At 48.1% G+C, this 115,343-nt stretch carries 104 protein-coding genes (1 of these 104 running past the window's edge); 80 read left to right on the top strand and 24 right to left on the bottom strand.

What is annotated here, in order from left to right; genetic code table 11:
- A protein-coding gene (locus ACFQNG_RS19450; RefSeq protein ID WP_379867575.1) for a M67 family metallopeptidase crosses the window boundary here: on the bottom strand, positions 1-270 show its 5' portion. Its footprint begins 141 nt before the window's first position; the window shows 270 of its 411 coding nt (coding positions 1-270); the start codon lies at positions 268-270; the stop codon falls past the left edge of the window.
- A gap of 331 nt (positions 271-601) precedes the next feature.
- Entirely contained in the window at positions 602-1,660 is a 1,059-nt protein-coding gene (locus ACFQNG_RS19445; protein ID WP_379867574.1) for a TolB family protein, read from the bottom strand.
- A gap of 399 nt (positions 1,661-2,059) precedes the next feature.
- Here ACFQNG_RS19445 and ACFQNG_RS19440 point away from each other — a divergent pair, with 399 nt between their 5' ends.
- The gene (locus ACFQNG_RS19440) at positions 2,060-2,593 is read left to right on the top strand and encodes a DUF4309 domain-containing protein (protein ID WP_379867573.1); all 534 of its coding nucleotides are present in this window, start codon (positions 2,060-2,062) and stop codon (positions 2,591-2,593) included.
- Here the strand turns inward: ACFQNG_RS19440 and ACFQNG_RS19435 are convergent.
- Positions 2,576-2,851 (bottom strand): hypothetical protein, encoded by a 276-nt coding sequence (locus ACFQNG_RS19435; RefSeq protein WP_379867572.1) that lies wholly within the window; start codon positions 2,849-2,851, stop codon positions 2,576-2,578. The genes ACFQNG_RS19440 and ACFQNG_RS19435 overlap by 18 nt on opposite strands.
- 117 nt (positions 2,852-2,968) lie before the next feature.
- Between ACFQNG_RS19435 and ACFQNG_RS19430 the strand changes: the two genes are divergently transcribed.
- The 7 genes from ACFQNG_RS19430 (at position 2,969) to ACFQNG_RS19400 (ending at position 10,001) form a co-directional block, all read left to right on the top strand.
- Complete coding sequence (locus ACFQNG_RS19430; RefSeq protein WP_379867571.1) at positions 2,969-4,417, top strand: flavin monoamine oxidase family protein; 1,449 nt, start codon at positions 2,969-2,971, stop codon at positions 4,415-4,417.
- A 360-nt stretch (positions 4,418-4,777) separates the two neighbouring features.
- A complete protein-coding gene (locus tag ACFQNG_RS19425; protein WP_379867570.1) occupies positions 4,778-5,599 on the top strand; it encodes a cyclase family protein in 822 nt (273 codons plus the stop codon).
- Between the two features lie 439 nt (positions 5,600-6,038).
- Positions 6,039-6,902, top strand: a complete 864-nt coding sequence (locus ACFQNG_RS19420) for a DUF72 domain-containing protein (protein ID WP_379867569.1) — start codon at positions 6,039-6,041, stop codon at positions 6,900-6,902.
- 24 nt (positions 6,903-6,926) lie between these two features.
- Positions 6,927-7,748 carry a sulfite exporter TauE/SafE family protein gene (locus ACFQNG_RS19415; protein WP_379867568.1) on the top strand — a complete coding sequence of 274 codons (822 nt, stop codon included), beginning with the start codon at positions 6,927-6,929 and terminating at the stop codon, positions 7,746-7,748.
- A 13-nt stretch (positions 7,749-7,761) separates the two neighbouring features.
- Entirely contained in the window at positions 7,762-9,198 is a 1,437-nt protein-coding gene (locus ACFQNG_RS19410) for a bifunctional metallophosphatase/5'-nucleotidase (RefSeq protein WP_379867567.1), read from the top strand.
- Between the two features lie 99 nt (positions 9,199-9,297).
- The gene (locus ACFQNG_RS19405; protein ID WP_379867566.1) at positions 9,298-9,555 is read left to right on the top strand and encodes a DUF6154 family protein; all 258 of its coding nucleotides are present in this window, start codon (positions 9,298-9,300) and stop codon (positions 9,553-9,555) included.
- A 143-nt stretch (positions 9,556-9,698) separates the two neighbouring features.
- Positions 9,699-10,001, top strand: coding sequence for a YunC family protein (locus ACFQNG_RS19400; RefSeq protein WP_379867565.1), 303 nt, complete (start codon positions 9,699-9,701; stop codon positions 9,999-10,001).
- 39 nt (positions 10,002-10,040) lie between these two features.
- Here ACFQNG_RS19400 and ACFQNG_RS19395 read toward each other — a convergent pair whose 3' ends face one another.
- Complete coding sequence (locus ACFQNG_RS19395; RefSeq protein ID WP_379867564.1) at positions 10,041-10,955, bottom strand: RluA family pseudouridine synthase; 915 nt, start codon at positions 10,953-10,955, stop codon at positions 10,041-10,043.
- 212 nt (positions 10,956-11,167) lie between these two features.
- Positions 11,168-11,773, bottom strand: coding sequence for a methyltransferase domain-containing protein (locus ACFQNG_RS19390; RefSeq protein WP_379867563.1), 606 nt, complete (start codon positions 11,771-11,773; stop codon positions 11,168-11,170).
- A gap of 489 nt (positions 11,774-12,262) precedes the next feature.
- Between ACFQNG_RS19390 and ACFQNG_RS19385 the strand changes: the two genes are divergently transcribed.
- The 6 genes from ACFQNG_RS19385 to ACFQNG_RS19360 all read left to right on the top strand — a co-directional run bounded on the left by ACFQNG_RS19385 (position 12,263) and on the right by ACFQNG_RS19360 (position 18,250).
- Positions 12,263-13,006: an ABC transporter permease subunit gene (locus ACFQNG_RS19385; RefSeq protein WP_379867592.1), complete on the top strand. Its 744-nt coding sequence runs from the start codon at positions 12,263-12,265 to the stop codon at positions 13,004-13,006.
- 28 nt (positions 13,007-13,034) lie between these two features.
- Complete coding sequence (locus ACFQNG_RS19380; RefSeq protein ID WP_379867562.1) at positions 13,035-14,099, top strand: taurine ABC transporter substrate-binding protein; 1,065 nt, start codon at positions 13,035-13,037, stop codon at positions 14,097-14,099.
- Between the two features lie 118 nt (positions 14,100-14,217).
- A complete protein-coding gene (locus ACFQNG_RS19375) occupies positions 14,218-15,501 on the top strand; it encodes an IS110 family RNA-guided transposase (RefSeq protein WP_379867561.1) in 1,284 nt (427 codons plus the stop codon).
- Positions 15,502-15,859: 358 nt separating this feature from the next.
- Positions 15,860-16,666: an ABC transporter ATP-binding protein gene (locus ACFQNG_RS19370; protein ID WP_379867560.1), complete on the top strand. Its 807-nt coding sequence runs from the start codon at positions 15,860-15,862 to the stop codon at positions 16,664-16,666.
- 162 nt (positions 16,667-16,828) lie between these two features.
- Positions 16,829-17,761: a TauD/TfdA dioxygenase family protein gene (locus ACFQNG_RS19365; protein WP_379867559.1), complete on the top strand. Its 933-nt coding sequence runs from the start codon at positions 16,829-16,831 to the stop codon at positions 17,759-17,761.
- Positions 17,762-17,887: 126 nt separating this feature from the next.
- Positions 17,888-18,250 (top strand): DMT family transporter, encoded by a 363-nt coding sequence (locus ACFQNG_RS19360; RefSeq protein ID WP_379867558.1) that lies wholly within the window; start codon positions 17,888-17,890, stop codon positions 18,248-18,250.
- A 154-nt stretch (positions 18,251-18,404) separates the two neighbouring features.
- On the opposite strand, the gene ACFQNG_RS19355 is transcribed toward ACFQNG_RS19360, so the two are convergent.
- A complete protein-coding gene (locus ACFQNG_RS19355) occupies positions 18,405-18,611 on the bottom strand; it encodes a cold shock domain-containing protein (protein ID WP_379867557.1) in 207 nt (68 codons plus the stop codon).
- A 191-nt stretch (positions 18,612-18,802) separates the two neighbouring features.
- Positions 18,803-19,234, bottom strand: a complete 432-nt coding sequence (locus ACFQNG_RS19350) for a DUF2621 family protein (protein ID WP_379867556.1) — start codon at positions 19,232-19,234, stop codon at positions 18,803-18,805.
- Positions 19,235-20,370: 1,136 nt separating this feature from the next.
- On the opposite strand from ACFQNG_RS19350, the gene bluB reads away from it, so the two are divergent.
- The 31 genes from bluB (at position 20,371) to ACFQNG_RS19195 (ending at position 52,075) form a co-directional block, all read left to right on the top strand.
- Positions 20,371-21,054, top strand: a complete 684-nt coding sequence (gene bluB, locus ACFQNG_RS19345) for a 5,6-dimethylbenzimidazole synthase (RefSeq protein WP_379867555.1) — start codon at positions 20,371-20,373, stop codon at positions 21,052-21,054.
- 157 nt (positions 21,055-21,211) lie between these two features.
- Entirely contained in the window at positions 21,212-21,463 is a 252-nt protein-coding gene (locus tag ACFQNG_RS19340; RefSeq protein ID WP_379867554.1) for a hypothetical protein, read from the top strand.
- A gap of 194 nt (positions 21,464-21,657) precedes the next feature.
- The gene (locus ACFQNG_RS19335) at positions 21,658-23,940 is read left to right on the top strand and encodes a DUF7408 domain-containing protein (protein WP_379867553.1); all 2,283 of its coding nucleotides are present in this window, start codon (positions 21,658-21,660) and stop codon (positions 23,938-23,940) included.
- Positions 23,937-24,887 carry an ABC transporter ATP-binding protein gene (locus ACFQNG_RS19330; RefSeq protein WP_379867552.1) on the top strand — a complete coding sequence of 317 codons (951 nt, stop codon included), beginning with the start codon at positions 23,937-23,939 and terminating at the stop codon, positions 24,885-24,887. Before ACFQNG_RS19335 ends, ACFQNG_RS19330 begins: the two co-directional genes overlap by 4 nt.
- A complete protein-coding gene (locus tag ACFQNG_RS19325; RefSeq protein WP_379867551.1) occupies positions 24,871-25,770 on the top strand; it encodes an ABC transporter permease in 900 nt (299 codons plus the stop codon). Before ACFQNG_RS19330 ends, ACFQNG_RS19325 begins: the two co-directional genes overlap by 17 nt.
- Position 25,771: 1 nt before the next feature.
- Positions 25,772-27,355: a hypothetical protein gene (locus ACFQNG_RS19320; RefSeq protein WP_379867550.1), complete on the top strand. Its 1,584-nt coding sequence runs from the start codon at positions 25,772-25,774 to the stop codon at positions 27,353-27,355.
- 12 nt (positions 27,356-27,367) lie between these two features.
- The gene (locus ACFQNG_RS19315; RefSeq protein WP_379867549.1) at positions 27,368-28,369 is read left to right on the top strand and encodes an AAA family ATPase; all 1,002 of its coding nucleotides are present in this window, start codon (positions 27,368-27,370) and stop codon (positions 28,367-28,369) included.
- Between the two features lie 13 nt (positions 28,370-28,382).
- The gene (locus tag ACFQNG_RS19310; RefSeq protein ID WP_379867548.1) at positions 28,383-29,267 is read left to right on the top strand and encodes a DUF58 domain-containing protein; all 885 of its coding nucleotides are present in this window, start codon (positions 28,383-28,385) and stop codon (positions 29,265-29,267) included.
- A gap of 17 nt (positions 29,268-29,284) precedes the next feature.
- Positions 29,285-31,096, top strand: a complete 1,812-nt coding sequence (locus tag ACFQNG_RS19305; RefSeq protein WP_379867547.1) for a vWA domain-containing protein — start codon at positions 29,285-29,287, stop codon at positions 31,094-31,096.
- Positions 31,086-33,902, top strand: a complete 2,817-nt coding sequence (locus ACFQNG_RS19300) for a VWA domain-containing protein (RefSeq protein ID WP_379867546.1) — start codon at positions 31,086-31,088, stop codon at positions 33,900-33,902. The genes ACFQNG_RS19305 and ACFQNG_RS19300 overlap by 11 nt, the downstream gene beginning before the upstream one ends.
- Before the next feature lie 74 nt (positions 33,903-33,976).
- Positions 33,977-34,669, top strand: a complete 693-nt coding sequence (locus ACFQNG_RS19295; protein ID WP_379867545.1) for a DUF3891 family protein — start codon at positions 33,977-33,979, stop codon at positions 34,667-34,669.
- A gap of 257 nt (positions 34,670-34,926) precedes the next feature.
- Positions 34,927-35,316 carry a VOC family protein gene (locus tag ACFQNG_RS19290; protein WP_379867544.1) on the top strand — a complete coding sequence of 130 codons (390 nt, stop codon included), beginning with the start codon at positions 34,927-34,929 and terminating at the stop codon, positions 35,314-35,316.
- Between the two features lie 31 nt (positions 35,317-35,347).
- Complete coding sequence (locus ACFQNG_RS19285; RefSeq protein ID WP_379867543.1) at positions 35,348-36,196, top strand: TIGR01777 family oxidoreductase; 849 nt, start codon at positions 35,348-35,350, stop codon at positions 36,194-36,196.
- Positions 36,197-36,285: 89 nt separating this feature from the next.
- Positions 36,286-36,744, top strand: a complete 459-nt coding sequence (locus ACFQNG_RS19280) for a GNAT family N-acetyltransferase (protein ID WP_379867542.1) — start codon at positions 36,286-36,288, stop codon at positions 36,742-36,744.
- 463 nt (positions 36,745-37,207) lie between these two features.
- Positions 37,208-38,095 carry a hypothetical protein gene (locus tag ACFQNG_RS19275; protein WP_379867541.1) on the top strand — a complete coding sequence of 296 codons (888 nt, stop codon included), beginning with the start codon at positions 37,208-37,210 and terminating at the stop codon, positions 38,093-38,095.
- Positions 38,092-38,739, top strand: coding sequence for a class D sortase (locus ACFQNG_RS19270; protein WP_379867540.1), 648 nt, complete (start codon positions 38,092-38,094; stop codon positions 38,737-38,739). The genes ACFQNG_RS19275 and ACFQNG_RS19270 overlap by 4 nt, the downstream gene beginning before the upstream one ends.
- Positions 38,740-38,741: 2 nt before the next feature.
- Positions 38,742-39,653 carry a conjugal transfer protein gene (locus tag ACFQNG_RS19265; protein ID WP_379867539.1) on the top strand — a complete coding sequence of 304 codons (912 nt, stop codon included), beginning with the start codon at positions 38,742-38,744 and terminating at the stop codon, positions 39,651-39,653.
- A 1-nt stretch (position 39,654) separates the two neighbouring features.
- Positions 39,655-39,918 (top strand): hypothetical protein, encoded by a 264-nt coding sequence (locus ACFQNG_RS19260; RefSeq protein ID WP_379867538.1) that lies wholly within the window; start codon positions 39,655-39,657, stop codon positions 39,916-39,918.
- Positions 39,915-40,313, top strand: a complete 399-nt coding sequence (locus ACFQNG_RS19255; RefSeq protein WP_379867537.1) for a TcpE family conjugal transfer membrane protein — start codon at positions 39,915-39,917, stop codon at positions 40,311-40,313. Before ACFQNG_RS19260 ends, ACFQNG_RS19255 begins: the two co-directional genes overlap by 4 nt.
- On the top strand, positions 40,310-42,790 hold the full coding sequence (locus ACFQNG_RS19250; RefSeq protein ID WP_379867536.1) for an ATP-binding protein: 2,481 nt from the start codon (positions 40,310-40,312) through the stop codon (positions 42,788-42,790). Before ACFQNG_RS19255 ends, ACFQNG_RS19250 begins: the two co-directional genes overlap by 4 nt.
- A 45-nt stretch (positions 42,791-42,835) precedes the next feature.
- Positions 42,836-44,311 (top strand): CD3337/EF1877 family mobilome membrane protein, encoded by a 1,476-nt coding sequence (locus ACFQNG_RS19245; protein WP_379867535.1) that lies wholly within the window; start codon positions 42,836-42,838, stop codon positions 44,309-44,311.
- A 21-nt stretch (positions 44,312-44,332) separates the two neighbouring features.
- Positions 44,333-44,902, top strand: a complete 570-nt coding sequence (locus ACFQNG_RS19240) for a hypothetical protein (RefSeq protein WP_379867534.1) — start codon at positions 44,333-44,335, stop codon at positions 44,900-44,902.
- Positions 44,886-46,013 (top strand): peptidoglycan DD-metalloendopeptidase family protein, encoded by a 1,128-nt coding sequence (locus ACFQNG_RS19235; RefSeq protein ID WP_379867533.1) that lies wholly within the window; start codon positions 44,886-44,888, stop codon positions 46,011-46,013. Before ACFQNG_RS19240 ends, ACFQNG_RS19235 begins: the two co-directional genes overlap by 17 nt.
- Positions 46,014-46,129: 116 nt before the next feature.
- On the top strand, positions 46,130-48,745 hold the full coding sequence (locus ACFQNG_RS19230; RefSeq protein ID WP_379867532.1) for a type IV secretory system conjugative DNA transfer family protein: 2,616 nt from the start codon (positions 46,130-46,132) through the stop codon (positions 48,743-48,745).
- A gap of 72 nt (positions 48,746-48,817) precedes the next feature.
- Positions 48,818-49,129, top strand: coding sequence for a hypothetical protein (locus ACFQNG_RS19225; protein WP_379867531.1), 312 nt, complete (start codon positions 48,818-48,820; stop codon positions 49,127-49,129).
- Between the two features lie 48 nt (positions 49,130-49,177).
- Positions 49,178-49,510, top strand: a complete 333-nt coding sequence (locus ACFQNG_RS19220; RefSeq protein WP_379867530.1) for a hypothetical protein — start codon at positions 49,178-49,180, stop codon at positions 49,508-49,510.
- A gap of 439 nt (positions 49,511-49,949) precedes the next feature.
- Positions 49,950-50,306, top strand: a complete 357-nt coding sequence (locus tag ACFQNG_RS19215; protein ID WP_379867529.1) for an AbrB/MazE/SpoVT family DNA-binding domain-containing protein — start codon at positions 49,950-49,952, stop codon at positions 50,304-50,306.
- Between the two features lies 1 nt (position 50,307).
- Positions 50,308-50,622 (top strand): type II toxin-antitoxin system RelE/ParE family toxin, encoded by a 315-nt coding sequence (locus ACFQNG_RS19210; RefSeq protein ID WP_379867528.1) that lies wholly within the window; start codon positions 50,308-50,310, stop codon positions 50,620-50,622.
- Between the two features lie 458 nt (positions 50,623-51,080).
- The gene (locus tag ACFQNG_RS19205; protein WP_379867527.1) at positions 51,081-51,302 is read left to right on the top strand and encodes a hypothetical protein; all 222 of its coding nucleotides are present in this window, start codon (positions 51,081-51,083) and stop codon (positions 51,300-51,302) included.
- Positions 51,303-51,317: 15 nt separating this feature from the next.
- Entirely contained in the window at positions 51,318-51,452 is a 135-nt protein-coding gene (locus tag ACFQNG_RS19200; RefSeq protein ID WP_379867526.1) for a hypothetical protein, read from the top strand.
- Between the two features lie 239 nt (positions 51,453-51,691).
- Entirely contained in the window at positions 51,692-52,075 is a 384-nt protein-coding gene (locus tag ACFQNG_RS19195) for an NUDIX domain-containing protein (RefSeq protein ID WP_379867525.1), read from the top strand.
- A 117-nt stretch (positions 52,076-52,192) separates the two neighbouring features.
- On the opposite strand, the gene ACFQNG_RS19190 is transcribed toward ACFQNG_RS19195, so the two are convergent.
- Positions 52,193-52,735 carry an RNA 2'-phosphotransferase gene (locus ACFQNG_RS19190; RefSeq protein ID WP_379867524.1) on the bottom strand — a complete coding sequence of 181 codons (543 nt, stop codon included), beginning with the start codon at positions 52,733-52,735 and terminating at the stop codon, positions 52,193-52,195.
- Positions 52,736-52,876: 141 nt separating this feature from the next.
- On the opposite strand from ACFQNG_RS19190, the gene ACFQNG_RS19185 reads away from it, so the two are divergent.
- Positions 52,877-53,614 carry an HD domain-containing protein gene (locus ACFQNG_RS19185; RefSeq protein ID WP_379867523.1) on the top strand — a complete coding sequence of 246 codons (738 nt, stop codon included), beginning with the start codon at positions 52,877-52,879 and terminating at the stop codon, positions 53,612-53,614.
- 65 nt (positions 53,615-53,679) lie between these two features.
- Here ACFQNG_RS19185 and ACFQNG_RS19180 read toward each other — a convergent pair whose 3' ends face one another.
- A complete protein-coding gene (locus ACFQNG_RS19180; RefSeq protein ID WP_379867522.1) occupies positions 53,680-53,826 on the bottom strand; it encodes a hypothetical protein in 147 nt (48 codons plus the stop codon).
- A 139-nt stretch (positions 53,827-53,965) separates the two neighbouring features.
- Positions 53,966-54,889 carry an SDR family oxidoreductase gene (locus ACFQNG_RS19175; protein WP_379867521.1) on the bottom strand — a complete coding sequence of 308 codons (924 nt, stop codon included), beginning with the start codon at positions 54,887-54,889 and terminating at the stop codon, positions 53,966-53,968.
- Positions 54,890-54,986: 97 nt separating this feature from the next.
- Between ACFQNG_RS19175 and ACFQNG_RS19170 the strand changes: the two genes are divergently transcribed.
- From ACFQNG_RS19170 to ACFQNG_RS19145, 6 genes are all read left to right on the top strand, one after another.
- Positions 54,987-55,211: a helix-turn-helix transcriptional regulator gene (locus ACFQNG_RS19170; protein ID WP_379867520.1), complete on the top strand. Its 225-nt coding sequence runs from the start codon at positions 54,987-54,989 to the stop codon at positions 55,209-55,211.
- 10 nt (positions 55,212-55,221) lie between these two features.
- On the top strand, positions 55,222-55,971 hold the full coding sequence (locus tag ACFQNG_RS19165; protein ID WP_379867519.1) for a helix-turn-helix transcriptional regulator: 750 nt from the start codon (positions 55,222-55,224) through the stop codon (positions 55,969-55,971).
- Positions 55,972-56,046: 75 nt separating this feature from the next.
- On the top strand, positions 56,047-57,123 hold the full coding sequence (locus tag ACFQNG_RS19160; RefSeq protein ID WP_379867518.1) for a type III polyketide synthase: 1,077 nt from the start codon (positions 56,047-56,049) through the stop codon (positions 57,121-57,123).
- The gene (locus ACFQNG_RS19155) at positions 57,120-57,665 is read left to right on the top strand and encodes an isoprenylcysteine carboxyl methyltransferase family protein (RefSeq protein ID WP_379867517.1); all 546 of its coding nucleotides are present in this window, start codon (positions 57,120-57,122) and stop codon (positions 57,663-57,665) included. Before ACFQNG_RS19160 ends, ACFQNG_RS19155 begins: the two co-directional genes overlap by 4 nt.
- 342 nt (positions 57,666-58,007) lie before the next feature.
- Positions 58,008-58,877 (top strand): phosphonate ABC transporter substrate-binding protein, encoded by an 870-nt coding sequence (gene phnD, locus ACFQNG_RS19150; RefSeq protein ID WP_379867516.1) that lies wholly within the window; start codon positions 58,008-58,010, stop codon positions 58,875-58,877.
- A 451-nt stretch (positions 58,878-59,328) separates the two neighbouring features.
- The gene (locus ACFQNG_RS19145; RefSeq protein ID WP_379867515.1) at positions 59,329-60,858 is read left to right on the top strand and encodes a chitinase; all 1,530 of its coding nucleotides are present in this window, start codon (positions 59,329-59,331) and stop codon (positions 60,856-60,858) included.
- A 46-nt stretch (positions 60,859-60,904) separates the two neighbouring features.
- Here the strand turns inward: ACFQNG_RS19145 and ACFQNG_RS19140 are convergent, their stop codons facing one another.
- Positions 60,905-62,320 carry an alanine/glycine:cation symporter family protein gene (locus ACFQNG_RS19140; protein WP_379867514.1) on the bottom strand — a complete coding sequence of 472 codons (1,416 nt, stop codon included), beginning with the start codon at positions 62,318-62,320 and terminating at the stop codon, positions 60,905-60,907.
- A 417-nt stretch (positions 62,321-62,737) separates the two neighbouring features.
- Here ACFQNG_RS19140 and ACFQNG_RS19135 point away from each other — a divergent pair, with 417 nt between their 5' ends.
- Together ACFQNG_RS19135 and ACFQNG_RS19130 are read left to right on the top strand one after the other, a co-directional pair.
- A complete protein-coding gene (locus ACFQNG_RS19135; RefSeq protein ID WP_379867513.1) occupies positions 62,738-64,054 on the top strand; it encodes a sensor histidine kinase in 1,317 nt (438 codons plus the stop codon).
- 4 nt (positions 64,055-64,058) lie between these two features.
- Positions 64,059-64,994 carry a response regulator gene (locus tag ACFQNG_RS19130; RefSeq protein WP_379867512.1) on the top strand — a complete coding sequence of 312 codons (936 nt, stop codon included), beginning with the start codon at positions 64,059-64,061 and terminating at the stop codon, positions 64,992-64,994.
- 120 nt (positions 64,995-65,114) lie between these two features.
- Here ACFQNG_RS19130 and ACFQNG_RS19125 read toward each other — a convergent pair whose 3' ends face one another.
- The 3 genes from ACFQNG_RS19125 to ACFQNG_RS19115 form a co-directional block, all read right to left on the bottom strand.
- On the bottom strand, positions 65,115-65,480 hold the full coding sequence (locus ACFQNG_RS19125) for a hypothetical protein (protein ID WP_379867511.1): 366 nt from the start codon (positions 65,478-65,480) through the stop codon (positions 65,115-65,117).
- A gap of 2 nt (positions 65,481-65,482) precedes the next feature.
- Positions 65,483-65,842 carry a hypothetical protein gene (locus ACFQNG_RS19120; RefSeq protein ID WP_379867510.1) on the bottom strand — a complete coding sequence of 120 codons (360 nt, stop codon included), beginning with the start codon at positions 65,840-65,842 and terminating at the stop codon, positions 65,483-65,485.
- 417 nt (positions 65,843-66,259) lie between these two features.
- Entirely contained in the window at positions 66,260-67,747 is a 1,488-nt protein-coding gene (locus tag ACFQNG_RS19115) for an FAD-dependent thymidylate synthase (RefSeq protein ID WP_379867509.1), read from the bottom strand.
- Positions 67,748-68,017: 270 nt separating this feature from the next.
- Between ACFQNG_RS19115 and ACFQNG_RS19110 the strand changes: the two genes are divergently transcribed.
- The 9 genes from ACFQNG_RS19110 to ACFQNG_RS19070 all read left to right on the top strand — a co-directional run bounded on the left by ACFQNG_RS19110 (position 68,018) and on the right by ACFQNG_RS19070 (position 77,238).
- Positions 68,018-68,440 (top strand): hypothetical protein, encoded by a 423-nt coding sequence (locus tag ACFQNG_RS19110; RefSeq protein WP_379867508.1) that lies wholly within the window; start codon positions 68,018-68,020, stop codon positions 68,438-68,440.
- Between the two features lie 135 nt (positions 68,441-68,575).
- Positions 68,576-69,391: a pyridoxine/pyridoxal/pyridoxamine kinase gene (gene pdxK, locus ACFQNG_RS19105; RefSeq protein ID WP_379867507.1), complete on the top strand. Its 816-nt coding sequence runs from the start codon at positions 68,576-68,578 to the stop codon at positions 69,389-69,391.
- A gap of 234 nt (positions 69,392-69,625) precedes the next feature.
- Positions 69,626-70,618, top strand: coding sequence for an ABC transporter ATP-binding protein (locus tag ACFQNG_RS19100; protein ID WP_379867506.1), 993 nt, complete (start codon positions 69,626-69,628; stop codon positions 70,616-70,618).
- Complete coding sequence (locus ACFQNG_RS19095; RefSeq protein ID WP_379867505.1) at positions 70,605-71,576, top strand: ABC transporter ATP-binding protein; 972 nt, start codon at positions 70,605-70,607, stop codon at positions 71,574-71,576. The genes ACFQNG_RS19100 and ACFQNG_RS19095 overlap by 14 nt, the downstream gene beginning before the upstream one ends.
- Positions 71,577-71,707: 131 nt before the next feature.
- Positions 71,708-73,315, top strand: a complete 1,608-nt coding sequence (locus ACFQNG_RS19090; protein WP_379867504.1) for an ABC transporter substrate-binding protein — start codon at positions 71,708-71,710, stop codon at positions 73,313-73,315.
- Between the two features lie 85 nt (positions 73,316-73,400).
- Positions 73,401-74,411, top strand: coding sequence for an ABC transporter permease (locus tag ACFQNG_RS19085; RefSeq protein WP_379867503.1), 1,011 nt, complete (start codon positions 73,401-73,403; stop codon positions 74,409-74,411).
- A gap of 6 nt (positions 74,412-74,417) precedes the next feature.
- Complete coding sequence (locus ACFQNG_RS19080) at positions 74,418-75,329, top strand: ABC transporter permease (RefSeq protein WP_379867502.1); 912 nt, start codon at positions 74,418-74,420, stop codon at positions 75,327-75,329.
- A 136-nt stretch (positions 75,330-75,465) separates the two neighbouring features.
- Complete coding sequence (locus ACFQNG_RS19075; RefSeq protein WP_379867501.1) at positions 75,466-76,254, top strand: TIGR00266 family protein; 789 nt, start codon at positions 75,466-75,468, stop codon at positions 76,252-76,254.
- A gap of 153 nt (positions 76,255-76,407) precedes the next feature.
- Entirely contained in the window at positions 76,408-77,238 is an 831-nt protein-coding gene (locus ACFQNG_RS19070; protein ID WP_379867500.1) for an alpha/beta fold hydrolase, read from the top strand.
- Positions 77,239-77,333: 95 nt separating this feature from the next.
- Here ACFQNG_RS19070 and ACFQNG_RS19065 read toward each other — a convergent pair whose 3' ends face one another.
- From ACFQNG_RS19065 to ACFQNG_RS19050, 4 genes are all read right to left on the bottom strand, one after another.
- The gene (locus tag ACFQNG_RS19065) at positions 77,334-77,621 is read right to left on the bottom strand and encodes a GNAT family N-acetyltransferase (RefSeq protein ID WP_379867499.1); all 288 of its coding nucleotides are present in this window, start codon (positions 77,619-77,621) and stop codon (positions 77,334-77,336) included.
- Positions 77,622-77,790: 169 nt separating this feature from the next.
- A complete protein-coding gene (locus ACFQNG_RS19060) occupies positions 77,791-78,630 on the bottom strand; it encodes an isocitrate lyase/PEP mutase family protein (protein WP_379867498.1) in 840 nt (279 codons plus the stop codon).
- Positions 78,631-78,643: 13 nt separating this feature from the next.
- Entirely contained in the window at positions 78,644-79,876 is a 1,233-nt protein-coding gene (locus ACFQNG_RS19055) for an MFS transporter (RefSeq protein ID WP_379867497.1), read from the bottom strand.
- Positions 79,877-79,955: 79 nt separating this feature from the next.
- Positions 79,956-81,059, bottom strand: a complete 1,104-nt coding sequence (locus ACFQNG_RS19050; RefSeq protein ID WP_379867496.1) for a HesA/MoeB/ThiF family protein — start codon at positions 81,057-81,059, stop codon at positions 79,956-79,958.
- A gap of 1,235 nt (positions 81,060-82,294) precedes the next feature.
- On the opposite strand from ACFQNG_RS19050, the gene ACFQNG_RS19045 reads away from it, so the two are divergent.
- From ACFQNG_RS19045 to ACFQNG_RS19035, 3 genes are all read left to right on the top strand, one after another.
- Entirely contained in the window at positions 82,295-82,855 is a 561-nt protein-coding gene (locus tag ACFQNG_RS19045; RefSeq protein WP_379867495.1) for a hypothetical protein, read from the top strand.
- A gap of 60 nt (positions 82,856-82,915) precedes the next feature.
- Positions 82,916-83,425 (top strand): hypothetical protein, encoded by a 510-nt coding sequence (locus tag ACFQNG_RS19040; protein ID WP_379867494.1) that lies wholly within the window; start codon positions 82,916-82,918, stop codon positions 83,423-83,425.
- A gap of 124 nt (positions 83,426-83,549) precedes the next feature.
- On the top strand, positions 83,550-83,711 hold the full coding sequence (locus ACFQNG_RS19035; RefSeq protein WP_379867493.1) for a hypothetical protein: 162 nt from the start codon (positions 83,550-83,552) through the stop codon (positions 83,709-83,711).
- Between the two features lie 254 nt (positions 83,712-83,965).
- Here the strand turns inward: ACFQNG_RS19035 and ACFQNG_RS19030 are convergent, their stop codons facing one another.
- On the bottom strand, positions 83,966-84,508 hold the full coding sequence (locus ACFQNG_RS19030) for a GNAT family N-acetyltransferase (RefSeq protein ID WP_379867492.1): 543 nt from the start codon (positions 84,506-84,508) through the stop codon (positions 83,966-83,968).
- A gap of 423 nt (positions 84,509-84,931) precedes the next feature.
- Here ACFQNG_RS19030 and ACFQNG_RS19025 point away from each other — a divergent pair, with 423 nt between their 5' ends.
- On the top strand, positions 84,932-85,405 hold the full coding sequence (locus tag ACFQNG_RS19025; protein WP_379867491.1) for a hypothetical protein: 474 nt from the start codon (positions 84,932-84,934) through the stop codon (positions 85,403-85,405).
- A gap of 581 nt (positions 85,406-85,986) precedes the next feature.
- Here the strand turns inward: ACFQNG_RS19025 and ACFQNG_RS19020 are convergent.
- Complete coding sequence (locus ACFQNG_RS19020) at positions 85,987-86,544, bottom strand: beta/gamma crystallin domain-containing protein (RefSeq protein WP_379867490.1); 558 nt, start codon at positions 86,542-86,544, stop codon at positions 85,987-85,989.
- Positions 86,545-86,794: 250 nt separating this feature from the next.
- Between ACFQNG_RS19020 and ACFQNG_RS19015 the strand changes: the two genes are divergently transcribed.
- From ACFQNG_RS19015 to ACFQNG_RS18990, 6 genes are all read left to right on the top strand, one after another.
- A complete protein-coding gene (locus ACFQNG_RS19015) occupies positions 86,795-88,345 on the top strand; it encodes a hypothetical protein (protein WP_379867489.1) in 1,551 nt (516 codons plus the stop codon).
- Positions 88,346-88,354: 9 nt separating this feature from the next.
- Positions 88,355-88,813, top strand: a complete 459-nt coding sequence (locus tag ACFQNG_RS19010; RefSeq protein ID WP_379867488.1) for a hypothetical protein — start codon at positions 88,355-88,357, stop codon at positions 88,811-88,813.
- Between the two features lie 68 nt (positions 88,814-88,881).
- Complete coding sequence (locus ACFQNG_RS19005; RefSeq protein WP_379867487.1) at positions 88,882-89,124, top strand: bacteriocin immunity protein; 243 nt, start codon at positions 88,882-88,884, stop codon at positions 89,122-89,124.
- Positions 89,125-89,482: 358 nt separating this feature from the next.
- Entirely contained in the window at positions 89,483-89,779 is a 297-nt protein-coding gene (locus tag ACFQNG_RS19000) for an imm11 family protein (RefSeq protein ID WP_379867486.1), read from the top strand.
- Positions 89,780-90,125: 346 nt separating this feature from the next.
- On the top strand, positions 90,126-90,470 hold the full coding sequence (locus ACFQNG_RS18995) for a hypothetical protein (protein WP_379867485.1): 345 nt from the start codon (positions 90,126-90,128) through the stop codon (positions 90,468-90,470).
- A gap of 375 nt (positions 90,471-90,845) precedes the next feature.
- Entirely contained in the window at positions 90,846-91,937 is a 1,092-nt protein-coding gene (locus ACFQNG_RS18990) for an NUDIX hydrolase (RefSeq protein ID WP_379867484.1), read from the top strand.
- Between the two features lie 197 nt (positions 91,938-92,134).
- Here the strand turns inward: ACFQNG_RS18990 and ACFQNG_RS18985 are convergent, their stop codons facing one another.
- Positions 92,135-93,475: a tetratricopeptide repeat protein gene (locus ACFQNG_RS18985; RefSeq protein ID WP_379867483.1), complete on the bottom strand. Its 1,341-nt coding sequence runs from the start codon at positions 93,473-93,475 to the stop codon at positions 92,135-92,137.
- A gap of 920 nt (positions 93,476-94,395) precedes the next feature.
- On the opposite strand from ACFQNG_RS18985, the gene ACFQNG_RS18980 reads away from it, so the two are divergent.
- From ACFQNG_RS18980 to ACFQNG_RS18965, 4 genes are read left to right on the top strand one after another with little or no spacing between them, the layout of a single operon-like run.
- Positions 94,396-97,272: a DEAD/DEAH box helicase gene (locus ACFQNG_RS18980; RefSeq protein ID WP_379867482.1), complete on the top strand. Its 2,877-nt coding sequence runs from the start codon at positions 94,396-94,398 to the stop codon at positions 97,270-97,272.
- Positions 97,269-101,813, top strand: coding sequence for an Eco57I restriction-modification methylase domain-containing protein (locus tag ACFQNG_RS18975; RefSeq protein ID WP_379867481.1), 4,545 nt, complete (start codon positions 97,269-97,271; stop codon positions 101,811-101,813). Before ACFQNG_RS18980 ends, ACFQNG_RS18975 begins: the two co-directional genes overlap by 4 nt.
- Entirely contained in the window at positions 101,810-108,316 is a 6,507-nt protein-coding gene (locus ACFQNG_RS18970) for a DEAD/DEAH box helicase (protein WP_379867480.1), read from the top strand. The genes ACFQNG_RS18975 and ACFQNG_RS18970 overlap by 4 nt, the downstream gene beginning before the upstream one ends.
- A 1-nt stretch (position 108,317) precedes the next feature.
- Positions 108,318-110,450 carry a UvrD-helicase domain-containing protein gene (locus tag ACFQNG_RS18965; RefSeq protein ID WP_379867479.1) on the top strand — a complete coding sequence of 711 codons (2,133 nt, stop codon included), beginning with the start codon at positions 108,318-108,320 and terminating at the stop codon, positions 110,448-110,450.
- A 225-nt stretch (positions 110,451-110,675) separates the two neighbouring features.
- On the opposite strand, the gene ACFQNG_RS18960 is transcribed toward ACFQNG_RS18965, so the two are convergent.
- From ACFQNG_RS18960 to ACFQNG_RS18950, 3 genes are read right to left on the bottom strand one after another with little or no spacing between them, the layout of a single operon-like run.
- Positions 110,676-110,867 carry an integrase core domain-containing protein gene (locus ACFQNG_RS18960; protein WP_379867478.1) on the bottom strand — a complete coding sequence of 64 codons (192 nt, stop codon included), beginning with the start codon at positions 110,865-110,867 and terminating at the stop codon, positions 110,676-110,678.
- A 32-nt stretch (positions 110,868-110,899) separates the two neighbouring features.
- Positions 110,900-111,418, bottom strand: a complete 519-nt coding sequence (locus ACFQNG_RS18955) for an IS3 family transposase (protein ID WP_379867477.1) — start codon at positions 111,416-111,418, stop codon at positions 110,900-110,902.
- Positions 111,419-111,429: 11 nt separating this feature from the next.
- Positions 111,430-111,717, bottom strand: coding sequence for a transposase (locus ACFQNG_RS18950; protein WP_379867591.1), 288 nt, complete (start codon positions 111,715-111,717; stop codon positions 111,430-111,432).
- Positions 111,718-112,099: 382 nt separating this feature from the next.
- Between ACFQNG_RS18950 and ACFQNG_RS18945 the strand changes: the two genes are divergently transcribed.
- From ACFQNG_RS18945 to ACFQNG_RS18935, 3 genes are all read left to right on the top strand, one after another.
- Positions 112,100-113,842 carry a GmrSD restriction endonuclease domain-containing protein gene (locus tag ACFQNG_RS18945; RefSeq protein WP_379867590.1) on the top strand — a complete coding sequence of 581 codons (1,743 nt, stop codon included), beginning with the start codon at positions 112,100-112,102 and terminating at the stop codon, positions 113,840-113,842.
- A gap of 299 nt (positions 113,843-114,141) precedes the next feature.
- The gene (locus ACFQNG_RS18940) at positions 114,142-114,582 is read left to right on the top strand and encodes a hypothetical protein (protein ID WP_379867476.1); all 441 of its coding nucleotides are present in this window, start codon (positions 114,142-114,144) and stop codon (positions 114,580-114,582) included.
- A gap of 56 nt (positions 114,583-114,638) precedes the next feature.
- Positions 114,639-115,268, top strand: a complete 630-nt coding sequence (locus tag ACFQNG_RS18935) for an ECF transporter S component family protein (protein WP_379867475.1) — start codon at positions 114,639-114,641, stop codon at positions 115,266-115,268.
- Positions 115,269-115,343 lie beyond the last annotated feature (75 nt).

Genomic DNA, 115,343 nt, shown 5'->3' with positions numbered 1-115,343 from the left:
AGGATAGGCTTGAGACACCGGATGCGAATGGACCACGCCGAGCCAGTCCAACTGAAGATGGCGAATCTGCTTGATGATATCCAGATAGGATCGCGGCTCCAATTCCCATGAGCAGGAGCAGTGGTTTTGGCTCTGAATCGGAAAAAAGTGTGTAATCATGTAGTCACGACCGGCCAAAAAACCATATCCTTCTTGTGGATACTGTTCCAAACAATAAGCTTTCATTTCATTGATCACATGATGGCGAATCGAATAATAGGACGGCTTCATCTTCAGCCCTCCTCGCAGGATGGTTGTCGGAAAAACGGTGAATCTTTCATTATTGTATCGTGTGAAGAAGACGGAAGTCTATGGCAAATAGCAAACATTGGATCAATTTAACAGCTGTGCCGGGCTGGGTGAGGGAGGCCGGACCTTGACCGGTCCGGTTGGTTGAATGGGTGACGGGAAGGGAGAACCAGGAAACGAGGTAGGGGAAGAGCATGAAATGAAATAGGTTGGAAAAAAGCCATTCGATGCTTCCATAGCGTCGAATGGCTTCATGTTTTTCTGGGGATTCAAGGGGGATGGAGACGGTTCGGTGCTCACCTGGCGAAGGGGATTACCGCATGACACCCCAATCGCTGGCATATGAAAAGATTTTGTTGGTCACTTGTTTCGCCTCCGTTTCATCTCCGCCCGGAGACACAAGGAACACACGAACTTTGTTGGGTATCTCTTGGTCATTCGAATCCCAGACGGAGCGAGAAACCGCCAGTTTCTTCTCATCGGGGGACCACGTGGTGGCTGAGATCAATGCACCATCCTTAAAGAAGGTGACCTGATCGCACAGAGCGGAAGAAAGCTCTGTATTGCCGGCATAATCCGCATCGAAACATGCTTTTAGATGGGGGTTGGTTTTATTGGCATCCACAATAAACACATTGCGTTCATCATTGAGCGAGATCCGTCCATCTTGCGTCCATTCGGCGGAAGAATCATAATATCCTGGTGTGTTGGTGACATTGATCACGTTGCTGCCGTCAGCGTTCATGGTATAGACATCGAAATAGCCATCAGAAGATGCGATGAACAGGATCTTCTTTCCATCTGGGGAATAGTTGCCATACGATTCCCAAAAACCGGGGGTTTGGGTCAAGTTTTTCTTATTGGTTCCATCCGCATTCATTTCCCAAATATCCCGGTCGTCATTCATAAAGGAATCATACGTGACTTTTGTTCCGTCCGGGTTCCAAGATCCGGCAGATTCCCACTCGGGACTGTGGGTCAAGTTGACGACATGCGTTCCATCGCTGTTGGCGACGTACACATCGGTAGAGTCTGTCCCGTTATATGCCGTGAACAGAATCTTCTTGCCATCGGGAGAGAGTTTTCCACCTTCCGCTCCCTCGATTAGAAGATGCGGGTCCGTGCCGTCGGGATTCACCACATAAAGATTGGATTCGAGCGATTCATGGAACAGGATCTTCTCTTCTCCCCGTTTAGCCGCGGGCAGCCTATTGATCTTCAATTTCTTGGTGCGGGCTTGTTTTCTCCAGTCTTGTTCCAGCTTTTTCACGCTTGTCGGCTTGGGTTGGTGCACGGGCGCAGCTTCCGCCGTCGCGCCAAAGAACAGGGTGGCTCCTGCCAGTAGGGATAAGGCGAGGGAATGTTTTTTCACAGGCTTTCCTCCTAGTTGCGTAAAAGATTATAACCGTTACATTGATTACTACTTTTGTTTGGAAAAGACCTTTCGCTTTTATTACAATGTTCATATTATGTTCGAATTTTTTAACCCTTTCTCGCCCTTAAATGACCCCGTATTATGATGGGTATAAAGATTAAACCTCCCAATCCCATGGTCTTGCGCATCACTTTCTGGTGCAAACACTCTTCGCGCAGGAGTTATGGCATAGGTGACTGTGGGTTTGTCGACTGCGGCCTGGTAAAGAGGCATGGGCCATGTATTTGGGAGCTTACATTATTTACAACTTAGAAATAATTATTTATTATCATGAAACATTCCTTTTGTAACATACAATCAGCTCCAACATACCTTGGTTTGAAAGGAATGGATGACATGAAAAGATGGTTGCGAGGGTTAACTTTCGCTCTGATTTTGGGAGCGATATTGGCGAGCTTTGGATTCCCGTCTCTCACGGGTGCGGAGACATCCCGGGACAAAATAAACGCTCATGCCTTGCTGGACCAAATCATGGACTTGGCCTCTGAAACAAGAACATTAAACAGTGGCCCTTTTGGCGTGGGAAGCCGGCTGGATGACGTGAAGGCGGCATGGGGAGCGCCGGAAGATGATTCCGGTGTCGCGGCCAACTTTTGGAGTCGCCATATCCGGTTTATCTATGACCATGATTTTCCTGGCGATCCCATTACCTGGGTGGAGGATTTTGATCCAGATTTGCAACAAATCTCCCTTAAACAATTGCGCAAAGAGCTTGGGAAGCCGCTTAAAAAAGTGGAAGATGAAGGGCAGCTGTATGTGACTTACTTGGCCAATGAGCATCATGAAATCACTTTTGTATTGAATGCTTCCATCCACAATGGAAAATCAGTGGTTTATCTGTATTACATCAAATCAATTCCATATCATTAAGCGTGTGAAAGGATCCAGGAGCTTTTCACTTTTTGGCAGATTTGCGCCATTCATCCCCCGCTTATAAAGTGGCGGGATGGATGGCGCTTTGTTCGGTATCTCCAAGATAGGAATAATTGGAATCTTGAGGCCTTGGATGGGAACTTCCCGGTCCTTGCGTTCAAACAGCACTTTGACAGCCATCCGTCCCATCTGTTCGGTATAAACCTTTACGGTGGTAAGCGGCGGGTGGAGATAAGCGGTGTGTCGCTCATCCACGAGTTCCTCTGATTCAGAAGAACTGGCAAGGTTGCCATACATAAGGTTCATGCTGATTGAATACGATGGTTACTAAATGAGGATGAAGCATGGAATTTATGATAAAGGGGAAGAAAAATGCCTCTACAACTCACTCCATATCAAATGGTCTCCATTATCCAAAATGGGATGAACACGCCACGGCAACCTAAAAATATAGTCGTTGTTGGCGCAGGCATGGCCGGATTGGTTGCAGCATCGCTGCTTAAGGAAGCCGGGCATCAAGTGAAAATGATTGAAGCGGCAAATAGAGTGGGTGGACGTGTATTGACATTGCGTTCTCCTTTTACAGATGGACAATACATCGAAGCCGGACCCATGCGCATTCCAAGTGTTCATTATTTAACTTTAGGGTATATTCGCAAATTTGGTTTACCAATCAATCCATTTTTTAATTCCACTCCAAATGACATCCTTTATGTAAATGGTATTAAGACCCGGCTTAAAACTTATCAGAGGAATCCGGCGATGATAAATGCTAATTTAGCGAAAAATGAACGAGGAAAAACGTTTGTTGAGTTACTTAACTTTGCGTTTCAGCCACTATACAACTTTATTAGTCAAGATCCTGTAAGAAATTGGAGCATGGCCATAAAAGAATTGAATAAGTATTCACTTGATACTTTTTTGCGTCACAACCCTTTTGGCGATTTACGTGCGATTGAACTGGCCAAAATGCTTACGGCAACGGAAGGGTTATCGGAATTATCATTTTTGGATATATTCAGGCAGTTTGTCATTTTTTTAAATCCCCATATGCGCTTCTACGAGATAACAGGTGGTTTTGATCGCTTGCCAAGAGCCTTTCTCCCTCAGTTAAAAGAAGATATTTTATTTCAACAAGAGGTCAGAAAAATAATACAGCATGACAATAAAGTGATCATCCGCTCTGTTCATACCCAAACGGCGAAACCATTTGAAATCACCGGGGATATTGCCATCATCACGATCCCCTTTTCGGTGTTGCGTTTTGTTGAAGTGGAACCGTACCATTCTTTTTCGCTTAACAAGTGGAAAGCGATTCGTGAACTTCATTATGTGCCATCTGTAAAAATGGGCATTCAGTTTAAAAACCGATTTTGGGAAAGAGAAGGCATGTACGGGGGACAGACGATTTCTGATCTTCCGGTTAAACAGACATACTATCCAAGCCATGGATTCGGTGAAAAGTGCGGGGTTGTTTTGGCCAGCTATACATGGGAAGATGATGCACAAGTTTGGGATAAAATGACCCAGGAAGCACAAATTGAGTATGGCTTGAGAGATTTGGCAAAAATCCATGATGACGGGATTATTCAAAATTATGTTGCCGGAGCGGTCCACAGTTGGGTTCAACAGCCATATTCCGCGGGTTCTTTTGCGCTTTTCAAACCGGAGCAAGAAGTGGAATTGTATCCTTCCATTCTTTCCCCCGAAGGAAGGGTTCATTTTGCGGGTGAACATGCTTCAACGGATCGAAGTTGGATTCAAGGAGCCATCGCATCTGGCATACGGGTGGCTTGTGAAGTGAATGATTTACCGAAATGAACCGCCAATATCAAGCGGTTTTGATCTTTTAACTTCCATTTCTTGTTGTATTGGATTAAATAATATTATCCAGAAAAAATAAATAAAAAATTCGATTGAGTTATAGTATTGCCTCTTATAAAATAACTTTAACTTCATTTTATAAGAGGTAAGGTTATTCTGGAGGCTATACTTATCATGACCACAAACATTTTGTCAAAGGAAAAACAGCGGATAGAACGGGAACGGCTTATTTACCCAAGTGTTAATAATTGTTTGATAGAGCATTATTAAAATACGAATATTGCAACGGATGTTGGATTAAAGCCATTTTACAAGCGGTTGCATCAAACGACAGTCAAGTAACCAGGGGGGACAATCATGAGCGGAAGAAGTGGACGAATTAGCCCAATAGATCAGATGATAAGCAATGGGAAACGCTTGACTTTGATTGATTTAAGTGATCGATTGAGTAATGCGACAACATCCTTTGAATTGAACCCCCATCGGATTGAGTATCATGACCATCAGGATGGAGCGCGTCAGGTTGAAATCTTAGGCATTGATAAAACGTATTTTCCCAATCAAGAGGGATGGGCAACGGAAACGGTTACACTTTCCACACATGCCGGAACACATGTTGACGCCCCTTATCACTATGGACCGACGACGAATGGACAACCCGCTCGAACCATTGATCAGGTTCCCCTTCATTGGTGTTATGGTGATGGCGTCGTCTTCAATATGACTCATAAGTCAGCAGGCGAAGGAATCACGGAAAGGGATTTGCAAAAGGAATTAGATCGTATTGACTATACGCTCAAGCCTTTTGATATTGTCTTGGTGCACACTGGAGCATCCAAGCATTTTGGTACGCCTGGATACGCGTTTAAACAGCCGGGGTTAACCAAAGAAGCGGTTGAGTGGCTACTTGATCAAGGGGTCAAATTGATTGGAATTGACGCTTGGGGCATTGATCGTCCTTTGGATCAGATGGCGGCAGAAGCCAAAGCGGGAAAAGTTCAATTCTGGGAAGCTCATTTGGTTGGTCGGACAAGAGAGTATTGCCAGATTGAAAAGTTGTGCAACCTTGATCTCATTCCAATCTCCCATGGGTTCAAAGTATCCGCGTTTCCTGTGAATATCGCGGAAGCCAGTGCGGGTTGGAGTCGGGTGGTTGCGATTATTGACGAAGAGATTTAAAATCAGTTGATTATGATGGGAACGTATCTTTATGTTCTTTTATTTTTTCTTTATCAATGAGATGCCCGTGTATAACTTTATATCACTAGTGGCGAGGCAGGGGAGTTTTTCCTCTGCTTTTTGTTTTTTGACGATATGGGGCAATTGAATAAGTCCTGCTAATTCATGAGGGTCGAGTTTTCATCAAACAGGACAAGCTGGTTGTAATATGAACCTTATCCCTTTAACCGGGAATATCGGGTGATGGCCGTCTTGGATAACAAAATGTCCAAGGAGGTTCCCGGGACAACCCAAGTAGAAAAGCCACCTATCCGTTTAGGCTGTTTAATCAATTCATAATTAAGATGATAAAATGGTCAGTTGCAGAATCCGTTTTTTTCATATCGAACAAGTGATAGAATAAACTCAATACCCTTGCAAGAGAGGTTGAAACAGAAAGATGAGCTCAAACGAAAACCCTATTCAAATCGGGGTGTGCGGCTGGGGTGATCATGATCTGTATCCGCCGGGAACGCAAGCGAAAGAGAAATTGGCCATCTACGCGGGTCATTTCCCGGTGGTGGAAGTGGACAGCACCTTTTATGCGATTGCGCCTGTGGAGCGGATGGAGCGCTGGGTTGATGACACACCGGAGAGTTTTCGGTTTGTAGTGAAGGCGTATCGGGAGTTGACCGGACATGGTCGCTTGGAGAAAGCGCCGGTGCGCCCGTGGCAGGAGCTGGTGGAGAATATGCTGGCGTCGCTCGCGCCGATGCGGCGGGCGGACAAGCTGGAGGCGGTATTGTTTCAATTTCCGCCATGGTACGATTGTTCGCAGAAGCATGTGAAGTATATCCGGCGGGTGCGCGAAGCGTTTCGCGATGTGCCGGTGGCGGTTGAGTTCCGCAATCAAAGCTGGTTTCGCCCAGAATTTCGTGACAAAACACTTCAATTCTTGGAACAGGAAAAATGCATTCATGTGATATGTGATGAACCTCAGGCAGGGGAAGGGTCGGTCCCCTTGGTGTTGGCGACTACACATCCGGCACAAGCGCTTGTCCGCTTCCATGGGCGAAATGTCGCCGGGTGGAATAACACGGGGCAACCCAACTGGCGCGATGTCCGCTACGCCTATCGATATTCGGAGGCGGAACTGGAAGAGTGGGTCTCCCATGTGCGGCAGTTGGAACAGCAAGTGCGGCGGGTCACGTTGTTGTTTAACAATAACTCGCAAGGGGATGCGGTCGACAGTGCCAAAATGATGATGCGGCTGTTGGATATCGAATTTGAAGGATTGGCGCCGCGCCAATTGGATATTTTCTAGTACGGATGGGATGTTGATTGCGCGATGGAATGGATTCTGCTGTTTGTTGTGGGTTTTTTGGCTGGAACGGTAGGAAGTTTGGTCGGATTGGGCGGGGGGATTATCATTGTGCCCGCGCTACTCTATCTGGCGGGGTTCCATCCCTCTTTTCAAGGAATAACGCCTTCCGTTGCCGTGGGAACTTCTCTGTTGTTGATCGTATTGACGGCACTCAGCTCCACTTTGTCGTTTCTTAAGCAGAAACGGGTGGATGTGAAAAGCGGGTTTACCTTCTTTCTCGCGTGCGGGCCGGGGGCCATGGTGGGGGCCAGCTTAACCCGCCTGTTCCAATCCGATTCGTTTTTCGTTGCCTTCGGTTGCCTGATGATATTTGTGTCATGGCTGTTGCGCGTCAAGGAGAAAGGCGCGACCCGCAAGGTGCGGTTGGATGTGATGAGAACCTTCACCGATGCCGCCGGCACCGTGCATGAGTATGGATATCATCGCTTGACGGCCCTGGGACTCTCTTTTTTGGTCGGCGTGATTTCGGGGCTGTTTGGAATTGGCGGCGGTTCGCTTTTGGTACCGATGATGATCTTGTTGTTCCGTTTTCCGCCACATGTGGCAACGGCCACTTCCATGCTGATCATCTTTCTCTCCTCGATCGTGGCCAGCGTGACGCATGTTGTCCAAGGCAATATCCATTGGATCTCGGCGTTGGTGTTGGCGCCGGGAGCATGGGTTGGCGGCAAGATCGGGGCTTGGATTTCGTCTAAGCTGAGCAGTCGCGCTTTGTTGAACCTGTTGCGCATCGCCATTCTCGTGACGGCTGTGCGCATGATTATGGATGGACTCAATCTGATTTAAAGGAGGGGAGCGTGTGCAACGAGAGGATCGCATTCATCTTTTACATACAAACGATTTACATAGTCACTTGGATCAAGCCGCCAAGATGGTGCCTTTGATTGAGGAGTTGCGCACGGAGTGGCATAAACGGAATGAACCGTCTTTGCTGTTGGATATCGGGGACCATATGGATCGGGTCCGGATGGAGACGGAAGGAACGAATGGCCGGGTAAACCGGCAAATCCTCGAACAGATGGGCTATGATTTCGTGACGTTGGGCAATAATGAGTTGCTCACCTTTTCCCGGGACCAATTGGCGGAGGTATATCGGAATGCGGCGTTTCAAGTGCTGAGCAGCAATGTGTATGAAGTGAAGCGTTTGGCCCAACCCGCCTGGATCGCGCCATATTCCCATGTCCAGCTAGGCCCGCTGCGGATCGGCTTTCTTGCGGCGACCATTCCGTATGAAACCGTGTATGAGTTGATGGGTTGGGATGTGCGGGATCCTTTTCCCGTCTTGGCGGAACATGTGAATCGGTTGCGCGAAGAAGTGGACTTGATTGTGGTTTTATCCCATCTTGGCCTGATGAATGACCGGTTGTTGGCGAAGGAAGTGCCCGGGATCGACCTGATTATCGGGGCCCATACGCACCACTTGCTGGAAGAGTTGGAGCAGGTGGGAGACACTTGGCTTGCGGGTGCGGGCAAACACGGGCAATACCTGGGTCACATCGAGATTGTGGCAGACCCGGACACACGCCGGGTGACAGCGATTCATGGACAAGTCTATTCGCTTGAGGAACGCCAAGAAGCGCGCGCCATGCAAGAGATGATTGACCATTATCGGGAAGAAGCCCAAGAAAACATGGCGCAACCGATTATTACCCTGTCCCGCTCCTTGCGGGTGGATTGGTACCGGGAGAGTCCGCTCTCCAACTTGTTGGCTGATGCGCTGCGTGACTGGGTCGGTGCGGAGATCGGGCTGGTCAACAATGGCCAATTGTTGGCTGACATTCCCGCGGGGGCGGTGACCCGCCAGCGGTTGCACGCGGTGTGCCCCCATCCGATCAATCCGGTCCTGATGACGATCAAAGGTAAAGAGATACGCCGAACCTTGGAGGAGGCGCTCCTCGATGAGTTTGCCACCTTGCCGATTCGCGGCTTCGGGTTTCGGGGGGAAGTGTTGGGGACGGTCAGTGTATCGGGAGTGGAAGTGATCTATGATCCGGCCGCTCCGCCGTTTCAACGGGTCAAGGAAATCAAGATGGGCGATGCGCGTTTGGAAGAGGAACAGGAGATTCGGTTGGGTACGATCGATATGTTTACTTTTGGAATTGGTTATCTAGGGTTAAAAGAGGGGAAAGTACAAAAGTATTACTTGCCGGAGTTTTTGCGGGACCTGCTGGCAAAACAGTTGCAAGCGCCCGGCGCTTTGCCACGATGTGAAGAGAAACGCTGGAAGTCGGTATAGCGGATCACCGAACGGAACACCATTTATTGTAAAGGGCGAGGATGGGTATCGAAAAAAGACAAGTTCTCCGCTACAATAGGGATAAGGAGGATAGCCGCGATGAGTTTTGTAGATGAAGTTTACTCGTTATATCGAGACCAGTTGAATGACGATGAAGATGATGCGGTGGCCATTGTGCTCAGCATCTTGGAAGAACAGTCACGGGAGCATGTATTGAAATTGATTGAGCAGATGTCGGATGACGAAGTGGTTCAGATGATGGGTGTTTACCTGGTGGAAATGTTAAAGATGAAGATGATTCAAGATGGGAAAATCCCACCGTTTCGCGCAGTGCCATCCTCTTCACATATACACTGAAACAGAAAATGACACAACGTGTCGCCAGCAGGCGGGTTTCTCGATGAGAGAATGCCCGCTTTTTTTAATAAGTTTTCCCTCCCCTCACTTTTTTGGGCATTCGCACATATGTTGTTAATGACTGATGTGGAGGAGGGGAACTGATGATTGCGATGAGACCATTTGAGATTGATGGCCACGCGGTGTTGGGGATTGAAGTGAAATTGCCCAAAACGACCTTGCTCGTCATCACGACGGATAAAGGATACATCATGTGCGGAGCTTTGGATGTGGGGCTTCTGAATGAGCGGTTGCGCGATCGGGAGATCATTGCGGCGCGCGCGGTGGGAGTCCGGACATTGGAACAGTTGTTGGAAGCGCCATTGGAGTCGGTGACCCATACGGCGGAAGAATATGGCATTACCGCTGGCATGACTGGACGGGAGGCTTTGTTGAAAATGATCTGAGCGAAATAACGCCTTCGGATCAAATTCCGAAGGCGCGAATTACAGGCCCATCTGTTGCCGGGCCGTTTCCATATCGGCAGGTAACGGCGAGGTGAAACGCATCATCTCACCGGTGAGTGGATGGGTAAAGGCAAGTTCGGCAGAATGAAGGGCTTGCCGTTTCATGAAAAGGCCCGGTCCGCCGTAGAGTCGATCCCCGATCAGAGGCGCGCCGAGATGGGCGAAATGAACCCGAATCTGATGGGTGCGTCCGGTTTCCAGTTGCACTTGCACCAGCGCTCCCCGGTCACTCTGGTTCAACACTTGATAATGGGTCAGGGCGGGTTCGCCGCGCTCCGTCACCCTGCGCCTGGTGGGATGCTGCGGATCGCGGCCGATGGGAGCGGAGATGGTGCCGGAAACTTGGGGGAGAGTTGCGCCGATCAGGGCGAGGTAGCCGCGTTTCAAGCTTTTTTCCCGCAACTGCCGATCCAGCAGTTGATGCATATAAGCGTTTTTCGCGACCAGGATCAACCCCGAAGTGTCGCGGTCCAACCGATGGACGGGCCTCACGACCCCGCCGCCGCCGTGAGCTTGCAAGTGATATAAAATGCCGTGGACCAAGGTTCCGCGATCGGTGGGCCGTACGGGATGGACAGCCACGCCTGCCGGTTTATTGACGAGCATAAGATCGAGATCTTCATAGATGAGTTCGAACGGAACCGGTTCCGGAGCGAGCTCCGATTTTTCTTGGGGACGGACGGCCACTTTCAGTTGGTCGCCCGTTTTTACCTTTTTCTTAAGATAGGGCGCTCGCCCATTGAGCAAGATGCCTTTGCCGCGAGTGAGGCGGTTCAGCATCCGGCCGGAGAGGAGAAGGGGTCCCTTCAACACTTCTTCGACCGTGTGGTTGGCCCACTCATCGGATATGGTGAAAGTGATCCATTTGCTATAGGACGGTGGTTGTTTTGCCATAAATATGCCGCCATCTTTCGTGTGTGAAATGGTGGGTATCGTTATATTGTCTTCCCTTGAATCGATACCCTATGACTAGTTTAGACGAAATTTTTGCAATGGCAAACGGAGAGTGTAAAACGATATCGGGATTTCAGTGATGAAAGAGCCAAATCCGCCTGACAGGCGAAGAGTCCACCGCAGATGGCAACGGTGGTGGACTCCTTTTTTGTTCAGACAATTTTCTTCGCGACCATCACTTGTAGCGCATGGCGATGCGGGACGCCGCTGGAATGGCAATCGAAGAGGAATTCGTCGCAATGGAGGATTTCCCAATCGGCGTAATAAGAGAGCAACTCGCCACTCTTGTAAAAACTTTCATGTGCTTGCCAATCCGGGGGAATGGGCAACCATGATTTGTCAACGAAGACATTGATGGCATGGAGGCCGCCAACATTCGTCTGCTCTTGGAAATGGCGAAAGCGTTCAGCTCGGATGTCGGGCGACAGATATTGCAAAGTGCCAGAAGAATAGAGCAAATCAACCGGTTCCGTCAGGCGATGGGTACGCACATCGGCGTGTACGGTCCGAATGGCCAACCGCTCCGCTTCTGCCCAGGCCACGGTTTTGGCCAAGCCCACGCGGGATAAATCGACCCCCGTCACCTGAAGGCCCTGCTTGGCGAAATAAATGCACTCTTTCCCTTCCCCGGAGCCGAGGTCGACCACTTTTTTACCCGTGGGTTGCCCGGCCAATGAGATCAGACGCTGGGCCAGTTGCGATGGAGCCGTGCCCCAGTAATATCCAGGTTGCCTGTACCACTCGTCATATGCGTTCATCGATACCCTCTCCTTTGCGTTTGTTACAACTCGAGCCTAAGGGTTCACGTTGCGGTAAAGTCAAGAGGGAAATCATCGAATGTGGAAGGTGGGAGTGGGCGGGAATTTTCCTGTTTTCGTTGTTTATGTTGGTCTTGCACTTTCGGAAAAACGTGGAAAGTTGGGGCGTGTTCGGCCAATCAGCATCAGACGGGGAATCCCTACGAACTTTTTCCTAGCTCAACGATTGACACGAATAATCATCACTGTTATTATAATTCCAAGTAAATCGAGCTGAAATAAACAATTAAACCGACCAGACAACTGGAGGTCCCGTATCCTTGCATTTATTGCTTGTGATGGGACCTTTTTATTTTTTATAAGCGATTGCCGATCAATTAAATAGGGATGTCTATCATCTCAAAAGACTTATAACAGATAAAAGGGGGGCCTGTATTATTGAGCAGACAAAATTTCCGAAAAAATATAGTACCTGCTAAGGTGATTTCCATTGTTACTGTTGTTTTTATATTATTTGTCTGGACAATTAGTACGCATCTAAAATGGATAGATCCTCTTTTCTTGCCTTCTCCACAAGCGGTTTGGATTGCGTTTTTAGACCTCTTACATGAAGGATATAAAGGCGCTTCTTTGATCAAACATATCTTTAACAGTCTGAATAGGTTATTTCTAGCACTCTTTCTGGCGCTGATTACTGCCATCCCACTTGGTATCCTGTGCGGTTATTCGAAATATATCCGCGCGGTTTTCGACCCCTTGATTGAATTTTATAGACCTCTTCCGCCATTGGCCTATTATACTTTGCTCGTTTTGTGGTTAGGCATTGATGACGAATCGAAGGTTGCCCTCTTATTTCTAAATGCTTTTGCCCCATTGTTTATCGCAACTGTATCTAGTGTACAGAGGGTGCCGCGAGATCGGATAAACGGTGCCTTATCATTGGGAGCATCAAAGTGGAAGGTATTGGCTTATGTCATTTTTCCGACTTGCCTACCTGACATCATTACCGGGCTTCGAACAGCGATTGGGGTCACTTATGCGACGTTGGTAGCGGCAGAAATGGTCGCGGCAACTTCGGGTATCGGTTGGATGGTATTGGACGCAAGTAAATATCTACGCAGCGATATCATTTTGGTAGGGATTATTATAATGAGTGGAATAGCGATGATCATGGATGGAATCATTAGATGGATTCAACGCCGTCAATTTCCATGGATTGGAACAGAAGATTGATCTCAAATAATTCGCGGAGGAAACGGAAATGTCATTTCGGAGAAAAATGAATTGGTTAATTATTGCGCTATTTTCTATTTTAATTGCTCTTACTACCGCTTGTTCTAATCAGACTTCATCATCAGGCACTGCAAAAGAAGTCATCTCATCATCTTCACAATCAGATCCTGCACCAAAAGAAATTCGGTTAGGGTATCAAGTTTCACCGAATGCGGAACTATTAGCTAAGGCTTTAGGTCTATTAGAGAAAAAATATCCAAATATCAAAATTAACTGGATTAAATTTGATTCAGGACGAGATGTTAATACGGCAATTGCAAGTGGCAGCATCGATTTTGGTCTCGTTGGAACCCCTCCCGGTGCGATAGGCATTGCAAAAGGATTGCCCTGCCAAGTCTTTTATTTACATGATGTAATCGGTGAAAGCGAGGCATTAGTTGTAAAAAAGAGTTCTGGTATCAAATCATTAAAAGACCTTAAGGGTAAAAAGATAGCAACAACTTTTAGTTCAACATCTCATTTTAGTTTGTTAGGTGCCTTAAAAACGGAAGGAATGAATCCTGAAAAGGAAAAAGTAACGATTCTTGACATGCAACCACCGGATATTTATGCTGCTTGGAAAAGAAATGATATAGATGGTGCGTATATCTGGCAACCTACACAAGCTAAACTTATTAGTGATGGAGGATATATCATAGTAACTTCTAAAGATTTGGCAAAAAAAGGGGTAGTTACAGCTGAACTTGGGATTGTTCATAAGGATTTTGTAAAAAAATATCCTGACATTGTAAAGGGATATATATCCGTCTTAAATGAAGCTGTTCATTATTATCGCGATAAACCTGAACAGTCTGCTCAATTACTTTCTAACGAATTGGAGCTATCCCCGGAAGAAAGCTTAAAAACGATGCGACAAATTATTTGGTTAGATGGTTCTCAGCAGAAAAAATATTTTGGGGAATCCGGTCAAATTGGAGAATTAGCAAAAGTATTGAAGGATACAGGAGTCTTTATGACTACACAAAAAGCCATACCATCTGCTCCGGATGTAAATACCTATCAACAGGCCCTATTAAGTGATCTGTACAAGTAAGGGAAAATAGGAGCTATTCCTGTAATCAAATAGGGGGATGTTTGAAAAAGAAAAGTACCTCTTGCTAACATACGAGGTGTCCCTGACGGACCCTTAAATAGCAGAGGAGGTACTTAGTATGAAGTATAAGCAAAATCGTAAAATTGAGCAAATCAGTGAATCAACTTTAATCATAGGGGCAGACATTGCTAAACATAAGCATTTTGCAAGGGCTTTAGACTTCCGTGGGATTGAATTAGGAAAGACCATTTCATTTAGCCAATCTCAATCTGGGTTTAGCCACTTGCTTTTTTGGATTAAGTCCTTGATGAAACAGCATTCCAAACAGCAGGTGCTGTTTGGAATCGAACCAACAGGTCATTACTGGTTGAGTTTGGCCGAGTTTCTCAAGAAACACGGCGTCAAGTTGGTCATGGTTAATCCAATGCATGTAAAGAAGAGTAAAGAGCTGGACGACAATTCCCCAACCAAAAATGATGTGAAAGACGCCCGTGTTATTGCCAAGTTAATTCAAAATGGACGGTACTCCGAACCGCAGATTCCCGAAGGAATCTACGCCGAACTTCGTGTTGGCATGAACTTACGAGACCGTTTAACGCAAGATTTGGCGAGTGTTCAAGGGCGTATTCAAAACTGGTTGGACCGGTTCTTCCCTGAGTTTCTTGACGTTTTTAAGGATTGGGAAGGAAAAGCAGCGCTTTTCTCTCTACAGCACTTTCCATTGCCGTCGGATGTTCAAACAATGAATGCTGAACAAATTGTTCAGGCATGGAGACAAGAAATTAAACGGTCTGTAGGTATTAAAAAAGCCACACAGCTATTGGAAGCCGCCAAGTCCTCAATAGGCTTAACTAAAGGGCTTTCTATGGCTCGTAAAGAATTGCAACTGCTTCTTCAGCAATACCTGTTGTTACATTCACAGATTGATGAACTTATGGAACAACTTGAAGAGTTCGTTCATCAAATCCCAGGATCAGCGCAAATGCTAACGATGCCTGGCGTAGGTTTTACAACTGTTGCAGGCTTTTTGTCGGAGGTCGGAAACCTCCAACGTTATGAACATCATCGCCAAATCCAAAAGTTGGCGGGGTTAAACCTGAAAGAGAATAGTTCAGGTAAGCGCCAGGGCAGAACCCGTATTACGAAAAGAGGTCGCCCCCGCTTACGCGCATTACTCTTTCGATGTGTAATGCCACTTGTGGCTAAAAACCCTGAATTTAAAGCCCTTCATGCATATTTTACAAAGCGTTCAAACAACCCTTTGCATAAAAAGCAGTCATTAATCGCTCTATGTTGCAAGCTCATTCGCATTTTGTTTGTACTTGGACGCAAACAAATTCCCTATGATCCCACAAAGCTCCAAGGAGCTTTGCAACAAATTCAATTACAGGAAGTAGCATAATCTGGTTCTCTTCACAAGTATGAAGCGCGGAGAAGCTGAGCTAAATGAACCCATTCGGGCATAGACCCTGTATAGGAGCTTTTTCAGCCTCCACCCCAAGGCAGGTAGGACGAAGGAATGTAGGGACATTGATCCTGTGAGACATGGGAGGGTAAACCCCTTGGGTCATTGTGGAGATCCACTAGCGCTCACATATTTTTACAAATAGAGGCAAGCCCTCTATTTGAGTGAAACCCTTAATTCCTTTTATATACATTTATTCAACATGTATCCGTTCTAAATGCTTGCTTCATTTTCAAACATGGAGAAAATGAGAGATTAAGTGAGAAAATCTTAATTTATTGAGGGAGGGGAGTTTGTGTCAACCGTATCCGCTGAATTACACAGAGAACCTTTAACTAGTTCCCCATTAATCGAAGTAAAGAAGTTAAGTTTAACTTACAACAGCAGGAATGATAATTTGAATGTTCTGGATAATATAAATCTACAATTATATCATAATGATTTTGTGTGTGTTTTAGGATCATCAGGATGTGGAAAATCATCACTTTTAAATGTTTTGGCTGGATTTCATCAGCCTACTACTGGTGAAGTGATCATTGATGGTAAAAAGCATATGAAACCAAATTCTGATGTAGGAGTGGTATTTCAACACCACAACTTATTTCCATGGTTATCTATTGAAAAAAATATTGAGTTTGGGCTGAAAATGAAATCAATGTCAAAGATGGAGCGGAAGAAGATTGTTTCCCACTATTTGAACATGGTTGATCTAGAATCTTCAGCCAAAATGTGGCCCCATCAACTTTCGGGTGGTATGAAACAAAGAGCCTCCATTGCTCGAACACTTGCGACTGATCCAAAAGTGATATTGATGGATGAACCTTTTAGTGCCTTAGATGCCTTGACACGGGAGAACATGCAGAACCATCTTATTGAGATTTGGAAGAAGACACGAAAATGCATATTTTTTATTACTCATGATGTAGAAGAGGCCCTGTTATTAGGAACGCGAATTTTAGTCATGCATCCTCATCCCGGAAGGATCGTAGTCGACATGGTAAATCCGTTATCACAGAGTAATAAATCAATAGAAGAAATTAAATGTTTAAAGGAATTTAATGATCTACGATATTATTTAATCTCTACGATAAGAAGGTCTTAAGGTAAATCAACGCTGTGAATTTCAATGAAACGCGACTCTATATGAAATTGAAATAAAGTCAGAGAACTATTCATTCTTGATAAGCGCCATGTTCACGTCCATGAAGCAACAGATCATTACAAATAATATTACTTTTGATTGTTTTTGAAAGGAGTCTGTTACATGTCTGAAATCATGACCGATCATTCCCGTCCACTCAAGTTTGAAAATCGAGAAGATCGCGAAGGTCCACGCATTTTGCGTCGTCTACCCGAAGGCGTAGAGGAGCGCCCCTACTTGTTGTTCAAAGTCAAGCCGCTAAGTCCCATCATAGGCGCTGAAATCGTCGGAGTAGACCTGAGAGAGCCAATAACACCAGAATTGCAAGCAGAGTTGAACCGAGCAATATTAGAGTGGAAGGTTATCTTCTTCCGTAACCAGCAAATCACTAGTGAGCAACAGAGGGCATTCGCTCGGCTGTGGGGTGAATTAGAGATCCACCCATTTTATTCGATCCCGCAGGGACAATCAAAAGAAATCGTTCGCTTTGCCAGAGATAAAAAACAAGCCGGCTACGAGAACATCTGGCATGCCGATGTCACTTTTCGGATCAATCCTGCTAAAGCCGCAGTATTAAGAATGATCGAAGTCCCGCCCCTCGGCGGCGACACGCTATGGGCAGACATGGGCGCCGCATACGACAATTTGCCCGACGAGATCAAGGAACGTATCAATGGTCTCACCGCTCTCCACGACTTCACTCCTTCTTTCAGTCATTTAATGACACCGGAAGAGTTAGCTGTCAGACAAGCGGAATTCCCAGCTGTTGAGCACCCAGTCGTACGAACCCATCCAGAAACTGGACGTAAGACTCTATTCGTGAATCCATCTTTTACTACCCGAATCGTCGGACTAGAACCTGAAGAGAGCGAGAAACTGCTTCAGTACCTGTTTCGCCAAGCTCACATTCCCGAGTACCAGGTGCGCTTTCACTGGGAGGTGAATTCGATCGCCTTTTGGGATAATCGTGCCACTCAACATTACGCGGTTTCCGACTATTATCCCTACCCTCGCAAGGCTGAACGCGTGGCAATCGTTGGAGATCGCCCGTTCTAGACGTTTTTTATCTTGCGAAAAACGATTAATAACAACGAAATCAATGCTTAAGAGTCAAATTGGAACCTTTTAGGTTCCATTTATAGTTTGTATAAGTATCATTTTAAAATTTGAGGAGTGAAGCGAGTGGGTTGGATTTTTCTTTTCTTGGGGATTATTTCAGAAATATTAGGTACAACATCTATGAAAATGTCAGAAGGATTTACGAAGTTCATCCCCTCCATTTTAATATTTGTTTTTTATGGTCTTAGTCTCACTCTGGTAACATTGGCACTCAAAAACATTGATGTGAGCATCGCTTATTCAATATGGTCCGGATTAGGTACAGCTATTATTGCGACCATAGGAATTTTGTGGTTCAAAGAATCGATTTCGGCAATTAAAATATTATCTATTCTAATGATAATTGTTGGTGTGATTGGATTAAATATGAGTGGAGGAGCACACGATCAAGAAAAAACTTTATCACAAGTAAAATTAGATCAGTGAGGTTTGACTTTATTTGGTGTTAATAAATGGCGTGTAATAAATAACTCCGTACCAGCTTTATTCTGGATACGGAGCGAAGATCATAAGTGGTAAACCTTTCCCTCTAATACAAGAAAAGCACTTCCTGTGTAGGAAGTGCTTGGATTGTTCATCCTTATCTTGCGTTTACACGAACAACATTAGCGGCTTGAGGACCACGATCGCCTTGAACGATATCAAATTCGATTGGCTCGCCTTCTTCAAGGGTTTTGAAGCCGTCGGTTTGGATAGCGGAATAGTGTACGAATACGTCGCCACCGTCTTCACGCTCGATGAATCCATAACCTTTTTCAGCATTAAACCATTTTACTTTACCCTTCATCTTTTGGGCCTCCTTACATTTGAGAAAAGCGGCTATTCAAAAGCGGTAATTCCTCAAGCACTTGAAACCTTTTGTTACATTAAAACAAAGAGGCCGCAAGATGAAACTTGATTGAAGCACCCACTTTTAACGCTTTATTGCCATCATATCATGATCAATTCATTCTTGCAAGGAGGATTCCATTGGCAAGGCTACTGAAGCAATTCCTGATATGGCGAAATGTCGATCTGCCTTTCCTTCAGTTTTTTGATCAGGAATTTGTGATCCCGTCTTGGCGTGGCGAGGATGTAGCCGCGGATGATGTGCTCCTGCGTGAGTTGCTTTGCTTCCTCCTTCACGACCAGTTCGCCGATTTTGCCCGCGATGGTTTGTTTCGCCACATCGCGGAAGAGTTCGGGCACGGGAGATACCAGGTCATTCAGCAACGCTTTGTGTTCCTCATTCCATAAGTGCAACGTTTGATTTATGTAATATTCCTGCCAGTCGAGAATCGATTTTCCATCGGCTTTTGGCAACGCTTTAAGGAACTTGCGGAACATAAAATATCCGCCAATCGCCATCAAGCCAATCAAAGCAATCCAGAAGAAAACATAAAACCATTGCAACCACATTGGTCCCGTCATCCGGTCCCACCTCGTTTCCTACTGTCTTCAACAATTCATTATAGCGAAGAGAATCGAGCGGTGACAAGGTGGGTGGAAAATCAAAAACGCCTCTCATCTCTGAAAGGCGTGGGGTTTCGTTTATAGGGATTAGAAGAATAAGTTCATGGCGTACAGGATCAATGCCCAGCAAGGGATGCTAATCAGGGTCGCGTTGAATAATCCGATCGATGCGTTGTTCATGGGTATCTCCTCCATTAATGGTTTATTTATATGGAACCGAATCCGGAATGTTTATTGATTTATAATGAACGATTAACCAATCAGTGCTTGCCATGCAAAGTAAATCAGTGCCCAACATGGGATGCTAATCAAAGTTGCGTTAAATAGTCCGATCGATGCGTTGTTCATCGTGTCGCACCTCCGTTTGACTTGTCTGTGATCATTATATAAGCGTCGACCACCCCTTGTCTCGGTTTTTACGCAACTGTAAACCACATGTAATGTTGAAGTAATTTATGGTCAAGAATGAGACAGGCGCGTAACGGAACGAATAAGCCCAAAAGCCCGAAACCAAAGGGGAATGGCGCTGTTCCCGCTCGTTTGTAACAGATTGTAACATTACAGAAAAACAACGCTTAAGAGACAGGCAAGCTTACCAAGCAGCCACTTCTTATCCAATCGCCATGCTGGCGGTAGCCCTTTTTTGTGATGGGTGTGGGGATTCTTCAATGCTGCCACCCCATTTGTCGTTTCTTCGATTAGAGTGTGGGGAAAAAATTGAAGATGGCAACAAGAATGAAGAGATTGCCAACCGTTCCATGACATCATCCGCTTCCAAAAGGGAACAGAGACCATGAGACTTGAAAAAACCGAAACACAGGGATGAACAAAGGCAAACCGGTCCAAATCAGCCTGAAGCGCGCGATCCGTCAGGCAACAAGGTAAGAAAGCGCTGTCAATCAACAGGGACGCGTGTGTTGAACATCCGACTTTCCACCACGCGGAAAATGAGATGCCAGCCACACTTCACCACAAATTGAAAGGGGTCGGAAAAGGGGAAGGGCAAACTCCTTTCCTTCGGCAACTAAGAAAACTTCACCCATTGATCCGTGAGTTGTCAAAAAATACATCTAATACTAAAAGGAGGAAGTAAGATGAGCGAAATGTTTACAGCCAGTGAGCGGGATGCGGTGTATCGGGTGATTCGGGCACGGCGGGATATTCGGCACTTTTCGAACCGGCCCGTACCCGAAGAGGCGGTCATTCGCATCTTGGAAGCGGCTCATCATGCCCCTTCTGTGGGCTTTATGCAACCTTGGAACTTTATTCTGGTCTCTTCGCATGAGATTCGCGAACAGATCAAAAGTTCGTTTGAGCGGACAAATCAAGAGCAATTGGCGAAGTTAACGGAAGTGGAGCGAAAGGAATTGTATCGGACGCTGAAGTTGGAGGGGATCCTGGAGGCGCCGATCAATCTGGCCGTCACTTGTGACCGGCGGCGGGACGCTCCGTTCGTGCTGGGACGCGGTCCCATGCCGGAAACGGATTTATACAGCACATGCCTCGCGATTCAAAACATGTGGTTGGCGGCCCGGGCGGAAGGGATCGGTATCGGCTGGGTAAGCATTTTGGATAAGCCTTTTGTGGAAAAGCTCCTGGGCCTCCCCGACGGAGTGGAACTGATTGCGTACCTGTGTGTGGGCTATCCGGTTCAGTTTCGTGATAAACCGATGTTGGAAGAGTTGGGCTGGAAATCGCGATTGGATCTGGCCGGACTCGTATACGAGAATGAGTGGGGGCAGAGTTTGTCATCTTTTCAAATCAAAGAGAATGCCTAGAGGGTTCAAAAACGGGGGAGCGAACTTGTAAGTGAAGGTGGTTTCGACCCTGGTGTTGGTGAGTGGAAAAGTTTTTTTCGTTCCAGTCGAATTCCTTTTCAAAAGTGAATTCGACTTTTATTATTTGGTGTAGCAAGGGTTGTAGGGAGGAATGAAAATGGATCTGTTTTTGAAGTTTGTGGAGGAGAACGTAGACCGCCCGCAGGGAAGCAAGGTGGAGCGTGTCGTATTGTTGCCGAAGGAAATGGATAAAGAGTTTGCGCATTATTGCCGCAAGCGCAACCTCAGCTTTAATGAGGCGATCATCCAATTGATGGCTGAAGCCTTGAAAAATGAGAAACGACCAGGCGGCCCGGCCACGGAGGAAAACGGGCCCAATGCGAACCTGTTTATGAATGATGCGTTATGAAGGATGAACAAACCTTTCGAGGTGAAATCGGCAAAACCAGCTTCCGGGGAAAGAAGCTGGTTTTTTACGATTCGGAGGAAGAATAGAAATATTAAAAACGAAATACTGAAAAGTATGATAGTATGAAAAAAATTGCTATAAAATGAGTATTCAATTATTGATATGTTCGATTTGAAATCGGAAAGGGTGAGTGTATGCGCGGTTGGAGGATCATCTGTTGGGCATGGGTCTGGGGGTTGGTCGTCGCCGTGTGGCCGTTGTCCACGTTTGCCGAAGGGCAACTGACGCTGGAGATGGAAGCGGGCTGGCAGGGCGAATATAAGGGGGAATTCGTGCCGATCAAAGTGAAAGTCAGCAATCGGGGACCCGCGGTTTCAGGTGAAGTGACACTGGAACCGTCAGAAGCGGCTTTGCGCAGTCCCGAGGTGGCTGTGGCGCCGATTCCGCGAACCAAAGTGGAACTGTCCGCTGGGGTGACCAAAGCGTTCACCATGGTGGCTCCTGGCAACCTGGCCCGATCCGACACAAACATCGTCCTGCGATCTGGTCAAAAGGTGTTGGCCTCTATCCCGTTCACTGGACAACGTTTGGGAGACAAAACGGTGACCATCGGTGTCCTCACCGATGAAGCGCAAACGGTGACCGAGTGGGGCAAGCTCTTGGGGAAAGGGATCCAAGGCAAAAACATGCGGTTTTACCCGCTGGAAGGGTCAACGTTTCCCGAGCAATGGGCGGAGTGGTCCGGGTTAAACCTGATCATTGTTCATCAATTACATAAAGAGACGCTAACTCCCGCACAAGGGAAAGTGTTGCAACAATGGGTGGCCAATGGCGGAACACTCATCCTTAACGATGGCGGTCCCGCCTCTTCCTTGGCGGCACTTGATCCGGTGTTGCCGGTCACCGTCGGGGCGGGAGTGCAAAAGGTGCAAGCGGGTGACGGGTTGGCCCGTTACGGACCGGCGGTCGAGCAACCGATCGCCGTGAAAGAAAGCACACTGAAACCGGATGGGCAACTGATTGCGCAAAGCGGGTCCCTGCCATTGTTGGCGAAAAAAGAGGTGGGGAGTGGCCAAGTCGTGTATGCGGGAATGGATCTGCTCGCACCGGAGCTTAGCGCGTGGACCGCCGGGACGTCTCTCTGGACCGGTGAATGGGCCGCTCGCGACTGGGATCAACGGCTTCTGGATTTGAAAAGCACGGGATTCGGAAACGCCTGGGGAGTGAAGCAGGCGCTCAAACAGATGCCGCAATTGCAGCTGGCCCGAGTCAGTCAACTCTTGGTTTGGTTCGCGCTCTATCTCATTTTGGTGGGTCCCGTGATCATCTATGTCCTCCGCAAACGGGGCAAAGTCGAATGGGCTTGGCTGATCCTACCGGCGGTTGGCCTAGTCATGACAGGGGCGTTGTACCTTTACGGAATTCAAGTCCGCGGCCATGCCGTCTTGGTTCATCACTTGGGCTTTGTGACCCCTGATGCGGCGGGCCATGCCCATGTGAAAGGGGCCTCGGCTCTTTTGTCGCAAGAACGGAACGATTACGAAGTCAAAGCAAAGGGGAACGATGGCTTTATTTGGCCTGAGACGGAGCCGGCCTTTGGGACGCAGGAAAAAGAGAAAAGTTATCTCTCATCCGGACCGGTGAACCAGATATTATTTGACAACGTCTCCCAATGGAGCACGAGGGACTGGACCTTTGATCAAGTGGTTTCGCTGGGAGGGAACTTAACCGGCCATGTGGTTTACAAAAAAGGCGCATGGGAGGGGGAAGTGACGAATCATACACGCTATCCGTTGAAACGGGTTGCCGTGATGATCGGCAGTCGGGTTCATAGGGTGGGGGACCTCAAGCCGGATGAGAGCAGACAATTTCGCGTTCCGGTTCCGCATTCGCTGGCGCGCGGTTTCATCAACGGGCAGCCCTTTGGGTATCAGGAAAAAGATCGTGAATATCATATGCTGATGAGTTATGGCGATTTCTTTTCAACCAAGGCGGAAGCGCTCGACGTGATTGGCTGGTTGGAGGAGCCGCTGGTGAAAGTGGAAGTGAGTGGGCACGCCACATCGGAAGCGAGCCTTTATCTTGTCGATGGGGCGATGAGGTTGGAGCCCGATGAGCAAGGCGTTTGGCAGGCCCCGGCGGGTGTTGTGCCCGGACGGGTGGTTCGAGCCAGTGAACCCGTCTTTGAAGAACCGAACGGCGGGATCCATGCGGTCAACAACAACGCTGAGGTGGAAGTGGAATATGCGCTGCCGAAAGACTTGGCGCAAGTGGATCAGTTGTCCATCAAAGGGACTGCTCCGGCTCAGGTGTACGATTGGCAAGCCAACCAATGGAAACCGCTTGCCGACGTGAAGCCGGCCACATTCACCCTTTTTCTGTCCCCGGATCAACGGTTGCGCCTCAAACTGGATGTGCAAGCGCATCAATCAGTGATCAAGCCAAATCTGGAGTTGACGGGGAGGGTGAAACGATGATCCGTACGGAGAATCTCAGCAAATCCTATGGCGACGTGCAGGCGCTCGCCGATCTGCACCTTGAAGTGACCAAAGGAACGGTCTTTGGCTTCATCGGACCCAATGGAGCGGGAAAATCAACCACCATGCAGATTTTGGCCACGCTGCTCAAGCCATCGGCTGGCAGCGCCTATGTTGGGGGCTGCGATGTGGTGAAGGAAGCGGAGGAAGTCCGGCGAATCATCGGCTATATGCCGGACTTTTTTGGGGTGTACGACAGTTTGACGGCGGTGGAATATCTTGAGTTTTATGCCGCTTGCTATGGAATCGATCGGGGAGTGCGCCGCAAGATTGCGTTGGAATTGTTGGAGTTGGTCAACTTGGAGGACAAACGTGGAGAGTATGTGGATGGGTTGTCCCGCGGGATGAAACAGCGGCTGGGGCTGGCCCGTTCGCTGGTTCATGATCCGGCCTTGCTCATTTTGGATGAACCGGCATCCGGACTGGATCCCCGGGCGCGGATCGAGTTTCGGGAAGTGTTGAAAGAGTTGCGGGCGATGGGGAAGACGATTATGATCAGCTCGCACATTTTGCCGGAATTGGCCGGTTTGTGCGACTCGATTGGCGTGATGGAGAAAGGCCGTTTGGTGGCTAATGGTTCGGTTGATGAGATTACCAAACAAGCGGAGCGGGGGCGATTGCTGGAGATTCGGATGCGGGGCCGGGACGAAGAGGCGATGGCTTGGTTGGAAGCGTCCCCGTTGGTCCGGCGTGTGACCCGTGATGGCCCGCGCTTGGTCGTCAAGGTGGATGGCGATGAGTTCGTGCAAGAGGAACTGCTAAGAAAATTGATCGACCAGCGGTTTCCCGTGTATCGTTTCAATGAGATCGCGCCTGATATCGAGGACGTGTTTTTGCAGGTGACCGGCGGCATGAATGGAGGTGAGGCGAATGAACCGTTGGCGTAAGTGGTGGAACAATCCGGTGCTGGAGAAAGAGTTTCAATGGCGGATGCGGACGAAAAAGACGCCATGGATCATATTTTTCTATCTTGGCATCACTTTTGGAATTCTCTTTGCCGTCCTGGCTTTGATGCAACGAGATTCCAGTGTGTTGTTTGAGCCTTCCACGTCCAAATGGCTGTTCTTGGGATTGGGCGGGATCCAGCTGGTGATGGCCGCTTTTGTCGTGCCGGGGGTGACCGCCGGTTTGATTAGCGGAGAGCGGGAGAGGCAAACTTTGCCCATTCTGCTGACGACGAACTTGTCATCCACCCAGATTGTGCTCAGCAAATGGATCGCTTCCATCAGTTTCATAGTGTTGCTCTACATTCTTTCCTTGCCGATCTACCTTGTCGTCTTTATGTATGGGGGGATCTCGCCTGAATATGTTTGGAAGTTTGTCGCATTGTATTTGGTCACGATCCTGTTTTACGGGAGTTTGGGCATCTTTTACTCCACATTGATCAAACGGTCGGGCGTGGCGACGGTTTTATCCTATGTGACGGTGGCGATCCAGGGCGTTGGGTTGTTGGTGGTCTTGTACTTGGTGATCTTGTATCATTCCAGCGCGATGGCGGGTTCGGGTTCACAACAACCCCTCCCGTGGATGGTGGGCGTCATTGCCGGGATTCATCCTTTATTGGCCACCGCCCACGTGCTGTATGGGAAAGTGGATTTGTTTGACTTGGGCAACTTGAACTGGGATTTCTTCTCCATCTATCTGGGTACGTATGTCACGCTTACGGTGATTTTGCTCATCGGCAGTATCTATTATCTCGCGCCGGTTCGTTTCCGGTGGTGGTTTGGCAAACGGAAACGGCGGCCGGAAATGGAAGGGGAGGCGGGTTGACATGAACAAAGAGCGGTTGCCAGCCTGGTTGGGTGAACTGTCCGCTTGCCGCGCCCGCATTTGGAAGGGGCGGATGCTGTCACAGGCCAAACGGGGCGCTTGGGTGGGGCTGGGATTGGCTGGAATCACGCTCGTGGGGGCAAGGTTGATTCCCATGGCCCATCCATTGATGATCGTCTTGAGTGTATGGGGCTTGTCATTGCTCGTCGGTCTGGGTTGGGGGAGTTGGCAACGCCCCACTTGGCTGGAAACTGTGCGCATGACGGACCAAGCCTTGGGATTGCAGGAACGCTTGCTCACCTTATGGCAACTGCGGGACCAGACGGGAGTGGTCGTGGAAGTGCAACGGCGCGAGGGACTGGCCAGATGGAAGGAGCGTTTGCCCCTACTCTCCCAAGCGTTCCCCCTTCCTTGGGGGAGCAGGCGGGAAGCGTGGGGCGGGCTTGCCGCGTGCCTGGTGTTGCTTCCGCTGATGATGCTTCCCAATCCATTGACGGAACAGGCGCTCAAACAAGAGCGGGTGGGTCAGGCGATCAAGAAAGAACGGGCAAAAGTGGAAGAACTGCGGGAAAAGGCGGAGCAAGACCCCAAACTGAGCCGGGTGGCCAAGCGAGAATTGACGCAAGAGTTGAGCCGGTTGGCGCAAGCGTTGAAAGAGAGCGAGAGCTTGGAACAGATGGCCGCCGAGCTGGCCCAGAGCGAGGCCAGATTGCAAGAGTTGGGGGCGCGGCAGCGGTCAGGAGAACAGGCGATGCAAACGGCGCTGACAAGCATGGGCCAGCAAGCGGGGCTGAAAGACTGGGGACAGCGGCTGGCTGAAGGCAAATCGCTCCCGGGCGCCAAAGAGTGGCAAACCACGTTGCGGCAGATGTCCGCCGCGGATAAACAAACGTTGGCTCACTCATTGGGTGAGTGGGGTAAGGCGTGGAACAACCCAGCCCATCCGGCCTTAGCCCAAGCGGGGCAAAAATGGGAGCGGGCGGCGCAAGCGTTGGCGGGGGATGCGGGGCAAGCCGGAGTGGCGGTGAGTGAAGCCTTGGCCGCGGCCGCCCAGACGGCTAGCCAGCTCACTTGGGATCGACAGGTCACCGCGCGACACCAGCAAGCGATTGCGGCTGGACAGGAAACGGTCACCGCGGCGTCTGGCGGCCGGGGTGGAACCGGTTCGACTGCGCGGGAGCAACCGTCAGGCCAAACCCAGCCGGTCAACGGAAATGGCCAGAGTAGCGGCAATGGACAAGGCAACGGAAGCGGTGCAAGCAATGGGAATGGAGCGGATACAGGAGCAGGGAGTGGAGCCGATGCGGGATCGGGCATGGGTTCGGGCGCAGGCAGCCGCAACCTGTTCGTCCCGTGGTCACGGTTGGAGGGAGAAGGGCAAAGCGGGACACTCAGCGGACCCGCCGATCAGGGAGCGCAAGCGGGCGAAGGAGCGGTGAGCCAGCTTCCGGGGATGAGCCTGCCGTATGAAGCGGTATACGCCCAGTATGCGGCGGAGATGAGACAAGCATTGGAGCGCGGCGAGATACCACCGGAGTATCGCGAGTTGGTGAAAGCTTATTTTTCATCATTAGAACCCAATTAGGGAGGGAAAGTCATGCTGACAGAACATGAGTGGACGGAGCGGTTTGAAGCGCAACAGGAAGTGGTCACTCGGTTGAAACAAGCCATTCAGCAAGTGATTATCGGCCAGGAGGAAGTGATCGACCAAGTGTTGATCGCGATGCTGGCCGGGGGCCATGCCTTGCTCGAAGGGATTCCGGGGCTGGGAAAAACGCTGTTGGTAAGGACCATTGCCGAATCGCTCGACCTTTCCTTTTCCCGGATTCAATTCACCCCCGACTTGATGCCGGCCGACATTGTGGGAACCCAGATGATTTCAACGGATGAAACGGGCGCGACCGCCTTTCGTTTTCAGGCTGGTCCGATCTTTGGCAACTTGGTTTTGGCGGATGAGATTAACCGGGCCACTCCGAAAACGCAAAGCGCTCTGCTGGAGGCGATGCAGGAACATACGGTCACGGTCGCCGGCGAGACCCGTCTTTTGCCCCAGCCATTCTTTGTGTTGGCGACGCAAAACCCCCTCGAAATGGAAGGGACGTATGTGCTTCCTGAAGCGCAGCTGGACCGCTTCTTGCTTAAAATGATTGTGGAATTCCCCAGCGAAGCGGAGTTGAAGCAGATTGTGCTACAAACCACCACTCCCCATCGGGCGGAACGGGGGCCGATCGCCACTGGAGAGCGGTTGCGGGAGATGCAGGCGACGGTGCGGGAGATTCTCATTGCGGATGAGCTGGTGGAAGAAGCCGTGCGCTTGTTGTTGATGACTCACCCAACCAATGAAGCCGCGACGGAACAAGTGAAAAGGTATGTCCGGGCTGGGGCGGGGCCGCGTGGCGCGCAAGCGCTTGTCCAAACGGCGAAAGCCCGGGCTTTTCTCAAGGGGCGGTACCATGTGTCGCGGGAAGATTTGATTGTGGTGGCGCCTGCCGTCTTTCGTCACCGGGTGTTACGCAACTTTGAGGCGGAAGCGGTCGGTGTGACGGCGGATGACATTGTTGGAGAGATATTAGACAAGCTGAAAGAAACCACGCGATAAGGAACGGATGCCGATGAATTTCTCATTGCTCGACGCTGCCTTTCTCATGCGGTTGGAACGGTTGCAATTGATCAGCCGCCGCTTTGTGCGCGGAGTCAGGACGGGCAAGCGGCGGTCGGAGATGGCGGGGAGCTCGTTGGAATTTGCCGATTACCGCGCGTACTGCCCCGGGGATGATATCCGCCAGATCGATTGGCCGGCCTATGCGCGCTTGGGCAAATGGTTTTTGAAAACGTATCTCGATGAACGGGAAATGGATGTTCACTTCTTTTTGGACTGCAGTCTCTCCATGACGTGGCAAAACGAGGCGAAAGGGCGGTTGGCTCGCCAACTCGTGGCGGCTCTTGCCTATATGGCTTTGCATCATGGGGATCGGGTGAGCTTGACCGCGTTCCGGAAGTCCGTTTTCTCCACTCTCCGCAACCAACAAGGCCGGTCGGGCGTGTTGCGTATGTTTGCCGCATTGGAATCGCTGGACTATGCGGGAACGGGAGATATCAATGAAGCGTTGACTGAGCCGCAAGCGCTTCCGGGCCGGGCCGGATTGTCCATCGTGGTGACGGACGGCTTCTCCCCGTCGGGATACCAAGAGGGACTGCGCCGTTTGCAGGGGGCGGGCCAGCAAGTGGTCCTGTTGCATCTGACTTCCGCTGAGGAAAGGGAGCCACGTTACCAAGGGGACCTTCGCTTGGTTGACTGCGAAACGGGCCAAGCCAAAGAGGTGGCTTTGTCACCCGCCGTCCTTTCGATGTATCGTCGGATGATGAAGGCTTATGCGGAAGAGATGGCAACCTGGTGTTTTCGCCGTGGCATCCTCTATGCGCCCATTCACGCCGAAGAAACGTTGGAAACCACCCTGTTTACGATTCTGCGTCAAACCGGGCTGATCCGGGCCTAGGTGAAAGGAGGGAGAGGATGTTTTTTTTACAACCCAATCTGTTGTGGTTGGCGGCCTTGATCTTGCCGGTCATTCTCCTGCTTTATCTATTGAAGCGCAAATATCGGGACCAGACCGTCTCCAGCATCTTGCTGTGGGAGCGGGTGTTGGAAAAGATGGAAGCGAGCCGGCCATGGCAACGGTTGCGCCAACAGTGGCTTCTATGGTTGCAGTTGCTGGCCGCGATGTTGATGATTCTGGGGCTGAGCCGCCCGGCCCTGCCCACGGAGGGGCTTCAGGCGAAACACACCATCTTGGTGATCGATGTCTCCGGCAGCATGCGGGCGAAAGAAGGGGAAGGGACGCGTTTGGACCAGGCCAAAGCCAAAGTGGAGGAGTGGACGGGGAAACTGGGGGGCGAACAGAGCGTAACGCTGATTGCGGCGGGGAAAACACCGCGTGTCTTATTGTCGCAAAGCCAGGATGCCAACGCCGTCAAGCAGACGGTGCGCAAGTTGGCGGCGGAGGTCAGTCCCGCCGATTTGGCGGGGGCGCTCAGTTTGGCGTATGCCTTGAGTGCCGAACAGCCGGGCACCGAGATCATCTATATCGGGGATGGCGGCCAGGGCCGACCGGATAACGGTTTGTTCCCACACCGCTTCGTGAAAGTCGGCAAACAAAAGGCGAATGTGGCGGTGGGGGCGTTTACTGTGCAAACGGAAGCGGGGCGAACCACGGCGTTTGCCCGGATCGATAATCGGGGCGAACGGGGCGCGCGTGTGATCGCCACCTTGAAAAATGAGCGGGGCCAACTGATGGGGACACGGGCCTTAGAAATCAAAGCGGATGAAAGCGAAACCGTGACATGGGAAGGATTGGCGCCATCGCCGCTCTGGCGCGTCTCACTCCAATCGAATCAAGACGCCCTGGCGGAGGATAACGAACGTTGGGCTTTTAACCAAAAGGGACAGGCCCTTCCGGTTGTGGCGGTGGGGAAGGAGAACCTGTTTGTGCAAAAGGTATTTGCCTTAAGCGGCCAAGTGGAGTGGACCCATGCCGATGAGGTGGGGGAACCGGCCAGTCCCGAGACGCTGACAGTCATCAATCAGGCCAAAGCCAGCGTACCCAAACAAGGGCCTCTTCTTCTGCTTGATCCACCGGGTGCGGGCAACGGGTTGAATTTGAAAGTGCGAAGAGAGACGCCAGTCACAGGGGAGGTGACAGCGCTTGCGGCCCATCCCCTCACCAAGCAGGTTGATTTGCTGAAAGTGGCGATCGCGGGGGTAAAGCAGATGGAGGTGCCCGCTTGGGCGGAGGTTGTCTATCAGGTTGGCGACACTCCGCTGGTCTTGGCGGGGGAACAGCAAGGACGGCGTGTCGTGGTATTTACATTTGATTTGCAAAAGTCCGACTTACCGCTGCAACCGAGCTTTCCCATCTTGATGATGAACGTGTTGCACTGGTTAGCGCCCGTTTCCGCCTGGAGCGGCTTGGAAGCTGAAGCGGGCAGCACCCTGAAACTGCCGGGGGTGCAAGCGGAACAGCCGATCCGGCTCACTTCGCTGGCACCGGCGCACACCAGCTTGCAAATCCCCTATCGCACGGCCATCCCCATTCCCGAGCAGAGCGGCTTATGGCAGGTGCAAGCGGAAGGGGCGAATCAACCGCACTTGAGACTGTTCGTTCCTTTTGCCCAAGAAGAGACGGACATTGCGCCAGCCGAATGGCCTGAAGCCCCATCACCGACCGAGGGGAGCCGGGAGGGAGAATGGGAGATGTGGTGGTGGTTGGCCTTGGGCGGCCTCTTCATCATGGGAGTGGAATGGGTGGTGTTTACGCGTGGCTATTAGTTTTCAATCCCCATGGATGTTGACTTTGCTTCTGCCCCTCGCTTGGTTGTTATGGGATGGCTGGCGCAGGGAAGAGCGGTTTGGCCCGGTGAAAAAACGCTGGATTTTTGCCTTGCGCGGGGGATTGTTTCTCCTGTTGGTGTTGGCTTTGGCCGGCGTTGCCTGGTTGTTTCCCGTACAGCACCAAGCGGTCGTCTTTGTGGTGGATCGCTCTTATTCGGTGGCGGAACCGGAACAGGCCGTCCAGTATATCACTGAGGCGTTGAAAAAGAAAAAGCCGGATGACCAAGCGGCGATCATTTCCGTCGGCGCTCAGGCGATGGTGGAGCATGCATTAAGCGATGAGATCTCTTCCCCTTCCTTGGATGCGGTCATCAACCGTCAGGCCACTGATCTGGCGAGTGGACTGCGCATTGCCGGGGGATTGATTCCGCAAGAAGTGCCAGGGCGGGTCGTCGTGTTAACCGATGGGCTCGAAACCAAAGGAAAAGCGGCGCAAGAAGCCAACATGTTACGCGATAAAGGCGTTCGCGTCGATGTGGTCCCATTGGCGGCGCGCTCCGGGCCGGAGGTGTTGGTTGACCGGGTCGATGTGCCGCAGCGCTTGTACCGGCAAGAACAGGCGTCATTGACAGTGAAAGTGAAAGCCAATGTCGATACCGCCGCGACGCTGACCGTATATGAAGGGGAACGGCGGCTGGCGGAGCGGAAGGTGCAAGTCAAACCGGGGGAAAATGCGGTTACGGTACCGGTCCAGGTGAATGATGACGGCTTTGTCCGTTACCGGGTGACCCTCAGCAGTCCGCAAGATACGATGTCACAAAACAATACGGTCACCGCCTTCAGCCAAGTCGCCGGCAAGCCGAGGGTGTTGCTGGTGGAGGAGGCGTCCGAAGAAGGGAATAATCTCCGGCAAGCCTTGCAAGCGACGGGCATGGTAGTCGAGCGGACCCATCCGGCGGGGATACCACGGACATTGGATCAATTTAAGCGGTATTCCTCGGTCATCTTGGCCCATGTGCGCGCATCATCCCTTTCCCCGCAACAGATGGAGGGATTGCGGTTGGCCGTCAAGGAGTTGGGAATCGGGTTGATGATGACGGGCGGGACCGAGGGTTTCGCCTTGGGCGGGTGGTACCAAACGCCGGTGGAAGAAGCGTTGCCCGTTCATATGGACATCAAGGATAAAAAACGGCTTCCCCCGCTGGGATTGATGCTGGTGATCGATAAATCGGGTAGCATGGGCGGCGAGAAGATCGAAGTGGCGAAAGAGGCGGCCCTGCGCGCGACGGAATTGTTAACCGTTCAGGACCGCTTGGGCGTGCTCGCGTTTGACGATGGTTTTGAGTGGATATTGTCCCCGCAAGCGGTCCGTGACAAAAAGGCGATCATGGGGCGGATCGGCGGCATACCGGCAGATGGGGGAACCAACATTTATCCGGCATTGGCGGAAGCTCACCAGCGGCTGAAACAACAAAAGGTGAAACGGAAACATATCATTTTGCTCACGGACGGGCAGTCCAATCAAGGGGATTATGAAGGGTTAACCAAACAGATGAAAGCGGATGGGATCACCTTGTCCACGGTGGCGGTGGGCACGGATGCCGATGTGGGCTTGCTGGAAACCTTGGCCCGGCAAGCGGGAGGACGGCACTATCTCGCGGAGACGCCGGCCGCGATCCCAACTATTTTCACCAAAGAGACGACGATGGCGATGCGCGAGTATATCATGGATCAGCCGTTTACCCCAAAGTGGACGGGCGGAAGCGATTGGTCCGTCATGGGAAAAGGGGTTCCGCCACTGAGAGCGTATGTGGCCACGACACCGAAACGGACCGCTGAGGTTGTGTTGTCCAGCCCTTATCCCGATCCGGTGCTGGCACGTTGGCAATACGGCTTGGGGCGCACGGTGGCCTGGACGAGCGACGTGAATGGGAAATGGTCCAGCGCATGGGTTGAATGGCCGGCGTTTGCGAGCATGATGAGCGAAGTGGTGAGCTGGACGTTTCCCCAACAAGCCACCGAAGGCTTGTACATGGAGGCCGAACAGGAAGAAAGTGGATGGGTCATCCGGGCGGCCAGTGTGGGCCCAGACTTGTCCAAGCAAGAGGAGATCTCGCTGGAACTGTTGGATGGGCAAGGCAAGAAGCTTACCATTCCCGCCCGCGCGGTGGCCCCGGGGCAATTTGTAGGCAAATGGGCGGAAGCGGAACCGGGGACGTATCTGGTGAAGGCGAGTGCCGGAAACACCCCGTTGGGCAGTTATGGAATCAATGTCCCTTATTCAGCGGAGTTTGGGCTGAATGAAGGGAAAGCCGACTTCTTGCCGTCGTTGGCCCAAGCGGGTGGGGGGCAACTCCTGGCCAATCCGGGTCATGCGTTTGCCGATAACCTCGAGTCGCGCTTTGGCAAACAGGCGTTATCCCGGTGGTTGTTGCTGATGGCTACTTGCCTGTGGCCGTTGGAGATCTTCTTAAGAAAAGTGGCCTTCTCCGGGGAGGATTGGCAGCGATTGCGCCAGCGCTTGGCGGGGCTCCGATCAACAGGGGCAAACGCATCTTATGTGGGCACATTAAAGCGGTTGGCGACGAAAAAGAGCGAACGGCTCCAACAGCGGATAGATGAGGTTCCGATGTTCCCACCATTGGAGATGAAGACCAAATCGACGGCTTTGACCAAAGAAAAACAGGCAGCCCAACGTCCATCGCCGCAACCGGCGTCTCCTCCACCCCAAGAACCGGCTTCAGAGGAGACGCATACCTCCCGACTGCTAAAAGCCAAACGGCGGCGCGAACAAAATCGATAAGAACGACCAAGCCCTCGCCGCACTATCGTTCGGTGGGGGCTTTTTGTATAATGAGCGAAAGAGGGGGGACCGCGATGATTGTTAGAAAGAAAGGGAATTATTACATTTTCATTAAACAGCATGATCATGGGTTGCTTTCAGGTGAATTGGCGGCGCAAATGAAGCAAACGATTCAGCCATTGGCCAAGACGCTGTTTGCCATTTCACACCATGATTGGGGATGGGAGAGATTGGACCAATCGCCGCTGTGGAATGAGGAGACCAACGAGCCCTACTCTTTTGACGACTACCCGATGCTGCCCAAGTTGGAGGCATACACCGACGGCATCGCCAAAGTGGAAGCGCACGATCCCTATGCGGGGTTTTTATGCAGCAAACATTACGCGTCGTTTTTCACCAATATTGATGATCCTGTCGCCCGTAAGTTCCGTGAACAAGAGCATAACCGGCAAAACAAGCTGCGCCCCCTGTTTACGGAAGGGGAAGAAGCCAATATCGCGGCCAATTTCCGCTTGCTTCAGTTTTGTGACGATCTGTCACTCGCCCTCTGCTTGAATGAGCCGGGTGAACAGACGCACCCATGGTTTGAAAACGGAATCCAGTATTTGGGTGAACGGTTCCGATGGGTATGGGAAGATCAAGAACATCTGCATCTTGCCCCCAATTTGTTCAAACAATCATTTGTAATCGAGATTCCTTATCAGATCATCGATGGCTACCGACGGTTGATCGGACGGGAAACGCATCGCTTTACCGTGATTGTGTAAGAGCTCTTGATTTGGCTGGAACCAACGTGGAGGGAAAGCGGTTGGTGTGATGATGAACGCAGACAACCGCTTTCCCGCGTTTCGGATTAATGTTTTTTGTTTTTTCAAACATAATGGTCTACAATAGTATTAGAATAGTTGTGCTAGTGGATCGAGTGCAGACCTTGGGGCGTGATGCGTTCGCTTGATGGGAAGCCCGTTCAGCAGATATGCCCCGGTAAGGTCAGACGTCTTACGGATTGAAGGAGTAGATGCGGTTGAACGTCATCGGATTCAATCATCTTACACTAAACGTGAAGCGGTTGGAAAAGAGCCTGCCCTTCTATTGTGATGTGTTGGGGATGAAATTGGTTCATCGAGGCAGGACGGATGTGTATCTGGAATGGGGCAACGCATGGATCTGCTTGTTGGAGAAGCCGGAGGAGACAAACTCGCCACAGGGGTTGGGCATGGATCATGTGGCTTTTTCCATCACGGAAGAGGCGTTTTTTCCGGCGGTGGATAGATTGCGTGAGCAGGGGGTTCCCCTCGTGCGGGAGCCGATTGAACGCGGAGGCGGCTGGTCAGTTCAATTCACTGATCCGGACGGATTGGTGCTGGAGTTGTTTACTGGGGATTTGCATAAGCGAATGGAGAACTGGAAGTGAATGCCATCGCGGTTATAGGAGGAGCGATGCTGTGAGAATTGCAGTGACGGGAGCGACGGGTCTGATTGGGCAAGCGGTGGTGGACCGTTTGCGCGCCCAAGGGAATGAAGTGGTCCCGATCGTGCGAAAAGCCGCTGACCAAGATCCCCATATTTATTGGAATCCATTGCATCAAGAACTTGAAAGGAGCAAGCTGGAAGGCTTGGACGCAGTCATCCACCTGGCTGGCGAGAGCATTGCCGGGTTACGCTGGACGCGGAGCAAAAAGAAACGCATTCTGCAAAGCCGCGTACAGGGAACGCGTTTCTTATGCCAAGCACTTGCCGCGTTGGCACAGCCACCCAAAGTCTTGCTCACGGCTTCGGCGATTGGCTACTATGGAAACCGGCCCGCTTCGGAAGAAGTGGATGAGACTAGCGGCAAAGGGCGCGGCTTTTTGCCCGATGTTGTCGAAGCGTGGGAGGCGGCGGCATCGGAAGCCGGGGCGCGGGGCATCCGGGTGGTGCACATGCGGTTTGGCATGGTGCTTAGCTCCACAGGTGGCGCTTTTCCCAAGATGTTGTTGCCTTTCAGGTTGGGACTGGGCGGTAGATTGGGCTGCGGCCAGCAGCAAGTGAGCTGGGTTCTGCTTGAGGAGATCCCGGATGTGGTGTCGCACCTCTTGCAGACGGAGTCGTGTTCAGGGCCTGTCAATGTGGTGACTCCGAATCCGGTTGCCAACAGGGAATTGACGAAGGCCATCGCCGAAGTGTTGCGCAAGCCCGCGCCGTTTCCCGTCCCAGCCTCTTTGTTGCGCTTGGCATTGGGGCAGATGGGGCAAGAGTTGCTGTTGAGCGGGTGCCGTGTTCTTCCCCGCAAATTATGTCTTCCGGTATCCTGAGGTCAGGCCGGCTTTAATGCATCTTTTGCCTAAAGACCGCTAATGGAAATACGGATCCGATCAATTCTTCTGGAAAAAAGGATGATCAAATGGAATCGATTGCCATTCGCCGAGCGCAACTTCGTGAGGCAGGCGCCCTCACCCGGCTGGCGATACGTTCAAAAGCCCATTGGGGATATGACAAAGCGTTTATGCGACGTGTGGCTGAGGAGCTGACGGTATTGGAAGAAATGGTGAACCGGGATGAAGTGATGGTGGCGGAGCGAGAAGGGCGATTGCTGGGCTTCTATGCGATCAAAGGGCAACCGCCAGTCGGGGAGTTGAATGCCTTGTTTGTCGATCCGGCCGCGATGGGGCAAAAAGTGGGGCGAACCCTGATGGAACATGCGCTCAGAGCCGCCCGTGAAAAAGGATTTTCTTGCTTAAGGATAGACAGCGATCCATTTGCGGAAGGGTTTTACAAGAAGATGGGTGCGGTGAAGATCGGGGAAGTCCCTTCCGGATCGATTCCGGGGCGGTTTTTGCCTTTGCTGGAAGTGGAAATTTAAAACGGAATTCGCATCATTCCCTTTCCCTCCCATCGAAACAGGGGAGGAAAGGGAAAGGCGGCACTGCGCAAAGATAATTATAAAAATCTTTTTAATATTTGACGGATATTGGCGTTCGCAAGACCGCGATGAGTAAATCTTTCATTATCCCGGGTGTGACAGGGAAGGAAAGCGGGAAATAAAAGGTGCAAGTTCTTTTCTCGATTGGGGATTAAATAACCTTTACCGCAAATTTTACAAAATTGTGTTGAAAACGTGATGATTTGTGTAATATTATAGGAAAAAGAATGGGAACGACCAGGATGCTGGAGTAACGTGTCAAACTATTGTCAATTTAAGAGGAATGTGAAATGATACGACAATTCATTCCGGCCTCCGAACTTCAATGTGATCGGCATCAACCCGCAGCAAGTGAAAGCGTGTTTCTTCTGAAGGGTACTTCTTCGATAAAGGAGGGGGTTTCATGAAGGATCCTAAACAAATATTAGATTCATGGCGCACAGATGTCAATTCGCGCAATATCTATTCCAATCTGTTAAGGCAGTTTGATTTGGAATATCCCAATCAGAATGGAAATCGTCGTAAACATAAATCATTTGCTGCGAGAAATCCCAATCACACAGCAGCCGCCTTGTCGCTTTGCTTAGTCACGGGGTTGACCATGGGCGTTGGCTCCGCCTTTGCTGAAAATGAGTTGGGACCCGATGTGAGCCAACCGATGGATTTGCCGCCAAGCAAAGCCGCCGTCACCCAGGAACAGCAAGCACAAGAGCCGGAAGGGTCTGGCTTAGAACGGCGCATTGAAGACAGTCGTCCGCAAGAGATTGAGATTCCAAAAGCAAAAGAACAACCGACGGCCCAACCGGAAGAGGTACAACCCACCACCCCAGAATTACCTCCAAGTGAAGAAAAGCCTCGTGAAGTGGTAGCAGACAAAGAAAAACCACAACCCAGAACAGACTCCAACCAAGATGCCCGCAAAGACCCACCCACCAATAGGGATTCGTCCAACCATCAACATGCGCCCAAGTCGAACCAGCCAGAACAACATATGAAGCCGCAGGCCGCGCCGGGAAGCCAACATACGAAAGAGCCGGTGCGCGTGGTGGAAGAAGAAGTGTCGCTTGAGGCTTTTTCAACAGAGAAGCAAGATCAGAATCAGCCTGTCGCCAAACATTCCGAAAGTCAATCCAAAACGGGCACAAGTGCTGGCGAGTTGCCCAAAACGGAAGAGGGCGGGCAATTGCCCCACACCGCCGGAAATGATTTGAATGGGGTGCTGATCGGAGGCGCGACCGCGCTCATTGGTTCGCTCTATGCGCTCAGACGGAGCAGGGTGAAACATTCTTGAAATGGGATCGTGCCATCGCGCTTGCATTCGTAACTATTGGCGTAGCTTATGCCAGTTATTCGGCGGTCAATTATGTTCAAAAGCTCCAAGTGGTAAAAGCAACAACCGGTCAGGCGGAGAAGGCGTCCCCTTCTTCGCCGGTTGGGGCCTCATCGCCAGCGCGAAAGCAAGCGGCACCGTCGTGGGTTGTGGTGCCGCAAGCGGAGCGCCCAAAGGCTGGGGAGCATTTCGCCGATTTGCTTATTCCCAGATTGCGCGCGTCCATGCCGATCATCGAGGGGACGCATGAAGATGAGTTGGCGAGCGGAGTTGGTCACTATGCGGGAAGTGTGTTGCCGGGCGAACCAGATAATGCGGTGTTGTCTGGTCACCGCGACACCGTCTTTCGTAAGATTGGACAGCTGAAAAAAGGGGATGAACTCCTCGTTCGCACCAAACAGGGAACCTTTGTTTACGTCATCACCAAGCTCTGGATCACCAAACCGGATGATCGAACGGTTATCGTATCCCATAAGAAACCCGTGCTGACCTTGACGACATGCTATCCGTTCACATTTGTTGGGCCGGCTCCGGAACGCTACATCATTCAATCTGAACTGAAACAGAAGCTGGATGAATCAGCTCCGAATGAACAAGGAGGATGAACATGGAACGGCCGATGATTCGTCGTACCTTCATACGGTTTTTGTTCTGGGCTTTGATTCTCTATACGGCGATTAGTGCGACGGTCGTCTTGGGAATCCAATTTGGGTTGATACCCGTTCCGCCTAGGAAAACCGCCGCAGCAGATAACCTAGCCGCACAAAAAGAGCAGGACGCAACATTAAGCGAACGCGCTTTTGCCGAACGATTTGTCCGTGAATATTTCTTTTGGACCAAAGGCAAAGAAAGCTCACGAGCAGAGCGTTTAAATCCATTTCTTAAGCGAGACATGGATGTACAAGCAGGACTTGACTTTAAAAAAGCGGATTGGGAATCCTATGCCCGCTATGTCGTCGCTTGGGACATCAAAGAGCGAACCGATCGCTCCGGCATCAAAGAAGTGACGGTGTTTGCCGAGACGATTTTAAGCAAAGTCGGCAATGCCAAATTGCAAAAACGGGTTGACCGCTACATGGTTGTTCCGATCAAGAAAGTTGGGAATTCCTATTTGGTGGCGGATACGCCTTTCCTGGTGGCGCCGCCGGTGCCTTCATCCACCCAGCTTCCGGATGAACAAGAGGAAGAGAATCAAGGTGAAGCGGTGGATGAAACGGTGCGTGGACAAGTGGAAACATTCATGAAATCCTTTTGGAAAGTATACACCACTGGAGAGCCGCAAGAAATCGCCTATTTTCAAAAAAATAGCCCGTCTACCGCTGGGCTGAAAGATATTTTGCAGTTTATCGATTTGAAAAACTTATCTGTCCGCAAGAAAGACAACATCTACGTCGTCAAATGTGACGTCCGTTTAAAAGATCTGTCTTCGGGTGCGGAAATGGCATACCACTATACCTTTGATCTCGTTCAGGAAGGCGACCGATGGTATGTTGTGAGAATGGGACAAGGAGAGATCTAACATGATGAATATAAGCACAATGATGATGTTGGCTGAGACTCCGGGGAAAAAGTTGCAAGAAACGTTGGGCGGGGAAATCGGTTCGATTTTCTTTTTGGCGGTGATCTTCATCAGTTTGACGTTGTTTTGGAAGCGCGCCTTCACAGCCTTTATCGGGTTTGCCTTGTTTGCCATGCTGGTGAGTGTCTTCATCTTCCAACCGGAGTTGGTTTCCTCCCTCGGTTCCGACGGATTCCGCTGGCTGTTTGAGGCTGTGCTCGAATGAAGCAGATTCGTGTCTACAATCAGGTTTTTCGCATTGAAAAAACCGTGTACTCCATTCAGGGAGTCAATTTACCGCTGCCGGTATCGTACCGGCAGATGGCGTTTTTCGTCGGAACCTTGATCATCATGGTCATTCTCAACCGTTTTCCGCCCATCAGTTGGGTTGACTATTTTTTGGTCAAATTTATTGGGATCCCAGCGTTGGTAGCTTGGTTTTTCACTCGCAAGACATTGGATGGCAAAGCGCCCCACCGCTTTATCCTACGGTATTTGGAGCATTTTTTTGCTCCTCATCAATTTGCGCGTTATCAAGAGATCGAGCGTCCGAAGCAGAAATATTTCCAGTATGAAGGTGTGGTACCCTATCGCAAAACAACCAGGGGGGATCAAGAGTGACGCGCATCCAATTTCCCGTAAAGTATTTTGAACAAAACCTGGTATTTGGTACGGAAGGCTCCGTCTACGCTTACTATGAACTGCAGCCGTTCAACTACGATTATCGTTCCGTTGACGATAAATTAAGCCTCCATGGAAATCTGGAGGCTTTTTATTGGAACATTCACGCGGACACGCATGCGTTGGTCGTGCCGGAATATCAGAGTTTGGAAGAGCATCGCCAGGCGATGGAAGAACGCTTGTGTCCGGTGTTGGCGGAAGCCGGCAAGCGCCACATTCAAATGGCGATCGATCACCTGCGTGGCAAAGACATCCACCAGCACCGCTTTTTTATCGGGGTGAAGCTGAAGCCGACCACCGTCAAAGGGCTGTCGCTGTTTAGTGAGCTGGGCTACATTTGGAAAGATTTTAAGCGATACCTCAACAATCAAGCAGGAACGGATGTTCCGGAGATATATGAAGAAGAGATTCAAGCCTATCAAGTGCAGGAAGAATTGATCTATTCACGTGTCAATAGCTTTTTGCGGGCGCGCCGGGTAGGACCGGCCGACTTGGAATGGCTGATTCGGCGCGGATTTTATCGGGGGATCGCCGACACGCCGCGCCGTCATGACTGGAAGCCGCAAGCCGTGTCAACGGAGGTGAAAGGAAAAAAAGCCAAGCGGCCGGGGCGCGATATCCTCACCTTAACGGAAGGGCGCTTCGACGATGCCCACGGGCGTCAGCTGGTAGTGGAACAATGGATTGGCAATCAAATGAAACAAGGGTATATGGCGTTTCTCACCTTGTCCCATATCCCCGACAAGGCCCCGTTTCCCGGTTTGGAATGGCTATATTGCTTGCAGCGCTTGTCGTTTCCGGTCGAAGCTTCCGTCCGGACGGAGACGATCGAGTATGGGAAGGCGCTCTCACAAGTGCTGAACAAGAAAAAAGAGCTCAAAGCGGAAGATGAACATGCCGTCGAAAGTGGGGAGGAAACATCTTACCACATCTTGAGCAGCCGCCAAGAGGCCAATGAGTTGGAAAGCAACTTGCGCACCGACAAGTTTCCGTTGATCAACACCTCGATCGTGCTCTGTGTATCCGCTTCCAGCCAGGAAGAGCTTCACTTGCGCATCCAAACCGTCCGCGATATGTATAGCGACATGATGATTCAAGTGGAAGTGCCTTATGGGGATCAATGGCGGGGCTTTAATGAGTTTATCCCTGGCGCGAAGCGGTATATCACGGACTATGTGCACTACATGGACCCCGCTGCGGTCGGGGCCAGCATGATCGGGGCGACGCGCCAGCTGGGGGATGGTAAGGGTCACTTTATCGGCATGTCACAAAACTTGCCCGTTTTCTTTCAGCATGACCGCGGGCCAAAGGATAAGAAACTGAGCACAACGGCCTCGGCGGCGTTTATCGGGTCACTGGGGGCCGGGAAATCATTGGGGGCCAATCTTCTCGCATACCAAGCCCTCTTGTCGGGAGCGAAAGTGCTGATCTTCGACCCGAAGGATGAACGGGCCCATTGGCCAGAATATCTGCCGGAATTGAGGGACATTTCCCGCGTGGTCACTCTAAGGGCCAGTGTAGAAGACCGGGGGAAACTCGACCCGTTGATGGGGGCGCACAGCTATCAGGACCGCACTGCGGCGACGGAAACGGCCAAACGCATTCTCCAATTCCTCGCCCGCGCGGCGGATGGAACCTATGAAGCGATCGTGATCGGAAAAGCCGTGGACCACGTTGTCAAGCATGAAGAACGGCCGTCGATGATGAAAGTGGTTGAAACGCTCCAAGCGGGATTGAGCGAGGCACCGGAAAAGAGGCAAGACGCGCTGGAGGAGATCGTGGATGTGCTCAGTTACTTGGCCACCTCCGGGCAAGGGCAACTTCTGTTTGGGGATGGAACGCAAAAAGCGATTGACCTATCGTTGCCGCTCACCATTTTGCAGGTGGAGGATTTGAAACTGCCCGAAGAGAGCCAAACGGACTTCGGCCGGATGGCGATCGCGCTCTTGATGGCCATCTCGGATTTCTCCCGTCGCTTCTCCAACCAATCATCCAATGAATTTAAGTTGGTGCTCTTCGACGAATCATGGCGCTTGGCCAAGGTGCGGGAAGGCCGGGCCATCTTGGAAGAGCTCGTGCGCACCGGTCGAAGCAAAAACGCCGCAATCTACCTGATCAGCCAAAACGCGAAAGATATGTTGGGAGAAGAGATTCGGTCCAACTTGGGATGCCGATTCGTGTTCCGTTGCCGCGACACGAAGGAAGCGGAAGCGGCGTGCCAAATCTTGGGGATAGAGGCCAATGAGGAGAACATCGACACGATCCGCAACCTGCCAACCGGGATGTGCTTGATGTCAGATTTGGAGAAGCGCGTCAACGAAGTGGAGATACGCGTATTGGAAGAGCGCCTGTTTACGGCATTTGATACACGCCCCGGTTCACGCAAACAGGCGGGATTGGAAATGGCGCGTCAATGACAAGGGTTGTGGTTGGATAGCATGAAATGAAGGAGACCAGACGCAATGAAGGGGAGAAAATGGATCGCTGTCTTCCTTCTCGCTCTCTTGGTGATGGGAGGCGGCGCGGGAATCAGTGGCGTGGTCTATGCGGAAGAGCAGAAGCAAGAGTCGGACGGCTTTAACCTGATCAGTGACCTGCTCACGATTTTCCCGGAAGAGAAAATCGAACGCGCCAAAGCAAAAGGCTACGATGTGAAATTTGCCAAGTATAAGCCGAGCCGCTATTCATTGGAGATGACGCTGGAAGAGAGGCAATTTTGGGAAGTGAACGACTTGATCGCTGATTCGGGTTACATGATGATGCATCGAGTGAATAACCTGGTGTGGCAAGCGTTGCTTTCCTGGAACTTCACCGTGATTTTAATCGTGGAGAACGCCTTTTCTCTGGATATCGTCGATGAGTTTGCGGATGCGGTTGAAAAAGCCGTGCAACGACTGGCCGGTTTCGATGGCGACGGGTATGGCGAAACCGGTTTGATGGGGAACTTCCTGCTGATGATGATTATCATCGCGGGGGCTGTGATCGCCTATCAAGGGATTATCAAGAAGAAAACGCAAGAGGCCTTGTCAGCCATGATCACCAGCGTGGTGATACTCATTTTGGGGATGGCCTTCTTCGCCAATGCGGGTGGCGTCATGCGCTACTTCAATGATATCAGCAGCGGGCTCAGCCAAGAAGTGATGGGCGTGGGAATTGATTTCCAAAGCGAGCTGAACAAAGATGAGGTAACGTATCCCGCTGAAGTTTCCTCGCTGATTATCGCCGACAAGTTATACAACATGATGGTCTATGAGCCTTACATCATGCTGCAATATGGAAAAACGTCGATCGATAAAGACATTACGCCGGAACGGCTAAACAAGATTTTGAATCATAAAGTGGGTAGCGGTGCCAGAACCCAAGCGGTGATTGAAGAGAAGAAGGGGAGCAGCGAGCGTGGGATTGAAGCCAACCCCATGGTAACGACCATGGGCGTGTTTGAACGATTGACACTCTTGGTGCTGCTCTGCATTTCCCATTTCATATTGGGCCTGCTCTTCTTCATCATTGCCGGGGCGATGATCGTCTACCAGTTCATGTTTGTACTGATCGCCTTGTTTGCCCCGTTTGCCTTCTTGATGGCGCTGAATCCCAACTGGTCTTCCATCGCGACGAACTGGTTTAAACGCTTTATCGGGTATCAATTGATCAAATTGATCGTCGGCGTCTTTTTCAGCATGTTGCTCACCATCTCCCAATTCCTTTATGCGATGAGTCCACCTGACAAGGTGGGGTATATCTGGACCATTGCCATGCAGTTGATCTTGGTGGTCGGGGTCGTATGGAAGCGGAACGAGCTGTTTAGCATCATGAAGGCGCCGATGGGCAAAATGGAGAACTTCAAGGGCGAGCTCAACATTGAGATGCCGATCAATTACGTCACAAAATACACGGAAAACCTGGCCGCCCGGGCGGGGAAAATCAAGTTGCGCAAATAGTGCAAGAGGAGGGCGCAACCATTGTTCAACACAGATTTACCCAGTGGTCGTCGCAAGTTGTTCGCGTTGGTGCTTGGCGTATTTCTCATTGTCGGCTTTTCAGTCAAATATCTGCTCATCTGGTTGGGGTGGGTGGGAGGAACGGAAACGGATGCCCACAAGAAACCGGCAACGGCGCCGGTGGTTCAACCCGAGCCGGCTCCCCCCTCCATTTCTCCTGAAGAAGTGGCGCAAGCGAAGGGGGTTGCCGAACAATTCATTCGGGCATATACGACCGTGGACTTTAAGAAACGGGACGTATGGCTGGCTTCACTGGAGAGCCTAACCGCTCCGGCTTACTATGACGTGTTGCAAGAAGAGGCGGCGCTGGCCCGTCCCGCTGAAGGCACGCTGTCAACCTCTTTCTCCAAGCTGGGGCGGATGGATTGCGAAGCGCTGGAATCGCGCGTCTCCTGTTTGGCGGAAGTGGTCGTGCTGGAAAAAGGGGAGAACCGGTCTTTGCCGATGGAACGGATGTATCAACTTCTCCTGGGCACCGACGAGAAACAGTGGGTAGTGGAGGAGGTTCAAGTGCGTGGCAACTTCGAGTAAACCCGCGACGATCAAAATCAGGAAGCCAACCATCATTCAGGGAAGAAAAGAAGGAGCCGGGATTGAGGCGAAATGGATTTTGCTCACGATCTTGGCCTGTGGAGGCATCTTCTTCCTTTTTCTCACTTCGCTTGTTGGCATGGTCTTCCTTAATCTCTTCTCGGAAGGGCAAACGGGGAGTGAGATCGAGCAGTGGGAAGTGTCGCAAGGGTTTCCGCAGGCCGCGCAAAAATACTTGCCCATCTACCAGGCCGCCGCCAAGAAGTATGGGGTGCCGTGGCACATTTTGGCGGCGATCCATAAGGTGGAGACCAATTTCGGAAATGACTTGAGCGTAAGTTCGGTGGGGGCGAGGGGCCATACCCAGTTCATGGATAAAACGTGGGTGGGTTGGTCTTATCCGGGCGGAACGGCGCTCGGGGACTTGCCCGATTCGGTAGACATCACCAATCCGGCCCTCATCGCCAAATACGGCGGTTACGGAGTGGATGGCAATGGGGACGGGAAGGCCGATCCCAGTGATCCCGTCGATGCCATTCATGCGACAGCCAACTATCTCGCGGCCAACCATCGGCCTGGAGAAGACTGGTTTGGCCGGGGGGGGCCGGTTTGGCGATATAACCACGATTACGAGAATTATGTGCTTAAGGTGAAACGCTATGCCGACACGTTTGCCCATCCCGTGTTAACGGCAGGGGGAACGGGCTTTTCAACGGGACAATTCCTGTGGCCGGTGCCGGGCGGGCGCGTAACCTCCCCTTTCGGCATGCGCTTTCATCCCGTGAAAAAAGTGTATACCTACCATGAAGGCTTGGATATCGCCAATCAAGCGGGGAGCCCGATCTTGGCGAGTGACGGCGGGGTTGTGGTGGAGTCACGCGAAGCCAGCGGCTACGGCTGGATGTTGGTCATCGACCATGGAAATGGATTTCGCACCTTGTACGGCCATATGTATCCGCAAGACGTCAAAGTCCGCGTCGGCCAAAAAGTGTCAAAAGGCCAAGTGATCGCCCTGGTGGGATCCAATGGATGGAGCACCGGTCCCCACTTGCATTTCGAAGTCCGCAAAGAGGGGCAATTGATCGACCCCAGCTTGGTGGTAAAGAACTGAATGGGCCAAATTGGCAAAACAAAAGGGTGTGTTACGTACAGAGCGAATGTGTAAGGGATGAGATGGTCGAAAAATGAAAAGGGCGTTGTCATTTCAGTGAGAAAGGTGGGAGCAAGTTGTTTGGTGATTGGAATAAAGTTCCGAAAGGCGGCGACGATCAACTGCGCCTTGCCGCGAGATACTTTTTCTTTGGAGTTCTCGGATTGGGAGGCTTGATCGGCGTTCTTTATATCTGGAAATTATTGGCGGACTTTTTCGACGAAGAGAGCAAAGCGGATAAAGCGACGGAAGTGGTAAGCAACACATTTCAATGGCTCGGAAACCAATTGTCTTCCTGGATTCCGGTCGTCATTATCTTTGCCGTGATCATCATCGCCGGAATCGTCGCAACGCGCTTGATGACCAAGTCCCATTACCGGAAACGGGCGGAGGAGCAAATCCGATACCTGCGGATCTTGCCCTGCAACGATATTACGTTGGACCTGGATAAGGTCGACGAGCTGACCAGGACGTTTGGCGGCATGGTCCGTCCGGTGCGGATGCGCTTAAGATATGGGCGGCCATGGTTTCGCCTCCGTTTTGCCTTGCCGGAAGGGAGCAAGGAAATCGGCATTTATCTCGCTTATCCGGGGGACAAGGAAAACAGCGTCAAGGATACGTTGCGCAGCGTCTATCCTTCGGCGGAGCTGCATGACATTTCCGCTGACCAGTTTCCCGGCCCGGACAAAGGTGGGTCCGGCGGGCATTTTGTCTTTAAGATCGGACAGAATCAAGGGTTGCCCCTCGCTTCCCTGAGGCAAAAGAAACAGAGCCATTTGGGCAGCATTTTAAACTGTTTGCGCCCAGGGACGTATCTGGACCTCCAGTTCTCCCCCGTGAGTTGGAAAGAGGTGGAGGAACGGACGGAAGACGCGGTGGATGACCTGAAGCGCAAAAAAACGAAAGACATGGACCCGGAAGAACGTTCGCGCCGCGTCAGCTTGGTGCAGCGGTTCACGGGGCGCGAGTTGAGTTTCCATGTGCGATTGTCCATCTGGTCCAACTCGGACAACGCCGTCTCGGTCGTGCGTTCCACCGCCGAATCGATCGAAACGGCGATGAAGTATGACGGGGCGGTCCAATTCATCCGCCACGACTGGTGGAATCCGCTGATGGACCATAATTTGGTTCCCATTCCTTATCCATGGACCATCATGACATGGACCGGTGACGAGATCGCCAACCTCTTCCATATCCCGCCGGCCAACCATTACATTTATCAGGAAGCGAAGGAGGACGGTCCCGACACCCGCGGATTTATCGTCCATCTCGAGAACAACCAACGCTCCCTGAAGCCGGATGAATGGAACGAAGGCGTGTTGATCGGCAAAATCCATCATCCTCTTGAAAAACGGGAAGTGCGCGTTCATTATGAACAGTTGAGCAAACACTTCATCTTGACCGGAGCGAGCGGGATGGGAAAATCCAGCTTGGCTGTGGAAATGATTCAGTCCATTCTGGATGAATGGTTTGAGAATCACGATGAAGCGCCTGGCTTTACCATCATCGACCCGGCGCGGGAGATCATCCCCATCATCGAAAACCGCCTGCGGATCGCCGAACGGGTGGGGATCAACATACCGAAAGAGAAGATCCATCACTTTAACCTCACCCATGACGCGACCCATGTTCCGGCATTAAACCTGTTGCACAAAGTGGAGGGGATTTCGACCAACCAGTTGGCGGAACAGATGACGATGGTTTTGGTGACGGATGAGGAAACGGATGAGCCGCTGTCCCGTTCCAAGCGCCTCATGGCCATGGCGATCCAGAGTTTGCTGGAAGACACCGAAACGCACACCATTCTGGGCATTGACGATATCTTCCGCAACAAGCCATTCCGCAACAAGGTGATTCAAAATGTGAAAGATCCGTACGTCAAGCGGTTTTGGGCCAATGTGGACGAGGCGGAGATGAAGCGGGAAGCGGACCAGGTTTTGAACCGGATTGACCACTTGCTGCAAAGCCCGACGATGCGCCGCTTATTCTGCCAAAAAAAGATGAATCTGGATATCGCCAAATACATGGATGAAGGGCATCTTGTCATGATTGACACCTATGGACTGAAGGATTATGACATCACTGTCACGGTGGGGCAGTTGATCAACCAGTACTACCAAGTGGCGCGCAAACGGGCGACCGGTTCCAAGTTCCATTTGATGATGGTTGATGAAGCCCATCTGGTGCAAATCCCGCTGTTGACGGAAATTTTGCAGGAAGACCGCAAATACCCCTTTGGGTTGGGGTTGATCACGCGCGAAATTGACCACTTCAAAAATGAAACATTGATGCAAGCGATCCGTTCCAACATCGGCATGGTGTTGAGCTGTGGGCAAACCGAAGGGTCCGACGAAGTGGAAAGCATTACGCGCAAACACATCAAATCCAGCTTTTTGGAGAAGTTGCCCGAACGCCACGCCGCCGTCTATATCCGGTCGAAACGGCGCCAGCGCAGTGATGTGACGACATGCGTTGTGCAAAACGATCCGCCGGTGGTGTATCACCCTGACGGCAAAGAAGCGGATCACCGCAACAAGGAGAAAGACGAGGCATTGTTGTGGGGCTTGGAATGGGGCTTGGAGATCATGAAAAGTTCGCCGGAGGTCCGCCCGATTGAAGAAGTGGATCGTGAAATCGCAGAATATATGGACCAGTCCCTCTTTTTCGACAAGCGGTCGGAGTCAGCCAATTAAAAGAAGGAGCAACCGATCCCGGTTCGCGCGGGATCGGTTTTCTACCAAGAGATAGAGGGGTGGAAGCGAAAGATGTTCAAGATGTTCAAGGCGATTTTCAATTTGCTGAGATCGATCATCCTATTTATCGAGATCGCCTTTATTGCGTATGTGGTGGGGAGTGCCATCCAATCCACTTCCTTTATGGTGATTTCTTTCGCCGTGTTGTGCGGGTTGATTTTCCTGTCTGCCTCCATCACCATTTCCGTCGCTTGGGCCGTTCTCGGATTTGCGGTGTTTCACTTTGACATGGGGCAAAACATTTTGACGAGTGTAATGGCTGCCATCATCATTGGATTATTGCGTTTGGCGATTTGGTTTGCGGTAAAATTTTTTGGAAAGTAAAATAAGGAGACACTCCATCTGTTATACTGACAGGGATGAGGTTGGTTGATGGAGGGTTGGTTCTTGGAACGGAAGTGGATGGTCTATTATGTGATGTTGATCGCTATATTTCTGGCTGGCAGATGGGGCATGCTCGCGTGGTTGGGCTTTTCGTTGACGGCGGCGAGTGCATGGCAGCGCACCCTGTATGTGGGATGGGTGCACCTGTTTACCCTTTGTTTCCTGGTGCCGCCGTTTGTGTGGCTGGCCCGCAAATGGCTTTCCCTGGCCAAAACCCGGGTGCGGTCGGTGGCATTGCGCATCTTTGCCCAGTTTTACAGCCTGATTTTTCTTTTGTTTCTCTTTGTGGTGGCCTATTACAGCTTTCTTTTGTCGTTTTAACGAAGATGGCATCCAAACCGAACGGGGTTTGGGTGCTATTTTCGTTTGGTTGGGTCTGACGGCATAGCTGAAAGAGGGAGGGAATTACTTGCAGATAATCCATCGCCGATCAGGGGTACCCTTTGCCAAAGCGTCCTTTAGCGGGGCGTTTTTTTGGTGGTTACAAAGGTTAATATTCGCCGTTGTTGTAAACGGGGTCACCGTACAAAAAAACTGTTCTCGTGCAGGATGGGAGCGTAAGTCTTGTTCGGATCACTAGTATAAGAAGTGGGGTCTGATTAAGCGGCAATAAGCCGCTTTTTTTATTGCATATGATCAACAGTGACGAATTGTGGTATAATAAAAACAAAGAAATCAAAGAAACCAAGAAAACAAAGAATAATATTAAAGGGAGGGGCGTATAATGTCTACTGGAATGGCAGTCCAGGAGGTTATGCCTATGACAGAAGTAAAGCGGATCAAGGTATCTGATAAAAGACAGATCACGATTCCGATTAAGTTTTTTAATCAGCTTAATATCCAAGATGAAGTCGATGTGTTTGTAAAGAATGGGGAGCTGGTGATTCGTCCGGCTGGTCGTCCTGATCATGGCTTTGCAACCGAAATTTTAAAGGACTTGGTTTCCCAAGGATATGAAGGGCAACAGCTAATTGAAGAGTTTGCCCGTGTTCAATCACAAATCCGTCCGGCTGTTGAAGAGATGATTGCCGAAGCTGATGCAGTGGCACAGACAGCATTGAAGAAGACCGATCGCCAAGATAAGACAGCGGAACTCTTTGCAGACTTGGAGGATTAGTGTGGGGAAATATATTATTGAGTATCTGCCGCCGGCAGAGCGTTATTTAAAGAAGTTGAAGGAAAAGCCACTGAAGCGTTTATACCTTGAAGCCATACAAGCCATATCCGCTAATCCTTATGTTGGGGAAGCTAAAACAGGTGATCTTGCCGGTGTCTATGGTTATGACATCAGATATAAAGGGACGAATTATGAACTTGCTTATCGGATTTACGAGGATGAGGAAGGCAACGTGGTGGTTGTGATTATGTGTGGGACCCGTGAGAACTTCTATAATGAGTTAAAGCGATTTATCAAAACATCAAAGTTGATCTGAGGAAGAAGCTAAAAAATGCTTCTTTTTCTTTTGAGTCAAAAATCCGGTGGGGATAAAAAACGGACGATTCTATGGGAGCTAGAAGGCCGCCAAATATTTAAGGATAGATTTAACCTGAAACAGATTTGGCTCTCAGAGCTAACATTTCGCCTTCTGAGCGACGATAGCCAGGCCAAAAGTCTCGCTCTCTATGTAAGAATAAACATTTTTTCTTCAGGTAGCTTTACTCGCACAAAAGAACTTTCCCAATATCGCCCAGTCTAATCTTGATATTTTTATTTAAATATATTCCTTAATATTCTGGATTAAATAAACATATTATTGTTTAAAAAATAGAAATATTGAAGGCGAAACAGGGGAGTCCTACCCCTGTCGAGGTAGGGTGGTGCCTATCGATGACCCGAAAGGGGCTTCGGTAACGAAGGCTAGCCAAAACAACAAAGGGGAGCTGGTAAGTAGTGAAAAAGATCATTGCTGGATTGCTAGTTGGTGGCGCAATGTTGTTAACCGGGTGTGATATGAATAACCATGACCAAGACAATGTATTCGACTACATTGACCCAAAAACAGGGTGCCGCTATCTTATTTACTCCGCCCCTAACAAAGGAGGAATCACTCCAGCAGTAAAAAATAAAACGGAATGGGATTGTCCTGACGCGCCACCAGGTAAACAGAATTGAAGGGAGTTGAGAAGAATGACTTTTGAAGACAGGTTAAAAGGAAAGGGTATGACCGCAAGGAGTGGGGAAACGGGGTCACTTGGCCAACCCCTCATGCCGATTCGGATGGAGATTCACGGTGCCGGTTGTGGCCATACCGTCTGGATGTAATGGGCCCATGGCAGAGGCGCCGCGTATTAGGGGCTGCAGACGCCAAGTCCGGTCCGATCGGTGCCAACAAGTACGGCATCACCTCTATGTTACCTATATACCAAACATAGAAACGATGCCAGAAAGAACACGCCAGGGCAATGTAGCCATAACCGGAAGGGCAGCTCGGTGTCCCGCGGTTGCGTTAAGGTTGACATAGAGTCCAATGAAAGGAAATCGTTTATGGAGAGTGGATTCCGGTGAAGAAGTGGTTAAGAGTATTAACCAAGGCGTATCGACTTTACTGTAAGTTGGCGAAGCCGGTGACTTTGGGATCGCGGGCCATCGTCGTGAACAATCATCACATTCTGCTGGTAAGACACCATTATGAATACGGTTGGTATTTGCCGGGCGGTGCGGTTAAAAAGGGAGAGACTTTTCGCCAAGCGATCCTGCGCGAGTTAAAAGAAGAATGTGGAATTGTTGCGGAACAAGCCAAACTTTTGCATCTTTTCTTCAGCAAGAAGGAGGGAAAAAATGATCACGTTGGTTTGTTCGAGGTCTCGGTTTTTACCAAAGTCAAACCCAAACGAAGCATAGAAATAGACAAATTAGCTTTTTTCTCTTTTCATGACTTGCCATAAGATCTGTCACCAGCCACAAGGCGACGGATTCAAGAGTATTTAAACAACAACTTCCCAAGCGAAAACTGGTGAACGGGGGATGGGTTGGGCACGGCAAAGCCGAAGTCATGTGGAGTCTCACTTTTCTTTCAGATAGCGGACCGGAACATGCTCCGTCAACCAAACCCCGTTGGCTGACCGGAAAAAGGCATATCCATCCTGATGCATTTCTCTGGCCATAATCTGCAAGATGGCTGGCTTGCCATGCCTTTTCCCCACCTGGCGGGCGGTAACGGGATCCGCGGACAGATGCACATGATGTCGTTTCCCTTTTACCAATCCCTTTTCGCGGATGGATGGAAGATAGCGGCCGGCTGTGCCGTGGTACAGCCTCTCCGGCGGCTCCATTGGTTCCAGGTTCAAGTCGATGGGTACGGAATGCCCCTGATTGGCACGAATGTTTTGGCCGTCTTCGCTGAAGGAGAAGCGCCGCTTATCGTTTGTTTCAACGATGCGTTCCAAGGTTTCGCGATCCAGCAAAACACCATGTTTCCGACAAGCGTTCAAAAGTTCCTCTACGCCCACCCACCCGTTCTTATCCAAACGAATGCCGATGGTCTCGGGCTTGTGACGCAAAACTTTACTGAGAAACTTGCTTCTTTTCACATCATCCCTTTTCATGAAAATCGCCTCCATCCTCTTGGTTTTTCATTATCCTGGTTTTCTTTTCACCCTCGACCCATGAATCATTTTCAGATGTTTGATATGGTATCATATTTTCGGAATCCAGTGTTGGAATATGGAAGAACGGAGGAAAATTTAGTGGAAACGCGGCGCAGATTGCGGGAACTGGGCATTCGCATCGGGAAATATGAAACGGGGAAAGGGACGGCAGGCAAAATTGGGGAGAGGGAGGGGATTGACATTTCCGAGGATGGAAACGTGTCGTTGAACCTGCTGGGCGCCTGTGCGGTGAAAGGGAAGGCCGCTGTCATGGACAGAGAGCGGTTGGCGCAATACTTGGCGCCGCATGAGCCGCGGTACCAGCATATTTTGGGAACGGTAAGGCGGATGGAATCCTTGTTGCCCGACTTGGATGTGCCACCGGCATGGCGTTCTTTGCTCGTTCAAGCGTGTTTCTTGCATGATATCGGGTACAGTCCGTCATTGAACCAATATCAGTTTCATCCGTTGGATGGGGCCATCTTCGCGCTATCGCAAGGCTTTGCCAAACCGGTTGTCGCGGCGGTGCTCTACCACTCCGGGGCAAGGGAGTTGGCGGACCGCACCCGGCCCGACTTGGCGGTCAGTTACCGGGAGAATGACCGCTTTTTAAACAAAGTGGATCGCCTGTTTATCGATCTGGTCACCTACTGTGACCTGCATACCTCGCCAACAGGGGAGGCGGTCTCTTTGGATGAGCGGGTTGGGGATGTGGTGCGCCGCTATGGTGAAGAGCATGAAGTGAGCCGGACGATGCGCCTACATGTACCGCTTTATGAGGAAACCATCGCCAGGGTAAGGAAGTTGATGAAAAGAGATGAGAACCAGCGGCCATGAGCGGACCGCTGGCTTTTTGTTGAGGCGTTATTTCAAAAGTCAAAACCCGCTTGGGAACAGTGCTGTCAATTTATCACATATAGGTTGTGGATGGAGGCGGATTTTGAGTCTGCGGCTCCGTCGCCAAACGACGGCGCGGGCACAATCACATTCGTTGTCGCTATCGCCTCGTTGCCCGCTTCATCCTCGTTCGGCTTCTCCGTTTTGATCAAATGCTCCCAGTAACGAAGCTGTCACCCACAGGGTACAGGTAAAATCGCCTTCCATTTACCGATAAACGCTACTGTGAAGGAAATGCTTCGTCACGAGTGAAGAAAGCCTCCCAAGCGGGTTTGAAGGCCGCTGCGGCGATCATTCATCTCTCTGCTCGTGAAAGTGTTGGACTAAGTCCATGACGTCCACCTTTTCCCCGAATGTCGCTTGAAAGTAGGCGCACCAATCGGGTTGGCGGTCATCGACGTCTTTGAAGCCGTATTCTTTGGCCAATTCCCATGAAGACAACACTTGCCCGGTTTTTTTAAACACATCCGCATCACCGGCCAGTGCGGCAATGGCTTGCCCAATATAGAATGGCGTCTCCGAGGCGATAAAGTGGGGGTCTTGTTTCGTCGCTTCTTGCCAATTGTCCTCCGTGACGCCGAAGTGCGCAAGCATCGCTTCCGAACGGAGAAAGCCGGGGGTGACGGCCACTGCGGTGATGTTGTGTTTTTTCAATTCTTGGGCCATGGCCTGCGCCAGGTGGATGGCGCCGATCTTGGCCAAGCTGTAATAAAGATTGCCGCGATACTCGTAGTTGGTTCCGTCGGTGATTTCGACAATCAGCCCCTGTTTCCGGTTCACCATCAGGGGGGCGCCATAATAACTGGTGAGCAGATGGGAGTGAACCGCCTGCTTTTGCATCTGCAAACCTTTCTGCAAATCGTGTTCCCAGAATGTTTTACCCCATTCGGTCAAAGGGTCCCCTCCCCATACATCATTCACCAGGATATCCAATTGCCCGTTCTGCTCCGCTTCAATCCGGGCAAACAAGCGCTTTACCTCCGCTTCCACGGTATGATCCACTCTGACGGGAATGCCGGTTCCCCCTTGTGCCGTCACCCATTCGGCCGTTTCCTCGATCGTTTCGGGGCGGTTCATGGAAGATGGGTGTTTGCGTGTGCTGCGTCCCGTCACATAGACCGTGGCGCCCGCTTTTCCCAGCATCATGGCGATCCCTCTTCCGGCTCCCCGTGTTCCCCCGGCAACCACCGCCACTTTCCCTTGCAATGGTTTCATCTGGACACACTTCCTTTCTCTTGAAGATGATTCCAGGGTATCATGGAATCATGACATCTATTGTCATCATTTATTGATTAGGCACAGGAGGGGCATGATGCGTGCGGATCGACTGTTATCCATCCTATTATTCCTGCAACAACGCGGAAAAATGACTTCAAAGGAACTGGCGCAAGCCTTGGAAGTCTCCGAACGAACGATTCACCGCGATATGGACGCATTGACCACCGCGGGCATCCCGATTGTGGCGGACCGGGGCAAGGCGGGAGGTTGGCGGTTGCTGGATCCCTTTCGCTCCAATAACCGTGTTGAGCAAAGATGAGATTTCTTCCTTGTTCATCTCGCCTTCGCTTCACTTGTTGCAAGACTTGGGAGTGGCGGGCCAAGTCCAGCTGGCGAAGCAGAAATTGATCGCTTCCATGCCGGGCGCGTATCGGCAAGCGGCCGAACAGATGTGGGAGCGCATCTATGTCGATACAAGCACGTGGAGGCAAACAACGGACAGCGGCAAGTTCTTTAAAGAGATGCAACAAGCGATTTGGCGCGAGCAACGGGCAAACATCCGGTATGAACGCGCCGATGGGCAAGTGGTGGAGCGCAAGATTGAGCCGCTTGGTTTAGTGGCGATGGGGAGCAAGTGGTACCTGGTTGCACAGAGCGAGGCGGGGATGCGCACATACCGGATGAGCCGCATCCAATCCGTTGACCGGTTGGATGAATCGTTTGTGCGTCCCGCTTCGTTCCGTTTGGCCGATTATTGGCACCAAGCGAAACAAGCGTTTGTGGAGCGGCTTCCGCAATATCGGGCCGAAGTGGAGCTATCCCCGGCCATTGCGGAGCGCCTTCGCTTCACCGGCCGTTTTGTCAAAGGGATTCAACTCCATCCGCCTTTGCCTGATGGCTGGATTCCCGCCACGTTGTGGTTTGATGTCGAGCAGGAGGCGGCTGAGTATGTCTTGGGCTTTGCCGATCAGATGCGGGTGTCTGCTCCGGTGGCGCTAAAAACGAAAATCATCCAGATGGCGGAAGCGGTATTGAAACATGATGGACAGAGACAGGAAAAGGGCGGCGAACTCCCCTGAAGCGGGGGAGTTTTTGCATAGAGAAACCGAATCGGGGGATGATATGGAAAACAAAGGAAAAGCGGAGGCTGGATTATGCCGCGAATCATTGCAGTGGGGACAGCAGTGCCACCCTATGTGCTCCACCAGACTGAAGCCCGTACGTTTGCCGGGAGTCTATTTGGGGAAGCCTTCCCGGGAATTGAACGGTTGTTGAAGATATTTGAGAATACGGCCATTGACACAAGGCACGTGAGCAAGCCATTGGCATGGTTTGAAGAAGAGCATTCGGTGCAAGAGAAGAATCAGGCTTATATTGAGACCGCTTGCCGGTTGGGGACGGAGGCGGTCAGGCGATGTCTGGCGCAAGCGGGTTGCCACCCCACCGAGATCGACCACCTCCTTGTCGTCTCCACCACAGGCCTGGCGACGCCAAGTTTGGACGCACGGCTGATCAACCAGTTGGGGTTGCGCAAGAATGTGAAGCGGACGCCAATATGGGGGCTCGGTTGCGCGGGAGGGGCCGCCGGATTGAGGCAAGCCGCAGCGGTTGCCAAAGCTTGGCCAACCGATCGGGTGTTGTTGGTGGCGGTCGAGTGTTGTAGCTTGACCTTCCGCCGGCAAGACCACAGCAAAAGCAACCTTGTGGCCACCTCTTTATTTGGGGACGGAGCGGCGGCGGTCTTGGTCTCGGGGGAGGCGCGCAAAGGTGGCCCGCCAACAGTGCGTTGGGAAGTGGTCGATGCCGCCAGCCATTGTTGGCCGGATTCCCTCGATGTGATGGGATGGGATTTTATGGACGATGGGATGAAAGTCATCTTCTCACGGGATATTCCCACATTGATCAAACAACAGGTGAAAGGGGTGCTGGATCCTTTTCTCGCTTCCCATCAGTTAACCATGACCCGAATCGACCGCTTGTTTATGCATCCGGGCGGGAAGAAAGTCCTGGAGGCATATGAGGAAGCGTTGGGGATGACGCGGGCCAAGTTGGCCGGCGCTTACGAAGTGTTGAAAAAATACGGGAATATGTCATCGCCCACGGTGTTATTTGTGTTGGAACAAGCCATGCGCCAGCCTTTGCAGCCGGGTGAGATGGGATTGTTGGCCGCGCTGGGGCCTGGGTTCAGCCTGGAAACGGTCTTATTACAAGCAAAGGAGACAGTCGAATGAATCGATTGGAATGGGGGATTCTTCTCTTTGTCATCGTGCAACGTGTCGGAGAGTGTTGGTTGGCCGAGCGGCATACCCGGTGGATGAAAAAACGGGGCGCGGTTGAATTCGGAAGGCGGCATTATCCCCTGTTGGTGCTGGTTCACGCGCTGCTGTTTGTGGGAATGGGGGTCGAGTGTCTCGTGTTTGGGGCGACACCGCCGGCATGGTGGGCCATTCCCTTTCTTCTCTTTGTGCTGGCACAAGGGGTGCGTATCTGGTGCATCCGTTCGCTGGGGCGATACTGGAATACGCGCATCTTGCTCATTCCGGGGCAAGAGCCGCAAGTGAAAGGGCCGTATAAATATATTCGCCATCCGAATTATTTGGTGGTGATCATTGAACTCATTTGCTTGCCCCTGATGTTGGGCGCGGTGGTGACGATGATGGTGGTTTCCGCCCTGAACGCCCTTGTCCTCTTTCGTGTGCGGATCCCCGCCGAAGAGCAAGCGTGGTCGGAGTGGACGCATTATGAAGAGTGGATGCCGACGAGGCGGATGTGAGGGGGACGGGTGCCGTGACCGGCAAGGGCATGAGCGGGTTCAGCAATTTTGTAAAAGGGTTAACCCCCTCTCTTGACCAACGCTCGCTATCATCCCCATAGCTGAAGCTAGGGGGTTTTCTCGCTCGCAAGAATATACAAGCGGCATCGCGCGTGGAGACATCAGTCTTGCGCGCGATTTTTATGTAATAAATGTCGTAAATTAGTTGTTTTTAACCTCTTCCTAATCTATTTTTATAGTCTTATCATTGAATATCAGAATGGTTTACTTATCATTGGTATTATGGATCTAAGTGCCGTCGAGAGATGGCGCAAAAGGACTATGTTTGTTGGAGGCTTTGGCATGAAACGTTTGGGAATCATTTTTTTATCTTGCTTCATCGTCGTAATGGCCCTTGTCGGCTGCCAATCGTTAATGGGAGTCGCTGAGAGCAACAAAGTATTGCGGATGGGCATCATCCCGCACGAGGACCCCAAAGAACTGGAAGATAAGTATGAGGAACTTGTCAAATATCTTGAGACGGAACTGAATGTGCAAGTGAAAATCTATGTTGCGCCTGATTATGACGGAGTCATCGAAGCGATGCGTGAGCGTAAAATCGATTTTGCCCTGTTTGGCCCACTTAGCTATGTGCAGGCCGAAAAAGAAGTGGGCGCGGTTCCGATCGTGGTGGAGAACCAGGCGGATTCAGGGGGCGGCTACCATAGCATCATTGTCACGCGCAAGGATAGCGGACTGACTTCTCTGCAAGCGTTAAAAGGCAAATCGTTCGCTTTTGTGGATCGGGGTTCCACCTCGGGTTATTTGATGCCAACCGCTTACATGCAACGCTATCACATTGATCCATCCCGTTTTTTCGGCAAAGTCACGTATGCGGGCGGCCATGATGCGGTCGGGCAAATGGTGTACAACAAGCAAGTGGATGCCGGGGCGATGAATGACGTCACCTACAGAAAACTGGTCAATGAAGGCAAGCTTAATCCGGATCAGCTCCAGATTATCTGGACTTCCAGCCTGATTCCGGGTGCGCCGATCGCCGTCCATCCGCAACTGGACAAGGAGTTGAAAGAAAAATTGGCGGATGCGTTAACCTTGGCCGACGAAAAAGACCCAGAAGTGTTGGAAGAACTGGGGATCGCCAAATATGAGCGCACCGACCGCGCTTTCTACAAGCCGGTTCGCGATGCGATGCAATTGTTGAATCTGCAATAATAGGTGTTTTGCACAAGTTGGCTACTCTTTAATGAGAGTAGCCAGGGTAATGACAAAGCCTAGAGGAGGAAGATTTTTGCCTGTACCCTGTGGGTGAAAGCGGAGTGACTGGGAGCTGTTAATCAAGCGGAGTGCCGAACGGAGGAGGAAAGCGGGCAACACTAAGAACGACAGTGACTTTGCCCGCGCCGGAGTTCGGCGACGGGAGCTACTTCCTGATAGAGCGACCAAGGAATGCAGACTCAAAAATCGACTCCGGGGCCACTTTGTCAACATTCTCGCTACTCTTTAATAAGAGTAGCTTTTTTATTAAAAAGAATAGTTGTCATGACAACTAGATGATAGGTGAAATCCTTGTTTTCAGAATAGAGATATGATTAAATATAGACATAGAGACTTATTGAAATATTGAGAACATTTACTTATATTGTCAATGGAAAGGGGTATTCTGATGGACAAACGCCGTTGCAGAGCTTTGTTGGTTGTGACCCTGCTTTTGGTTTCGCTCCTGCCCGTAAGCGTTTTTGCGGCAAGTGAGTGGGCGCCCAATGTCAATTACAAAGTGGGGGATCAGGTGACGTACCAAGGCAGCACCTACTCCTGTTTACAAGCCCATACTTCTTTGGTTGGTTGGGAACCGCCCAACGTGCCGGCGTTGTGGAAGTTCGTCTCTTCCGGGGGAGGCGGCGGTGACGATACCACGGCGCCCACCGCTCCGTCAGGGCTCAAAGTGACCGGCAAAACCGCGAGCAGCGTGAGCCTGTCATGGACGGCTTCGACCGATAATGTCGGGGTTGCCGCTTATGAAGTGTATAACGGCGCCAGCCTGGCCGGGACAAGCAGCCAAGCGAGTTATACGGTGACGGGTCTAAGCGCCAACACGTCCTATACCTTTACGGTTAAAGCGAAGGATGCGGCTGGCAACCGGTCCGGTGCGAGCAACAGCGTAACGGTGACCACCGATCCCGCCGGGGATGGCGGAGGCGGAACACCAGCGGGCGGCAAATTGTTAATCGGCTATTGGCATAATTTTGACAACGGTTCCACAAACATCAGACTGCGCGATGTGTCAACGAAATATGATGTGATTCAAGTGGCGTTCGCCGAACCGAGCGGACAAGCTCCGGGTCATATGCAATTTACCCCCTATAACGCGACAACGGAACAATTTAAGGCGGATATCCAGTACCTCAACAGTTTGGGTAAAAAAGTGCTGATCTCGATTGGGGGAGCCAATGGCCATATCCAATTGAACGATGCGGCCGCAAAACAAAACTTCATCAACTCGATGAAGAGCATCATCCAAACCTATGGCTTTAACGGAATGGATATTGACTTGGAAGGCAGTTCATTGACGCTTGGGGCCGGGGATACGGACTTTAAGAATCCAACCACCCCCGCCATTGTGAATATGATCGATGCGATCAGGGCGATTTGCGGCTCTTTCGGCAGCGACTTCATGTTGACGATGGCGCCGGAAACGGCTTACGTGCAAGGCGGATACTTGTCTTACGGGGGTCCATGGGGCGCTTATCTGCCGGTGATTCACGCCCTGAGGGATCAATTGACCTTTATACATGTGCAGCATTATAATTCGGGTTCGATGGTCGGTCTGGACGGCAAAAGCTATGCGCAAGGAACACCCGATTTCCATGTGGCCATGGCAGAAATGCTGTTGCAAGGGTTTCCGGTGGGCAACAATCCGAACAATAAGTTCCCGGCATTGAGGGAGGACCAAGTGGCGATCGGCTTGCCGGCGAGCACATCGGCGGCTTCAGGCGGCTACACCACCCCGGACAATATAGATAAAGCATTGAAATACCTGGTGAAAGGCCAATCTTTCGGTGGATCGTACAAACTGGTCAAATCGGGTGGCTACCCCGGTTTCCGCGGCGTGATGACCTGGTCGATCAACTGGGACGCCGCTTCCGGCCATGCGTTTTCCAATCCGGTCCGCGGCACGCTGGATTCGTTGAAGTAAGCGATGAACGACAAAAGCCCGTCAGGCGCGACGGGCTTTTTCATGCTTAGCTGGCTTTGGCTTTTTTCTCTTTCTTCTTCCAAGCTTCAATCCCTTTCAAACCGGGGAGGCTATCCGCGAAGAAGACGGGATCTTTGCCTTCTTGCTTTTGCTTGTTGTAGTCTTTCAATGCCGCAAAAGCGATTTTACCCAAGAGGGCAATGGCGATCAAATTGGTTATCGCCATGAGACCCATGAACACATCGGCCAAATCCCAGACGATTTGCACCTGGGACAGGGAACCCCAGATCACCATGCCCACAACGGCCAAGCGATACACGGTGACCCAAGTTTTGCTGTTGCGAATGAATTCAATATTGGTTTCACCATAGTAGTAGTTCCCAATCAAGGTCGTGAAGGCGAATAGCAGGATCGCTATGGATAAGAAGTGTTCGGCCCAAGGGCCCACTTCCATGCTGAGCGCTTTTTGTGCGATTTCAATGCCGGACAAATTGGAATGGGTATAGGCTCCGGAAAATAAGACAATCATGGCGGAAGAGCTGCAGATCAGCAACGTGTCCACAAAAACCCCCAACGCTTGGATAAACCCTTGTTTGGCTGGATGGGACACATCAGCTGTGGCGGCCGCGTTTGGCGCACTTCCCATACCCGCTTCGTTGGTGAAGAGACCGCGCTTGATGCCTTGCAACATGGCGGCGCCCACCCCGCCGCCCACGATTTGCTTCAATCCCAAAGCACTTGCAAAAATATCTTTAAAGATGGTCGGAATCATATCGTAATTGATGGCCATGATGTACAGGGCAAGCAAGATGTAACCAATGGCCATAAAGGGAACGATCAGTTCAGCGGCGCGAGCCACCCGTTTGACCCCACCGAAGATGATGATGGAGAACAACACCGCCACGATGAGACCCAAAGTCATGCGGTCCACACCGTAGGCCGCTTTAAACGCAACCGTAATGGTATTGGCTTGAACCGCATTGAAAACCAGCCCGAAGCAGAGCGTGATGAGAACGGCGAACAAAATGCCCATCCACCGCTTGCCGAGCCCTCTTTCCATATAGTAAGCAGGTCCGCCGCGGAAGGTTTCCCCGTTTTTGATTTTATAGATCTGCGCCAATGTGGCTTCCACAAAGGCGGAAGCGCCCCCGATGAGGGCGATGACCCACATCCAGAACACGGCTCCCGGTCCCCCGAGGGCGACCGCCATCGCCACACCCGCGATATTCCCCACGCCAACCCGGGATGCCGTACTGATGCAAAAGGCTTGGAAAGAAGAGACTCCCTGTTTTTTGCTACCGATATCTTCCCCCAGCAGGCGGATCATTTCACCAATATAACGAAATTGCATAAAATTAGACCGGATAGTAAAATAAATACCAAGTGCCAATAACATGATGATTAAGATATAGGACCAGAGAATATCATTGATTTCTGTGATCAAATGACCCAATGCTTCCATGGTCAAACCACCCCTTTTCAAAAAAATGACACATAATCACCAAAAACTTTTATATCACAAATGTTTTACTTAAGTCATTGGATTGAATTCCCAAATGGTTCTCCCGCTGGGCAGATTTGCTTCTCTTTAAACCGCACCGTATGAATGCAGACTTTTCCAAAAATTGCGTTCGGTGTTTGTTCACCCTCTTTCAAACGTTTGTTTATCAGGCGCGATTCCAAAAAAGAATGGAATGAAAAGGCTTTCAACCATTTCATTCATAAGGATATAATTGATCCTATCATTCGACCTACAAAATCAAACAAAAATCTACAAAAACACACACACATTATTTTGGGAATGGGTAATGAGAAGGAGTTGTAATGAATGCTTCTGTTGATCCGTGTAAGTTAACCTTTTTTCAAACAAAATGGGGAAGTGACTTTCGTGAACATCAGTCATTTGTTGAAAAAAGACATCTTCATACTTGTTCTCATGATGTTTACCGTGCCATTGGCAGGCGAATTGAATTTTTATCCCGTTAATGAAACGTTCCGTGTCAGTTTTGGGGCGCCGACATTTTTTTTCTTTTTGTTGTTGTTCCGGAAAATGCCAGTGGTTTTGCCGGGTTTTTTGACAGGAATGGTGATTGTGGGATTTCGTGTTCTCTTGGATCAGCTCATGGGGGAGAATATTGATTGGACCTCTTCTTTTCAAGCTCACTTCTCCAGTTTTTTCTATTATTTCACTTATTCTTTTCTATTTCATTTGGCAAAAGTCAACCGATTTCCCAACCGACCTTTCATCATCGGAGGCATTGGCATCACGATCGAACTATTGTCCGACTTGGTGGAGTTGATGATGCAATATTTCGTGTTGGGAACAACGATGACGTTGGCGGCGTTGAACGATATGACCATTATTGCGATTTCCCACAGTTTTATTGTGCTCAGCTTTTTTAATGTGCTGAAATTATATGAAGCGCAGTCAAAGGAAAGGCAAATAAGAAAACAGAACGAACACATGCTGATGCTCATCTCCAATTTATATGAGGAATCCATTCATTTAAAAAAAACATTGATAAATATTGAGAACACCACGAAGAAATCGTATGATCTGTACAAGCGTTTAAACGGTTTGAAAAATGGACGGGTCGCCGTTCCGATCGAGGAATTCCGCAGACAGGCATTGAAAATCGCCGGAGAAATACATGAGGTCAAAAAAGACAACCAACGCATTTTTGCCGGACTTGCAAAGCTCATTTCTGATGAAAGGTTCGTGGATTATATGGACGTGCATGAACTTGTCGGGATCATCGTGCGGACAAACGAGAAATATGCCCGTTTGCTGGGAAAAGACATTCGATTTGTCTTAACAGTTGAAGGGAATCATCCGCCTTACCATGTTTTCACCATTCTATCGATCATCAATAATGTCGTCGCCAACGCGGTGGAAGCGATCCATGCTGCGGGAACGATCACCATTGGCGTTGACAGGGAGCGTGATTCGGTTGCATTCCGGGTGGGCGACGACGGCCCCGGTGTTCCGCCGAAGCATAAGTATTTGATTTTCAAGCCGGGGTTTACTTCCAAATATGATGGTTCTGGCAATTCATCCACAGGCATCGGATTGTCCTATGTTAAAGAAATGGTCGAACAACTCGGGGGTGATATTGCACTCCAGGGCGGGTTGGGGGGAAAAGGGGCGACGTTCACGATTCGATTGCGGGTTGACCGCTTAACGGAAGAAGGGTGATGGCATGCTTTTTTATATCACAGACGATGATGAAGCCGTTCGCTCCATGTTGGCCCAAATCATCGAAGACGAGGATCTTGGCAAAGTGGCGGGGGAAGCTGGGGACGGCTCATTGTTGGATGGGCAAATGCTGACCTTGAAAAACATAGACATTTTATTGATCGATCTGTTGATGCCGATTCAAGACGGAATTGAAACGATTCGCCAAATAAAACCGACATTCAAGGGGAAAATCATCATGATTTCCCAGGTGGAATCGAAAGAACTGATTGGCACAGCCTATTCGCTCGGTTGTGAATACTATATTACAAAGCCGATCAACCGAATCGAGGTGGTGTCGGTCATTCGGAAAGTCATCGAACGGATTCGATTGGAAAAGTCGATACAAGACATTCACAAATCACTCCATGCCGTTCTTGAATTGGACAACCCGCAGGGCCGGCAACCCAAAGCTTCCACCGAAAACCAGATAAGATTCTTCGGCAATGTTCTTTTATCCGAATTGGGGATAGCTGGTGAAAACGGCAGTAAGGATTTGCTGGATATGCTGGACTATTTATATCAATGCGAACAAGGCCAAACGTTGAAAAAAGGGTTTCCCTCCCTTAGAGAGATTTTTGTGAATCTGGCCCGAAAACGGCTTGGAAAATCAGCGACGGAACTGGAATTGAAAAAAGAAGTCAAAGCTTCCGAACAACGGGTCCGCCGAGCGATTTATCAATCGTTGAATCATTTGGCGTCCCTTGGCCTTGCCGATTTTTCAAATTGGAAGTTTGAAAATTACGCTTCAACGTTTTTTGATTTCGCAAGCGTGCGGAAAAAGATGGCGGAATTGGAGAATGGCTCAACGCGGTCCACCTCCCTTATCCGCGTCAATGTGAAAAAATTTGTTCAGGTTCTCTATTTTGAAGCGAAACGGGCATATCAGGAGATGCAATAAAGACGGGAATCAGACATAAAAAAGGTTGCTGACAAGACCGCTTTCAACGGGGGTCAGCAACTTTTTTTGTGTTGATGTGATAGTGTGTGGATCGAATTCATATCATTGGCAATATTTCATTTATTCCCAGTGGGACAAATCGCGTTCGCGTGCGCGCGAATAAACATCATCGGGATTTTTGGGGAGCCCCGCAATGCGCAAGCCGACAGACAAGAAGTAGATCGTTTGCTCCGTCGGCGCATAACGGTAGATTAAGCGCATATTGGGGCGCTGCTTTTTGCGTGGCCGGGCGACGGAAAAAAACTTTTTTTTGCGGAAACCGGTCAAGGGGGCGTATCTGAGCGGCGCGGCTTTCGCAGGATTGCGCAAGACTTGCTCAATGGCTTTATCGATCTGCATCAAACATTCCTGGAATCGCTTTTTTCCCAGTACCGTATACAGAAAAGCGAGGTCATCGCGAAAAGATGGATGATAAACCTCTTTCATCATCAAGGGGTTCCTTTGTTTTCTACCAGTTGTGATAAGAAGTTGAGCCGGGTTTGGGCTTGCGGTTTTTCGATCCAATCGGTACTGGCGATGTTCAAGCGTTCCGTCAATTCGTCGGCAAGGCGCATATCTTCATGCATCTCTTCCAATTCTTCCAAGCGGTCCAACAGCTGCTCATAGGCTTTGATATCTAAAATGACAGCACGAAGCTCGTTATTGTGCACCAATCCCAATTTTTGAAAAGCGTGCAGCTTCTCTTCGAACAATTGTTCCTTGCCGATCTCCATCAATTCACTGGCGGATATCAGCTCTTCACGGGCAAACGCTTTAGACATGCGGACAATCCCCTCTCGTCTGATCATCGTGATCACCTATGCCTAGTGTAAAAAACTCCTAGTTTCATTATACATCGAAAGGCGGGAAAAAGAGACGCGGATCTGGATAAAAGCGCGATGATTTCTCCATGCAAAAAGGACTCCCCCGTATGAAGGAGTCCCGAGCTTGCTGACAAAGTGACCCCGGAGTCGATTTTTGAGTCTGCGTTCCATGGTCGCTTTGTCGGGAAGGTGCTCCGTCACCGAACTCCGGCGCGGGCAACAATCACATTCGTTGTCGCTATCGCTCCGTTGCCCGCTTTTTTCCTTCGTTCGGCACTCCGCTTGATTAACAGCTCCCAGTCACTCCGCTTTCACCCACAGGGTACAGGCAAAAATCTTCTTCCTCTAAGGTTGGTCATTATCTTGAGTACTCCCTCTCGCCTAAAGGAGTCCCGCTCACAATCAGCCCATCCGGCGCTTCGCATATTGGGCCAACACCGGGTGCGCGGCTTGCAGTTGTTCATGCAGTTGCTCAAAGGTATCGCGAATGTCCCACTGGGCTTCGGCGGAAGTGCGCAAATTGATCAGATGGTAGAGTTCCCATAAGCTGGCCGTGCACGTGACTTGGCGGTGATGGGCGTTGGTGACCGCGTATGCGGCGATGGTCGGATTCCAATCGGACAATTCGCGCACAAGCGCTTCCGCCTCCTGGATCAAGGCGGTATAACGATCCGTCAATCCGGCGGCGGCAACATGGGGCGGAACCGTATAACCCAGAGAAATCGTGGGTTTGCCAAAGCTGAAGTGAGCGCGCCGATTATGGCGCAACAGTTGATGCCAGTTGGCCTCCGAGATGACCAACTCCATGTGGTAATGAAGATGTTGCAGTTCGGGCAGCGGATTATCGAAGAATCGCAAGTCCGCCAAGGCATCATGGGCCACTTGTTCCAGTTCGGCCAGCGTTTGGGCCTCCGCTTTGGCTTGGGCCGCTTCATACGTGAGGCCGGCATGGCTGACGAGGAGATGGGTGGCCAACGCAGTCAGGGCGTCGTGGTACTCGGGCATCTGGGTGAACCGGGCGCGCGGCCCCGCGATGGCTTGGCCGCTTGGTTGCAGGGAGGCAAACCGTTCGTTCAGCTTATGCCGCGCCCCCAGCACATACTCGTTGGGCCGCACATATTTGAGTAGCGTGGGGATCACCTTGCTGATTTCTTTCTCCATATCGCGGGCCAGCTGATGGCATTCCGCAAGTTCGCTGGACAGGAGGGACACCAGTGTGTCGCGAAGGGCGCGGCCGTTCCCGGTCATGCCCAAGTTGGTCAAGGTGCCCAAGGTGAGCACATAGCGCGCGTCTTCAAACGCGATTTTTTCCACGCGCGATTGATAGGCCCGGTCCGATTCCCCATCCGCCCGCGGTACGGCCTGCCGCAGGTAATGGATAAGCCCTTGCATCAACGCTTCGTACGTGTCGTAGGCCTGATCGTTCAGCGTGAGATATTTGGCTTTCAACTCGGGATGTTGCTCCAGTTCTTCCGGTATGTAGAATTCTCCCCGTTTCGGGCGCTGGTAACGTTGGCTGTATTCCGTAAAGCTGTTGAAGGAGTTGGCCAGTTCCAGCTCAGCGGAAGCGAGGCGGCTGATTTTTTCAATTCCGATATGGGCAACCGCATGCTCCGCGACACTGGAATGCCCATAGCCGACGACCCATTTCTCATGGAAGCGCGCCGCTTTTTCAGAATAAGATGTGGCGAGTCCGCCGCTTTGCTCATTCACCGCCAGTTCATCGTCAGCGAGCAACTTGGCCAGATTGTCGCGAAAGCTGAGCGGGCTGCGGCTCACATAAGCGAAGATCACGGCAATCACTTCTTCCGGCAAGTTGAAAATGGTGTAGACATTTTGATCCAAATTGGATACATAGCGGGTCAAATCCACTTTATGCTCCGTGTTCATCTTTTCCATCCCTCCTGATTCATCATTTCATTCTAACAAAAATCACCCCGGCTTAGTATCCTCTTCCAGACAGGCCATTCTATCGCAGAGATGGAGAGAAAGCAATGAACGCAACAAAAGCCGTCGGGAGATGGTTTGCCACGGCTTTTCCTGAACCATACCTCACTTGGATTGCAGCGCATCTCTATGATTTCCATCAGGATACGAGATAAACTCTTAAAATGGGGGTCGGCATGTTTTAGAATTAGAGAAAAAACAGAGGTGGGAACATTGGCAATCGAAGTCGTATTAGCTTTTCATCTAAAAGAAGATACACCTTCTGAGATTATAGACATTCTCGAATACATGATTGATCAAGAAAAACGAAATCCAGAAGACGAGTATAATCCCCCTTTTAAGCTACCAGACCATCCTTTTTTCCAAAAAGATCCTTATAAGCAAGAATGGCTTCTTTTTCCTTTTATGGATCAAGGAATGTTCGCAAGCATCCCAGATTCGAGTATGTACCAATATGGACCAGGAGATGAGTATCGTGTCTCCATCCGAACCAATCTTCCTTCCTCCTGGTACCAGAAAGTAGATGATTTCTTAGACTGGCTAACTCCTTACATTTCGGGTGCAGGCAATGGAAATGAGTTTGTGGGCTATTGGAGATACTCGGGTGAAAGCGATCCGGTAATCCTTCATGTATAACAAAAAAGCGCGCACTCTTTAAAAGCCGATCTTTATATAGCGCCTGCGGTGTTGGAGGATCTTTTTCGCCTTGGCAATATAAGGTATGATGGAGCGTAGAGATTGATTTGTTTTTAGGATACAGGGGGGATTTTTATGGCGGTATATAAAGCTTTAACAATTGCTGGATCGGACAGCAGCGGCGGAGCGGGAATCCAAGCCGATTTAAAAACATTTCAAGAGCGCAATGTCTACGGCATGACCGCGTTGACCACGATTGTGGCGATGGACCCGGAGAACAACTGGGATCATTTGGTTTTTCCCATTTCCATTGAGGTCGTGCGTGAACAGTTGAAAACGATTGTCGACGGCATTGGCATTCATGCCTTGAAAACGGGGATGCTGGGATCGGTGGAACTGATCGAACTGGCGGCGGAAACGATTGACAAGACAGGGGTGCCCGCGGTGATTGATCCCGTGATGGTTTGCAAGGGAACGGATGAGGTGCTGCACCCGGAATTGGCGGACGCGTTGCGTGAAGTATTGGTTCCGAAGGCGACCGTGGTGACACCCAACCTGTTTGAAGCGGGGCAATTAAGCAAGCTTGGACCGATTGCGACGGTAGAGCAGATGAAAGAGGCGGCAGCCCGCATCCACGCGTTGGGGGCACAAATCGTCGTCGTGAAAGGCGGTGGCAAGCTGCAACATCAAGCGGCGGTCGATGTCCTGTATGATGGACATGCCTTTGACGTGCTGGAAAGCGACCGCATTGAAACCACTTACACCCATGGAGCTGGTTGCACTTATTCGGCGGCGATCACGGCTGAATTGGCCAAGGGACGGCCAGTGCGCGAAGCGATTGAAACCGCTAAAGACTTTATTACCGAAGCGATCCGTCATTCGTTCCCATTGAACCAGTATGTCGGCCCTACCCTCCATGCGGCGCACCGCGTCTATGGAGCAAGCCGTTGATGACGGATGAGTGGCGTCTCCTCGAGACGCCACTCATCCCATAATGAATTGGCAATATTTTTAAATAGGTCATACTAATCCAATTTATGAGATGTATAAAAATAATTGTTGAAGGAGTATTAAATTAATTGGTAGAATATATTGAGTTAATAATATTTTATTCATTATAAAAAACAGGCAATCATTCAGTACATTCCCAATTCATTTATTATGAGCTATCCCTGAGGTGATCCAATGACCCAACCTGTGTTAGAGATTCAGCACTTAAAGTTGCATTTTTTTACCGATAAAGGCGTGGTGAAGGCAGTGGATGGTCTGGATCTCACCATACGTGAAGGGGAGATCGTTGGCCTGGTAGGCGAATCCGGCTGCGGTAAAAGCGTAACCTCGCTGGCGGTGATGGGCCTGGTACCCCAGCCGCCCGGCAAGATTGTGGACGGATCGATCCTGTTTCAAGGCACGGATCTGACCAAGTTAAGCCAACGGGAGTTGCGGCAAATCCGCGGGAAAGATATGGCGATGATCTTTCAAGAGCCGATGACCTCTTTGAATCCGCTGTTTACGATAGGCAATCAACTGATTGAAGCGATTCGCGCGCATCGGAAGAGCGGCAATGGGGAAGCCCGGGCGCTTGCGCAAGAGATTTTGCACAAGGTCGGGATTTCCCGCAAAGGGATTTTGGATGAGTATCCGCATCAGTTGTCCGGCGGGATGAGGCAGCGGGTCATGATTGCCATGGCCATGATATTGAACCCGCGCCTGCTGATTGCCGATGAGCCCACAACGGCGTTGGATGTCACCATCCAAGCGCAGATTTTGGAATTGATGAAGCTGTTGAACAAAGAGTTTGGCACGGCGATCCTCTTGATTACGCATGATCTTGGCGTTGTGGCCGAGATGTGCGACCGGATTGTGGTGATGTATGCCGGACAAGTGGTGGAGGAAACCGATCGCTACCGCTTGTTCAGCCAGCCCCAACATCCTTACACCCAAGGGTTGTTGCAATCGATTCCCAAATTAGATGAGCAAAAGGAACGGTTGTATGCCATTCCGGGACAAGTGCCCAACCCGTACGAGATGCCGAAGGGGTGCCGGTTCGCTCCGCGATGCGAGCATGTGATGGACATTTGCAATGAGGCGGGCCCCGTGTTGATTTCCGTTACGGAGGGGCATGTGAGCCGTTGCTTCTTGCATCAGAAGGAGGAATCGATTCATGGCACTACTTGATGTTCGCAACCTGAAGAAAACCTTTCCCATCCATGGCGGGGTCCTGGGCGGCAAAGTGGGGGAGGTCGTTGCCGTTGATGATGTGAGCTTCTCGGTGGAGCCGGGGGAGACCCTGGGGTTGGTCGGAGAAAGCGGTTGCGGCAAATCGACGACGGGTCGCACCATTATGCGCTTGTACGAACCGACGGCGGGAGAAGTGGAGTTCGCCGGAAAGAAATTGTTTCAGCTCAAGCCGGAGGAAATGCGGCAAGCGCGGCGGGATTTGCAGATGGTGTTTCAAGACCCCTTCGCTTCGCTCAATCCGCGTCAGAAAATTTCAACCATCTTGGAAGAGCCTTTGATCGTGCATGGGTTGGGCAACGCCAAAGAACGGAAGGAGCAAGTGCAGGAACTGCTCCACGTGGTGGGGTTGAATCATATTCACGGCGGACGGTATCCCCACCAGTTCAGCGGCGGCCAACGGCAACGGATTGGGATTGCCCGGGCGCTGTCCACCCGGCCCAAGTTGATTATCGCGGATGAACCGGTGTCGGCGCTCGACGTCTCCATCCAATCCCAGGTGCTAAACCTGATGATGGATTTGCAGGAACAATTTGAACTGACTTATATTTTCATCGCGCATGATCTCAGTGTGGTGAAGCATATCAGCGACCGGGTTGGCGTGATGTACCTGGGTCGCTTGGTTGAACTGGCCCCCCGTGACGAACTGTACAAGAAGCCGCTCCATCCCTATACGGAGGCGCTCCTGTCCGCGGTGCCGGTGCCGGATCCCCAAGCCAAAAAAGAGCGCATCATCTTGACGGGGGATGTGCCCAGTCCGGCCGATCCGCCACGGGGATGTGCGTTTCATCCGCGCTGTCCCCATGTGATGGAGATCTGCAAAGAAGCGCGCCCCACCTTTAAAGATGCGGGTGGAGGCCATTTTGTGGCTTGCCACTTGCTGGATAAGCAAGGGTAGAGTGGGAGCGGCGCCACGTCGAAGAAATATTCAGACATTTGGGAAACGGCTTTTTCGCCAAAGGAGGTGAGGGGAGAAGCGACGTCACCAGTCAATTTATCCATCAAGGATCATGAAAAGGAGGAAAGTGTATGAAAAAACGGTTATGGCTGTTACCTTTGCTGGCAATTTTTATTTTTTCATCTGTTTTAGTCGGCTGTGTGGAGAAGAAAAGCGCCGATTCCGGTGCCAAAACCTTGATCTACGGTCGCGGGGAAGATGCCAAGTTGCTTGATCCGATTCAAGTGACCGATGGCGAATCAACCAAGGTGACTGATCAGATTTTTGACAACTTGGTGGAATACGCGGACGGCAACACCGATGTGGTGCCAAGCTTGGCCGAAAGCTGGGAAGTGAGCGCGGACGCCAAAGTGTGGACCTTCAAACTGCGCAAAGACGTGAAGTTCCACGACGGCACCCCATTCAATGCGGATGCCGTGGTTTACAACTTTGAACGTTGGGCCGACAAGAGCCATCCGGAGCACAAGGGCGGCGACTTCTCTTACTACGGGTATATGTTCGGCGGATATAAAGGGGATGCGGGACATAAGATCAAGAGCGTGACCGCGGTGGATGAGTACACGGTCAAATTCGAGCTGACTTCCCCGCAAGCGCCCTTCTTGCAAAACCTGGCGATGTCCGCGTTTGGGATCGCCTCGCCAACGGCGGTGAAGAAAGACCCGGCCGCTTTCGCCCAGCATCCGATCGGCACGGGGCCGTTCAAGTTTAAAGAGTGGAAGAAGAATGACACGATCACGCTTGAGAAAAACCCCGATTTCTGGAGAAAAGGGGAACCGAAGCTGGACAAAGTCATCTTCAAAGTAATCCCGGACAACGCCGCGCGCTTCACGGCGCTCAAATCGGGTGACGTGGACATCATTGACGGCTTGAATCCCAGTGATGTGGGGCCGGCCGAAAAAGACAGCAAATTGCAAGTCTTTAAGCAAGTGGGCATGAACGTCGGCTACTTGGCGTTTAATACTGAGAAGAAACCGTTTGACAATCCGAAAGTGCGCCAAGCGATCAACCATGCGGTCAACAAAGAAGCGCTGATCAAAAACTTCTACTCCGGTTTGGCCAAACCGGCCGTCAACCCCATGCCGGACTTCATGTTGGGTTACAACAAAAATGTGAAAGATTATGAATTCAACCTGGACAAAGCGAAACAACTGTTGGCGGAAGCCGGCTATCCGGACGGATTTGAAGTGGAGTTCTATGCGATGACCGCGCCGCGCCCCTACATGCCGGACGGCAAGAAAGTGGCCGAGTACATCCAAGCCGATTTGGCCAAAATCGGGGTCAAAGTGAAAATCGTGACCTACGACTGGCAAATCTACTTGGACAAAACGGGGAAAGGCGAGCATCAAATGGCCTTGTTCGGCTGGAACGGGGACAATGGGGACCCGGACAACTTCTTGTACGTTCTGCTGGACAAAGACAACACCCGCACGCCGGACGCCGGGAACATCGCTTTCTACAAAAACGACGAGTTGCATGATCTCCTGATCAAAGCGCAAGAGTCCAGCGACGAAAAAGAGCGGGCCGACCTGTATGCGAAAGCGCAGGAAATCATCAAGCAAGATGCGCCATGGGTGCCGATCGCCCATGCCACCGTGCCATATGCGGCGAAAAAAGAAGTGACTGGATTCAAGACACACCCGACGAATGAGCTTTCCCTGGAGAAAGTCGACTTGCAGTAAAAAACGGGGGGTAACATCATAGCGTTTCGCTATGGTGTTACCTTTTGTATCAACGTGACCGATAGGGATTAGGTGGTGAAACCGAATGCTAGCATACACAGTACGACGATTGTTGATGTTGATCCCTGTTCTCTTGGGCATGTCGTTGATCGTGTTTGCCGTCGTGCACGCGATTCCGGGTGACCCAGCCAAGACGATTGCCGGCGACAAAGCGACGCCTCAGCAACTGCAAGAGATCCGGCACAACCTTGGGTTGGATCAACCGATCTATATCCAGTATTTCCGCTATTTGCAGCAACTGTTGCAAGGGGATCTGGGCACCTCTTTGGTCAACAAGACGCCGATCAGTGAAGAAATTGGCCCCTTCTTGGCGGCAACCGCGGAGCTGTCTTTTGTCGCCATCGGAATTGCCCTGATCTTCGGCATCAACTTGGGCATTTTATCGGCGTGGCGCCAAAACTCCTGGCTGGATTACGGTTCCATGTTTATCGCTCTCATCGGTGTTTCCATTCCGATTTTCTGGCTCGGATTGATGGAGCAATGGCTGTTCGCGCAAGAACTGGGTTGGTTCCCTTCGAATGGGCGGCTGGATCCGCGCATGGAGTATGAGCCGATCACCTATTTCTACATCATCGACGCCTTTTTGTTTGGCGATATGGCGATGCTGGGGGACGTGTTGAAACACATCTTGCTGCCGGCTGTCGCGCTCGGCACCATCCCGATGGCGATCATCGCCCGCATGACCCGCTCCAGCATGCTGGAAGTGATGCGTTCCGATTATATCCGCACGGCCAGGGCGAAAGGGGTCTCCGAGTTTTGGGTGATCTACAAGCATACGTTGAAAAACGCCATGATCCCCATTTTGACCGTGGTCGGTTTGCAACTGGGCCTGCTGTTGGGCGGCGCGGTCTTGACGGAAACGATCTTCAGTTGGCCCGGGATTGGACGGTATATCTATGATGCGATCAATTCGCGCGATTATCCCGTCATCCAGTCCGGCATTCTGGTGTTGGCGGTGATTTTTGTCATGATCAATCTCATTGTCGATTTATTATACGCCTGGATCGATCCACGGATCCAGTATGGGAAGGAGTGAGGTATGATGCAAACCGGCAATGTTCAACCTCCAGTAACGGAAACTCCTGAAGCAACCGCAACGTCCCACTCCGCTCCGCTGGAAAATCCGGTTCAAGGTTTTGTGCGCGCCTTTTTGCGGCACCGTTCAGCCGTCATTGGAAGCGGATTGGTCCTGATCTTTATCATTTTGGCGCTGGTCGCGCCCGTCATCACCCCCTATGATTACACGGAGCCGAGTCCGGATACGCTGGCCGCCCCCTCCGCGGAACACTGGTTTGGCACCGATGATTTGGGACGGGACATCTTCACGCGGATTGTGTACGGCTCACGCATCTCCTTGTGGGTCGGTTTCGCCAGCATCGTCGGTTCGGTCGTGGTGGGGAGCTTCTTGGGCTTGATCGCCGGGTTTTACGGCAAATGGCAGGATACCTTGATTTCCCGCCTGTTCGACATCATGCTGGCTTTTCCAAGCATCCTGTTGGCGATCGCCATTGTGGCCATGTTGGGCCCGGGATTGAACAACGCCCTGATCGCGATCGCGATCATCAACATCCCCACCTTCGGCCGCTTGATGCGGTCCCGCGTGCTCAGCGTGAAAGCGGAAGACTTCGTGTTGGCGGCGCGGGCCATCGGGATGAAAGACAGCCGGATTCTCTGGCATCATATCCTGCCCAATTGTTGGACGCCGATCATGGTGCAAGGGACGCTGAGTTTCGCGACGGCGGTGATCGAAGTGGCGGCGCTCGGCTTCTTGGGCTTGGGGGCGCAACCGCCGGACCCCGAATGGGGAACCATGCTGTCGGACGCCCGCGATTACCTGCAGTTGGCCCCATGGACGATGATTTTCCCGGGTGTGGCCATCATGATCACCGTACTGGGCTTCAACCTGCTGGGCGACGGCCTGCGGGACATTTTTGACCCGCGCATGAAGCAGTAACGAAAGCGTAACGATCCGAAGCGAGACCGGATCGTTATTTTTTTTGCAAAAGTGATAGGAACAAGCGATTTGCGGGAAAATAGTTACTGTTTGCGATAAGAACAGAATGATGATGATGAAAAAGGGAGCGGATCAGATGGCTTCGGCACATGAAATTGACTTTCGCATTTATGGCGATGACATGCAATTGGTGGAGATTGAGTTGGACCCGCAGGAAAGCGTGATCGCGGAAGCGGGCAGTCTGCTGATGATGGATGACACGATTCAGATGGAGACCATTTTCGGCGACGGCAGCCAAACGAGCAAAGGTCTGATGGGCAAACTCTTCAGCGCCGGGAAACGGCTGCTCACGGGCGAGAGCTTGTTTATGACCGTGTTTACGAATACGGGTGGCACAAGAAAAAACGTTTCGTTCGCCGCCCCTTATCCGGGCAAGATCATCCCGCTCGATTTGAAACAATACAACGGGAAAATCATCTGCCAGAAAGACTCCTTCCTTTGCGCGGCCAAAGGCGTATCGGTGGGGATCGAACTGCAACGGAAGATCGGAGCCGGATTCTTCGGGGGCGAAGGCTTCATCATGCAGAAACTGGAGGGGGACGGCTTGGCTTTCGTCCATGCGGGCGGCACCATCATTGAAAAGGAGTTGCAAGCGGGGGAGATGGTTCGCCTCGACACGGGTTGTTTGGTGGCGATGACTGCCACCGTCGATTATGACATCCAATTTGTCGGCGGGATCAAAACGGCCTTGTTTGGCGGGGAAGGGGTCTTCTTCACCACGCTCAGGGGGCCGGGCAAAGTATGGGTCCAAAGCTTGCCGTTCAGCCGCCTGGCCAGCCGGATCTTCGCCGCCGCGCCGGCAACGGGCCGTAAAGATGAAGGCAGCATTCTCGGCGGCTTGGGCGACCTGTTTGACGGGGATTGAGGCTGTCGCGCAAAAAGCGACCCCCGCCCTTTTCCGATGTTGGGGAAGGGCGGGGGGTTATTTGTTTCATGGTATGATCTTGTCTTCATTAGTGAAAAAAATATTCTGATATAATGGAAAATGAATTTATCAAAATAATGGGAGGGGCACAGCATGGAATGCTCCATTGGCGATGTGAAAGTCCATTATCACGTTTATGGTTCAGGCCGGCCGATCCTCATGATTCATGGTTTTTCCCTCGATCATCGGGTCATGACCGGCTGCATGGAGCCTGTTTTCACAGGACGGGTAGAAGAGTGGAAACGGATCTATATCGATCTGCCGGGGATGGGACAAAGCAAGGAAGTTTACGGCATTCAGAACTCGGACGACATGTTGGATGTCGTGTTGCAATTCATCGATCGCATCATTCCCGATGAATCTTTCCTGGTGGCGGGCCAATCCTATGGGGGATACTTGGCCAGAGGCATCATAGCCAAACGGAAAGAACAAGTGGATGGAGCGGCTTTCATTTGCCCCTTGATCATTGCGGACATGAATGGGAGAACGCTTCCCCCTCATACCGTCATCCACCAAGATGAACAGCTGTTGTCCCGGTTGAGTGCGGAAGAACGTGAAGAATTCCGATCCATTTCAGTGGTGCTGGACGAAACCAATTGGCGCCGATACCGTGAAGAAATCCTCGCAGGCGCTGCCTTGGCCGATGAATCCTTTTTGGACAAATTAAAGAAGCAATACGCGTTTTCGTTTGATGTGGATGAGCGGTTGTCCCCCTATGAAAAGCCATGCCTCTTTTTGTTGGGCAGACAGGATGCGATCACGGGTTACGAGGACGCTTGGCGCATTCTTGATCGGTTCCCCCGCGCCACCTTTGCCGTGTTGGACCGCGCCGGGCACAATTTGCAGCTGGAACAGCCGGCACTGTTCCATGCGATGGTCAATGAATGGTTGAATCGGGTCGTGGAAAACGCAGGGGGGAAATGACGGAAAAGGGTGTGATCTCCGATAGGAGCCCGCCCCTTCTTACCGATAGCCAAAGCACCACCAAGGATGCTTAGGTGACGGGCAAAACGTAGTAGTTATCTTGCGAAACCACCACATCGTTCATACAAGCGAATGGCCAAGGGATTTTCCGTGGCCACTTCCAAAGTGAACGTTTCGACTTGGCTTTGATATCGCCCAAGGGCAGCGGCGATGATGGCGGTGCCGATCCCTTGGCCTTGATGGGCCGGGTTCACGCAAAAACCGTAGATATGCCCCGTTTGCCGGTTGAAGCTCAGGTTGATTTTCCCGATCAAGTGTGTTCTTGGCGTTCGGGAAAAGATAAAGAACAGCGTGGGACATTGAAAATTCAGACTATATCGCATGGATTCCCGGCATGTCCGGCGGCTTTGTTTAAGGCAAAGAACGGGCAACCCGCCCTCTTTTACGATCCAGGTTCGGGGAACTATGCGATCGACGGGGACATGCGTGGGACGAACCAATATGTCAACAAGAAAAAGCCAGCTACTTTCAACAGGTAACTGGCTGATGCAACTATTGCTTGTCCAATAATTCATTCAGTGCCGGGTACGGGATTTGGTTTTCCGATAACACCTGATATTGCGCGAAGTCTTTGGCGTGGAGGGCGGTGGCGATGCGCTGGATATACCCGATAACGGAGCGCGCGGGACCCGATCCGACACTCAACCGTTTGACGCCCAGCTCTTCCAATGTCTCAATGGGGGGAGTCGATGGGCCCAACAGAAGATTGATGGGCTGCCCAATCTCCCGCGCAAGGATTCGAATCTCTTCCACTTGAAAGACCCCCGGGATAAAAATGCAATCGGCACCCGCCTCACCGTAGCGTATGCCGCGGTGAATCGTTTCTTCCAGCCGTTGCCCATGCGCCAACTTGTTGTTCCAATAGGTGTCGATGCGGGCATTGATGAACAGGGGGGCTTTGGCCGAAGCGGATTGCTCCTTTATGGCGAGAATCTTCTCCGCTTGCCTGTTTGCGTCAACCAAATCTTTGCTTTCGTGATCGGCGGTATCCTCAATGTTGATGCCGACCGCCCCGATATCGACGACAGATTGGACGTTCGCCAGCAAATCGCGCAGGTTGGAGGCGTAGCCGGATTCCAGATCGACACTCACGGGGATGTTCACGCTGGTTACCATCCGATCAACAGTCTCGAGAAGCAGATGAAAAGGGATCTTCTCGCCGTCGGCGTACCCAAGCGCAGCGGCGATGCCGGCGCTCGTCGTTCCCAAGGCTTGATGGCCCGCCAGTTCGTACATTTTGGCACTGATCACATCCCATGCGTTCGGAAGCAAAAACAAGGATTCGCCATGATGCAACGCATGGAACGCGCTTGTTTTGTTTTCCCTGCTCAATATGTGTCACTCCCTACACTTCAATATTTGGTTTGTTCGCGTAACTGTCCAGTTGTTTCTTGTCCTCGCTTAAAGGTGTCAAAAATCCCAAAGCGCCGACGAGGAACCGGAGACTAGCCGAAAATAGGATGATGCTGTAGATGGTAATCCCTTCGTTGATGGCCCAACCGGCCAAAAACGAGCTGAGTGGAATGGAAGAGTAAGAAATCATCCGGGTTACGCTGACCACTCTGCCCAGAAGTTCGGAAGGAACGATGCGCTGCCTGAGTGAGAAGTATGTAATGACGTTGATATTGCCGAAGGTCAAGGCGATGGCCTGTATGAGAGCGACTTGCCAATAGGTTTTGGCGCCCAGCAGGAAGAAGGTGGCCAGTCCCGCCAAGCTGGTGGAGAAAAGGATCAGCTTGCCGGAGGAGATCCTGTTGTTGAGATAAGGGGCGAAAAACGCGCCGATCAACGGTCCGATCCCCTGCAGTCCAAGCGTCAATCCGATGGTGGCGGAGTCGAGTTTCAGCGTATGGGCCAAGTAGTACATAAAGTTGCTTTGGAAAGCGTTGATCGCGAGGTTGGTGAAGAAGAACAAAAGAGAACCGTAAAAGATGACCTTGTTCCGGTAAGTATATTGGATGCCCACCCATAAGTCTTCTTTGATGCGCGTTTTCCGCTTCACCTCCGATTCCTTTGGTGCTTCCGTGTATTTAAGCAAGGCCACAAACAGGGAGCCCAGCAAGTACGCGGCAATATCGATAAAAAGTGCCTGCTTGCCGCCGATGAAGGCAATCGCCCCACCCCCGACCATGGGTCCCAGCAACGTGATGATGTTCTCGATCAATTGGATGGACGAGTTTGCTTTGACGATGTGTTGATTCGTGACGAGCAGTGGAATGATGCTGTTGAACGAAGGGTGTGTGAGCGGATTGATGGAAGACAAGCAGAAGACCGTGATGAAAATGACGGGCAAGTTCAAGGTTGGGAGATTGACCGCGACAAGGAGAACCCCGATCAAGATGGCGGAAGCCAAGTTGCCGGCCATGATTACCTTTTTCTTGTTATACTTGTCCGCGATCAAACCGCCAAACAGCGAAAACAGGATCCAAGGCAAAAATTCCACGCCATACAACGAGGCCATGTACAACCCGGAGCCCGTCAAGTCGTACACGACAAGCGGCAAAGCAATGAGGTAAACCCAATTTCCCACTTGCGTGACAAGATAGGATAACCACAATAAATAGTAGTTACGCCCCATGTTCATTCCCTCCATAAAAATATAAATAAGCGGCTTGATTTTATTAAGCCGCTCCATTTAATAATTCGCTAGATTCTTGTCATACCCTGCCGCAAACTTCGCAATTCGCATCTTTTTCCCACGTTTCCGCAACGCTGGTCGTCATCGTCTCAAAATCGATGGAAATCATTTTGCCTGAAGCGTTGCTGGGTTTTACCCCGGTTATCAATCTCACCAGTTCGGCCAACATGAGGCCGGTGCACACGGATACGAGGGGGACGATGGCGGTGTTGTCGCCGGTCAGATTCAACCGCCTGCGTTCTTCCAATATGGCGTAGGAGATGGGATCTCGCTTTTTGACTTGATTCACCCAACACTGGATGCAACCCGTGACATGGGGAATGACAGTGTAGTGCATGGCCCGCTGCGCTTCCAAGCCTCCAGAGATTAACGTGACGCCCGCTTTGACGCACGCTTCATTAAACCACAACGCGATTTTGGTCTTGGGCCGATCGGCGACCAAGATGCAATAATCAAAACCATTGATCGCTTCAAAGGCGTCATTCGCCGAAGTGATTTGCCTGTCCAATGTTTCAAAATGGATGGAGGGATTGAACATGTTTATCCTTTGTTCAGCGATGCTCGCTTTCTTTTGCCCGATGTCCGCTTCGGTGTATAGGATCTGCCGATTGAGATTGGACCTTTCCACCCGATCAAACTCAATCGCCCTGATCGTTCCGACACCCAGTCCGGCCAGATCAAACACAATGTGGGAACCGAGTCCTCCCAATCCGACCACACACACCTTCGCCTCGCAAAGTTTCTTTTGGTATTGGTATTTGTTTTGTTCCAATGTGGCGTATGTAGAGAAGAAGTTGATATTGCGATGGTAACGTTCCAATTGGTATTCGCTCAAAATTTCCGAACCGACAAAAGCGGTGTCCTCTATAATCCGGTCTTGGCTGAGATCGGCAATCGCTTCCACTACCATATCAAACGTAATCTCTTCATACTTGGCGCTGATCGTGTTGGCGATCTCTTCCACCGTTCTTTCGCCATCCATCAAGGCGATCAGCTCACCGACGGCCCCATTGGGGTCCTCGTATTTGTTGATGCTTCCAAATCCCGCGATATATATGTGGTTATCCAGGCTGACGCAAGGATAGGCTTTTTTCTTCTTGGGTTTTGCTTTGAGCGATATCATTCGCAACACCTCTTCCCAATCATGATAATAGGCCCAGAATATATCTGAGCCTATCCCTTACCGTACATAAGTATTAACCTTCATTTCCAAGTCCAGCTACACTCGCTTCGATAGTGGTTTTACGCAGCATGCAGGCCACCCCCTAAAACTCGTGATGAAAGACTCAAGATGAAGGCGATGACCTTCTATAAATTAGTATAATTGAAGTTTGTCAGAAAGTAAACAATTTATTCGTAATTTACATAATTTTTTGATTGTTGATAAATTAAAATTCCGACTTATTTCTCTATTGTAAAAACAACGGCTTCGATGTGCACGAGGACCGCGGCTGGAACGGAGGACAATCTGACCGACTCACCAGCCGTAGGTGAATGGAACGCGGATTTTTCCTCGGATGGAAAAATGATCGCTTATAACGGCACAGATGGCCATATCTATGTGTTGCATGTGGATCATATTTTCCCGCTTGATAACCATTCTTGCACAAAGTCTCCCGTTCTTCTTTGTTTAAGAAAAAGTTGGTGCTGGTAATCGAGCCAGTAGGTATAAAAACAGTTCGAACTTCAGAATGTTTGCCTACATGACGAGTATCATGGGCTTGATACATTGTTCGCATAATCGCTTTGCCGAATATTGGATGGGTATTTGTGGTGATCAAAGAAAAAGCACTATCCGCCCCTTTATCAATAGGGGAAGTTCGTGCTTTTTTGAAAGGCATTTCTTTACCTTATCTCAACGGCATGTTCTAAATCAGGGATTAGAAATGAAGTTAATTGAAATAACAGTGACTAATACACTGAGAAGGATGATCCCGCCGACAATGTATGTCCACTTATTCATGTTTTCACCCATTTAGAAACGGTTTAATAATAATGATAAGTCATTTTTCCATTTGGAAAACCAATGACTGTGTGGGTTACAGTGTCACGTATCCATCCTGTACCCGGAAGCGATCCACTTAGTGTGCCCAACAATTTGAAATCCACCTTTGGTTAGGGATTTCAGTGGGTTGTTCAGTTGCTTGGATTAATTCCCCGAATCAGAACCAATTGGGACTGGCTAACTGGGTCATTTGGTTTGGCTTCGGCACCTACTCGATGGCGTCGAGCAAGAGTCTACGCTAGAATAATTTAATTTAGAAAACCCCAAAACATTTGTATAACTTTTGTAACTCCTTTACTTTATTTTAAATATCGTTCCATCTAAATTATAATTTAAAGAAAGGGTAGTGCATAATGAAGAGAATGCTGATTGTTTCGATGTGTTTGATTTTTTCGTTTGTGGTGCTTTTTAGTACAAACGGTGGTGCTGTATACGCACAATCTAATTCGTTAACAGAGGATCAAGAGATTGAGCTTATAGCCAAATATATAAAAGACAACGGTGAGATGTTGATTTTTGATGAAGCGCAAGCAAAAGCTGATAATGTTCCAAGTTATTTAATTGAAAAAGCAAAAATTGCAATTGCTAATATCAATAATAATATGTCGAAAATTACAGTTAGTACTAGTAAATCTCTGACTAATGAACAAACGATTACAACAAAGGGTTGGAAAGAGAAATTAGCCGCACAAATTATTCGCCATGGTGGGCCCTGGTTAACTAAATTGGCAAAGAAAATTTCTCCAAAAGCAGCTAAAGTTGTTGAAAGCAACTTGAATAAAATTGCTAATTGGATCGAGAAAGTTGGAGATGTCCAAGAAATAGCTTTAACTAGTTTTTTAGTTAGCTTGGGAGTGCCGCCTGCGGATGCTGCGATTGCCTCACATTATATCGTTTTAGTGTTTGGACTCTAAAAAGTTATTAATTAGTGGAGTGTGGAGAATTCCAGACTCCACTAATAATTAGGTGATCATATGATTTTTTGTGGAACGATACTTATAGCGATAACTGTGTTATTTGGTTTTTTTTACTGGTTACTTCATTGGATAAATAAAGAAGACCATGAAAAGATACCCACTTGGATTACGTACATAGTAACCGCTTTTACAGTGCTCAGTGCAATGGCCGTCCTATCGTTGCCAGCAACATTTATATTCTTTTTATTATGGCTTGTAAGTTATCTGAGTCCTGATACTTTAGGTGCAACAAGTTTATCATACTTGTTTTCACTATCTATTTTTACTTCACTAGGTTTATTTTTTTATAGTGTTTTTGCGGAAGGTTTTTTTACTGGATTAACCAAACACCTAGGCCTCCCTTATTTAGCGGCTAAAGTCCCAGAAGCAATAATAACAGGTGTCCTTTTGGTATATTTATCTGCATTGATTCACCCGAAAATTGAAATATCTTTCAATATAGCCATTATGATTGGGGTAATTAACGCTTTACTATCCTATTTTTTAGATTTGAAGATAAAAGATTAAATGGCAAATCCCCGCTAAGCGGATGCCGTATCGTTTGCTTTTACTTTTCATTATGAAAGACTTTCTTAGAGGGCCGAATTCACTTGAAAAACCAGCTACCCATCATTCTAGGGTATCCGAGCAGTTGTCGATTTCACCCGGCCATGCGTTGATGGAACATCAACCGATTGGCGGCATCAATCGGGCAAGGGAAGAGATTTACAAGAGATTGTTGGCATTCAGGCACCAAAGGGACAGCCGGAACATGCATGAACCCAACGCATACCAAGGAATGGATAAGCAATAAGGGAAATGTTGGCGATGGGGCGGAGGGTGCATCCATCCATGCGGGGGATATTTGCTCAACAAACGGAAAAATGACTCGAGCCCCTAAACTTGTCTCAAGTCATTTCGTATTTCTAACATTGAAGTGGAGACAAACCAATCTCCATCGCACTGCCCAAGCTTCCATTTCCATCTTAAGAGAGGGTAGAGGCCATAGGGGCCGATGGAAGACGCAACATGGCCGGAATCCTTGCCCGTCACTTTCAGCGCAATATATCATTCTGCCTCGTTGATGATGGCCAGGATCTGATGGTCTTCCCACCGCCCGTTGATCTTCACGTTTTCCCTGGCGATGCCCTCCTTATGAAATCCCGCTTTTTCCAATACTCTGATGGAACCGGTGTTATGCGGCATGACTCCCGCTTCAATCCGATGGAGCTTCAACTCGTTGAACGCATAAGCCACCACCAGGCGGACCGCCTCTGTCATGTACCCTTTGCCGTTATGATGTTTGTCCAGATAATAGCCGATCCAGCCGCTTTGCAGATGGCCCCGCACCACTTCCGAAAGGGTAATGCTCCCGATCAATTCCCACGTTTCCAGCAGATAAATGCCGAAGGCGTATTGCTGGCCCCGCTCTTTCAGTCTCAGGTTATTCCGGATCCGCTCCCGTTGCCCTTCCAACGTGTAAAACGACTCGTCCCGCAAAGGGGTATACAATTGAAAAAAGTCCCGGTTCCGCAATTCCAGGCGCCACATCGCTTCCGCATCGGACTCTTCCAGTATTTTCACAAAGATCTGTTTGCCTTTCAGTTTCATTCGGTTTTCCTCCCTTTTCGTTGCAAATAAAAAACACCACAGGCAGTCCCGTGGCGCGCATATCAAGATATGTCAACCACAGGAAAGCGACCTGTGGCGTTTCATTCCCACATGCTCCTTCAGGATGATCCTAACCCAAGGATGTCCGGTCGCTTGCCTACCTGATTTTGGACAGACTTCTCCCATGGTTGGCATCATCAAAGAAAACCGCAGTTGAGTACCCGATTCCTTTGGACAAAGACAGCAGTGATCTTTTTTTCATATGGGCACTCTCCTTTCGGTGTTTTCATTTTGTTTTTAGTATTATATCAATTAAAATAATGATGAACAATGGTTGGTTCGTGCAGGGAACTTTATATAACTGAGTGGTTACCGCATTCCATACAATTCAAATGGGAAATAGTTGGGAAAGGGGAAACTTCCATGAGTTCTCGTCATTTAGGATTTGGTTGGTTTGCCTTAAGTATCTACTTAATAGGAATCCATTTCTTTGCTACAGCCATCATGTTTTTTACACCTTCAAAAGAAAATGACGGTGGAGCAATGTATTTCATGCTTCACACAAGCCCGCCCAGAGAGTTCTGGTTATTGCTGTGGCTATTGATTATCGTCTTTTTCACTACGGGATTAACCTTGATATTTAATAAAGTGAAACCTACCAATATATATACCCCTTCAGGCTTTGCTGTTTTGGCATGTTCAATCTATCTATATGGTCAATACTTCTTATTTGAAGCATTAGGTGTGGGGCTGTATGGCTGGACTCATTCAAAAATGATTGCTCAATATCTCAGATCACATCGTTTTTATTACAGAAGTTGCCGACAGAAAGCCCAACTCTTTCAAGGATGGGATGAAAGTCGGCGTTGCTCGGTAATCCCTTTATGGGATTGTTAATAGAAGCAATTTTCGGTATAATCTAACGCATGATCGGTGCTCATCCCACTGGTAGTGGGTTTTGTTCCTCTGTACGTCATGATATGGGGTTCCAGTGGCGAACCAATCTCTCCCACTGGGTAAAATCATGAGAGTTAGTAAAACGGAACTAGAACGCTGGTAATAGGCGTTCCGCCCATGTGGGTACATGCAACATGAGTTGTAGAACTGCATGGGACGGGCTGATGGGACAGCCCTGAACTTGGGAGTTGCATGAAGCAGAAATGAATTGAGTGCGCTAACTACCCAAGAATCCCACGGCTTCAGCCGTGTGGAGTCTCAATACAGTTATGTTGGCCTGATGGCAATTCTGTTTCTTGTAGGCTTAACACTGTTGTCACTACCGCTAAAAGAGAGATTTAAAAACTCATCTTTGAATTAAAACAAAAAATAGGGCTTGAGTAGTTGGACAACAGAACATTTTCCAGAATCCCACTCATAAACGGCCAAAAAAAGCACTGGCCTCTCCAGCCAGTGCTTTTGCAGTTAACATGCGGGTTGAATGGAAATATTCCAAGCAAGAAAGTCTGATTCAGCCTTGCTTAACGATACACTTTATACGAGGAAATGACGTCGTTCCAGGTTCCTCCTCCGGCTTTCGGAACATAACTCAAATTGCTGTTGTTGCTGCAGGAATTAAAGTAAAGGCTCGCCCCTTTATAATTGATGTGTTCATAGATCCTGAGACTAACCCCGCACTGCACTTTCAGAGACGAGATCCGATCATGGAATTTCCCTCCAAACGTTCTCCTCAGGTCCGGGTCATGCGCGATCGTTCCCATGCTTTCCCCTTTGTATTTGGCATGCGTATAAAAACCGACATGCGGCACTTCGATAGAGACATCCCGCTTCGTCTCACTTTCCACGCGGTTCCGGAATTGTGCAAACTCCGTTTCTGTCGTGAAGGCATACAACCGTTCACCAACATAGGCCATCACGACGATGTCATGACGGTCTAACCGCTGAAACTCCTCCGCAGACAAAACCTTTCCATCAAGCTGAACCGGCATCATGTTGGTTGATGCTTCTGCCGAAACGGACGCAAAGACGAGAGCAAAGAGCAACAGCACACTGCACAAAAACACCTTCATTTTTTTCATTTGCCCACCTCCCTCTTTAACCATATCCGTCCATTGTTAAAATTATTAATATTAAATCAAAATAAAATGGAAGGTCGAGTTACCCTATCCCAGTCCGATTAAAACTAGGGAAGCTCCTGTAATATTCGCGTAAACGAAGGTGCTATGATTGAACCTATTCTACACTTCAATTAACTTTCGAAAATTTATAACCAGGGAAATATTTAACAAATCACTACTATTATTTAAAATATAAATAGAGGTGATGAGTTTGCAGAAACTGGTTGTGCGCTGTTTCTCAGGAATGGCGCTAATTTTTTTTCTGTTTTCATTGTTCTTTCCGTTGACGGTGTTGGCTGAAGGCTATCAAGCTCCCGACCCTTATGTGCCACCTGATCCGTATAAGGCGCCGGACCCATACAAAGCGCCGGACATTTATCATGCGCCGGATCCATATCAGGCACATGATTTGGAAACAGGCGGAACGAATGACAAAGGAGGTGGAACCAACGCCGCGAAAGACCATCGTCCCTGGTATCAGAAATGGTGGGATAAGGGAAAAGAGTTTGCCCATGACGTTGGAAACGGCTTAAGCAAAGCTTGGAATTGGATGAAGGAGAACAAAGAACTGGTTGCTTCCGGCTTGGTGCTTGTCGCTGGCGTTGCCCTCTTATTGGTACCGGGATTGGAACCGTTGGGACTCATGCTGTTGGCGAACTGGGGCCTTTCGTTTGGCCTCGGCACCTTGCTCAACGGCGGCAAAGTGGATGAGACGGTGCTGTTGGAGGCGGCCATTGGCGGTGCCGCTGGCGCCATCGGCGGAGGTGCGGCGAGCATGGTCTTTTCCGGCTTGACCAAGCTGGCACCGGGACTGGCAACGGCCATAACCGGATCGCGTTTTTTAGGCCCCATCATCAACGGGGGTAAGCAACTGATTGGCAAAGCGCCCGCGTTTGTCCAGCGCATGGCAGGTGGGTTCTTTAGTAAAGTCGGCGCGATGGCGGCAACGGAAGGGGCCATCACCAGCGGAGTCGACGATTGGTTAAGAGGGAAAAAGCTTAATTGGAAACGGGCCGTTCTCTCCGGCCTGGCTGGTGCCACCTTGGTCAGCTTCGCTTCCGGCGCGTATCCAGTGGTACAACCTATGATCGCCAAAGCCACAGGTGCGATCGAAAAGCATGCAAGTCCGGTTGTGGCCAAGGTCAAGCCGGTGTTCAAAAATACTAGCAAATGTTTTGGCTATCAGCGAACGCCGGGGTATTTTGCGCTGATCAGATTCGGAGATGGGAATTTTGTTGAGTGTTTGTATGCTCAGGCTGATCGAGGCGGCGGTGGAAGAAAAAAAGTTAAAAGGGATGATTTAATACCCGGAAGTCCCGAACACAAAGAACAAAGATGGAAAGAATATCAAGAGAATGGAGGGCAGATGAGTTATAATCATTGGAGTAATCTGTATGAGGCTAACATGGGAAAAGCAAGAAAGTCTCATAAAATAGTGGACGAATATATGAAAAAACTCGATTGGAAAGGGTCTACTCAAGTTTCGGTAAATACACCTTATGGGCGACGACTATTAGATATTGCAAACGAGGATTTGCGGAAAGCTATTGAACATAAAACGACCACCAAAGAAAATACTGAAGGTTATTTTTACCTTAATGATAGGATAAGGGAAGAAATCGCAAAAGATAAATATTTAGTTAGACGAGGGTGGGATATTACTTGGGTATTTGAAAATGCTGATGCCAGTGAACCGCTAAAAAAAGAGCTCGAGCGAATTGGCATAAAGGTTAAAATTGAAAAAACTAGACCAAATAAGTAGGTGTTTATTATGAGTAGGAAGCAATTTTTCTCTTCGGAAGATCAATTTCAAGAATGGCTTTTTTTTCAATCGGATGTAGTTGAACAGTTTATAAATGAATTTGATCATTTGAATCTTGACTTTTCCCCAGAATCTCTCATTCGATTGGAACAATGGATTTTAGATAGACATCCTTCACCACAAGCCTTGATGAATAATGAAAAGGCAGAAATTGTTGATGGTATGCTTCGCTATGTGGGGCAAGTCTATGTAAAGCAGTTAAAATGGAAATGGGATGTTGAATTGAACGATCAAAGCTACGTTTTTTACAGCATGCCTTTGGTGAAACCGCGAGACGATGAACATAATCTTTATGCAGAATCTCCTTTTTCACAAATTGTGGCCAGTACGGATCGGCGAAGTGGAGATTATATGTATCGTCTGTTTATGAACATAAAAGAAGACATGGAAGATAACAACCTGTTGTAAAGACTATTTCAAAATGAGAAGCCAATTACCTTGAAAGGGGATTGGCTTTACTAAGTAGAGATGTTGTTATGGATAGAGTGCGAACAAAAGAAGAATTAATAGAGCTTGTCCGAAAGATTGTGAATGCAGAAGGGACTGAAGAGGAACTAGATGAGATGTTAGACTTGCTTGAACGAAGAGTTCCTCATCCAGAAGTTAGTGATTTAATTTATTGGGATGAAAGAAACTTAACTCCAGAAGAAATTGTGGAAGAAGCATTGGACTATCAATCAATTATTACTCCTCCACCAAGTAATGAGACCAAGAAATAGTAATGGAATCATACAGGGCCATTTGAAGGGGATGGCTCCTTATTTTTGTTGGATTTGATCAAAAAATGTTCAATAAAATTGGTGGCACAAGCGGGTCACTCATATTACCCCATCCTCAACTCCTCATTCAACCTCTGTGCTTTTAAGATGGAGGGATTACTAAGAAAGTGTGGCAGTTAGAAAGTTTCATTAAATGATTTTGAAACATTGGGATTGGCAGATTTTGATCGGGATTATAAAACGTGGGATCCTATTGAAGTATGTACAATAGATGAAGGGAAAGGGAGTGATTGTCGCATTTTTGAGACTGGTCTATTCCAGTTTTTAGTGAAACGCGCTCCGTGCTACAGAAAGTTTTTTGAAAGATAGAGCAGAGATATTGCCATTAATTCATCTTGAAAAGAAATATTTTGCGATTCATGTAATAAATGCGATTGATGCTGTTGATTATGATCGAGCGGTTGTCAAAGAGTTGCCTAGTGGATTTCGACTAGAATTCGAAAAGTATGCGTTTATTAATGAAAAGATCGAAGGGAAGCATATTTTTCGAATTTATCTGGATGAGAGTTTAATGTGGATGGTCTTTATATCTGATGAGTTAAAAAAAGCGGTTGAATCAAACGGTCTAGTGGGATTTAAATTTACTGAAGTCTAGGATTCCGATAGTTAGTCACTTCAATGTGTTCACGACATTTGATAAAAATGGGCGACACGCTTGAAGAAGGAATGAAAATTTTTATCCCGCGACTTCTCAACCAAGTTCGGAAAGAGCGACGATCATAGTTGGGCGATTCTTAGGACGACCTTTTTTTAGAACAGTTACGGATTCCATTGTTGACTGGGCAAGTATACTTTCATGTGGTTAATTCGGAGCCGAGGAGGGATTTGTAAAAATATCTTATAAGCAATTAGTTATCGAATCAATTAATGAGTCCAAGAAAGAAACTATTGAAACGTTTGGCAACCTATTGCAGTACCCTTATCATCAAGAAACCAAATTTGTGATAATGGAGATAAGAGGTGATGGCGGGTATTTTGGCATCAACGTATCAGCGATGGCAGGTTGGGACAAACAACTGATGGAAAACGCCCATGGTGAACTAAGTCCATTGTTGGACGGCTTTATGTTTCAGGCTGATTCAAAATTAGATTACTCTGAGATTGAAGATGATGATGACTTGGTCGACGAAATGGATAGCTTTGTTAAAGACTACTTAGTTACTTTTCTTCAAGAATGCTTCAATGAAGCCGGAGGGAAAATCTCGCAAATTCCTTATTACTTGTATTATCCAAATACAGGTGAAACTTATGATTTGCTAAGTGAAAAATGGATAGATCCAAAGTAAGGTACGGGGATGCTGAGTTTAATTTTGTTTGACGCCAATAATGGGCGTCTTTTGTTTTTTCTCAAACGTTAATTATGATCGAGCCGAAGGGGAGTGAATTTATCTTGATAAATGAGCAATACGAAGCAAAAATGATGCTTTTTTATTAAGGCTAATTAGCTATCTACCAAGCCTTCCAATGAAGCTTCTTCAACCTTTGGGGTAAGCGGGGGTTTTTGGGGCTGTTTTTACAATCAGGATAAAAATTAGTGATTGAATTGTTTTAACCCTAATCAATGAATGTTAGAATGAACAAGTAAACGATAGCATGAATAAGTTAAGTTATTATATAAAATATTCCTGAGACGTACCCGAACGAGGAGGGAGGTAATGGAGATGGTTAAGGATGTATTTACAAATGTGGTTGCCAATCTGGTCACGGCACTTATCTTCGGGGTATCCGCATACATCATCCTTTACATACGCATGTCAGGCATCACCCAGACCATCCGGAGAGTAATCCATCCGAAACAGCGGGTGTTCGCTTTGCATGATCTGAAAATAAACGGTATAAACAGGCTGGAAGTGTCAAAGTTCCTGTCACCTTTGTCAGAACATGAGCGGGACATTTTGGTTAAGTTTCATGCCGCGCGCAATGGTTCCAATCCACATAATGGTTCTTCCATTAGACTGGATGGGATTTCGCCCGTTTCCAATGACAAAAAGGAATACACCGCTCATATTTCCAAGGTTGGCTTTTTTGACTTCATCGCGACAAACCTGACGGCTTATCCCGCCAATGCACCCATCCGTTCTTTTCGCAGCCAAATGGCTACCCTGATGAGATCATTCCGTACGTTTGGGTTGATTCAGCAGGTTGTGAATGAGGTACATAAATACGGTGAGCCAAAGAAAGTGGAGGATGTTTTAGAGAATCGTTCGCTTGCTAACATCATTTCCGTGAGTGTGCTCATCGTGGATGCGACAGGCCGGATCGGCATCGTTGAGCGCACGAACAAGGTCGCCGTTTCTTCCGGAAACTTTGGGGCTACCTGCGCGGGTACCGTTGGTGATGTGGACTTTGATGCTGATAACCCGTTTGAGTCATGCGGGCTACGTGAAATCAAAGAAGAGCTCAACCTGGATCTGGAACGTTTGCATTTTGACGGCATCGTCGTGCCCAAGCAGAAAATGCAACCCATTTTCTTGTATCATGCTTCCATCGACCAAACTTGGGAAGAGCTGTTTCCGATCATGGAACAAGCCAGAGATATCTCGTTTGAAACACAGGCGTTCTATGCTGTTCCTGTGGAAGATATCATTAAGTTCGCTTCCCATACGCGCATGACGGACACAGCCGCCTATCAAGTTTGGCAATATGCCGTGAAAAACGGACAGGACAATAACTGGTACAAAACCTTGCTTCTCCCGTTTGATGTAAAACGTTATCTCATCCCATGGAATTCACAGAAGGATGGAACGAAATGAAGCGGGATAGGGGTATAGGGCTCCAACTTTATGAATCTCCTCTTATTCGTTATTAACGATGGAGGAGATTTTTTAAGTGAAAAAAGTGTTGGTATATTTGTTAGTTAATAAAAACAAAAACACCAAGCAATCGGCTTGGTGTAGGATTACCCTAGTCTGTATCAGTGTCATCATCTCCATACTTACAGCTTAGGCCCTTAACCAACTTCATAGATGTCATCTTCGTCCCCCTTAAAGTTGAGTTCCTTCAAAAGGAAGAACAAACAGTTAGTCGATTCAGTAAACTCTTTTTCTTCTTTCATTTTATCATAGCATTCTGCCATTAAATATAATGCTTTTGCTTCTCTCGATTTGTAATGGTGATTCTGAGCTAATACTATTGCCTGTTTGTAAGAAGCAATCGCATCATTATAACGTTGCTGGTTTTTCAGACTGTTTCCGCGAACAATATAGGCTTTGGTTAAGCGGAAGGCATCGTTGAGTTCTTTTCCTAACTCGATTGCTTGATCGAAATGGTCTTTCGCTTTCACCCAGTTTTGTTGACTTGAGTGCAGAATGGCTAGATAGGTATGAGCATCCATATGTCGACGGGGGAATTTCATGTCTTGGTCGTTATTGATCACTAACTCAAAATAATAAGCCGCTTTCTCAAATTCTTTTTGTTGCAGATAAATGCTTCCCAACACATTGAGCAAATCATAGGTACGGCTTAAGAAAAGGTTTCGTTTCCCTTTTCTAATCCCCTCTTTGCAACAGGCAATGGCTTCCTCATGCATTTTGCTTTTCCTGAGTAAGATGGCCCGGAATTTATACAAGTTCAAGGTAACCCGTGTCAGTTCAATTTGTTGGATTTGCGGCCAAACTTGGTTTAGCAAGTGACTGGCCTGTTCCGTTTGCGCGTCTCTCAGCAAATACAGGATCTTGTTGCTTAATAAGACAAATCGCACCTCTTTTCGCCCTTTTTCCTCTCGAAAGGCTTCTAACCCTTGATCGACAAAGGACAGTGCTTGCTCGAGATCATTTTGGTGGTAAGCACAAGCACTTAATTCCTTTAAGCATAAGGCAATGACGTTATCCTGCGGGTTGAGCGAATGATGACGACATAACAGAATCGCCCGCTGAAAAAAGTGCTCCGCCTTGGGCCAGTCTTGCTTCTTGAAGTGAACCAGTCCGAGCAGATAGTGGTAATGAGGCGCGAGGGGATGGAAATCCTCGAGATGGATGCGTAGCAATAAATCGTAAACCGTCGTCGTCTCATTGTTGTCCAACAGAGCCTCAATAAAGTCTAGTTGAAACCGAAGTTCCTCTATTTTCTTCTCTTCCTGTGCCACAAGATGTCCCAATGACGCGGGATCAATGTTTAACTTCGTCAGTAAATAGTGAAACTTTTCTTGTGACACCTTTTGTTCGCCATTTTCGATGAAACTGATCGTCGCGATGGAGATGTTCCGATCTTTCAGATCTTCCAGGCGAAGATTCTTTTTTTTCCGTCTCTTTTTGATGATGTACCGGACTAGATCATGAGAAAAGTCAGTCATGAGCCGATCCCTCCTTGTTTGCAACAATTATACATGGAAGGGGAAGAGATTGGAATAAATAGGAAGGTGATTGTGGGATTTAGATGAGAGGATTGAAAAATATAATTGAGAGCAGGTTTCTGAGGTCAATATAGTTATTTATATTGATTGGCTATTAATTTTTTTGAATACATTTGTTAAAAATCAATATCTCTTGACTATGAACTAAGCCGTTAATGTGAATGAGCAGAATTTGATATATAAAAGAGAGTCAAGTTCACTTTATCTTCTGAAATGGCCTAATCGAGATAGTTTCCTATAAATTTAAAAAATCTATTCATTGTAACATTGGCTTTCTCTGGGGTCTCTTAGGGGTTAATAGGACAGAATTTCATTTTTCTTTACGAATAATTTATATATAAGAACTGAACAAGATATGATCTTTAGACTGGAAAAAAAGTTATTGGTATCTGTTTTTATTCATCTGCTTATGTAACCAGAAGGAGATCTAATCTGGTTACGGTTTAAAACCCAAACTTGAATGTTACTGGGGCTGTTATATACTAAGGAAATCGTGTAGAAATAACATAAGAAAACAGAAGAAACAAGTGAAGAATATACACGGATGAAGTAGTAGCCTCTGTGAGTGTTTGTTGGGGATCACAAAATGATACCTAAACAATAGTTAGACTGTACAAATTTGAAGTGCAAGAGGCAACAATCATCTAGTTGAAAATTTTATAATTTTTTAGTAAGAAAGAATTATTATCTCTTTACATAACTTTATTGACACAAGGTGATTTGTTTACAGTATACAAGATATATAAACATGAATATTGAATATTTTTATATATTCGTTTATAATGTATATGTTATTTTGATATATCAAAATGATAGTCACTTTGATATACATATAGAATTCTTGATATAGGAGGAAACATATGTCATATCCGATAGGATCGCGTTTACATATTAGAGGTGAAGAATGGCTGATTCAAGGTGTTCAACCCACTAATACAGGTGCGTATGCTGTACGAGTGATTGGTTTATCTGAAACTGTTCGCGACTATCAAGCTACATTCTTGGATTGTATTGATGAGGTAGTTGAAATTCGTCCAGAAGATGTACGTTTTGTTACAGATGAATCGCCTAACTATCGCCGTTCACGCTTATACTTAAATGCTTTAATGATGAGAACACCAATTGTTGGTTCAGAGATTACGACACGTAAACAAGCGGCGATGGAAGATAGCGATTATCAATATGTTCCTGCTCAACTAGCATTAGAACAAGTGCGTCCGCGTTTTTTGATCGCTGATGGTGTAGGATTGGGAAAAACGATTGAGGCAGGCGTGTTGATGTCTGAGTTAATTCGCCGTGGTAGAGGGCGGCGAATTCTAGTCGTATCTGCTCGTTCTATGTTAGAGCAGCTTCAGAAAGAAATGTGGACTCGTTTTTCCATTCCACTCATGCGTTTAGACTCTCTAGGGATTGCTAAGATTCGTTACAACATCCCACAGAATAAAAACCCTTTCCACTACTACGACAAAGTGATTATTTCCATTGATACTTTAAAAAACGATGAACTTTACCGTCGTTACTTAGAAAATTGTTATTGGGATATTGTGATGATTGATGAATGTCACAACGTAGCCAATGCCAATACCGATCGAAACAAGTTGGCGACACTGTTGGCGGATCGTTGCCATAGTTTAATCCTTTTGTCAGCTACCCCCCACAATGGGAAGCCAGAGAGCTTTGCTACTTTATTACGGATGCTTGATCCAACGGCAGTTGCTGATCCAGAAAAAGTGACGAAAGAAGATATTCAACACCTGGTTGTTCGTAGATTTAAAAAAGATGTGCAGGCACAGACGACAAACTTTTATAAAGTGAATGATTTACCAGTACCTTGCGAAGCATCGAAAGAGGAGACGGACATTCTTTGTGATTTAGGCTCTACTTTATTACATACCATTCAGTCCAAGAGTCCCAAACGGGATGCACTCTTCCAAGTAACTCTATTAAAGTCTTTCCTCTCTAGTTCAGTAGCGCTAAGTGAAACATTAAAACAGCGGATTCATCAACTAGAGCGCCAGTTGGAGAAACAAGGGAATTCGTCCAATAAGGAGACACTCCAACGTGATCTACATAAGTTACAGCTGGTGAAAGACAAAGTAGACGCCATTCCAATAGTAAAGAGCAGCAAGTTCCAAACACTATGTAACATGTTACGTGAATGGGGTTGGGATGGAACACGCTCCTCTGAAAGAGTGATTATTTTCTCTGAACGCATTGCCACCTTGGAAGCGCTACAAAAAGCTCTTATGAAAGAGTTTGGCATTCCAGAAAAAGAGGATGAGAAAGTAATCGAATTGTTTACGGCTAAAATGCCAGATCATGAACAAGCTCGGGTTGTGCGTGAATTTAACGAAGAAGAGTCACCTATGCGTATTCTTTTATGCTCTGATATTGCGTCCGAAGGGGTTAACTTGCATCATCGTTGTCATCATCTCATTCATTTTGATATTCCTTGGTCCTTTATCCGATTGCAACAGCGAAATGGACGAATTGACCGATTTGGACAAACCCAAACACCTGAGATCCGATATATTGTTTTAAAGTCTGACGAAGCCAAGGCGGAAACACATGTGATTGAAAAGTTAGTGGAAAAAGCGCAAAGTATCGAGCAAAGCTTAGGAGATCCCAGCAGTATTTTACGTTTGTTCGACCCTGACGAGGAAGAAGATCATATTCAGAATAGACTTGCTGAAGGGAAAAAAGTGGATGAGATTTTCGAAGAAGATGATGAAGATGATTGGGATTTAGATTTCTTCGATCCAATTCCACGTCTGGTAGAGGCTAAGGCGATTCGAATGAAAGAGCCAACCAGATTATATCATGATTGGTTACTACAACTAGAACATCTCCAACAAGAACTAGGTGAAGACGAACAGAGAGCCCTGGCGGATTTACGGGGCAGAAGAAAGCAATCAGTCAAAATTCGAGTAGACCATGAGCAAAAGAGAGTATTTATTTCAGGCATTAAAGATCTGAAAAAGAGATTGGAATCTCTACCACCAGAAGCACGACCACGTGAAGGTGAGGAGCTCCGCTGTACCACAGATACGAAACGAGTGATGAGAGCGATTGCTAATGCGACGCGGGATGGAGAATGGCCACAAGAGCATTTGTTATGGGAAAATCACCCAGTAGCCGATTGGATTGCTGATCGTTCACTGGCGTTATTCCCATCTAAACAAGCGCCATCGCTGAAGCTTTCTACAGTTCCAATTGGTACCACGTATTACCTAGTACAGGCAAATGTATTAACTGAAAGCGGACATCCTGCTTTAGCAGAATGGCTAGTGGTACGTGTTGATGCAAAAGGAATGAAAGCAATTCCACTATCTGAAGTACCAGAGCTATTAAAAGCGGACCAGTGGATTAATGATGGAAGCTACCATCCAGAAGTGGAAGATCAGAATTTAACATCCGTAGTAGCATATGCGGAGCAATATGTACAGGATCGTTTGCAACAAGTTCAGACTGAATTACAAGAACGGATTAATCGGGAAAAAGAGAGACTCACTGCGTGGTATCAAGAAAGCTTGAAGCCTATTAAAGACAAGCAGCTTTCATTATTTGAAGAGTCGCATCAAGCTGCGCAGCTACGCCGTCTAGTGAAAAAAGAGCATCAAATCCAGTCCACTTATGAATCAACTGTTGCAGGACTAGAAAGCATGCTCAAGGTGAAAGGAGAGCCGGTGTTAAGGATTTGTGCCCGGTTTCAAGGAAGCGAGGAGATGAACAGATGATTACCAGCTTGGGGAACTATAACGACTTCTATAATCCATTTTTTATAGACACTTATTTGAAGAAAGAAGTGGAGTCTGCTGTGCGCAATCTGCTCGATCATGAAGATGACCCTGTCCAACAGGTGAAAGAATTAAGCACAGCATTTCGCAAAGTAAAAGGTCAAATTCATGACCACTTGGGCAACAGTTCCGATTTACAAGAGTGGCATGAACGTCTTTCTGGAGCGCTTGGCTACATATATAATCCTCAAGAAGAAACATGGCTACTGGATGATGAAGTAGAGATTCCCATCTTTTATTCGCATCGCACCGAAGATGAGCGTCGTTTCTTAGTTGTGCTCACAGGACCTTATGTGAAAAAATCTGATCAACTATTGGAAACACCTTGGTTGCCAAAAGCGAACAGTCAAGAAACCCTTACATTGGAACAATGTCTAGGGGGACTATTCCGTGAACAACAACGTCCCCGTTTTGTTGTCGTTCTGTGTGGTCGTTTTGTTTGCCTATTTGACTATGAAAAGTGGGCAGATCGTCGTTTCTTAGCAGTTGATCTGGATACGTTGTATGGTCCGTTGGCTCGTGAAGAGGCTATAGTTTTAGTTGGACTATTCCATCGTCAGATTTTAACTGGCTCAGTTCGAGATGGTCTCCATGATGATCTGGAAAAACAATCCCGTCAACATGCTACCGGAATTACGGACGATCTGAAACAACGTGCCCGTGAAGCGGTAGAGATGCTAGGTCAGGAGTTTGTGCGCCATCAACAAGAGACACACCAAAAATACTTGAATAAGCCTGACTTAGAGCGTCAGCTAACCACAGAATGCTTACGTTATGTATATCGTCTGCTCTTTTTGCTTTACGTGGAGGCTCGTGACCGTGATCTACGTATGGTAGCGATGAATAGTGAAGAGTACAGAACTGCATATAGCTTAGAGGCGATTCGTGATCTAGCGGAAAATCAAAATCTGGTGACTGAAGAAGCACAAAACGGAACCTTCTTTCAACAAAGCCTGGATCAACTTTTCCGCCTGATTAATGAAGGAGAGCCACCTCAGTTACAAGAGCAAATGGCATTAATTTTTGATGAGAAGCCATTAGCAGCTGGGTTTACTTTACGTGGACTACGCAGTGAACTATTTGATCCATCTTCCACTCCATTGCTTTCATCCATTAAGATTCGGAACATTGTCTTACAAAAGATCATCATTCGTCTTTCTATTGCAGAAGGAAAAGGCGGTAAGCGGCGGATTAGCTATTCTGCACTCACTACCAACCATCTTGGTGAGATCTATGAGGGGCTTCTATCATATTCAGGCTTCTTTGCACCTGAAGTGCTTTATGAAGTATGCCGTGCTAAAGATCAAGGAAAACCAAATGTACAAACTTACTTTATCCCTGAGGCGAAAATTGCGGAGTACAAGCTGACTGAAGACGAATTCGTATACAACATAACGGAAGATGGAGAAAAGGTGAAAAAGCGTTACGATCGAGGAACGTTTATCTTCCGTCTGCGTGGACGTGAACGTGCTGACTCGGCTAGCTACTATACACCATCGGAATTAACAGAAACGACAGTAAAATACACCTTAAAAGAGATTTTGCCTAAGTTGTCAGCGGATGAAGTCCTTAAACTGAAAGTATTGGAGCCAGCGATGGGATCAGGAGCGTTCTTGAACGCAGGAATCAGTGCTCTAGCGGAAGCGTATTTGACTAAAAAAGAAGAGGAATTAGGTCAAAAGGTTCCTGAAGATCAAAGGACTTTTGAGTTAGCTCGTGTTCGGGCATACATTACAGCTAAAAACGCTTATGGGGTAGACAAAAACCAGTTAGCAAGCGAACTAGCAGGCGTGAGCCTTTGGTTAAACACCCTGCACGCAGGTCAAGCGGGTCCTTGGTATGAAGCGCGCCTTGCTACAGGGAATAGTTTAATCGGTGCAAGAAGAGCTGTTTATGGAGAAGAGTTACTTCGAAAAGGTGGATGGGAGAAGCAACCACCAGAGAGAGAACGTATGGGATTAGAAAATGGAGAAAAGGTCTACCATTTCTTACTACCAGATCCTGGGATGTGTAACTATGACAAGGATAAAGCGGTTAAAGAGATGTGCAAAGAGGAACTAGCAACGATTAAAGAATGGAAAAGAAATTTGCCCAAGAAAATCGAAGCTAAAATGTTCAAGCGATTAGCTACTCTTTCACAAAAGATTGACCAACTGTGGGAAAAAGCGATTATCGATCGTCAAGAGTTGTTGAGATCTGTAGACGATCATCTCACTGTGTGGCCTACCCCTCATACAGAAGATCGACCTAATGAATATAACATTCAAGAGCGCCGTGCTAAATTGAAGGAAATGACTGAAGGAAACCACAAGGCTTATCATGTGGTGAAATTAATACAAGATATTTGGTGTGCTCTTTGGTTCTGGCCGATTAACAAGGCAGATCAATTGCCAACGTTTGAGCAATGGATTTCTGCTGTAGAAGAGCTGGTTAAAGTAATTGGCACGACTTCAAAAGGTATTGCAGGTGTGGTAGATCAATTTCCATGGTTGAAAATTGTGCTTCAAGTGGTTGAGCAAGAGCGGTTTCATCATTGGGAGTTAGTATTTGGAGAAGTGTTTAAGGAAAACGGTGGGTTTGATGTGATCTTGGGTAATCCCCCTTGGGTGTCAATTGAATGGAAAGAAACCGATATATTGTCTGAATACGATCCATTAATATTTCTTAGAAAAGAAAGTGCTAGCAAAGTAGCTGAAAAACGAACATATTTACTTGATAAATACAATCTTAGAAATCCTTACTTAGAGTTATATATTACTAGAATATCTACTCAATCTTTTATTACTTCTACAGGTTTATATAATGAATTAGAGAATTCAAAACCAAATTTATACAAGTCTTTTATTTGTAGGGCTTGGGGAATGGGATCAAATGATGCAGTTATTGGATTTATCCATCCCGACAGCGTTTATGATGAAACTAAAGGTAAACGATTAAGAAAAGCAATATATCCTCGCTTATTGTTTCATTTTCATTTTATTAATGAAATGAAATTATTTAAAGATATTGACCATCATAATGGATTTAGTATCAATGTTTATAGATCAAAACCAAAATCAATCGTTTCTTTTCTCCACTTGGGTAATTTGTATTTACCTAAGACAATTGATGAATGTTTTATTCACTCTGGAAAGGGAACTGTTCCAGGGTTAAAAACAGATGATAATGATTGGGAAACAAGAGGGCACAGACATAGGATAGTTAAGATAACGGAAGAAGAATTATCTTTGTTTAAGCTTCTTTATGGGGAAGAAGAAGAGAGTAGTTTAGAACAACAATTACCTGTAGTCCATAGCATTGAAGTATTAAATATATTAAAGAATTTATCTAGAATAAAAGAATCCATAGGTACGAAGAATTGTTACTTAGGTAGAACAGTATGTTGGGACGAAACAGCAGCTGTTAAGAAAACTAAAACTATTAAAAGGTATACCCAGTTTCCTAAGAGTATTGAGTATCTAATTTTAAATGGTCCTCACATTTATGTAGGGAATCCACTTTATCAAACTCCTAACGAGAAATGCTCACATAATTTAGATTACAGTTCTCTAAACCTAGCTGAATTGCCAAATGACTATTTACCTAGATCCAATTACTTACCACAAGTAAACTTAGACGAATACCGAAAACGTACTCCCAAATTTAATGATAAGTCACTTTTAGATTTTTATAGGTTAGTTTATAGAAAAATGGCATCTTTAACTGGTGAGAGAACTTTTATTCCTGCTATAATTGCACCTAACGTAGCACATGTTGATGGATTGGTTAGTGTAGTGATAGATGATTTAAAGCAACTTGTCTTATATTCTGGCATTACTTTTTCTATCGTATCTGATTTTTTTATACGAATTACCGGAAGAGCAAATATTCATAAGGAAATTGAAAAAATACCCCTCCCAAACATCTTAGAGTTAAATAAGTTTATTATTGCACGTGCCTTACGTCTAAACTGTCTAACCATCTACTACAAAGACCTATGGGAACAACTCTATGACTCATCCTTTAACCAAGATGGCTTTGTTAAACAAGACCCACGCCTAAAATCATGGTCCCACTTGACACCAACTTGGAACCGTGAGGTCGCATTACGTACAGACTATGAACGTAGACAAGCATTAGTAGAGTTAGATGCATTAGTAGCGTTAGCATATGGCTTAACAGAAGAAGAGCTACTCACCATCTACCGAGTACACTTCCCAGTGCTCCAAAACTACGAGAAAAATGAACGATTCTATGATGCGATGGGTCGACTGGTTCCGAAAGATGTTGTTAAAGCCTATCAATTGGAATACCAAATCCAACAAGGACTAGCAGCCAAACCAAGAGGTCAGGCATACGATAAACACCTTGAGCTTCTTGCTATGGACTATCCACTCTTTAATCCAGGAACCGAAGAACCATTTGACCGTTGTGATCGAGAGAAAGATTTGAGCGAAGCATATCGTGCCTTTTCACGGATGTTACAGGAGGCGACAGCATGATTCCTGCTCAATTAGCACAGGATTGGAAAACGGCTGTTCTCGAATATGTGGACACCGTTTTCCCCTTTAGTAATGACCAGCTGAGAGAAGCATGGTTAAACTTTCTAAAAGACCCTGATGAGGGTCTCTTTAAAGGATTTTATATTCACTCTCGACTGCCATATCGGGTGGCTGATGCATCTCAGCCCATCCCGTTAACGGCGGTTCAACCATTTTTTCGCCCCTTTGTCCATCAGTTGCGTGCCTTTGAACGACTCAATTCAGTTCGTGAGGATGGACCTCAACCGACACTGGTGACAACAGGCACAGGTTCAGGGAAAACTGAATCGTTCCTATACCCGATTATTGACCACTGTGTTCGGATGCGGAAACAAGGTAAAGAAGGCATTAAAGCGATTATTCTTTATCCAATGAATGCGTTGGCACATGATCAAGCCAAACGTTTAGCTGACTTGATCCATAAACATCCAGAAGCAAAGCATTCCATAACTGCTGGAATTTATGTAGGGCAAGGTCGTAAAGAAGAGGGAGAACCTCAGAGCATTAGCCGAGTCATGACGGAGAAGCAACTGATCGAAGATCGAAAAATATTGCGAAAGCATCCTCCAGACATTTTACTAACGAACTATAAGATGTTGGATTTATTGCTTCACCGTAAGTCAGACGCCTCCCTCTGGGGTATGAATCAGCCAGATACCTTAACTTATCTGGTTCTAGATGAGATGCATGCTTATGATGGTGTTCAGTTAGCAGATATCGCTTGCTTAATTCGTCGATTACTAGCGAGATTGCATATGAAGCCTGCTCAACTTTGTCCAGTAGGAACATCGGCTACCTTGGGTGATGGAAGTGAACAAACGAAAGCTAAGCTAATAGACTTAGCGGCAACTGTGTTTGGAAGAAGTCTCGATACCTCCTCTGTTGTGACGGAAGATCGACCCACATTGAGTGAGTTTCTATTGCCTATAGAAACAGACGCTGTTCCTGAACCGGCTACACTGACGGAGTTGTTACCCAAACCGTTGGAAGACACCGATTCTTATGTATCAAGACAACTAGAGTTATGGTTTGGAGAACAGTTAGATTCAAGTGAAACAGGACGGCGGTTACGGGCTCATGCTTGGTTTCAGGTCTTTTGTCAACATACTCATGCAGAACCGATCACGTGGGAGCAATTAGTACAGCGTTTTCAGAAAGAATGGCAAGGATCTGTTCCTCCTGAGGCAGTGGAACCTCTGTTATGTTCGTTACTGGCTGTAATTTCTTTTGCAAAAGAGGAAAGCGGATACCGACCATTATTACCGATTCATACGCAATTATGGATGAAAGAAATGCGTGGGCTTGTGCGTGAACTGGACGAACAACCACGCTTCCGCTGGATAGACCGTGCCACAGTTGATTTTAGCCTTTCTAAAAAGGATAAAGGATATATCGCACGTTTTGATCATGCTACTTTACCGATGATTGTATGTAACTCCTGTGGAGTGGGCGGTTGGGTCGCTATTCAACATGATGCTGATCCACGGCTAGAAACAGATCCATATGCGGTAAACCGAGTTTATGGTCGTACCTTTCATGCCAGTACTTCAGATGAGGAGAAGAAAAGTATCCGCTTCCTTTTTCCGCAGTCAGAAGGGGAACCAGAACCAGGACACAGCCAGTGGTATATAACCAAAAAAGAAGCGATACTAGCAGATAAACCTGGGAAAGAACGGCTCCCTATTTATGTGGTAAAGCCTTTTGCTCGCGACGATACACATCGTTGTCCTTATTGTAGTGAACGTAATTCGATGTTGCTTGTTTCGATGAGAAGGGCGAGTTTGAGTTCAGTGATCATTGCTCAAACAGTTAGCTCAGCTCATACCAAGGACCGTAAAATCTTATCTTTTACTGATTCAGTACAAGATGCCGCTCATCTTGCTGGCTTTATTCGTTACCGTACTAAATCTACCATTTTGCGTACAGCACTCAATCAGATGTTATTAAATGGTTATGAGCGGAAGCCCCTTGCCGAACTATTAACGGACTTCCAAACTTATTGGCGTACGTATTTCGCTAAGACATATGGAACAGCAGGTGATGAGCAGTATTTACGAGCATTTGTGGAGCGAGATGAAGAGGAAGAACAATTAGCAGGACGTTTCCCACGCAATCGTAGTGAATGGACAGACAAAATCTGGGAAGAAGTGGAGTTTTATATCACCTGGAAGTTGTTAAAGGAGTTAGGACTGCATGCTCGATTAGGTCGTTCTCTTTACTTAACTGGATCAGTTGCTCTCCAATTAGATCCACAAAAGCTGGAAGAGGCTGTGAAAGGAGCTACTGAATCCGTTCAAGCGAGAGAGCCACAATTGAACTGGGATGGCAAGTTGTCCGAACGTGTACGTGCGTTTATCCAAGGTGTGGCTCATCGAATGGCGATTCGTGGTGGTATCTCTCATCCATTGCTTGATGCCTATCGTGAATCGGGTGGTAATCGATATCTTTTATCAGAAGAACAAAATCGCTTGTATGAAGGTTCAAAGCGACAACCACGTTTTTACACGACTTCTGGAAAGTTACAAAAAGATGGCTTTGATCCTGTGTATGGTGGTAAGGAGAGCTGGTTAACTCAGTACGTTCAAAAAGTCTTCTTGCCAGAACAAGATTTTCAATTAATTGAATCTATTGATGAGGGTAATGTTGCTTCAAGGATTTTTCATAATATGCAACAAGCTGGTCTCTTGGATATTCGTCATCATCAGAGTAGTGAGACATTTGGTTTATCCCAAGAAGCATTACTCTTAACTAAGGATACAACACGTGTCCAATGTAAAAGTTGTCATTATGAATTAACCCTAGCCGTTCAAGATAAAGAAGAGTTTGAACAAAAGGTTCCTTGTATCTCTTACCGATGTCATGGACATTATCTGTCCGCTCCAAAGCGCACAGGGCAATTTTATGAGCGGGTTTATGAAGAGTGGAATCTGGAACCGGTAATCTCTAAGGAACATTCTAGCTTGGTATCGACTGCGAAGCGGAAGGAAGTAGAGAAGCGTTTCTCGGAAGGCAAGCCATCTCCTGTTAATGTATTAGTTTGTACCCCAACGATGGAGATGGGGATTGATATTGGAGATTTGTCTACTGTTTTGTTAACCAACGTTCCACCATCGATTGCGAGTCGGGTACAAAGGGTGGGACGTGCAGGGCGTTCTACTGGTACCGCCATTGTTGCACAGGTGTTCCGTGATTCTCCACACGACCACTATTTTTGGGAAGATCCATCAGAGTTATTAAATGGAAGGGTAGAGACCCCCGTTTGTCTGCTGGATGCCCCAGAGGTTTTAAAAAGGCATCTGTGTGCCTTCTTATTAGATGCTTGGATTCGTGATAAATCAGAGGCTGAAATCCCACTTCATGTCTCAAGAGTATTGACTGAAGAGAAGTTGAAGGCGTTCCCTTATCACTGGTTTTCCTATGTAGACAGTCGTCGTGAGATGTTATGGGAAGAGTTTACAATCATGTTTGTTGAACAACTGAAGGAGAGAAATGTACAGATTATCTATAACTATTTTATAGGTGAAGAATGGAAAGATGCTGTTCAACATGTTATTGCGACTAGACGGGATGAAGTAAAAGAAGCCTCTAATCATCTGCTTCGTTTGAATAATAGATATAAAAAATTGGAGCAACAGGGCACAACGGATGAGGATGATGAGAAAAAAGAATTGAAGCGAGAGCTACAGCAAGCTCGAGCTCGATATCGTGAACTGATGGAAGAAGAAACACTAGAGTGGTGGACATTAGAAGGATTACTACCGAACTATGCCTTCCCAGATCGGGAAGTTACCTTAAAGCGGTTTATTCCCCCAGCAAGCGGGATGAAAGCTACCTTAGAGCAATTTGTTCGTCATCCAGAAGTGGCTTTGCGTGATCTGGCACCTGGAAATCATTTTTATGCCCGTGGACGAACAACGGTAATTAACCAACTTCCGCTTGTAAGCCGTGAATTGGAAGAGTGGCGATTGTGCCCTTATTGTCAGTATATGGTAAAAAATAATGATCAGATAAGTCATACTTGTCCACGTTGTGGTTGCCAAGAGTGGCGTGATAAAGGGCAGATCGCCTATATGGTTCCGCAAGGTCATGTCATCTCTCGTGCAAGACTTAAAGATGAAACACAGATTGATGATGAAAGTGAAGAACGAACCAGACAACCGATGGAGGTCATGCAATTCTTTGATTTTCATACCATGCCACAAGCAAGCTATCGTGTCCAGGGACAACCGTTTGGATATGAGTTTTTTGAACGCAGCACGATGAGGGAGATTAACTTTGGACCGAAGAATTTGGAACAGAGTGGTCGAATCGTAGCTCAACAAAGGGTGCCACAGAAAGGATTTGTGGTGTGCGAAAAATGTGGTGCTTCTGAAGTAAAAGATAAGAATGGAAGATTAAGCATTCGCCATGTTCGTGGATTTGGTTGCGAACGACATAAACAACAAGACGTGAACAAACAAGCAGTTGAGCAAGGAACGAATGAACGTCTGTCTCGGGCGGATGAACATAAAATCTCACTTTATCTATATCGGGAATTAGAATCTGAAATGATTCGGATTGCACTGCCAATCCATCTTACTAAGAAAGATGAAAGATATGCAACATGGGTAGCTATTTTCCGATTAGGGTTAAGAGAGAAAATAGGTGGTTCTGAACAACAGATTGGAATTGCTAGATACCATGAACCAATACAAGATGGAAAAGAAACGATCAACGCCAACTACCTTGTACTCTATGATAAAATCCCAGGTGGAACAGGTTATCTCCAGCAATTGGCTGAACAAGGGGAGTTGTATGATCTGCTGAAGAGAGCTTGGGATCGGATTCAAAACTGTTCCTGCCAGCATGAAGGGCGAGATGGTTGTTATCATTGTTTGTTCCGTTACGAATCCCAATATGATCAGCAGTATATCTCACGTCGTCTTGCAGTTGATATGTTAAAATACTTAATTCAAGATCCTAATCTCTGGGAAGAGACTAGTTTCTTAGATGTACAAAACAGCAATTATCGGCGCCAACTTCTGGATAGCGATTTTGAAGAGTTAGCAGAAGATAAACTAGTTCTTTATTTAGAGGAAGAAAGACTTCCAGAGTTTGAGAAGAGAAACTATGTGGAAGGAAATCAAACGGGGATCGAAATTCGCTGGAGAACTTTTTCGGGTGAAGTAGGTTGGAGGCTCATCAGGCAGAAAAACTTAACCGGGCAAGATGGAGTTCCATTTGCTACACGTGCTGATTGGGTGCTCTATCCTCTTGGAGCATTTAGGAATGAGGAATTACGACCGATCGTAGTTTACTTGGATGGTGCTAAGTATCATGTCGGTGATGGAGAATATAACCGACTGGCTCAAGATGTACTAATTCGTGAAGGATTGCGTCGAGGTGGAAAATATACTGTTTTTACTCTTACTTGGCGTGATGTTGTTGTCAAGGATAGTGAAAATGAGGGGCAAACCGCCATATACGACCGTGATCCAGAACTTGATTTTGAACAACATTTGAAACAGGTAGCCAGTCATCTTCAATATACAGATCCGACCACTAGTTGGTATCATTCAGGATTGCAGTTGCTTGTTGACTATCTCAAACAACCTTCCTTAAGTAATAGAATTAAATTTGCTGAAGCTGTTAGTCTTGTAACAGCGGGAGTGCTAGATAGAGAAAAGCATGTTGCTTCTGTTCATTATGTTGGTCAATCCCTAAACTATGTCTTAGTAGCAGAGACGAAGGCATCCTATACTGGTGAGATAGAAAAGGCAAATCCTAATTTAATGAGAATCATGGATGGCAAGGCAAAGAAGGTTGTTTTTGCAGAGCATCATTTTGGTACAGGAAAGAATCTTTCTTTACTTATCGCTGCACGAGGAAATAAAAAGTCTGGGTATCAGTTTAACGGAATTCTCCGTTTAGAAGATCAGCAACGATTTGATTCAGAAGGTGAATTAAAAGATACATTCTTGCGTGATTGGAGAATTTTCTTCCATTGGTTTAATTATTTACAATGGTTACCTGGACTTCGCTTTGTTACGGCGGAAAGTCTCCAGAAGCATAAAGATAAGTGGGATGTACTAGATGCCATGTATCCCATTGAAATGTGGGATCAAGTCCAAAACACTGAGAGTGAAGAACAACAAGTTGTTATTGATCCAAGTTGGCTTGATCTGATCCACCCTTCTTATCGACAAATAGCTGTTGCTCTTGCCAGATCAGGTGTTCCATTGCCAGAGGTAGGATATGAGTTCCTTGAGAACGATGAGATTGTAGATGAAGCTGAGTTGGCATGGCCAAATGAGAAGATTTGTATCCTGAGAAAAGTGCAGTATGAGGATGTAGAGCAGATTAAAAAGCTAGGGTGGACTGTGTGGGATTTACAGAAGTACTCCCTAGAAGTCGAATCTCCTGAATCGATCTCTGATGTAAACTGGTCAGAGATGTGGGATCAACTAGTGAAAGGGGAAGTGTAAGATGCAGACAATTGCGATCCAAGACACATTTCTTGAGGCTTTCTCAAAATTACCGAAGGTTGAGCAAAAAAGAACTCGCCAGATGATTGATTTACTTCGTAGTAATCCAGATAATAATGGTCTCAACTTTGAACGATATATCGAAGCGGTAGATCCAAAAGTACATTCGATTCGGATTAGCCAAGGATATCGAGCAATTGCCGTTCGTCCAGACAAGGAGGGTGTGATCCTCCTTGTCTGGGTGGATCATCATGATGAAGCATACCGTTGGGCCAAAAGAAAGAGGTTTGAGGTTAACCCTTTCACAGGTGTGCTCCAAATGTGGACAAGCGCTGAAGAAAATACACCTACTGCATCAGTGGAAGAAGCTGTAGGGCTGTTTGCTGAGTATAGTAATAAGCAATTATTAAAGCTAGGGGTTCCTGAAGAATTACTTTCCCATATTCGCAACATTCAATCTGAAGATGAGTTGGATGAATATATAAGGGAATTACCTATCGAAACGGCTGAGGCTTTGCAATTTTTATTAACTGGAGACCCGTACGATGAAGTTTTAGAATTTGTTTTTCAATTAAAAGCAGAACGCGAAGACGAAATGCTTGATACAAAGCCTGCATCATTTGCTGAAGCAGTAGCTCATCCGAAAGCGAGTCGCCATATTGTGGTGGTCACTTCCGATGTGCAATTAAACGAAATGCTAGAACAGCCACTAGAACGATGGCGGACCTTCCTACACCCTACTCAGAAGGAATTAGTGGAAAAAGATTATAAAGGTCCCGTTCGCGTATTGGGAGGTGCTGGGACTGGTAAAACAGTAGTAGCGATGCACCGTGCACGTCACTTGGTTCGTGAGAAATTAAAATCAGGTGAGAGGGTGTTGGTGACAACATTCACTGTAAATCTAGCAGATACGATTCGCGAAATTTTATCTACTATGTGTACAGAAGTAGAGATGCAGCGAATTGATGTCATCTCCATCGATCGTCTAGCTTTTCAGATCGCTAAGAAGTATTGCGGATTGATAGCACACCCAGTTGGTAGCGACCATGAAGACGTTAAAGCAATTTGGGAAAACGCCATGTTTGAACATGGCTGGAATGTGGGAGATCTAACCTTTTTGAAAAATGAATATTACCGTGTTATTCAGCAAAATGGAGTAGATACTTGGGAAGAATACTTAGATACAAAACGTGTTGGACGGAAAAAACGGCTTTCTCGCGCTGAAAAGAAAAAGATTTGGGGTACAATTCAATGGGTACGTGAAAAAATGAAAGAGAAAAATATCATTGAGCATATTGATGTTCAAAGAATGGCTCGCAAGTGGCTCGAAGAAAATAGAGGGGCACTGGTTTACAGAGCGGCTATAGTGGACGAGGCTCAGGATTTTCATCCAGAAGCTTTCAAGTTGCTCCGTATCCTTGTGCCTGAAGGGGACAATGACCTATTTATTGTTGGAGATGCTCACCAACGAATCTATTCTCGCCATGTTGTATTGAGTCGATGCGGAATTAACATTCGCGGTCAGCGTTCCAAGAGATTACGTATTAATTACCGTACAACCGAGCAAATCCGCCGCAAAGCGATGGAAATGCTCCATACTTTAACCTTTGATGACTTAGATGGTGGACATGATGATGGGAAAGACATCTCTCTGTTAGCAGGGTCGGCTCCAGAGATTGTCAACTTTAACACACTAAGTGAAGAAAGAAAATTTGTCGTAGATAAGGTAATAGATCTACTAAATGAAGGGATTCAGTTAGGTGACATAGCAGTTCTGGCAAGAAACAACTATATTGCTGATCAGTATGTTGAAGCGTTTAAAAAAGCAGAATTGAAAGCGCACAAGTTGTCAACCGATACTATGTTAAACATTGACGCAATTCATTGCGGAACGATGCATCGCAGTAAGGGGCTAGAGTTTCGTGCAGTGTTTATCGTAGAAGTAAACGAAAATGTAATACCACCTGAGTATGTTGTAAATCAGATGGATGATGAAGAGGAATTGGAAGAGCTTAAAAAACAAGAGAGATCATTACTATATGTGGCGAGTACAAGAGCCCGGGAGAAATTGTATGTTACATCGTTTGGTCCACCATCTGTATTGGTTAGAGAGCTTATTTTAGGAGTCAGGTAATTAATGATGGGCGGTATAAGTCAAAAATTATGTTATTTTTGAAGTTAACATTCTAAAAAATTTCTAAGGAAACCGCCAACGTCTGAAATATTCAGCAGTGACTCCAATACACCTTTACTCGTTATAGACGACCACTATTTTCTCCCATCCTCAAACCCCTGCAAATTACAGGGGTTTTCTTTGCTATGAGTTAAGTCCCTTAATGAACCCCATATGTCCAGACAACTATGCAACGTTTGAAGTTACAGATTGACGAAATTCTCGTTGCGACAGATATCCAAGCGCAGAGTGAGGTCTTTCATCATTGTAAAAGGCTATGAAATGATCAATGTCCTGTTTAGCTTCCAGGAACGATCCATATTCTTGGAGCCAAACCGTTTCCTCTTTTAGCGTACGAAACCAACGCTCAATGATCACTCCGTATGCTTATCCCTTTGCCTTTTACTCCTTCAGGAAAACGGTAATTCAAATTGGTTTACAGCCATAAGAAGCTTCTTGGTTCTGCAGAACCGAGAGAAAGAATAGCCTACGATTTCTCTGTCAAATGCATCGATCACCGCAAACAAATACCCCCAGCCATCTCTGCCACACCAGAATTTTGTCATATCTACTTGAAAATGCTCATTGGAACGAACAACGGGAATCTTTCCTGGTTGCTTTTTTCGTTTGGCTTCAAAACGCTTCGTCTTAACTAGTACATTCAACTCCTTCATCATTCGGTAAACACGTTTGCCATTAACCTGGAGTTGAAATCGCTTTTTTAGCCATACTCGAATACGGAGATATCCGTTCGTAGGAAACTCGCCACACAACTCTAAAATCTTTTGACGAAGCGATGCTTCGTCTGTCTTTTCTCGCTTCTTAGGTTGTTCTTGCTTAAGTAAGGAATATCCATAGGTACGATTGATTTGAAGGGCATATGTAATTTGTGGGACCGAATACCCTTCATCCATCAAGGTTCGTGCCAACTCTCTTAAACTTACCTTCGGCCCCAATTGGTCTTTTTTCTAAGGATCTCAATCTGCATTGCTTGTTCACCAAGCAATGCCTTGGCTTCTTTCAATTCTTTCTCTAATTCTATCTCCCGTTTAGATGGATTTGTTGCCAGGGCTGAAAGCCCTCCTTGAAGAAAGGCCTCTTTCCATTTGTAATATTGAGGTTGTAATATTCCGTATTCTCTGCATACAGCAGAGATGTTAGCTCCTGGTACCATGCCAGCCAATACGATCTCCATTTTCTGTTCGGCCGTCCATTTTCTTCTCCCTATAAAAAACGCCCCTTTCGCCCCCTAATTATAACTTAGCTTTTGTCTGGGGTCACAGGGGTTCAGTATAGGATGAAAGAAACTTAATTCCAGATGAAATTGTAGAAGAAGCATTAAACTATAAACCAACCAAGTAATGAGACTAAGAAGTAGTAAGGAAATCATAGAGGGGAAATTTATGGGGGATGGCTCCTTATTTTTGTTGGCTTTGATCTAAAAATGTTCAATTGTAGTGGATGGATATATAAGTTGGTACTCAATTTCCCTATTCTCAACCCCGCACCCAACCTCTGCGAATAGCAGGGGTTTTTTATACTAAGATAAACGATTGCAAATGTGTTAAAATTAAGTATTGTTGAAAGGAGAAAGATCAACGGTGAGCACAATGCTATACAAAAGAGTGGATTACAGCCTGTCCAAGCTCCTGCATGATATTGAGCATGGGGATATTGCGCTGCCTGATTTGCAGCGGCCGTTTGTCTGGCCAGCGGCAAAAGTGAGGGATTTGTTCGATTCCATGTACCGCGGGTTTCCCGTTGGGTACTTTTTGTTTTGGGCGAATGAGCATTTGACGGATATCAAGCAAATCGGCGTGGAACAAAAACAGGCGAAGGTGCCGAGATTGTTGATTGTCGATGGACAGCAACGGTTAACCTCCCTGTTCGCCGTGCTGAAAGGGAAACGGGTGCTAAACAAGGATTTTAAGGAGACATCGATCAAAATCTCGTTTCGGCCCATCGACAGCCAATTTGACGTCGCGGATGCGGCCATTGAGCGGGATCCCGAGTACATTTATGATATTTCGGAGCTTTGGAAACAAGGAACTTCCAGCTTCCGGTTTATCAATAAGTTTATTGAGAAACTGAGAAATCATCGGGAGATCACCGATGAAGAAGAGAACGTGATCAGTGATAATATCGATCGCTTGTATAAATTGCAGGAATATCAATTCACCGCGATGGAAATATCGTCCACCGTCGATGAAGAGCAGGTCTCGGATATTTTCGTGCGCATTAACAGTCAAGGAAAGAAATTGAATCAGGCCGACTTCATCTTGACGTTGTTATCCGTTTTCTGGGATCAGGGAAGGAAGGAGTTGGAGGCGTTTTCCAGGGAGTCGCGCGAGGCAAGAGGGGAACAGGCGAGTCCGTTCAATCATTTCATTCACCCCGATCCGGCCCAAATGCTGAGAGTCGCTGTGGGTCTTGGATTTAAACGGGCCCGGTTGAAAAACGTATACACCATCTTGCGCGGAAAGGATCTGGAAACGGGTGAGGTTTCTTCTTTGCGGAGAGATCAGCAATTTGACGTGTTAAAACAAGCCCAACAGAAAGTGCTTAATTTGCAAAATTGGCATGATTTCTTAAAGGTGTTGATCAAGGCAGGTTTCAGAAGCAAAGCGATGGTCAGTTCGGATATGAGCATTATCTATTCTTATGTCATCTACTTGATCGGCAAAGAGGATTTTCACGTTGACGCCTATCGTTTAAGAAAGATGATCGCCAAGTGGTATTTTATGTTGGTGTTGACGGGCCGGTACACGGGTTCTCCCGAAACGGTGATGGAAGCGGATCTGGCCCGTTTGCGCGGGGTGGCCGATCAAGACGAGTTCGTGGGAACGCTGGAAAAAATCATCGCGGATTCCCTCACCAACGATTTTTGGACCATTACCTTGGTCAACAAGCTTGAATCTTCCACTTCCAGGAACCCGGCGCTCCACGCTTACTATGCCGCCTTGAACATTCTTGATGCCAACGTGTTGTTTTCCAATATGAAAGTGTCCGAGTTGCTTGATCCGGTGCTGAGAGCCAATCGGAACGCCATAGAAAAACATCATTTGTTCCCCAAGAAATATTTGAAATCCATCGGGATTAACGAAGACAAACTGATCAATCAAGTGGCCAACCTGGCTTTGGTCGAATGGGGCGATAACGCCAGAATATCGGATGAATCTCCTGAAAGTTATTTCCCCAGGTATGCGGAGCGGTTCACTCCCGCTGAGCTGGCGGAGATGATGGAATATCACGCGCTTCCTGACAACTGGACAAGCCTGGACTATCCAGTTTTTCTGGAAGAGCGCAGAAAAAAGATGGCGCAAATCATTAAGGCGGGGTATATCCGACTCTGATTGGAGAATGGTTTTAAAAGTGCATAAGTGCGAACGAAACCCCAAGCTTGATGCGGCTTGGGGTTTATCAAACTATATTTGTTTTGTTATAAAATCGATATACTTCCACCTAGACCTGTAAATTTTCCTCCATGACTAAATTCCGTGTAATAGCTACAAGAACAGCTTCATAAGATACATTGGATTGTTTTGTTGGGAATGATGATAAATAATTTTTTGTCATTTAGCACTATTTACCTTTTGTTGTGATTATAATATAATTGTATTATGAAAATTAAATATTTTAGGAGGTAATACTGATGGCTCATTCGGATGAAAAGAATGAAAAAACAAATAATTCATCGGGTTTTCATATCCATGTCGGTGGAGATGTGGGAAATAATTCAGTAATTGGAGACTTTAGCGGGAACAGTGGAGATATTAATTCAAATAACGTCAATTCCAATAACAATGCAGCAGAAGGTGAGGAAACGAAAGAGCAGGCTTTTGTAAGGTTAAGCAATGAGTTATTACAGTTGTTAGAACAAAGTACCGATCTGTTGGAGCAAGAGAAAAAAGAAGTGGTTGATCTTGTTAGTGCAAGCCAACCATCTGTCCAAAAAGGCGAACCGAACACGACAATTTTAACCTTGTTACGGCAAAAATTAACTATATTGAGGGAGAAAATTAGTCAACCTTCTCCTATTCTGCAAAATATGGCCTCTCTTTCAGAAGTGATTGGTCTGTTTTTAGGATCATGATATAGGATAGACGCAGAATAATTAAGAAAATTATTAATTGAAATAGGTGAAAGCCATTGAATCGATATATTCACGCGAAAGAAATTGAAGAGTATCTCTATTGTGTAGAATATTGGAGGCTAAGTGATACAAAGCGCAAATCGGAAGAATTAGATATAATCGAGATGGAAAACGAACAAGATGAGTGGATGATAACCCAAGGGGAAATTTTCCATCCGCCAGTTTTGCCAGAAATCCCTGAACCGGCTTATTTGCCACCAAATAAGCCAGCTCCTATTATGGAAGTTCCATGGGAACCTTCATGGGGATTTGAGGAATTTACGTATGTTGGAATGGCAGTTGGGGTTGTGAGTGCTGTTGTTAATTTTGTAGTAAATCTAGTTCATATATTCAATGACTTTGGCTGGTCTAGCATTTTGGAACTGATCATTTCCCCTTTTAAAGCTATATTTTATGGTGTAGTTATTGGGATAGGTTCTATTTTAGTTGCTTATATTATCTTTTTACTGCTCAAACTAATTGCTAAATCTAGGAGAAAAAAAGTTGAAGAGCAGTTCAAGCAAAAACTTAAAGAATTAATGGTTAAATATAATGAGAAACTCAAAGAATATGATGCAGAATACGAAAAAAGAATGGAAGAGTTTTATGAGAAGCAAGAGGCGGTTGCACTAGGGCGTGTCTGGTGAATGATTAATTGAGCCACATGATCAAGGAAATCAAGGTAATGGCAGCACAAAAATAAACCGCCCGTTTTTCATAAC

This window comes from Laceyella putida (assembly GCF_042665195.1).
Taxonomy (GTDB): Bacteria; Bacillota; Bacilli; order Thermoactinomycetales; family Thermoactinomycetaceae; genus Laceyella; species Laceyella putida.
The sequence above is the reverse complement of the archived record's forward strand: the minus strand, read 5'-3'. Positions and strand labels throughout refer to the sequence as shown.

What these genes read in the sequence shown, in the direction of transcription:
- ACFQNG_RS19440 (WP_379867573.1), top strand. Translation starts at nt 2,060, where the DNA reads ATGAAAAGATGGTTGCGAGGGTTAACTTTCGCTCTGATTTTGGGAGCG.
- ACFQNG_RS19430 (WP_379867571.1), top strand. Translation starts at nt 2,969, where the DNA reads ATGCCTCTACAACTCACTCCATATCAAATGGTCTCCATTATCCAAAAT.
- ACFQNG_RS19425 (WP_379867570.1), top strand. Translation starts at nt 4,778, where the DNA reads ATGAGCGGAAGAAGTGGACGAATTAGCCCAATAGATCAGATGATAAGC.
- ACFQNG_RS19420 (WP_379867569.1), top strand. Translation starts at nt 6,039, where the DNA reads ATGAGCTCAAACGAAAACCCTATTCAAATCGGGGTGTGCGGCTGGGGT.
- ACFQNG_RS19415 (WP_379867568.1), top strand. Translation starts at nt 6,927, where the DNA reads ATGGAATGGATTCTGCTGTTTGTTGTGGGTTTTTTGGCTGGAACGGTA.
- ACFQNG_RS19405 (WP_379867566.1), top strand. Translation starts at nt 9,298, where the DNA reads ATGAGTTTTGTAGATGAAGTTTACTCGTTATATCGAGACCAGTTGAAT.
- ACFQNG_RS19400 (WP_379867565.1), top strand. Translation starts at nt 9,699, where the DNA reads ATGATTGCGATGAGACCATTTGAGATTGATGGCCACGCGGTGTTGGGG.
- ACFQNG_RS19395 (WP_379867564.1), bottom strand. Translation starts at nt 10,955, where the DNA reads ATGGCAAAACAACCACCGTCCTATAGCAAATGGATCACTTTCACCATA.
- ACFQNG_RS19390 (WP_379867563.1), bottom strand. Translation starts at nt 11,773, where the DNA reads ATGAACGCATATGACGAGTGGTACAGGCAACCTGGATATTACTGGGGC.
- ACFQNG_RS19380 (WP_379867562.1), top strand. Translation starts at nt 13,035, where the DNA reads ATGTCATTTCGGAGAAAAATGAATTGGTTAATTATTGCGCTATTTTCT.
- ACFQNG_RS19375 (WP_379867561.1), top strand. Translation starts at nt 14,218, where the DNA reads ATGAAGTATAAGCAAAATCGTAAAATTGAGCAAATCAGTGAATCAACT.
- ACFQNG_RS19365 (WP_379867559.1), top strand. Translation starts at nt 16,829, where the DNA reads ATGTCTGAAATCATGACCGATCATTCCCGTCCACTCAAGTTTGAAAAT.
- ACFQNG_RS19355 (WP_379867557.1), bottom strand. Translation starts at nt 18,611, where the DNA reads ATGAAGGGTAAAGTAAAATGGTTTAATGCTGAAAAAGGTTATGGATTC.
- ACFQNG_RS19350 (WP_379867556.1), bottom strand. Translation starts at nt 19,234, where the DNA reads ATGACGGGACCAATGTGGTTGCAATGGTTTTATGTTTTCTTCTGGATT.
- bluB (WP_379867555.1), top strand. Translation starts at nt 20,371, where the DNA reads ATGAGCGAAATGTTTACAGCCAGTGAGCGGGATGCGGTGTATCGGGTG.
- ACFQNG_RS19340 (WP_379867554.1), top strand. Translation starts at nt 21,212, where the DNA reads ATGGATCTGTTTTTGAAGTTTGTGGAGGAGAACGTAGACCGCCCGCAG.
- ACFQNG_RS19335 (WP_379867553.1), top strand. Translation starts at nt 21,658, where the DNA reads ATGCGCGGTTGGAGGATCATCTGTTGGGCATGGGTCTGGGGGTTGGTC.
- ACFQNG_RS19330 (WP_379867552.1), top strand. Translation starts at nt 23,937, where the DNA reads ATGATCCGTACGGAGAATCTCAGCAAATCCTATGGCGACGTGCAGGCG.
- ACFQNG_RS19325 (WP_379867551.1), top strand. Translation starts at nt 24,871, where the DNA reads ATGAACCGTTGGCGTAAGTGGTGGAACAATCCGGTGCTGGAGAAAGAG.
- ACFQNG_RS19320 (WP_379867550.1), top strand. Translation starts at nt 25,772, where the DNA reads ATGAACAAAGAGCGGTTGCCAGCCTGGTTGGGTGAACTGTCCGCTTGC.
- ACFQNG_RS19315 (WP_379867549.1), top strand. Translation starts at nt 27,368, where the DNA reads ATGCTGACAGAACATGAGTGGACGGAGCGGTTTGAAGCGCAACAGGAA.
- ACFQNG_RS19310 (WP_379867548.1), top strand. Translation starts at nt 28,383, where the DNA reads ATGAATTTCTCATTGCTCGACGCTGCCTTTCTCATGCGGTTGGAACGG.
- ACFQNG_RS19305 (WP_379867547.1), top strand. Translation starts at nt 29,285, where the DNA reads ATGTTTTTTTTACAACCCAATCTGTTGTGGTTGGCGGCCTTGATCTTG.
- ACFQNG_RS19295 (WP_379867545.1), top strand. Translation starts at nt 33,977, where the DNA reads ATGATTGTTAGAAAGAAAGGGAATTATTACATTTTCATTAAACAGCAT.
- ACFQNG_RS19280 (WP_379867542.1), top strand. Translation starts at nt 36,286, where the DNA reads ATGGAATCGATTGCCATTCGCCGAGCGCAACTTCGTGAGGCAGGCGCC.
- ACFQNG_RS19275 (WP_379867541.1), top strand. Translation starts at nt 37,208, where the DNA reads ATGAAGGATCCTAAACAAATATTAGATTCATGGCGCACAGATGTCAAT.
- ACFQNG_RS19265 (WP_379867539.1), top strand. Translation starts at nt 38,742, where the DNA reads ATGGAACGGCCGATGATTCGTCGTACCTTCATACGGTTTTTGTTCTGG.
- ACFQNG_RS19260 (WP_379867538.1), top strand. Translation starts at nt 39,655, where the DNA reads ATGATGAATATAAGCACAATGATGATGTTGGCTGAGACTCCGGGGAAA.
- ACFQNG_RS19255 (WP_379867537.1), top strand. Translation starts at nt 39,915, where the DNA reads ATGAAGCAGATTCGTGTCTACAATCAGGTTTTTCGCATTGAAAAAACC.
- ACFQNG_RS19245 (WP_379867535.1), top strand. Translation starts at nt 42,836, where the DNA reads ATGAAGGGGAGAAAATGGATCGCTGTCTTCCTTCTCGCTCTCTTGGTG.
- ACFQNG_RS19225 (WP_379867531.1), top strand. Translation starts at nt 48,818, where the DNA reads ATGTTCAAGATGTTCAAGGCGATTTTCAATTTGCTGAGATCGATCATC.
- ACFQNG_RS19220 (WP_379867530.1), top strand. Translation starts at nt 49,178, where the DNA reads ATGGAGGGTTGGTTCTTGGAACGGAAGTGGATGGTCTATTATGTGATG.
- ACFQNG_RS19215 (WP_379867529.1), top strand. Translation starts at nt 49,950, where the DNA reads ATGACAGAAGTAAAGCGGATCAAGGTATCTGATAAAAGACAGATCACG.
- ACFQNG_RS19200 (WP_379867526.1), top strand. Translation starts at nt 51,318, where the DNA reads ATGACTTTTGAAGACAGGTTAAAAGGAAAGGGTATGACCGCAAGGAGT.
- ACFQNG_RS19190 (WP_379867524.1), bottom strand. Translation starts at nt 52,735, where the DNA reads ATGAAAAGGGATGATGTGAAAAGAAGCAAGTTTCTCAGTAAAGTTTTG.
- ACFQNG_RS19175 (WP_379867521.1), bottom strand. Translation starts at nt 54,889, where the DNA reads ATGAAACCATTGCAAGGGAAAGTGGCGGTGGTTGCCGGGGGAACACGG.
- ACFQNG_RS19170 (WP_379867520.1), top strand. Translation starts at nt 54,987, where the DNA reads ATGCGTGCGGATCGACTGTTATCCATCCTATTATTCCTGCAACAACGC.
- ACFQNG_RS19160 (WP_379867518.1), top strand. Translation starts at nt 56,047, where the DNA reads ATGCCGCGAATCATTGCAGTGGGGACAGCAGTGCCACCCTATGTGCTC.
- ACFQNG_RS19155 (WP_379867517.1), top strand. Translation starts at nt 57,120, where the DNA reads ATGAATCGATTGGAATGGGGGATTCTTCTCTTTGTCATCGTGCAACGT.
- phnD (WP_379867516.1), top strand. Translation starts at nt 58,008, where the DNA reads ATGAAACGTTTGGGAATCATTTTTTTATCTTGCTTCATCGTCGTAATG.
- ACFQNG_RS19145 (WP_379867515.1), top strand. Translation starts at nt 59,329, where the DNA reads ATGGACAAACGCCGTTGCAGAGCTTTGTTGGTTGTGACCCTGCTTTTG.
- ACFQNG_RS19140 (WP_379867514.1), bottom strand. Translation starts at nt 62,320, where the DNA reads ATGGAAGCATTGGGTCATTTGATCACAGAAATCAATGATATTCTCTGG.
- ACFQNG_RS19130 (WP_379867512.1), top strand. Translation starts at nt 64,059, where the DNA reads ATGCTTTTTTATATCACAGACGATGATGAAGCCGTTCGCTCCATGTTG.
- ACFQNG_RS19125 (WP_379867511.1), bottom strand. Translation starts at nt 65,480, where the DNA reads ATGAAAGAGGTTTATCATCCATCTTTTCGCGATGACCTCGCTTTTCTG.
- ACFQNG_RS19120 (WP_379867510.1), bottom strand. Translation starts at nt 65,842, where the DNA reads ATGATCAGACGAGAGGGGATTGTCCGCATGTCTAAAGCGTTTGCCCGT.
- ACFQNG_RS19115 (WP_379867509.1), bottom strand. Translation starts at nt 67,747, where the DNA reads ATGAACACGGAGCATAAAGTGGATTTGACCCGCTATGTATCCAATTTG.
- pdxK (WP_379867507.1), top strand. Translation starts at nt 68,576, where the DNA reads ATGGCGGTATATAAAGCTTTAACAATTGCTGGATCGGACAGCAGCGGC.
- ACFQNG_RS19100 (WP_379867506.1), top strand. Translation starts at nt 69,626, where the DNA reads ATGACCCAACCTGTGTTAGAGATTCAGCACTTAAAGTTGCATTTTTTT.
- ACFQNG_RS19095 (WP_379867505.1), top strand. Translation starts at nt 70,605, where the DNA reads ATGGCACTACTTGATGTTCGCAACCTGAAGAAAACCTTTCCCATCCAT.
- ACFQNG_RS19090 (WP_379867504.1), top strand. Translation starts at nt 71,708, where the DNA reads ATGAAAAAACGGTTATGGCTGTTACCTTTGCTGGCAATTTTTATTTTT.
- ACFQNG_RS19085 (WP_379867503.1), top strand. Translation starts at nt 73,401, where the DNA reads ATGCTAGCATACACAGTACGACGATTGTTGATGTTGATCCCTGTTCTC.
- ACFQNG_RS19080 (WP_379867502.1), top strand. Translation starts at nt 74,418, where the DNA reads ATGCAAACCGGCAATGTTCAACCTCCAGTAACGGAAACTCCTGAAGCA.
- ACFQNG_RS19075 (WP_379867501.1), top strand. Translation starts at nt 75,466, where the DNA reads ATGGCTTCGGCACATGAAATTGACTTTCGCATTTATGGCGATGACATG.
- ACFQNG_RS19070 (WP_379867500.1), top strand. Translation starts at nt 76,408, where the DNA reads ATGGAATGCTCCATTGGCGATGTGAAAGTCCATTATCACGTTTATGGT.
- ACFQNG_RS19065 (WP_379867499.1), bottom strand. Translation starts at nt 77,621, where the DNA reads ATGCGATATAGTCTGAATTTTCAATGTCCCACGCTGTTCTTTATCTTT.
- ACFQNG_RS19055 (WP_379867497.1), bottom strand. Translation starts at nt 79,876, where the DNA reads ATGGGGCGTAACTACTATTTATTGTGGTTATCCTATCTTGTCACGCAA.
- ACFQNG_RS19050 (WP_379867496.1), bottom strand. Translation starts at nt 81,059, where the DNA reads ATGATATCGCTCAAAGCAAAACCCAAGAAGAAAAAAGCCTATCCTTGC.
- ACFQNG_RS19045 (WP_379867495.1), top strand. Translation starts at nt 82,295, where the DNA reads ATGAAGAGAATGCTGATTGTTTCGATGTGTTTGATTTTTTCGTTTGTG.
- ACFQNG_RS19040 (WP_379867494.1), top strand. Translation starts at nt 82,916, where the DNA reads ATGATTTTTTGTGGAACGATACTTATAGCGATAACTGTGTTATTTGGT.
- ACFQNG_RS19030 (WP_379867492.1), bottom strand. Translation starts at nt 84,508, where the DNA reads ATGAAACTGAAAGGCAAACAGATCTTTGTGAAAATACTGGAAGAGTCC.
- ACFQNG_RS19025 (WP_379867491.1), top strand. Translation starts at nt 84,932, where the DNA reads ATGAGTTCTCGTCATTTAGGATTTGGTTGGTTTGCCTTAAGTATCTAC.
- ACFQNG_RS19020 (WP_379867490.1), bottom strand. Translation starts at nt 86,544, where the DNA reads ATGAAAAAAATGAAGGTGTTTTTGTGCAGTGTGCTGTTGCTCTTTGCT.
- ACFQNG_RS19010 (WP_379867488.1), top strand. Translation starts at nt 88,355, where the DNA reads ATGAGTAGGAAGCAATTTTTCTCTTCGGAAGATCAATTTCAAGAATGG.
- ACFQNG_RS19005 (WP_379867487.1), top strand. Translation starts at nt 88,882, where the DNA reads ATGGATAGAGTGCGAACAAAAGAAGAATTAATAGAGCTTGTCCGAAAG.
- ACFQNG_RS18990 (WP_379867484.1), top strand. Translation starts at nt 90,846, where the DNA reads ATGGTTAAGGATGTATTTACAAATGTGGTTGCCAATCTGGTCACGGCA.
- ACFQNG_RS18985 (WP_379867483.1), bottom strand. Translation starts at nt 93,475, where the DNA reads ATGACTGACTTTTCTCATGATCTAGTCCGGTACATCATCAAAAAGAGA.
- ACFQNG_RS18980 (WP_379867482.1), top strand. Translation starts at nt 94,396, where the DNA reads ATGTCATATCCGATAGGATCGCGTTTACATATTAGAGGTGAAGAATGG.
- ACFQNG_RS18975 (WP_379867481.1), top strand. Translation starts at nt 97,269, where the DNA reads ATGATTACCAGCTTGGGGAACTATAACGACTTCTATAATCCATTTTTT.
- ACFQNG_RS18970 (WP_379867480.1), top strand. Translation starts at nt 101,810, where the DNA reads ATGATTCCTGCTCAATTAGCACAGGATTGGAAAACGGCTGTTCTCGAA.
- ACFQNG_RS18965 (WP_379867479.1), top strand. Translation starts at nt 108,318, where the DNA reads ATGCAGACAATTGCGATCCAAGACACATTTCTTGAGGCTTTCTCAAAA.
- ACFQNG_RS18945 (WP_379867590.1), top strand. Translation starts at nt 112,100, where the DNA reads ATGCTATACAAAAGAGTGGATTACAGCCTGTCCAAGCTCCTGCATGAT.
- ACFQNG_RS18940 (WP_379867476.1), top strand. Translation starts at nt 114,142, where the DNA reads ATGGCTCATTCGGATGAAAAGAATGAAAAAACAAATAATTCATCGGGT.